The organism is Bacteroides sp. 1_1_14 (assembly GCF_000162515.1).
Taxonomy (GTDB): domain Bacteria; phylum Bacteroidota; class Bacteroidia; order Bacteroidales; family Bacteroidaceae; genus Bacteroides; species Bacteroides thetaiotaomicron.
This window is the reverse complement of record NZ_GG774704.1, coordinates 177,684-279,339: the sequence shown is the minus strand read 5'-3', so window position 1 is coordinate 279,339 and position 101,656 is coordinate 177,684. Positions and strand designations below refer to the sequence as shown.

At 44.1% G+C, this 101,656-nt stretch carries 60 protein-coding genes, 2 tRNA genes and 3 pseudogenes (1 of these 65 running past the window's edge); 34 read left to right on the top strand and 31 right to left on the bottom strand.

Annotated elements, in window-relative coordinates:
- The 3 genes from HMPREF9007_RS16675 to HMPREF9007_RS16685 form a co-directional block, all read left to right on the top strand.
- A partial coding sequence (locus tag HMPREF9007_RS16675; protein ID WP_008760945.1) for a proton-conducting transporter membrane subunit occupies nt 1–766 on the top strand: 766 nt, incomplete at its 5' end.
- An 89-nt stretch (nt 767–855) separates the two neighbouring features.
- A complete protein-coding gene (locus HMPREF9007_RS16680) occupies nt 856–2,340 on the top strand; it encodes an NADH-quinone oxidoreductase subunit M (RefSeq protein WP_008760944.1) in 1,485 nt (494 codons plus the stop codon).
- Between the two features lie 37 nt (nt 2,341–2,377).
- On the top strand, nt 2,378–3,820 hold the full coding sequence (locus HMPREF9007_RS16685; RefSeq protein ID WP_008760943.1) for an NADH-quinone oxidoreductase subunit N: 1,443 nt from the start codon (nt 2,378–2,380) through the stop codon (nt 3,818–3,820).
- Nucleotides 3,821–3,869: 49 nt separating this feature from the next.
- On the opposite strand, the gene HMPREF9007_RS16690 is transcribed toward HMPREF9007_RS16685, so the two are convergent.
- The 7 genes from HMPREF9007_RS16690 to HMPREF9007_RS16720 form a co-directional block, all read right to left on the bottom strand.
- The gene (locus HMPREF9007_RS16690; RefSeq protein ID WP_008760942.1) at nt 3,870–6,665 is read right to left on the bottom strand and encodes an ATP-binding protein; all 2,796 of its coding nucleotides are present in this window, start codon (nt 6,663–6,665) and stop codon (nt 3,870–3,872) included.
- 269 nt (nt 6,666–6,934) lie between these two features.
- On the bottom strand, nt 6,935–8,146 hold the full coding sequence (locus tag HMPREF9007_RS16695) for a hypothetical protein (RefSeq protein WP_008760941.1): 1,212 nt from the start codon (nt 8,144–8,146) through the stop codon (nt 6,935–6,937).
- Between the two features lie 43 nt (nt 8,147–8,189).
- Nucleotides 8,190–10,904 (bottom strand): TonB-dependent receptor, encoded by a 2,715-nt coding sequence (locus tag HMPREF9007_RS16700; protein WP_008760940.1) that lies wholly within the window; start codon nt 10,902–10,904, stop codon nt 8,190–8,192.
- Between the two features lie 480 nt (nt 10,905–11,384).
- Nucleotides 11,385–12,281, bottom strand: a complete 897-nt coding sequence (locus HMPREF9007_RS16705) for an AraC family transcriptional regulator (protein WP_008760939.1) — start codon at nt 12,279–12,281, stop codon at nt 11,385–11,387.
- 60 nt (nt 12,282–12,341) lie between these two features.
- On the bottom strand, nt 12,342–13,673 hold the full coding sequence (locus HMPREF9007_RS16710) for a mechanosensitive ion channel domain-containing protein (protein WP_008760938.1): 1,332 nt from the start codon (nt 13,671–13,673) through the stop codon (nt 12,342–12,344).
- 50 nt (nt 13,674–13,723) lie between these two features.
- Nucleotides 13,724–14,725: a DUF4435 domain-containing protein gene (locus HMPREF9007_RS16715; protein ID WP_008760937.1), complete on the bottom strand. Its 1,002-nt coding sequence runs from the start codon at nt 14,723–14,725 to the stop codon at nt 13,724–13,726.
- A 13-nt stretch (nt 14,726–14,738) separates the two neighbouring features.
- Nucleotides 14,739–15,614, bottom strand: a complete 876-nt coding sequence (locus HMPREF9007_RS16720; protein ID WP_008760936.1) for an AAA family ATPase — start codon at nt 15,612–15,614, stop codon at nt 14,739–14,741.
- A 106-nt stretch (nt 15,615–15,720) separates the two neighbouring features.
- Between HMPREF9007_RS16720 and HMPREF9007_RS16725 the strand changes: the two genes are divergently transcribed.
- Nucleotides 15,721–16,638 (top strand): DMT family transporter, encoded by a 918-nt coding sequence (locus tag HMPREF9007_RS16725; RefSeq protein WP_008760935.1) that lies wholly within the window; start codon nt 15,721–15,723, stop codon nt 16,636–16,638.
- Between the two features lie 120 nt (nt 16,639–16,758).
- Here the strand turns inward: HMPREF9007_RS16725 and HMPREF9007_RS16730 are convergent, their stop codons facing one another.
- The 4 genes from HMPREF9007_RS16730 to HMPREF9007_RS16745 form a co-directional block, all read right to left on the bottom strand.
- Nucleotides 16,759–20,787, bottom strand: a complete 4,029-nt coding sequence (locus HMPREF9007_RS16730; RefSeq protein WP_032850273.1) for a glycoside hydrolase family 2 TIM barrel-domain containing protein — start codon at nt 20,785–20,787, stop codon at nt 16,759–16,761.
- 95 nt (nt 20,788–20,882) lie between these two features.
- Nucleotides 20,883–21,977, bottom strand: a complete 1,095-nt coding sequence (gene meaB / locus HMPREF9007_RS16735) for a methylmalonyl Co-A mutase-associated GTPase MeaB (RefSeq protein WP_008760933.1) — start codon at nt 21,975–21,977, stop codon at nt 20,883–20,885.
- 11 nt (nt 21,978–21,988) lie between these two features.
- Nucleotides 21,989–23,056, bottom strand: coding sequence for a DUF1573 domain-containing protein (locus tag HMPREF9007_RS16740; RefSeq protein WP_008760932.1), 1,068 nt, complete (start codon nt 23,054–23,056; stop codon nt 21,989–21,991).
- 235 nt (nt 23,057–23,291) lie between these two features.
- A complete protein-coding gene (locus HMPREF9007_RS16745) occupies nt 23,292–29,060 on the bottom strand; it encodes an alpha-2-macroglobulin family protein (protein ID WP_032850271.1) in 5,769 nt (1,922 codons plus the stop codon).
- Between the two features lie 867 nt (nt 29,061–29,927).
- On the opposite strand from HMPREF9007_RS16745, the gene HMPREF9007_RS16750 reads away from it, so the two are divergent.
- The gene (locus tag HMPREF9007_RS16750; RefSeq protein ID WP_008760930.1) at nt 29,928–31,484 is read left to right on the top strand and encodes an ATP-binding protein; all 1,557 of its coding nucleotides are present in this window, start codon (nt 29,928–29,930) and stop codon (nt 31,482–31,484) included.
- A gap of 582 nt (nt 31,485–32,066) precedes the next feature.
- Here HMPREF9007_RS16750 and HMPREF9007_RS16755 read toward each other — a convergent pair.
- A pseudogene (locus tag HMPREF9007_RS16755) lies at nt 32,067–33,523 on the bottom strand (aminoacyl-histidine dipeptidase).
- A 24-nt stretch (nt 33,524–33,547) separates the two neighbouring features.
- Nucleotides 33,548–34,534, bottom strand: coding sequence for a lysylphosphatidylglycerol synthase transmembrane domain-containing protein (locus HMPREF9007_RS16760; RefSeq protein ID WP_008760929.1), 987 nt, complete (start codon nt 34,532–34,534; stop codon nt 33,548–33,550).
- Between the two features lie 70 nt (nt 34,535–34,604).
- Here HMPREF9007_RS16760 and rsmA point away from each other — a divergent pair, with 70 nt between their 5' ends.
- The 6 genes from rsmA (at nt 34,605) to HMPREF9007_RS16790 (ending at nt 46,021) form a co-directional block, all read left to right on the top strand.
- Nucleotides 34,605–35,408: a 16S rRNA (adenine(1518)-N(6)/adenine(1519)-N(6))-dimethyltransferase RsmA gene (gene rsmA, locus HMPREF9007_RS16765; protein ID WP_008760928.1), complete on the top strand. Its 804-nt coding sequence runs from the start codon at nt 34,605–34,607 to the stop codon at nt 35,406–35,408.
- Between the two features lie 53 nt (nt 35,409–35,461).
- Nucleotides 35,462–36,802: a magnesium transporter gene (mgtE, locus tag HMPREF9007_RS16770; RefSeq protein WP_008760927.1), complete on the top strand. Its 1,341-nt coding sequence runs from the start codon at nt 35,462–35,464 to the stop codon at nt 36,800–36,802.
- An 85-nt stretch (nt 36,803–36,887) separates the two neighbouring features.
- A complete protein-coding gene (locus HMPREF9007_RS16775; RefSeq protein ID WP_032850269.1) occupies nt 36,888–38,765 on the top strand; it encodes a DUF349 domain-containing protein in 1,878 nt (625 codons plus the stop codon).
- Nucleotides 38,766–39,670: 905 nt separating this feature from the next.
- The gene (locus HMPREF9007_RS16780; RefSeq protein WP_008760925.1) at nt 39,671–41,014 is read left to right on the top strand and encodes a DUF1735 domain-containing protein; all 1,344 of its coding nucleotides are present in this window, start codon (nt 39,671–39,673) and stop codon (nt 41,012–41,014) included.
- A 39-nt stretch (nt 41,015–41,053) separates the two neighbouring features.
- Nucleotides 41,054–44,155 (top strand): TonB-dependent receptor, encoded by a 3,102-nt coding sequence (locus HMPREF9007_RS16785; RefSeq protein ID WP_008760924.1) that lies wholly within the window; start codon nt 41,054–41,056, stop codon nt 44,153–44,155.
- A gap of 24 nt (nt 44,156–44,179) precedes the next feature.
- Entirely contained in the window at nt 44,180–46,021 is a 1,842-nt protein-coding gene (locus tag HMPREF9007_RS16790) for a RagB/SusD family nutrient uptake outer membrane protein (RefSeq protein ID WP_008760923.1), read from the top strand.
- Between the two features lie 213 nt (nt 46,022–46,234).
- On the opposite strand, the gene HMPREF9007_RS16795 is transcribed toward HMPREF9007_RS16790, so the two are convergent.
- Nucleotides 46,235–46,305: transfer RNA gene (locus HMPREF9007_RS16795), tRNA-Gln, on the bottom strand.
- A 264-nt stretch (nt 46,306–46,569) separates the two neighbouring features.
- On the opposite strand from HMPREF9007_RS16795, the pseudogene rsfS reads away from it, so the two are divergent.
- From rsfS to HMPREF9007_RS16805, 3 genes and pseudogenes are all read left to right on the top strand, one after another.
- Nucleotides 46,570–46,928, top strand: a pseudogene (gene rsfS / locus HMPREF9007_RS0124810) (ribosome silencing factor).
- Between the two features lie 9 nt (nt 46,929–46,937).
- Complete coding sequence (gene ftsH / locus HMPREF9007_RS16800; protein ID WP_008760922.1) at nt 46,938–49,064, top strand: ATP-dependent zinc metalloprotease FtsH; 2,127 nt, start codon at nt 46,938–46,940, stop codon at nt 49,062–49,064.
- Nucleotides 49,065–49,080: 16 nt separating this feature from the next.
- A complete protein-coding gene (locus HMPREF9007_RS16805) occupies nt 49,081–49,923 on the top strand; it encodes a phosphatidate cytidylyltransferase (RefSeq protein ID WP_008760921.1) in 843 nt (280 codons plus the stop codon).
- A gap of 111 nt (nt 49,924–50,034) precedes the next feature.
- Here the strand turns inward: HMPREF9007_RS16805 and HMPREF9007_RS16810 are convergent, their stop codons facing one another.
- The 3 genes from HMPREF9007_RS16810 to surE all read right to left on the bottom strand — a co-directional run bounded on the left by HMPREF9007_RS16810 (nt 50,035) and on the right by surE (nt 52,870).
- Complete coding sequence (locus HMPREF9007_RS16810; RefSeq protein WP_008760920.1) at nt 50,035–50,811, bottom strand: NigD-like protein; 777 nt, start codon at nt 50,809–50,811, stop codon at nt 50,035–50,037.
- Nucleotides 50,812–50,902: 91 nt separating this feature from the next.
- Nucleotides 50,903–52,039 carry a lipid-A-disaccharide synthase gene (lpxB, locus tag HMPREF9007_RS16815; RefSeq protein WP_008760919.1) on the bottom strand — a complete coding sequence of 379 codons (1,137 nt, stop codon included), beginning with the start codon at nt 52,037–52,039 and terminating at the stop codon, nt 50,903–50,905.
- Between the two features lie 51 nt (nt 52,040–52,090).
- Nucleotides 52,091–52,870 carry a 5'/3'-nucleotidase SurE gene (surE, locus tag HMPREF9007_RS16820; protein WP_008760918.1) on the bottom strand — a complete coding sequence of 260 codons (780 nt, stop codon included), beginning with the start codon at nt 52,868–52,870 and terminating at the stop codon, nt 52,091–52,093.
- A gap of 360 nt (nt 52,871–53,230) precedes the next feature.
- Here surE and HMPREF9007_RS16825 point away from each other — a divergent pair, with 360 nt between their 5' ends.
- The 5 genes from HMPREF9007_RS16825 (at nt 53,231) to HMPREF9007_RS16845 (ending at nt 59,430) form a co-directional block, all read left to right on the top strand.
- Entirely contained in the window at nt 53,231–53,995 is a 765-nt protein-coding gene (locus HMPREF9007_RS16825) for an AAA family ATPase (RefSeq protein WP_016269488.1), read from the top strand.
- An 11-nt stretch (nt 53,996–54,006) separates the two neighbouring features.
- A complete protein-coding gene (locus HMPREF9007_RS16830; RefSeq protein ID WP_008760916.1) occupies nt 54,007–54,897 on the top strand; it encodes a ParB/RepB/Spo0J family partition protein in 891 nt (296 codons plus the stop codon).
- A complete protein-coding gene (locus HMPREF9007_RS16835) occupies nt 54,898–55,785 on the top strand; it encodes a DUF5683 domain-containing protein (RefSeq protein WP_008760915.1) in 888 nt (295 codons plus the stop codon). It abuts the gene before it with no gap.
- A gap of 33 nt (nt 55,786–55,818) precedes the next feature.
- Nucleotides 55,819–57,114 carry a lytic transglycosylase domain-containing protein gene (locus HMPREF9007_RS16840; RefSeq protein WP_008760914.1) on the top strand — a complete coding sequence of 432 codons (1,296 nt, stop codon included), beginning with the start codon at nt 55,819–55,821 and terminating at the stop codon, nt 57,112–57,114.
- Between the two features lie 72 nt (nt 57,115–57,186).
- Entirely contained in the window at nt 57,187–59,430 is a 2,244-nt protein-coding gene (locus HMPREF9007_RS16845) for a RelA/SpoT family protein (RefSeq protein ID WP_008760913.1), read from the top strand.
- Nucleotide 59,431: 1 nt separating this feature from the next.
- Here the strand turns inward: HMPREF9007_RS16845 and HMPREF9007_RS16850 are convergent, their stop codons facing one another.
- Together HMPREF9007_RS16850 and HMPREF9007_RS16855 are read right to left on the bottom strand one after the other, a co-directional pair.
- Nucleotides 59,432–59,773 (bottom strand): MerR family transcriptional regulator, encoded by a 342-nt coding sequence (locus HMPREF9007_RS16850; protein WP_008760912.1) that lies wholly within the window; start codon nt 59,771–59,773, stop codon nt 59,432–59,434.
- Nucleotides 59,774–59,794: 21 nt separating this feature from the next.
- A complete protein-coding gene (locus HMPREF9007_RS16855) occupies nt 59,795–60,763 on the bottom strand; it encodes a M23 family metallopeptidase (protein ID WP_008760911.1) in 969 nt (322 codons plus the stop codon).
- A gap of 107 nt (nt 60,764–60,870) precedes the next feature.
- On the opposite strand from HMPREF9007_RS16855, the gene alaS reads away from it, so the two are divergent.
- From alaS to HMPREF9007_RS16890, 7 genes are all read left to right on the top strand, one after another.
- Nucleotides 60,871–63,489, top strand: a complete 2,619-nt coding sequence (alaS, locus tag HMPREF9007_RS16860; RefSeq protein ID WP_008760910.1) for an alanine--tRNA ligase — start codon at nt 60,871–60,873, stop codon at nt 63,487–63,489.
- 232 nt (nt 63,490–63,721) lie between these two features.
- The gene (locus tag HMPREF9007_RS16865) at nt 63,722–65,953 is read left to right on the top strand and encodes a GH92 family glycosyl hydrolase (protein ID WP_008760909.1); all 2,232 of its coding nucleotides are present in this window, start codon (nt 63,722–63,724) and stop codon (nt 65,951–65,953) included.
- A gap of 27 nt (nt 65,954–65,980) precedes the next feature.
- Nucleotides 65,981–66,535: an RNA polymerase sigma-70 factor gene (locus HMPREF9007_RS16870; protein WP_008760908.1), complete on the top strand. Its 555-nt coding sequence runs from the start codon at nt 65,981–65,983 to the stop codon at nt 66,533–66,535.
- Nucleotides 66,536–66,572: 37 nt separating this feature from the next.
- Nucleotides 66,573–67,583, top strand: coding sequence for a FecR domain-containing protein (locus HMPREF9007_RS16875; protein ID WP_008760907.1), 1,011 nt, complete (start codon nt 66,573–66,575; stop codon nt 67,581–67,583).
- Nucleotides 67,584–67,614: 31 nt separating this feature from the next.
- Nucleotides 67,615–69,900 (top strand): GH92 family glycosyl hydrolase, encoded by a 2,286-nt coding sequence (locus HMPREF9007_RS16880; RefSeq protein ID WP_008760906.1) that lies wholly within the window; start codon nt 67,615–67,617, stop codon nt 69,898–69,900.
- A gap of 23 nt (nt 69,901–69,923) precedes the next feature.
- On the top strand, nt 69,924–72,194 hold the full coding sequence (locus HMPREF9007_RS16885) for a GH92 family glycosyl hydrolase (RefSeq protein ID WP_008760905.1): 2,271 nt from the start codon (nt 69,924–69,926) through the stop codon (nt 72,192–72,194).
- Nucleotides 72,195–72,385: 191 nt separating this feature from the next.
- Nucleotides 72,386–72,820, top strand: a complete 435-nt coding sequence (locus tag HMPREF9007_RS16890; protein ID WP_008760904.1) for a DUF6078 family protein — start codon at nt 72,386–72,388, stop codon at nt 72,818–72,820.
- A gap of 247 nt (nt 72,821–73,067) precedes the next feature.
- Here the strand turns inward: HMPREF9007_RS16890 and HMPREF9007_RS16895 are convergent, their stop codons facing one another.
- From HMPREF9007_RS16895 to HMPREF9007_RS16925, 7 genes are all read right to left on the bottom strand, one after another.
- Nucleotides 73,068–74,411, bottom strand: coding sequence for a DUF4989 domain-containing protein (locus tag HMPREF9007_RS16895; protein ID WP_008760903.1), 1,344 nt, complete (start codon nt 74,409–74,411; stop codon nt 73,068–73,070).
- A 30-nt stretch (nt 74,412–74,441) separates the two neighbouring features.
- Nucleotides 74,442–75,872 (bottom strand): DUF1735 domain-containing protein, encoded by a 1,431-nt coding sequence (locus HMPREF9007_RS16900; protein WP_008760902.1) that lies wholly within the window; start codon nt 75,870–75,872, stop codon nt 74,442–74,444.
- Between the two features lie 33 nt (nt 75,873–75,905).
- Nucleotides 75,906–77,060, bottom strand: a complete 1,155-nt coding sequence (locus tag HMPREF9007_RS16905) for a DUF1735 and LamG domain-containing protein (protein ID WP_008760901.1) — start codon at nt 77,058–77,060, stop codon at nt 75,906–75,908.
- Nucleotides 77,061–77,068: 8 nt separating this feature from the next.
- Nucleotides 77,069–78,145 carry a glycoside hydrolase family 18 gene (locus tag HMPREF9007_RS16910; RefSeq protein WP_008760900.1) on the bottom strand — a complete coding sequence of 359 codons (1,077 nt, stop codon included), beginning with the start codon at nt 78,143–78,145 and terminating at the stop codon, nt 77,069–77,071.
- Nucleotides 78,146–78,169: 24 nt separating this feature from the next.
- Complete coding sequence (locus tag HMPREF9007_RS16915) at nt 78,170–79,783, bottom strand: RagB/SusD family nutrient uptake outer membrane protein (RefSeq protein WP_008760899.1); 1,614 nt, start codon at nt 79,781–79,783, stop codon at nt 78,170–78,172.
- Between the two features lie 16 nt (nt 79,784–79,799).
- A complete protein-coding gene (locus HMPREF9007_RS16920; protein ID WP_032814420.1) occupies nt 79,800–83,183 on the bottom strand; it encodes a SusC/RagA family TonB-linked outer membrane protein in 3,384 nt (1,127 codons plus the stop codon).
- Nucleotides 83,184–83,410: 227 nt separating this feature from the next.
- Nucleotides 83,411–84,829, bottom strand: coding sequence for an AAA family ATPase (locus HMPREF9007_RS16925; protein WP_008760897.1), 1,419 nt, complete (start codon nt 84,827–84,829; stop codon nt 83,411–83,413).
- 95 nt (nt 84,830–84,924) lie between these two features.
- On the opposite strand from HMPREF9007_RS16925, the gene HMPREF9007_RS16930 reads away from it, so the two are divergent.
- From HMPREF9007_RS16930 to HMPREF9007_RS16940, 3 genes are read left to right on the top strand one after another with little or no spacing between them, the layout of a single operon-like run.
- The gene (locus HMPREF9007_RS16930; RefSeq protein ID WP_008760896.1) at nt 84,925–85,611 is read left to right on the top strand and encodes a hypothetical protein; all 687 of its coding nucleotides are present in this window, start codon (nt 84,925–84,927) and stop codon (nt 85,609–85,611) included.
- Complete coding sequence (locus HMPREF9007_RS16935) at nt 85,611–86,381, top strand: DUF3822 family protein (protein ID WP_008760895.1); 771 nt, start codon at nt 85,611–85,613, stop codon at nt 86,379–86,381. The genes HMPREF9007_RS16930 and HMPREF9007_RS16935 overlap by 1 nt, the downstream gene beginning before the upstream one ends.
- Entirely contained in the window at nt 86,372–86,905 is a 534-nt protein-coding gene (locus HMPREF9007_RS16940) for an RsmD family RNA methyltransferase (RefSeq protein ID WP_008760894.1), read from the top strand. The genes HMPREF9007_RS16935 and HMPREF9007_RS16940 overlap by 10 nt, the downstream gene beginning before the upstream one ends.
- Before the next feature lie 34 nt (nt 86,906–86,939).
- On the opposite strand, the pseudogene cls reads toward HMPREF9007_RS16940, so the two are convergent.
- From cls to HMPREF9007_RS16955, 3 genes and pseudogenes are all read right to left on the bottom strand, one after another.
- Nucleotides 86,940–88,378 (bottom strand): annotated as a pseudogene (cls, locus tag HMPREF9007_RS16945) (cardiolipin synthase).
- Nucleotides 88,379–88,521: 143 nt separating this feature from the next.
- Entirely contained in the window at nt 88,522–91,335 is a 2,814-nt protein-coding gene (locus HMPREF9007_RS16950; RefSeq protein WP_008760893.1) for a TonB-dependent receptor, read from the bottom strand.
- 80 nt (nt 91,336–91,415) lie between these two features.
- Complete coding sequence (locus HMPREF9007_RS16955) at nt 91,416–91,820, bottom strand: hypothetical protein (RefSeq protein WP_008760892.1); 405 nt, start codon at nt 91,818–91,820, stop codon at nt 91,416–91,418.
- Nucleotides 91,821–91,899: 79 nt separating this feature from the next.
- On the opposite strand from HMPREF9007_RS16955, the gene aroB reads away from it, so the two are divergent.
- Nucleotides 91,900–92,961 carry a 3-dehydroquinate synthase gene (gene aroB, locus HMPREF9007_RS16960; RefSeq protein ID WP_008760891.1) on the top strand — a complete coding sequence of 354 codons (1,062 nt, stop codon included), beginning with the start codon at nt 91,900–91,902 and terminating at the stop codon, nt 92,959–92,961.
- Between the two features lie 123 nt (nt 92,962–93,084).
- On the opposite strand, the gene HMPREF9007_RS16965 is transcribed toward aroB, so the two are convergent.
- Nucleotides 93,085–93,948, bottom strand: coding sequence for a helix-turn-helix domain-containing protein (locus HMPREF9007_RS16965; protein ID WP_008760890.1), 864 nt, complete (start codon nt 93,946–93,948; stop codon nt 93,085–93,087).
- 295 nt (nt 93,949–94,243) lie between these two features.
- Here HMPREF9007_RS16965 and HMPREF9007_RS16970 point away from each other — a divergent pair.
- From HMPREF9007_RS16970 to HMPREF9007_RS16980, 3 genes are all read left to right on the top strand, one after another.
- A tRNA-Pro gene (locus HMPREF9007_RS16970) sits at nt 94,244–94,317 on the top strand.
- A 58-nt stretch (nt 94,318–94,375) separates the two neighbouring features.
- Entirely contained in the window at nt 94,376–95,596 is a 1,221-nt protein-coding gene (locus tag HMPREF9007_RS16975; RefSeq protein WP_008760889.1) for an S-adenosylmethionine:tRNA ribosyltransferase-isomerase, read from the top strand.
- Nucleotides 95,597–95,616: 20 nt separating this feature from the next.
- Entirely contained in the window at nt 95,617–96,159 is a 543-nt protein-coding gene (locus HMPREF9007_RS16980) for an NUDIX domain-containing protein (protein WP_008760888.1), read from the top strand.
- Here HMPREF9007_RS16980 and HMPREF9007_RS16985 read toward each other — a convergent pair.
- Nucleotides 96,137–96,679 carry a glutathione peroxidase gene (locus HMPREF9007_RS16985; RefSeq protein ID WP_008760887.1) on the bottom strand — a complete coding sequence of 181 codons (543 nt, stop codon included), beginning with the start codon at nt 96,677–96,679 and terminating at the stop codon, nt 96,137–96,139. The genes HMPREF9007_RS16980 and HMPREF9007_RS16985 overlap by 23 nt on opposite strands.
- Before the next feature lie 864 nt (nt 96,680–97,543).
- On the opposite strand from HMPREF9007_RS16985, the gene HMPREF9007_RS16990 reads away from it, so the two are divergent.
- Nucleotides 97,544–101,656: the 5' portion of a CusA/CzcA family heavy metal efflux RND transporter gene (locus HMPREF9007_RS16990; protein WP_008760886.1), read on the top strand. Its footprint extends 213 nt past the window's final position; only the first 4,113 of its 4,326 coding nucleotides appear in the window; the start codon lies at nt 97,544–97,546; the stop codon falls past the right edge of the window.

Below are 101,656 nucleotides of genomic sequence, written 5' to 3'. Positions count from 1 at the left end.
AATGTCAGCCATGGGAGGACTACGCAAATACATGCCTATTACTCACTGGACATTCCTGATTGCCTGTCTCGCCATTGCCGGTATTCCTCCGTTCTCCGGTTTCTTCTCAAAAGATGAGATTTTGGCTGCCTGCTTCCAATATAGCCCTGCAATGGGTTGGGTGATGACAGTAATCGCCGCAATGACCGCCTTCTATATGTTCCGCCTCTACTACGGCATCTTCTGGGGCAAAGAAAATAAAGAGCTTCATGCTCATCACACCCCGCATGAGAGTCCGTTGGCTATGACTTTTCCGTTGATGTTTCTGGCGGTTGTTACTTGTGGTGCAGGGTTCATTCCTTTCGGACATTTTATCAGTTCGAATGGGGAGTCTTACTCTATTCACCTCGATCTGTCGGTAGCTGTCACAAGCGTTGTAATTGCGATTATTTCTATCGGGATTGCCACATGGATGTATAAGAATGCCAAACAGCCTGTTGCCAATGCACTTGCCAAACGGTTCAATGGATTGTGGACAGCTGCTTATCATCGTTTTTATATTGATGATATATACCAGTTTATTACGCATAAGATCATCTTCCGTTGCATTTCGACTCCTATCGCATGGTTCGACCGTCATGTAGTGGATGGATTCTTTAATTTCCTGGCATGGGCTACGAATACGACAAGCGACGAGATACGTGGTCTTCAAAGCGGTCAGGTACAGCAATACGCATACGTGTTCCTTTGCGGAGCGCTGGCGCTTATCCTGCTGTTAGTTCTATAGCAAGTATTAACTATCAGGTATTAGATATTAAGCTGCGCAACAAGTCGCTGCGAATTAATACTTAATACTTAAAACTTAATAATTCAATTATGAATTTTTTATCAATCTTCGTACTCATCCCCTTACTGATGCTTGCCGGACTTTGGGCAGCACGGGGAATCAAAGCGATTCGGTGGGTTATGGTTACCGGCGCATCGGCACTTCTGATTGCCTCCGTCGTACTTACCTTTATGTATTTGGGAGAACGCAGTGCCGGCAACACGGCAGAAATGCTATTCCGTGCGGATACACTCTGGTATGCACCGCTTCACATCTCCTACTCGGTAGGCGTTGACGGTATTTCGGTAGCCATGTTGTTATTGTCTGCCGTTATTGTATTCACAGGTACTTTCGCCTCCTGGCGTCTGCAACCTCTGACAAAAGAATATTTCCTCTGGTTCACGTTGTTGTCTATGGGAGTCTTCGGATTCTTTATATCCATCGACTTATTCACCATGTTCATGTTCTACGAAATCGCGCTGATTCCTATGTACCTGCTGATCGGTGTATGGGGTTCGGGACGTAAAGAATATGCAGCCATGAAGCTGACCCTTATGCTGATGGGCGGTTCCGCTTTCCTGCTGATCGGTATTCTCGGAATCTATTTCGGTTCGGGAGCTACCACCATGAACCTGCTGGAAATAGCACAGCTACATAATATTCCTTTTGCACAGCAATGTATCTGGTTCCCGCTTACCTTCCTCGGGTTCGGTGTGCTGGGTGCTCTTTTCCCGTTCCACACATGGAGTCCCGATGGTCACGCTTCCGCCCCGACAGCTGTATCCATGCTTCACGCCGGAGTACTGATGAAACTGGGAGGTTACGGATGTTTCCGTATCGCCATGTATCTGATGCCGGAAGCCGCTAACGAACTTTCATGGATATTCCTGATACTGACTGGTATCTCCGTTGTTTACGGAGCATTCTCCGCTTGCGTACAGACAGACTTGAAATACATCAACGCTTACTCTTCCGTCTCTCACTGCGGACTGGTACTTTTCGCCATTCTGATGCTGAATCAGACTGCTGCGACAGGAGCCATTCTTCAGATGCTTTCCCACGGATTGATGACAGCCTTGTTCTTTGCCCTGATCGGTATGATTTATGGACGTACACACACACGTGATGTCCGCGAGCTTACCGGATTAATGAAAGTAATGCCGTTCCTCAGCGTATGTTATGTGATTGCCGGTCTTGCCAATCTCGGTTTGCCGGGATTAAGCGGGTTCATTGCCGAAATGACTATCTTCGTAGGTTCTTTCCAGAACAACGACGTATTCCACCGTACACTGACCATCATCGCTTGTTCATCCATCGTGATCACGGCAGTTTATATCCTGCGTCTGGTAGGCAAGATTCTGTACGGTACCTGCACCAACAAACATCATCTTGCGCTGACAGACGCAACCTGGGATGAACGGGTAGCTGTTATCTGCCTCATCGTTTGTGTAGCCGGACTGGGTATGGCTCCTTTCTGGGTAAGCCACATGATTGGTGAAAGTGTACTCCCTGTAGTCTCACAACTCATCCCATAACCTTTATTTTTTAATCTTTAATTCTTAATTTATAAAGATGGATTATTCACAATTTCTACATATGCGGGAAGAGCTGTCGCTCGTAGCAGTTTTACTATTGCTGTTCCTTGCCGATCTCTTCATGAGTCCGGACGCACACAAGCAAAAAGGGACGAGACCCGTTTTGAACACCATGCTGCCAGTTATCCTGATGGCCATCCATACAGCGATCAATCTGGTTCCAAGCACAGCTGCCGACATTTTTGGCGGTATGTATCACTATGTACCCATGCACACGGTTGTCAAATCAATCCTGAACATAGGCACGCTGATTGTTTTCCTGATGGCACACGAATGGATGAAACGCGACGATACTTCATTCAAGCAAGGTGAGTTCTATGTACTTACACTCTCCACCCTGTTCGGTATGTATCTCATGATTTCTGCCGGACACTTCCTGATGTTCTTCATCGGACTGGAGACAGCTTCCATCCCGATGGCAGCCTTGATCGCTTTCGACAAATACCGCCATAACTCCGCTGAAGCCGGTGCCAAGTATATCCTTACCGCACTTTTCTCCAGCGCACTGTTACTGTTTGGACTGTCAATGATTTACGGTTCCGCAGGAACACTGTATTTCGATGATCTTCCTGCTCATATCGATGGAAATCCGTTGCAAATCATGGCTTTTGTATTCTTCTTTACCGGTATGGCGTTCAAGCTCTCTCTGGTTCCGTTCCATTTATGGACGGCAGATGTTTACGAAGGTGCACCGAGTACGGTTACCGCCTATCTGAGTGTTATCTCCAAAGGTTCGGCAGCATTTGTGCTGATGGCAATTCTGATCAAAGTATTCGCACCGATGATACATGACTGGCAAGAAGTACTTTACTGGGTGACTATCGCTTCTATCACCATCGCCAATATATTCGCTATCCGCCAGCAGAATCTGAAACGTCTGATGGCGTTCTCCAGTATTTCGCAGGCAGGATATATCATGCTGGGTGTAATCGGAGGAACGGCACAGGGAATGACCGCCATGGTATATTACATACTTGTATATGCCGCTGCCAATCTCGGAGTATTTGCCGTCATCACTATCGTAGCATTACGCAGTCAGAAGTTTACCCTCGAAGATTATGCAGGACTCTACAAGACGAACCCGAAAATGGCTTTTCTGATGACTATTTCGCTGTTCTCACTGGCAGGTATTCCTCCGTTTGCCGGATTCTTCTCGAAGTTCTTTATTTTCATGGCAGCTTTCGAAGCGGGCTTCCACTTGCTGGTATTCATTGCACTGGTTAATACCGTGATTTCATTGTACTACTATCTGCTGATTGTAAAAGCAATGTATATCACGCCTTCCGATAACCCGATTCCGACTTTCCGCAGCGACCGCTGTACAAAGTGGGGACTGGCGCTCTGCACACTGGGCATCATCGGACTGGGTATTGCAAGTATCGTATATCAGTCTATCGATAAACTATCATTCGGAATATAAGAAACCGACTCTTTGGGGCTGACTAAAAAGTCAGCTCCATCATTCTTGTCTATTCTTCCGACATCACCACAAAACAGGGAAGGCTAAACCAAAAACGCGAACCCTTTCCCGGTTCGGATTCCACCCCTATCTTTCCGCCCATTTGTTCCACAATACTTTGGCAGATGGAGAGTCCCAGGCCCGTGCCGTGTACAAAGGAGTTCAACTTCACAAAACGTTCAAAAATATGTGCCTGACTCTCTGCGTCAATACCAACTCCCGTATCTTGTACATAGAACTCCAGTTCTTCTCCTTTCTGCTTATATCCCACACGGATACTTCCCTCCGAGGTAAACTTAATCGCATTGTTCACAAAATTGGAGATTACCTGGTGCAGTCGGTTACGGTCACTAATAATGCGGCATTCCGCAAGATGCGGATCGAACATCAGTTCGACATTCTCCTTCACCTTCATTTGCATGGAGCGGACAATATCTTCACAGAGCATATTCACGTCTACATCTCCGTTGGTAAACTCAAATGTACCCGCTTCAATCTTAGACAGGTCGAGTATATCCGAAATCAGTTGTAAAAGCAGGTCATTGTTCTCCTTCACAATCTGAATATACTCCCGCCGTTCCTCTATATTTTCCGTATCGACGAGCAAGTCGGAAAAGCCGACGATGGCATTCAGAGGAGTACGTATTTCGTGGCTCATGTTAGCAAGGAAAGCACTTTTGAGACGGTCCATCATTTCAGCTTTGTCACGTGCCAGGATCAATTCTTTCTCCGTCTCCTTCAGTTCGGTAATATCATAGTTGATACCGATGATTTCCACTTCGTTTTCCTCCGGATTGTATGTCGTAACGACTACATTCATACGTATCCAGTTCCATTCATTCTTCTTGCCGGGACGGCAGATTCGCATTTCTCCCTGAAAGTGCTTCCGGTTTCCTTTTCTGACCTCCCGATAGAAATCAAAAATACGTTCACGGTCTTCGGGATGCATATTACGATAGACTCCCACCACGTCCGCCAATGGAGTATCCTCTTCTTCACCTAAATTTTTATACCATTGTTTAATGGCATATCCCTTCCGGTTCAGCAGATTCAACTTGGCATATCCCACCTTTGCATAATCCGATATGAGCAGGAAGAAATTCTCAAAATCACGAATACGGTTCATCGCATCAATCTGCTCCGTATTATCAATGCTAATCAGGATATAGCCGTTAAAGTTTCCTTCGTTATCATAGAGCTTGCTGACTTTCGTATATATATCTATCGTATCCCGACGATCGGGGTGATAATAACCTTCTGCCCGTTCAAAAGAGTAATTCAGACGGAAGTCTACCAAATCTTCATCCCGCACACGGTCACGGATATGCTGCGGTACGTTCGGATTCTCAAAGAAGTTGACTCCTATCACGTCCTGTTTATTTTCTACGCCGAATATTTCCAGGTCCTTATTATTCAGGTCAATCAGGAATCCATCCTTATCATAGATTTCCACTCCTGCCGGGATATTGGCAAAGATACTCTTAAAGAGCTTCTCACTACGGTCCAGTGCCCTATTGGTCTTCACGGCCTCCGTGGAATCTGTAAACAGACCTACCACTTCATCTTTTTCCGGAGAATAAACTATCCAATGGGTATAAAGCTCTGTCTGCGAGAAAAAGATATCCTTTTCCCTGTATGAATTGTTATCCAGCACTTCTTTCAGAAAGAGGAGTTGTGAAGAAAAATCCGGATATATTTCAGAGGCCAAGACTCCTATATACGTTTCGGCAGGTCGGGCAAAGAAGCGGGAACAGGCCTTGTTGACATCCGTTATCTTATAATCAAGAAGCTGACCGTTTTCATCACGGACGACAGACATCCGTATATAACCTAACGGCATAAAATGGAACAGATTGCTTAAAAAAGACTGTTCGCGGACAACACGATCTTTGGCCTTGCGCAATTCGATGCAAATACTGATGATATTCGCCAATGAAGAGAACCATTGAAAATCCTCATTGCTCCATTCACGATACGATTCGACCAGATCTATACCCATAAATCCCCATACACGGTCACCTGCCATCAAAGGAGCGACCATCAACGAACAAATGCCTTGAGCGTCAAGGAATTTATATTCATCCTCCGCTTCTTCGGGCAACTGTTTCAAGGAAGTCAGTATGATGGGTTTGCCAGATAGAATCTGCTCACACCACCATCGGGTTTCATTAACCGGAATGGACTGCTGCTTGTTTTTCTCTTTGGAAACACCTTCCGAAACGACTTCATACGTGCAACTATGATGCGTATAGTCTTCGTTATACTCAAAGATATACACACGACCGCCTTGATAGAGGCTCAGCACGTCATTCAATATCTCCATAATACAAGAATCTACATCGTCATCATGGAGGAAGCGAAGCAAAGACTGTGATATATAGTTTTGCCGGCGTAACAGGTCGTTTACACGCCGGAGGGTATTTTTCTGTTCCACTTCTTTAGGCGCCTCAACACGCTGGATGACGCCAAAAGATTTGTCACCTCCATTGGTTCCGGTACCTTTCTCACGAAGAGCCAGACGGGTATGCAGCCAAACTTCACCATTTTTTAAACAGATGGGAAAGGTTTGTTCATAAAAATCTTTATGGATATTTGCATTGGCCCGAAATTCCTGTACTATCTGTTCGCGGTAATCCTCACGTATCAAATTCTGGAAATCCATGAAAGAGATGGTATCTCCTTCCAGTCCCAAAAGATCACAAAGAAAATCAGAGCAGACATAATGTCCAGCCAAAAAGTCCGCTTCCCACCATCCTATCTGAGCCAAAGAAGACATTTTACAGTATCGCTCGTAGTTTGTTTGCATAAGTGATTGATCGTATAATAATGAATAGCAAATATACGAAAAAGAAAATCAGCGAAACATATAATATCTGAAATAATTCATAATAGAAGAGAGAGGATAGTAGCAGGGATAGCCAGGGAGGTAAAAGCGTAATAAACGCATCTCATTATTATATGATTTGGCACGGATTACGCGGATTACACGGTTTTAGTAAATCATAACCGTGCAATTCGTGCAATCCGTGCCCGAAAAGTAATACCTACTGTGAAAAAGAACCGTTGGCTACTTCATCAGAATGCTGATAAATTATAGCCTGTCCAGCCGAACAGAGAAGCGTCTGCACCCGTATTGTCTGCCGATTCGACAAATGTATTCAGTTCGCCGTTCTGCTTCACCCCTGTGAAACTCAATGCATTGGTGATATGAATGCTGGATTCGATGTTTCCTGCACCTTTGCTGTCTTTCATATCAACCAGGTCGATAGCTCCACCTGTACCCTTAACCAGTGCATTGGTGATGGTAGCTTTTGCTCCGCGACGAATCTTGATTACATCTTGCATACGGTCTACGTTATCGGCAGTGTTGGCAGCATTATTCACGATAGTCATGCTTTCCACCTTAAAGTCAGACTGACGCAGGTGATCCGGATACAGACCGTCCATGTTACCGTCGGCTTCGATGCCGCGGGGATCGGCTTCCGTACTTGTGTAGTCGCTTTCCCAAACGCCATAGCAGTTCTTCAGCGTACCGCAATAGCCTTGTGTGAAGTCGAACATATCGTCATCCGGATTAACAGCCAGCAGATTGGTCACATTTACTGTTCCACCAAAGAACTCGATTGCATCGTCGGCACTTTCCAGTACGTAGATATTTTCAATCTTTGTTCCGTTGCCGACACCGTTCAAGGTCAGTCCGTTGTGTTCGATGTCTGCTGTGGAACGTGCACCTGCATAGCAGATTTTCACGTAAGTCAATGAACCGGAGTTGTCATCAGCTGCGCTGCCGCCGTATTTATAGTCATTGTTGATTTCCGTCAGTGCCGTATCGCTCTTGTCGGTCTTTGAACCGGAAATAGGTGCTTTACCATTGATGATCACGCCACCCCAATATCCGGATACCGGGCTGGTGGTATTTGCCGTAAAGACGATTGGTTTGTCGGCCGTACCATCGGCATAGAGTTTACCTCCCTGCGCTACCAGCAGGTAACTGCTGAAACCTTCACGCGCCTTGATGGTAGTTCCGGCAGGGATATTCAGGCGACCGCCGTCGGCGATGATAACCGTTCCGTTCAGAATGTATTCTTTGGCATCCAGTGTCTGTTCACCGGTCAGTGTTCCGGACAGGATGTTTTCGCCTACCACGATAGAACTACCTGTTCCTCCGCCATTTCCACCGTTACCGTTTCCATTGTCATCTCCGTCACTATCACTACTACACGCAGTGAATGTCAGTGCAGTTGCCATAGCGGCAAACGTCATAAAGTTTACAAACAATCTTTTCATTTTGCTTTAATAATTAGTTAATAATCTTATTTCATTATCCGGTTTAAAATGTGCACGACACTCCCAGACTGATATTTATTCCTTTTTTATAATCGCTGAGTACTACCTTCTCTCCGCTTTCGTTGGCTTTACGGCTCAACTTATAAGAGGGATTCAGCAGATTGCGGGCTTTCAGCGTAAGTGAGACATACTTGTTGAGTTTGGCTTGCGAAACGAAGTCAAGCGTCATCATTCCCTGCTCCATGATGTCTTGGTAGCCTTGCGTACCGATGGTATAAATCTTATCGCTGACATAGTTGAGTACCAATGTATTAATGAAGCTATGAGTTCCTTTCGTGAAGTTGTGGGACAAGTCGAAATTGGCGATCCAGGGAGCGGCCCCTTCCAGTTGCGATCCGGTGGTAACCGTTGCCAGAGGCATTTTCGCATTTGTATAAATGTACGATCCGTTCAAGCCGAAAGAGAGCTTATTCATTCCGTTTGCCGCACTGCTTAGCGGACGGACAAACAGATTCTTACGTACTTCTACTTCCACTCCGGTCACTGTTGCCTTATCGGCTATATTTTCATACGAAAGGTATCCTCCGGCACTTGCCACTTCAATGCGTGAGATCGGATTCTTGATGAGCTTATAAAAAGCTGTCAGAGAGATCAGTTCAGTGGGGGTAGGATTAAAGTCCCATTTCAAATCGACGTTATAGTTGTCCGAAGGCTTCAGGTTCGCATTCCCCTGACTGTTGAAATTCACACCTACGTAGCGATAAGGAGAAATTTCCTTTGCTTGCGGCAGCGTATATGTTTTGCTCGCTCCGAGACGCAGGGAGTGTTTTTCACTCAGATTGTATTTCAGATTCAGACTCGGGAGAAAGAAATCCTTTTGAATCGTGTTGCTTCCTTCCGATCCGCCTTTATTCACATTGTAGTCTACCTGAATATCCACATTGTCATACTTCATTCCTACATTTACAATCCAACGGGGAGTAAACTGGTAGGTGGCTTCCGCATAAGCGGAATGGATATTCTTGGCGACCGAATACTTATCGATGTTCTTCTGAACGGTAAACCATCCGGAAGAGAGATTCTGCTGATTATAATAATCGTCGAGTGAGAAATTATCCAATGAGGGGATGGAAGAAGCGTGTCCTACTGTGAGGTTGTATTCAGTCGCCTTGAAATTGTCGTCTACAAATCGGCCTGTATAGCCCAAGCGTATATTAGAGATTTCTTCTACGTTATCTTTCAGACGGTAGATGAGTCCTGCCTTTACGTTGATGTCATCTTCGTCCAAAGTGGAGAAATACCGTTGCTGGGAGTTGCCTCTGAGTAAGCTATATCCTTCTTCCGCTTTGGTTATGTTGTTGATTCGGCGGTCGGGTTCATTGCCTTTCACGATATTATAAGAAGCACCGGCATCCAGACTCAATGTTTTGGTCAGTCCCCAGTTAGTCATCAGCTGGTTAACGATTAGTAAGTTGTCATTCGCTTGCTGGCGACGGGTAAATCCCTGATTATCATAATCGTCACTGAAGATGGAGTTTTTACCGGTATAGTCTCCTACGGATTGCACATTGGCATGAATCATCATGAAGTTATAACTCATGTGGTGACGGTTCTGCATATCATAATCCACATTGGCCAGTGCCAGTTGGCTGATATTCTCGGTGTACTTCTTGCCTGTCATATCTTTGTAGATCGTACCGCTCGTCGTTGTGTTGCGGATGGTTTCATCCGTAAATTGATAATCAGTGGTATGTCCGGCAGTGAGAAAGAAAGAGAGCGGATTCCTGTCTTTCCCTATATGAAACCGCTTTCCGCCGGAAATGCTATAACTCCGGTTTATCTGCAAGCTCTGCTTGGAGGGGTCCAGCTTATTCTTGAATCCCCAGTTGTTCTCATCGGCGGGTTCTGTTGTAGTGGCGAAGCCCAGAAGGTTTACTCCGTCCTGCTTCAGAAAGTCTGCTGTCACAGTCTGCGTGTTCAGTCCTCCGGAAAGGCCGATATTCAGGTTTCCGCTGCCAATCAGTTCTTTGGAAACAATGTCGATTGTCGCACCGCCGACATCACTGATACCTCCTGCATTAAATGCCTTATTGACGCCAACAGACTGGATAATATCCGTTCCGAAGAAGTCGAGAGAGATATTCTTATATTCCGGATCTTCCGAAGGAACGGCAAATCCGTTAAAGGTAGTCGCATTATAGCGGTCGCCCAGTCCACGGACGAAAACATTCTTCACTCCATCCTGTTTGGAGACTCCCGCCACTTTGGTTACAGCCCCTTCCGCATCGGAAACGCCTTTGCGTGAAAGCTCTTTGACACTGACAGCCTGCACGGCAATGACCGCCTTCTGCTGTTCGAGCAATAACATATTCTCATTTTCACGATTCTTCTTTGCTACCACCACAACGTCCGAAAGTTCGTGCGCATCTGTCTCCAACTCCAGATTCAGAATCGCCAGTTTTCCGTTTTCTACACGGACCTTACGACGTACTTCCGTTTTATATCCTACATATTTAATCTCTATATCATACAAACCTTCCAAAACACCGGTACTGTTCAATTCAAAATTACCGTCCATATCGGTCACGGCTCCGGCAGGAGTTCCTACCAACCGTATCGTTGCTCCAATCAAAGGCTCTTTGGAAAGTTTATCTTTCACAGCACCTTTAATCTTAATATTGGCAGCCAATGCGGGAAGAACACACAACAAACAAAAGAAGGCTGCAACTGAAAATCTTAAAAGAAATAGTTTTTTCATCGAACTTCGCTCTACGTTTTTATTACGTCGGCAAAGGTAGACCCAAGAGATTACAATATGAATACGAATCAGATACAATAGTTTGAAATAGCCGTTTCAGGTTTGTTACATCGTGTTACAAACTTGTTATCAATGACTTACCACACTGTTTCAATCCGCTTACCAATGAGGTTTAGTCCTCTTCTACGTAAGATTTAATCCGCATATCAAAAGAATTTATCTCCCGTCATGCACAGAATTAATCGTCTGACTATAGTTAAACTTGCGTCTGACAGTTGTTGTTTTTTCGTCTGACAGTTGTCAGACGAAAAAACAACAACTGTCAGACGATTAGTTTTGTACCTAACGGAGAATAGATGTCAGCCCCCCGAAGAATAAATCTTAGGAAACAAGACTCTAAATTCAACACGATTCTAAGCTAATTATTAGTCAGCCCTAATAGAGAAACAGACTAGTAAAGTATGCGAGGAGACAGAGAAATTAGATCAGTTTCTTTTTCTTCCGGTAGTTCTCGCGAAACTCCTTCGGAGAACAATCCTTTTTCTTCTTAAAGATACGATTAAAATTAGACAGGTTATTGAATCCGCACTCATAACAGATTTCTGCGATAGACATCGTAGAATCTACCAGCAACCGCGAAGCGAATCCCAGTCGGATATCAATAATATAATCGGAAAGGTTCTTCCCCGTACGCAACTTAAAGAAACGGCTGAATGACACATCAGTCATCCCGACCATGCTTGCCAACTGTCCCAATCGGATTTCTTCCTGATAATGGAGATTGATATATTCCTGCACCTTCTGTACCCGGCGGCTATCGGAATGAACATCAATCTTAGCAAAAGAAGAACTGGACAGTGTCCGGGCCTCTTCCTCAAAGAGAGAAAGTTCATACAGGATCGTCATAAACTTGATCACCGCATAGAACCCTTGTTTCTCGGAAGCAAGCGTATCCAGCAACGGATATATCTTAAGTATGGCGGACATCGGGAAACAAAGTCCTTTCTGAGCTTTATCCAGCATCCGGCGGATAGAGTCGAACTGGTTCTTATTGATAAAGCTCTTGAAGAACAGGTCGGAAGAGAATTGGATGGTGATCTCCCGTATCTCTTTGGAGCGGCATTCATTCTGTTCCCATACGTGTTCCAAGTCTTTGCCCGTAATCAGAACCAGATCATAATCTCCTATCACTTCGGAGGAATCTCCCACTACACGCCTGACTCCGGCGGCCTTTTCCGTAAAGTTCAGTTCAAATTCAGAATGGTTATGAATCGGATAGGTAAACTCCGTCTTATAACGTTCTGCAATATAGAAACAGTCTTTGTCAGACAAAGGTGTAATTTCACGGATAATCTGATTGGGTATAGGTGTGTTCATAATCAATAATGGTTAACAGTATGTATCGTTCTTAAAATATATAGTATTCTATCTTTTAAATCAGTGTTCTATCTTCACTCCTATCCGTCGCAGGTCTTCACCCGACGGATTCTGAAAGACGCGCAGGCCGAACTCCGGAATGATGGCAAGTACATGGTCGAACACGTCTGCCTGTATGCCTTCGTAAGCAACCCATACTTTGTTGGCAGAAAAGAAATAAAGTTCCAGCGGAATGCCGGTTTCTGTAGGCTGAAGCTGGCGTACCATACAGGTCATATCCTGATTAACAGTGGGCAGGCTTCGCAAATAATTGGTCAGATAGGCACGAAAAACTCCCAGATTGGTCTGCCTCCGCCCGTTCACCAACACGGAATTATCAATATCATGCTCCTTATTATATTCTTCTACCACTTTCTCCGTTTCATCTACGTAATTTGCCAGCAACTGTATCTTGCGATATTTTTCCAGCATTTCGGGAGTACAAAAGCGCACGCTTGTCATATCGATATTAATGGAACGCTTCACCCGGCGTCCGCCGGACTCCTGCATTCCCTGCCAGTTCTGAAAAGAATCGCTGATCAGCAGGTAAGGAGGAATGGTCGTAATCGTATTATCGAAATTACGCACCTTCACGGTATTCAGCGTTACTTCTATCACTGTGCCGTCCGCACCATATTTCGGCATGGTGATCCAGTCGCCCACCTTCAGCATATTGTTGGCAGAAAGCTGAATACCGGATACAAATCCCATGATACTATCTTTGAAAACCAACATCAGAATAGCGGCAGACGCTCCCAATCCGGTCAGCAAGACCATCGGGCTCTGATTGATCAGAATGCTTATAATAATGATGGCTCCTATAAAGAAAAGAATCACTTGCGCCGTCTGCAAAAGTCCTTTCAACGGTTTGTCCCGATACTGCTCCCGCTCACTGTAGACTTGATAGACAGCCGTAAACAAAGCGCTGATGAAACGAAGAAAAACGGCAATGATATATATCAGACAGAGACGCCGCAGAAAATCGAGCAAATCAGAATCCGCATGCTCGGGGAATGCGATAGGAATGGCGATATAAATCAGGATAGGCGCTACCATCCGGCTGACATTCACCATCACTTTATGGTTGAATACAATGTCGTCCCAGGTAGCTTTGGTCTGCTTCACCAACTTGGCTACCACCCGTAAAATGATTTTACGGCAGATTATGTTAGCCAACAAGGCTATTCCGATAATAAACAGCAATACGATCAGATTATCTATTTTGTCCGCCCATACTTCATCCACACCTGCCGAGAGCAACGTACGGTTGACCTCCTGCATCACGACATTGCCAACATTCTCCGTATCTCCATTTGCCAATGCCACACTCACTGTATCAATCACTTCTTTCATAAAATAGTATCTCTTTTAGTTTATTCCCTTATTAGTTAGTTCCCTTTTATTCATTCTCCTTTGGCCAGATATTCTTGAATGTCCTGCCTCAGCCAGTCGTAGTGGAAGAGTCGCTTATAGGCGACGTTCTTCTTCAACATGATTTCGACATTCACCTGGCTGTTCTGATAACAAGTCAATTCATTCCTGAATTGTTCATTATGTTCCGCCAGTCGTTTGATTTCCTGTTCCCGTTCCCGGCGCAGGGCGGTACAGACGGGAATCAGAAGTTTCATCACGACATTATCCATCACGTGATGTCCCTGCATATATAAATAGGTGGTTTCGGGGACGAGTCCCAGTTCCTTTAATTCCGACCGCAATCCGTTCACTTGGTTGACAGAACCGGGGAAGCGTTTTTTCAGTTCAGCAAGTTTCTGATTAACTCGGTGTTGCAGTGCTTCCAGACTGTGTTCCGGATGTTTCAGACTGATCTCCCTCAAGGCAGTATAAGTATGGAAGTCGTACATCGGGAAAGTATACGTATCCCGTTGACGATAAAACCACACGTTCCACAGGAAAAGCGGGTATACGATTTCCGAATACCGTTTCAGATAAGCGTTGAAATCCAGTATAAAACGGTCGTTCAATGTGGCCTGCACACATACTTCGTGAAGACTTTCGGCAAAGCAGTGATAGTTTTCGATAGCGTATGTGTAGGTTTGGAATATGTACTTGTTCCGGTTGATCTTTCGGGAAGTGTTCGTGGCTCCCTGCAACAGGAAATCATAGTCACTGTCGACACAGGCAATCAGACTTCTGCCCAGTTCGGCGGTATTCAGCGTGTTCATGAGTACCATCTTCTTCCCCTTTGCCAATGAGGTGGCCGAAGGGAGCATCACTTGAAAATAATGCTCGTCATCTTCAAACTCTTCGAGTAATGTGCGCCAGAAAGCAACATCATCATAGCTCTCTACGTAAGCAATGATGCGCCGGCGAGCCTTTTTGGAATACAGCTTGTGGGCAGCATTGAAGTAAGAAGAAGTCAGATTATCGCGTAGTGAAGTTGCCATGTAGAAGTTGTCATTAACAATTAATAGTCGGGGTGAGTCTGAATCCGTCCGCTTCGGTGGAAATATCGCTCACCTCTGTCACTGCATCCAGCCAGCCCTCCATGATGACGGCAGGCGAATGGGTGGTCAGAATGATTTGCACATTGGGATTCAGTTCTCGGATCATTGAAATCAGTTTCTGTTGCCATTCGATGTGCAGGGAGGCTTCCGGTTCGTCCATGAAAAGGACACAGTGGCTGTTGTCCTGCACGAGCACTGTCAGCAGAATCACGAGCATTTGCTTTTCACCGGACGAGAGTTTGTATGGAAACAGCAATTCTCCGTCCTGATAGAAGGCTATGTCATTCCGACGGCGGTCTATCTTTTTGCGGGTGTAGCTGAAAAGTTCGTCAATCATATCCTGAAAACGACGTTTGGCAAGGGAGAGGGTGGCGGCTTTGCTGCGCTGTTCCTCGTCATTGCTGGAAAGCATTTCGATCATCTTATTGCCTATATTGACCTGATAATCGAGATAGCGGCGCTGCAACAGATACAGTTGCCAGTCCAGTTCGGACTTCACGTTCTTGTCTGCCATGCGTGCCGTGAAGTCACCCATAATCAAGGGGCGGTCGTAGCTGCGGATCACATCGTATGGGATATAAGTCGCTGCGGGATTATCAAAGAAGAGGTGTACTCCGTTCTTTGCGTCGCTTTTCATTTCACCGGAGAGCTGTATGTCGCCGGAAAGCTGTTCGAGGTATCCCACCGAACGGTTCAGAATAGTGGTCTTTCCCACTCCGTTGATGCCGGAAAGGATATTCACATCCGGACGCAAATCCCATTGTATATTAAAGCGGCCCCAGAGTCCTTTGATCTCGATCCGCCGGATATAGTCTGCCTGTTGTTCCATAATATTCAATTTTAATCAAGGCAAATATAAACAAATCATGCGACAAATTGGTTACCTTTGCAGCAGTTTTCAATAAAGGTAACAATTAAAAGGTATACACAGACTTATGGGCAATAACAAGAATCTGCACGGACATCTGTTTGCACTCACGGCAAACGTTATGTGGGGACTGATGTCTCCTATCGGCAAATCGGCACTTCAAGAGTTTTCAGCTATCTCCGTCACCACGTTTCGTATGGTAGGTGCGGCAGCGGCATTCTGGATACTTTCCATCTTCTGCAAACAGGAGCATGTGGACCACCGCGATATGCTGAAGATTTTCTTTGCTTCCCTTTTTGCTCTGGTTTTCAATCAGGGGATATTTATCTTCGGGCTTTCGATGACTTCGCCTATTGATGCTTCTATCGTAACGACTACTCTGCCGATAGTTACCATGATTGTGGCAGCCATCTATCTGAAAGAGCCGATTACGAATAAGAAAGTACTGGGTATTTTCGTGGGAGCTATGGGAGCGCTTATCCTTATTATGAGCAGTCAGGCAGCGAGTAGTGGTAACGGAAGTCTGATCGGTGACTTGCTTTGTCTGGTTGCGCAAATCAGTTTCTCCATCTATCTGACGGTGTTCAAGGGGCTGTCTCAGCGATATTCGGCAGTAACCATCAATAAATGGATGTTTATCTATGCTTCGATGTGTTATATTCCTTTCTCTTATCAAGATATTTCGGTCATTCAATGGACCAGCATTCCAACGGTTGCCATTTTGCAGGTATTGTATGTCGTACTGGGAGGAAGTTTCCTTGCTTATCTCTGCATCATGACAGCTCAGAAGTTACTCCGCCCTACAGTGGTAAGTATGTATAACTATATGCAGCCGATTGTGGCTACGATTGCAGCAATCCTCATGGGAATCGGGAGCTTCGGCTGGGAAAAAGGAATCGCCATTACACTTGTGTTTCTGGGTGTGTATATTGTGACGCAGAGTAAGTCTAAGGCGGATTTTGAGAAGGCGGGAAAGGAGTTGTAGGAGTTTCCTCATACCGATAAAATAAAGAAAAGCATCAATGGGGATGTGTCGAAACCCTCATAAATTTAGAAGGGGGGACACATTCCCATTGATACTTTTCTTCTATATATTCAGCTATCTTTAGTTAGCCAGAATCGTTATCTCCGCACCGGACGCAAAATCCTGTCCGTTCTGTTCGCTTAAAGCCGTGAAACGGATATAACGTGCCTTCACCGGTTTGTCAAACAAGACTCTCTTTTCTTTGGAGTCCCTTGCGAACGTTCCTTTATTAACAGGCTCTCCCCATTCTTTTCCATCCATGCTGACCTGAATAGAGTAATCCTTGATATTACCGTTTCCTCCATTCTGTCGCGGCAGGTAAGTAAAGCCTTTGATTTCCTTGACTTCACCGGCATCCAAATCTACCCAATGCGGGTATTTGGCAACTGTCACCGAATACATGGTATGCCAGATGGTATTCGGATCACCGTCAGTCAGATGAGAAGCATCGCCTTCACCCGATTCCTGACTACTGGCGTATACGACTTGCGTCTGAATGCTTTCTATTTTCTCAAACTTCATCGTGCTGCTGATATCCTTACTATCCTTATACCATGCCTTGATCGTACCTCCGTTACGCATAGGGACAGGCTCTGTGTATTCCTGCACTTTTTTACTTCCGTCAATGCTATAACAAATGACAGCATCTTTCTTTGCCGAAGTCAATTCGACCATTCCGGCAGGGGTGCGTGTGATAGACAGAGGAAGATCTCCCGCAGGAGCAACATTGGCAACGACACTCAGTTCCTTACCGGCAGGACGAATGATGAAGCCCATGCTGTGCTGATTGGCAAACACACGGTCGTGTACGAGAGGACCTCCCTGACCACAACTGTTACCACCCAGACCGGTCACTGCACAATCCAAATGCAGATAGGTATCGCCTGCCTTCGGCAACTGATAAGGATGGGAAGCCAAAATCAAGTCGAGAGCCGAGTACTGAAGTGCCGAAGCCGAAAGACGATCGGTAGCTACGAAGACAGCTCCATTCCCTGCCTGATTGGTCAATGCACACCAGCGAACATCTTCGTGATTGCCCATATCCTGAGGTTTTGGGAAGTTTACGAACTCACCTGCTACGCTATTCGTATACTGTTCGATAAACTGTCCGCTCTTACGGTCGGCATAGTTATCTATCGGTCCGCGTCCATAGTAAGTGAAGTTACTGTATTGTTGGGGAACTTTCATCACATAACCCAAACGTGGCAGAACCAAACTTGAACGATTGGAAGTAATGCTAGACTGCAATTCGATAGAACCGTCCGGATACACTGTCCATATCTGGTTAGTGACAAATTTAAAGTCATTGCTACCGAATTTTCTGTCGGTCAGTTCTTCGATGCTATTCTTACCGGAGCTTGTACCACCCTTAATGCGTGCGGCATTCGGTGCCTGAGATTCTACCGTAAAACTCAATACCAAAGTGCCATTGCCTTTATTCAGTACTTTATATTCAGTTGCTTTATGAATCAGATTGTGCAAACCATGTTCGAACCAGGGGGCATAGAACCAGTTATCATTGTTTGTAAAAGCACGGAGAGCATCGAGCTTCGGACCGTTGCCATCGGCGATAACAGTCTCGTTGCCATACTTCAGACTGTAGATACTTCCGGTTTGCGGGTCAAATATGGCTTCAAAGTCAGCTCCCTTTATAAGGATGCGCTTCGTATCCTTGTCCAGTATGAATCCATCCAGTTTTGCTGCACCGGCAGTTACTTCACTGATGGACGGGCGATCCGTAGCCTCCTTTATCAAAATCTGTTCCTCTGCCATCGGAAAGCCTTTGGCAGCCCAAGGTCTTTGATCTTTCAGTATAAACTGTAGTTTCATAAAGTACTCAGCATCTTTCTTAAGAGAGGCATGATCATACGGCAGAGTGATCTGTGCACGTTGGCGTGGAGCTATATTGATATCCATCGGTTTACCGGTCATTATCGGTTTACCGTCTTCATAAAGCGAATATACCAACTGGTAATCTTCCGCCAAGTTCTTAAAGTAGTACTTATTGAAGATCTCAAATACACCCTTTTCTGTATCTATTGCCTTTACGCCGATGTGCTGATATACCTTTTTCACTTCATAGTACTGAGGCTTCGGTTCAAGGTCACCAAACACGATGCCGTTCATTACAAACTGACCATCATTGGGAGTATCGCCAAAGTCGCCGCCGTAAGCCAGATAACGGACACCTGTCTTCGGGTCATAATTGTACATAGACTGGTCTACCCAATCCCAAATGGCACCTCCACAGAAGAAATTGGTCGACTCCATAGCTTCCCAGTAATCTATCAGATTACCGCAGGCATTCCCCATTGAATGGGCATATTCGGATATATGGAACGGATACTTGATATCATATTTCCCCTGCACGGCCCCACGTACCCAGCCGATAGACGGATATTGGTTGGAACCCATATCTACAATGTCATTATTACGCTCATATTGCACAGGACGGGAAGTATCAAACTTCTTCAAAGCATCATAAGCCGCCACAAAGTTCTTGCCCGGTCCGGCTTCATTGCCCAACGACCAGATAACGATAGAAGGATTGTTGACATTGGCACGCACCATTTCCATCACACGTGCCACGTGCGCATTTTTCCATTCCACCGGATGAGAGAGGGAGGCAGCACCATAATAATATTCGTGCGATTCTATATTCGCCTCATCTTCGAGATAAATACCGTATTTGTTGCACAGGAAATACCAATACGGATCATCCGGATAATGTGAATTACGTACATGATTGATGTTGGCACGCTTCATCAGCATAATCTCTTTTTCCATCATCTCACGGGTAATGGCGTGCCCTACTCCCGGATTGGATTCGTGGCGGTTCACTCCTTTCAGTTTGACCGTCTTTCCGTTCACATAATAATAACGTCCGGCAAGTCCGAATTCATCTTCGGAGGCAGGAGTATCCTTAATCTCCACTTTGCGGAAACCGACAATGGTGGAAACCATTTCAACGGTTCTGTTCTTCTTATCCTTCAATTCGGCTACCAACGTGTAGCGATACGGAAATTCAGCCGACCACTTATTAGGAGCCTTTACCTTAAGAACAGTCTGAACACTACCGGTTTCATTCGGAGCGATTTTGTCGATCACAGGAGATAAGAATCCATCTACCAAGGTATTCTCATCAGAATACAGTTTGTTGGCATATAAAGAGTAATATACCTTGTAGTCTTTGATGGCTTTCTTATCCAGATTACGGATTTCGGCATTGACAGTCAGCGAACCGTCCGTATAAGTCGCATCCAAATCGGGTGTGGCAACCAAGTCACGGAAATGAACTTTGGGAACCGAGTACAAGGCAACCGTACGGAAGATGCCCGGCAGACGGAACATATCCTGCGCTTCGAGGAAGGAACCGTCCGAACTACGATACACTTCGGCGGCTACGGTGTTCTTGCCTTTCTGTAAATAGGGAGTGATATTGAAATTAGCGGTATTACGCGAATTCTTGGAGAAACCTACGTACTGACCGTTGATCCACAGATAGAAGAATGAATCGACACCATCGAAGCTGATAAAGACTTCGCGTCCGTCCCAGTCCTGCGGGATTTCGAAATCACGGCGGAAGGAACCTACTTCGTTCCGATCCTTGTAAGTAGTCCAGTTGGTAGGAGGAGTACGCATCACGCCTCCGCGCCAGTCATCCACCTTCACGCTGTGCTGGAAGATTACCGGTTGGTTGACGTAGATAGGCGTTCCGTACTTCTGGCTTCCGTCCTTTTGAATGCCATAAATATTCCAGCTTGAAGGTACGGGAATCGCATCCCATGAGCTGACATCATACTCAGTCTGATAGAAATCTTTGGGGCGGGAGTCGGGGTCGGGTGCCCAGTGGAACTTCCAGTCACCGTCGAGTGACTGCCAATACTTACTGTTTTCCGGCAATACCTTGCGGGCATTATCCAAATGCTGGAACGGAAAGAAATAAGCATGCGGCTGCTCTTTGTTGAGCGCCAGGTTTTCGGGAGATTCCCACTCTTTTCCTGTAGGAGCATTCACCGAACCATAGGTGAATCCTTCTAACGGTTGGTCTGCAAAGCTCTGTATTGACAAACTACAACACAAAAGCCCGGTTAATAAGGTTTTGTTCATCAGGTGTTAAAGTTAACAATTGGTTATTAATTAGGGTATAGTTATCGGGGGTAAATGTTCGGTCGTTTTTCTAATCCATCACTGTTTCTGCTTTATCATCGTTTTAATTCGTCAAAATAGGTATCCAGCAGGCTCTTAGCAGCGATAAACGAAGTAAGATTTCCCTGCAGCACTTGTTGTTCCTTCTCCTGAAGCATCGCTTCAATCCGAGGATTGTGATAGAAGCTATCACGGAGCTGTTCATTGATCGTTTCGTACATCCAGTACTTACTCTGTTCATTACGGCGATAGTCAAAATAACCGTTCTTCTTCACGAAATCGATATATTCATACACCATGTCCCAGATTTCCTTCACGCCGATATTATAAAAACCGGAGTAAGTCAGCACCTTCGGAATCCATCCCGATTCGGGAGCCGGAAACAGATGCAGCGCATTACGGAACTGACTGGCAGCCAACTTGGCAGGTTCCAGATTATCTCCGTCGGCTTTGTTGATGACAATACCGTCCGCCATCTCCATGATTCCTCGTTTGATGCCTTGCAATTCATCTCCCGTACCTGCCAACTGAATCAGCAGGAAAAAATCCACCATAGAATGAACAGCCGTTTCGCTCTGTCCCACTCCGACGGTTTCCACAAAGATTTTATCGAATCCGGCAGCCTCACAAAGCACAATCGTTTCACGGGTCTTCCGGGCAACTCCTCCCAACGAACCAGCTGAGGGGCTGGGGCGGATAAACGATTGGGGATGTACGGAAAGTTGTTCCATACGTGTCTTGTCTCCCAGGATACTGCCTTTACTACGCTCACTGCTCGGGTCGATAGCCAGCACCGCCAACTTACCGCCTTTTTCGAGCACATGCAGACCGAATACGTCAATCGAGGTACTCTTTCCCGCACCGGGCACTCCACTGATACCTACACGGATGGAATTGCCGGAATAAGGCAGACATTTCTCGATCACTTCCTGGGCGACAGCCTGATGTTCGGGCTTCACGCTCTCTACCAGTGTCACAGCCTGACTGAGAATAGTGACATCGCCTTTCACAATACCTTCTACAAATTCCGCTACCGAAAGCTGACGCTTTTTGGGCTTACGTTTCAAATAAGGATTCACGGATGAGGGCTGTTCGATGCCTTTATTGACAACGAGTCCTTTATATTCTTCGTTATTTTCAGGATGTTCCATGATAATAAGAGTTAGCGTTTGATATTTATTTCAACTTTCGGACGCAACGGGTCGTTTGTAATCATCAAGATACGTAAATGATGTTTCTTATTACCTACATCCCGCTTGTGGATCGTCACTTTCAACTTAGTCATTCCGTCCGGCGGAATGACCGTCTTTTTCAGTCTTACTCCTACAGAAGAGTTGAATACCTGTAGCTTGCTGATGACTAACGGGGTCTTTCCCGCATTAGCGATCAATATATCATGGCTGACTTTATTCTTCTTGATCAACGGAATACTCAGGTCAATATTCGTCTCCGAGATGTGGATGGAAGGAGCATTCAAAGAATCTTTCTCCGTCATACGCGAGAAATCGGGAAGAAGAATGGCCGAAACGGGTATCTCATTGTCTTCACTCACTTTATCACCGGAGAAACGGGACAGGTAGACAGAGGTCTGTGTCAGTCCGAAGTCCTGTAGCTGGCTGGCATCCAGTGTCAGCTTGATCGTTCCTTTTTTACCTTTCAGCAGTACTTTAGGTTCCGCTTCCATCTTCAGATAAGGAGGCAGGTGCATCAACACCGGTTCGTACGGGCGGTCGGAAAGGTTGGCAATACTGAACGTCATAGACGGTTGCTGTCCGCGATAGACATCGGGGAAGGAGAACTCGTCACGGTCAATGCGGATATTGCCGATGGCGTACGGAAGAAGTTTTGAATAATCTTTGATTTCCTGCACTACCTCACCGGTGAATTTCAGATAAACCAGATTCGGAGTGGCATTGCTGTATATGCCTATCGACTTGTCAAAACGTCCCAGCGCTTTCGCGTCAAAAGAGGCTTTCACAGTTCCTTTGGCACCCGGAGCAATGGGTTCCTTTGTCCAGTCGGCTACGGCACAGGCACAGGAAGTCGTGACATTGGTCAGCACCAACGGCTCGTTTCCGGTATTGGTGATGGTATATTCTACTGTTACCGGCTTTTTCCATTCTATTTGTCCAAAGTTGTGCGTCTCCTTGTTAGAGGAAATACGGGGTTGGGCAACAGCCGCCAAAGTGACAGTAAGCAGAGTAAATATCAATAGTAAAGTACGTTTCATGTGATATATTTTATTTTGGTCCACAAATGTAGGAGTTTTAGATGAGTTTTTCATCACAGATTACATAGATTAACACCGTTTGAGAAAATACTTTACCCTGTGACAACTCCTGCAACGCAGTATTCATCAACAAAAAGTTCCCCACCGATGAAGGTAGCCTTCATCGGTGGGGAACACCTTCCTTATCGGTGGCGAGTGCCCTGCTCACCGGTGGAGAAGAAATCTTCTCTGTGCGTTATTTAATAATAATTGTCATCGAAGCCGAGTGCGAAGCGTATTCCGGCGCATAGGCGCATTGCATGGTTGCCAAACCTATCTCATAGGTTCCTACTCTGCTGATACGATAGCTATGCTCCAACACATACACTCCTTTTCCTAAATGATCAAAGAAGAAATTGGTGGAAGCATCCTTGATGTCTACGTAATAGCCGATTCCATTACTCCAGTTGTAACCGGATACGCTGCCGATCGGTTCGAAGCAGGCGCCCCGCTGATCTTTCAACTGTACGAAGTCCATCGGACGGTCTGCACGAATACTCAAACGGGAAACTACTTTATCGCCTACCTGAAGAACGGTCTTTTCTGTAATAGGCTGTAGTTGAGGAGCATTGTTCACCATACGTTCCACATACAGTTGCTTTTGCACATTCAGTTCTCCTCCCTGTTGTCTCACATCCTTGATGGGTGATTCATATTCCGCATAAACGGCTCCCCACGCAATGCCCGGATTTCTCTTTTCGACTTCTATCTTACGGGCGTCCACTACATTCTTCTGTGTAAACGAGCGTTTGATATAGCCCAGTCCCGGTACGGTAGTCTTGCTTGGAGAGACAGTTTCCAGCACTTCATTGGCAATGACAATACGCACGTCTCCCTGATTGTCGAGCAGGTTTACGCCTTTCATCAGTAAGGCATAGACGGCATCGGCAGTAGCTACCGGAGAATTCCACTGTTGGGTCTGCTTCTGTTTGAGCAGCCAGAGTTTCATTTCTTCTACGGTATCGTTATTTCCGCCTGTCAGTTCCAGCGCTTCCATTACGTCTACATGAGCCTGCATTTTCATTCCGCCCCAGGAATAGGGATTTTCATTGAAGGCAAAGAACATTCCCTGTTCATCCGTCTTCGTCAGATGTTCTTTCAGTGAAGCGATGAATTCCTGAGCTTCTTTCTTCCGTCCGGCCTTATCCAGAATGATAGCGGCAATCGCTTTCGTATCCATCGAAGCGGTCGGAAGCATTTCGCCTATCTTGGACAGATAATAAGTATAGGCGGCTTTATTGGAAGCCGGAACTTGTTCGCCGGACAGAGCGATCAGATATAGATATTGCAAGATACTTCCGGAAACACCTGTAAACTTCACACCGTCTTTCTGTGCTTTGAGAATTTCTCTATATTCCTTCAGAGCTTCCTGATGGAGATAGGTAAAGGCATTCTTCTGCAAGGCAAGCGCCGTGCCGCTTGGTTGTTCACCCGTCATCATAGCCAGACGGGCATTCAATTCGGCAATGTAGGTAGTGACGTAACGGCTACCGGTCATACCTTTATACCACGACCATGCTCCGCTTGAATTCTGCAACTCCTGTAATCTTGTCAATGCGGCAATGTTGTTGCTACGGATATTGTTCAGATCGAACAGAGTGGCGATACGTTCTTTCTGCTGTTCTTCCGTTTGCGCTTCGAGTACCCACGGAGATTCGGATAACAGGATATTCTTCACTTCCTGGTTCTTTTGCAGGTTGCTCAGGAAGGTTTCTTTGGTTCCCCCCTGTAGCTTCCAGCTATCGAATACGGCTTTAATACGTGGCTGGCTGTTCATGATGTAGGAAGCCAGTGTATTTGCGTAGTAAGCGGTAGCCCACGAAATGGCATTATTATTTTCCGGAAGGCTCAATGAAGGCAATGCCTGAATAGCATACCAGGCAGGATTTCCGGTAAATTCAACGGTTAGTTTACGGTCGGTTGCCGTCTTACTATGATGATTGAACAGGCTGTCGAGAGAGAAAGTACGTGTTTCTTCTCCACGGACAGGCATCGGAAGCGTTTCTACCAGATGCTCTTTATTACTAAGCACGGGAAGTAGCTGCTGTTCACCATCACTGAAGGTACCGCTGTCGGCTATCATCCGGCATCCCAGTATCTCGTATTTATCACTCACGGTAAACATGAAGCTGACGCCGATTGTCTTTCCGGCCTCTACGGTAAACTTCTGTTTTTGTGTGCTGATTACCTTTTCCGTCATCGGATCAAAGAGAATCATGCTCACCGTACCGGCCTGCGGCTTTCCGGTCATGTTGGAAATGGAGGCGGCAACAGATGTCTTATCTCCGACACGTACGAAACGAGGCAGATTAGGAGTCAGCATAAATTCTTTGCTTGTAGTGGCTTCACCGTCCAGTGTGCCCATCAGCATACCTTTGGTATGAGAGTAACCGCGGAAGTTCCAGCGGGTCAGGCTTTCGGGCATAGTGAAGGAGAAGGAAACTTCGCCTTGTTCATTGGTACGAAGTTGTGGGTAGAAGAAGGCTGTTTCCGCAAGGTTCGTACGCAAATCGGCGGGAGCTTCGGGAAGAGTTTCTTCTTCGGATACGCCGTCCAGCTTGCCTGCCTCTACTGACACTAACTCTGATTCAAATACCGCATCCTCAGCAACACTTCCAACCAAAGCAGGTACATATTTTGCTTCCGCCTTACTTCTCGAAACGCCCCGTATCATCATACTGCCCGTCATTGAGGCCTGCTTTTGCACGCCATATCCTCTGACCATCACTCCCGGCACCATTCCATTCAACGCCTGGTCCATCGACATCGTTCCCTGCGTCACAAAATAGTCATATTCCATTGTCGGTACTTTGAAGTATTTATTATTCCACCAGTAATTGAACGAATTATTACCGAAATATCCGCCCATCCAACTAGAATAAGGGATGATCTGATTATAGAATACACTGAAATTCTGTTTTCTATTCCATATCTTATCCAGCGAAGCATCGTACATAGTTGCTAGCATTTCTGCCTCGGCAGCCTGTCCCTGCGGTGTCTTAATAGTCAGTTTCCATTCTTCTTTCTGTCCGGGACGCAGTTTATCACGGAATACTTCCCATTTCATGGTCAATGTCTTGTCCGGCAGACGCTTTTTCAGCCTTGCCTGTTCCTGATAGACTTGTCCGTCTCTTACCATACAGAAACTTACCAGTACTCCGTCACCATAGCTTTCCTGATATGGATATTTAAAATGTACAATTGTGTCGGACAGATTCATAGTCTTGCTTTCCAGCAACTTATTACCGGAGAATACATTCATCATCACATAAGCATCTTTTTTCGAAGTTCCGAAGCAGAACACGGCCGGATGCGTTGCATCAAATTCCGTATTTGCCTCATAGAACCAAACGGTCGTTTCTACCGGCGGACGGTTATCTTCGCGGGAGAAAAGAATGGTGTTGGCCTCAGCCGTCACTTCTTTGCCCTGTCCATCTTTTACGACTGCTTTCAACACATACGGTCCGGAAGGAAGGTTTCCCCACTCAATCGTCATTTCTTCGTTGGAAGTAAATGTACCTGTTGCAGCCGGATTCTCGTCCAGTTGCTTGAAGTCCGCATCTTTCGCCTGATAGAGGGAGAATGTACCTTTTACTTCAACAGGCTGCCCATTCAGATTCTGTACCTTAAATACTGTGTTAAACGGTTGATTCTTACAGGTCTTCTCTTTTAATTCTGTTTGTAGAATCAGTGAACGGTTACCTGCTGCTATCACATCTGTAGACGACTGTGTTTCACCTGCTACATTGGTTGCAGTAGCCTCTATCGAGTAGCGGTAATAGATTCTGGTATTATTCTTATAGGCGTTATTTTCTTCCAAAAAAACCGGAATCGTAAATTCCCCGTCCTCATTGGCAATTACCTCACCGGAAGCAATCTGCGTACTTTCCGCCAGTCTCCAAAGATCGACAACAGAACGCTTCACTGTATATTTTACCGGAAGGTCTTGCAGCAACACACCGCTATAAGACTGTATCTTACCTTTCACCTCTACCTTATCGCCTAATTGATAACTGCCCTGCTGCTTGTCGAAAGTAATATCAAACGTCGGACGTTTATAGTCCTCCACGCGAATATTCGTTCTTCCCTCGCCGGCTTTCAACGAAAACATCCCATTCAGACAAGCGGATGGCAATGCAAAATCGACAGTAAACGAGCCGAATTCATTGGTACGAACCGCTTTCTGTCCAACTTCCTGATTATTTGCATCCATCAAAACAACAGTATAGTCCTTGTTCGGAAGTACATTTGCCGTATCAGATTTCTGTACATAGGCAATTCCTTTCACATATACGGTCTGACCGGGACGGTACAAAGAACGGTCCGTCAACAAAGTCATTCCTTCGGAGACCTTGTTTTCATCTCCGTAATATCCATAACTTCCACCGTAAATGCTTTGAAACGGCATACCGGTATCGATACCTTTAGCAGCTTTCAAATATCTGTATTCGGATTTCCAGGGGAAGACAACTTTGCCATCTGCCCCAGTTATATATTCCTGCAATACTTTTTCGTCATTCGTATAAAGAGTTATTTTCGCATTCGGTATAGGGTGTCCCGTTTGTCCGTCCAGCGTCACTACCTCATATTGATTTCCCGGTAAACGGCAGGTCAATACTTTGAAACGTGTCACATTGAATTTGCTTTCACTGTCTCTCTTGGCACGAATATCCGGAACGATACGCATTACATATTGTCCGACTTCCGGCGCTTTAAAGGTAAATACCGTATCCTGCGTCCGGTAGTCTTCGGGACGAAGAACTGCAAAGTGCTGCTCCTTTATCAACTTCTTTGCCTGATAAAGACGAAGTGTAAATCCATCCAGATTCTTGTGCGAAGCTCTTATTTCGATTTCCTCACCAGGGAAAGCTGTTGCAGCCGCAGTTACATTCAGAAACGGTGACAGGATATCTTCACGCAAATTCTTCAGAGCGTTAATTCTACGATAACCGGGGTATAAACGGATGGCCTCATCACAAAGCTGCAAAGCTGACGTTTGCTGTTCTTTTTCAATCGCATAGCGAGCCTGGGCCAAATAAACTTCAGCACAAATACTCTCTGATTTAAATCTGCTTTTCAGTTCATTCAGTGCAGTAACGTAGGTATCTTCTGTTAATCCCGACAATCCTTTCTTCAGTCCGAAAGGCCGGATGTTTCTATCTGAATCACGTCTCCACTCTAAATAGCTGAGCGCTGTCAACACATAGCCTTCTTTCAAACCGGATGCTTTATAAGCAGCAATCATATTTCCATAAATTGCTATAATATCCTGTTTCACCGAAGATTCTTTTTCAGCAGACGAATCTTCCGAAATATCTTCCACCGGAGTGGCACGATCCAATCCCGCTACCTGCTGTAAAGCTACAATACTGCGGGTAGCCAGCAGATGATACATATCATGATGATAGTATTCACTTGTTTCGCCCAACTCAACAAAAGGAATATAAGTACGTGAAGATGTGTTAAGCAATAGTACGGAATCCGCCATTGCTTCCTTTACGTTTGTTCTCACTTTCTCTACAAACATGTTTGCTGTCCACTCCCTCATATCTGCCGAAGGAGCTTCACCTACAATCTCTGCCCGTTGCCGGAGTTGCCATTGATTGTTAAAAGCATACATTGAATAAATCTCGGCTATCAGCGAATGTAATACAGCTCGGTCCATGGGTTGGTCAGTTTGCTTTGCCCACAGTTCCAAACCATTCAGGTTCGTATACAGGCTATCTGGGGTCAGCATATCCCGGTATCTCATCCGCCACATATACGCTTTCAGCATTTGTGGAGAGTTCTTATCTTTCTCCCCTTTCTGATAAATCTCGCCAGTCAGTTTTATCACAGTCTCAGGCAGGCTCTTCTTTTCTGCCTGCTCCACTTGTTTCCATAATTTGTCGTAAGTTTGTGCCTGCACTGCCGGAATCACTCCCAGACATAACAGCACCAGCATACAAATCTGCCTTATTTTCATAATCTTTCCAGTTTAAGTTTGATATATATCTGTATAAATAACAAAGTAAGGAATAAAAGTTTAAAGATTTATTCTTTTTCAATTAATTTTCAATAATTGTCTTATTTCATCTGATACCAAATTTGAAAAAGAGACAGCAATGTTCGATTTTTAAGATTATATTAGAAATTTAGTTAATCAAAAAATAATGAACCAGCAAATAATTCGCATAAATAAGTGTAATAATATGCAGAAACATAGACTAATATTACATAAAAGTACGTGAAATATGCATCTTTTCTTACCAACAAAACCTTCATTGGTTTAAAACCAACGGGATGTTCCTTTTAAACCAACGACTCTTTCCTCACCGAGGAACTTATTTATCACCGGCAAAAAAGTAATAAAAGAGGCATAGGGAGGCTATTTTTCTCTAGTTTATCGACAATAACAAACATGATAACAATAGCATAATGAATCATCAAATTTCAATAAAGTTACCAAATAACCAGTTTAAGATCAAGACAGCTTCAATTTAATCACAAAACCATCCAATTCATAAAAAGAGTAAATATCATAGTTACAAATGCCGAAGCTTTTTCATTCTATATTTATATGATGTTGGCATTAGCGCCTTCCTGACTGTTTAAATATTCCCTTTTTAAGAAGGTCATTTTTTCACCATGAGACCGATATATACACAAATAGAAATAAAACAGGTGAGGAGCTAAAAGAATGTATCGTAATATGGGAAGAAAACAAGAGTATATTATGTGAAAAGAAATACGAAAATAAAAATGGAAGAAAACAACAATATACTTTTTGATCTTTGATTTTCCCCTATTTAGTTCTATCTTTGTCTATGTTTCATATAAAAATGTAATTTAGATGGACGAGAGACTCAGACGATACCCGATAGGAATACAGAATTTCGAAGATTTGCGAAATAATGGTTATGTGTACGTTGATAAAACGGAGTTAATTTACCGTTTGACAAACACAAATAAGGTTTATTTTTTAAGCCGTCCCCGACGATTCGGGAAAAGTCTGCTAGTATCTACACTCGAAGCTTATTTTTCCGGAAAGAAAGACTTGTTCAACGGATTGGCAATGGAAACTCTGGAAAAAGAATGGGCTGTTTATCCGGTGCTACATATTGATTTCAGTGTGAGTAAATATATGACTGCCGAAGCGTTATCAGCCGTCATTAATTACCAGTTACTGCAATGGGAAAAATTATATGGACGCGAAGAAGGAGAAACGACTTTCAGCCTTCGTTTAAAGGGAATCATACAACGCGCATATACACAGACCGGCAAACCGGTTGTGATACTTGTAGATGAATATGATGCTCCCATGCTGGACAGTAATAACAATACGGAATTGCAAATAGAAATTCGTGATATTATGCGCGATTTCTTCAGCCCTTTGAAAGCGCAAGGCCAATATATCCGTTTCCTTTTTATCACAGGTATCAGCAAATTCAGTCAAATGAGTATCTTTAGCGAACTGAACAACTTGCAAAATATCAGTATGTGGGATGAATATAGCGCTATATGCGGCATTACCGAACAAGAGGTACACACACTGCAAATCGATATCGAACAGATGGCTCAAGCCAATAACGAAACATATGAAGAAGCTTGTACTCATCTGAAACAACAATATGACGGATATCATTTTAGTGAAAATAGCGAGGATATTTATAATCCATTCAGTCTGTTCAATGCTTTCGCACAAAAAAAGTATTCCAATTTTTGGTTTTCTACCGGTACTCCCACTTTTTTGATAGATCTACTACAAGAAAGCAACTTTGATATCCGTGAGTTGGATGACACTACTGCTACAGCAGAACAATTTGATGCTCCCACTAATAGAATTACCGACCCCCTTCCAGTACTTTATCAAAGCGGCTATCTCACTATTAAAGGATATGACCCGAGTTTTCAGCTCTATACCTTAGCTTACCCCAACAAGGAAGTCAGGAAAGGATTTCTCGAATCTCTCATGCCTGCTTATGTACATTTGCCCGCACGAGAGAATACATTTTATATAGTATCATTTATTAAAGACTTACGTGCCGGAAATTTGGATGGATGCCTGGAAAGACTAAAGTCCTTCTTCGCTTCTATCCCTAATAAGTTAAATAATAAAGAAGAGAAACATTACCAAACCATCTTCTATCTATTTTTCAGGCTGATGGGGCAATATATAGATGTGGAAGTAGATACAGCTATCGGAAGGGCTGACGCCATTGTAAAATTACAAGATACCCTTTATGTCTTTGAATTTAAAGTGGACGGTACACCGGAAGAAGCATTGGCGCAGATTAATAGTAAGGAGTATGCCATTCCCTATCAGGTGGGAGACTGGAAAATAATAAAAGTGGGGGTAAACTTTGATAGTGCGACAAGAACTATCGGAACATGGAAAACAGAAAGATAAAGAACGCGGATTAACCACTATACAGCCTAAATGACAGAATAAAAAGTGGGGATAACGTTTTCAATAACGCATCCCCACTCAAGCTTAGTTAATGTACTGAATCTCATTTTTCAATTCTGTACCCCCATGAAAGCATTTCGTTGCGACCTACTTCACTGAGGATTTTTCTAATTAATGAACTCATTTTCTTTGCCATAATCTTTAAACCTTTAAAATTACTAATACCTGAAAACTAAAAAACTTAAATCTTCTCTTTGGGGAGTATGCCAAGTGTTGAGTATCCCCAAACATGTACATCGGCATTGCCGATCTTTCTAAACAATCTTTCTAACTTTTTCATTTTGTTATCCTCCTAATTACATGTTTTATAACACAAAAATACGACCATTGTTTATAGATTGAGCCGAAAAAGGAAAGAAATTTATGTTTTATAGCATATTAATTGATTTGCATCAATTAATTTATTTGTTATAAGGCAGAATTATAATTTCAATGGCAGCAAATATGACAAAAAGGCACGGAAGATAATCTTCCATGCCTTTTTACTATATGATACCTATTATATAAATAGGAAAAGAATCCTTATTTCGTCGGAGTCTGTGCTAATGTAGCCACCAGGAAGTCATAGAACTTCTGTACGGTAGGAATCAAGCTCTTTCATCCGGTGAGTGCGGCGAACGCAATGTCGGACCAAATGAAATCATATCCAACCCCGGAATGATAGCACCGATAATACCACATTCCAAACCTGCATGAATTACTTTCACTGCGGGTTCTACTCCAAACTGCTGTTTATAAGATTCCTTCATCGCATGCAAAATAGGTGATTCAACGTTCGGCTGCCATCCTGAATAGCCGCCAGTCATTTCTACCTTCATGCCTGCCATAGAGAAGCAAGACTCAAGACTGGTAGTCAGATACTCTTTCATACTATCGCTGGAGCTACGGGCCAGAATCTTAATCTCAGCCTTACCACCGCCAATCGTAATGATAGCCAGATTAGAAGATGTTTCCACCGTATCGGGAACGGTCGGAATCATACGGGTCACACCATTCTGACAAGCAAAGATGGCATCAATCAGATTATCCTGAATTTCTTCGGGCACTTCACCGGCAGGAAGCTCCACACGTTCTGCCGTAAAGCTGATCGGAGTTTCGATTGCAGAGAACTCTTCATTGAACAAGTCTTCGCAATATTTCACCAAGCCCAGCAGTTCCTCTTCGTTTTCAGCAGGAATGGCAAGTACCGCACATGCCTCACGAGGAATCGCATTGCGCATATTACCACCGTCCCAGCTTACCAGGCGGGCTTCATAGCTGGCAACCGCTTCACGCACGAAACGTACCAACAGCTTATTGGCATTGGCGCGCCCTTCATTGATTTCCAATCCGGAGTGTCCACCACGCAAACCTTTCAGACTTACTTTAACAGCGACGTCGCCTTCTTCGGGAGCTACTTCCTTATATTCCAGCGTAGCAGTCACATCCATACCACCGGCACAACCGATATACAGTTCGCCTTCGTCCTCAGAGTCAAGATTCAGCAGGATTTCTCCGTTTACCGTACCCGGTTTCAAGCCGAATGCACCGTACATTCCGGTTTCTTCATCTTTAGTGATCAATGCTTCCAGCGGACCGTGTTTCAGATCATTCGCTTCCAGTACAGCCATGATAGCAGCTACACCCAGTCCGTTATCAGCACCCAGCGTAGTACCTTTGGCTTTTACCCAGTCACCGTCTATATAAGTTTCGATAGGATCTTTTTCAAAATCATGAACTGTATCATTATTCTTCTGAGGAACCATATCCATGTGTGCCTGAAGAATTACACCTTTCCGGTTTTCCATGCCCGGAGTTGCCGGTTTACGGATAATCACATTACCCGCTTCGTCTACGAAAGATTCCAGTCCCAAGCCTTTTCCGAAGTTAATCAGAAATTCAGTCACTTTCTCCATGTGTCCGGACGGACGGGGAATCTGAGTCAACGAATAAAAATGCTTCCACACATTCTGTGGAGCTAAAGAAAGAATAGTACTCATAACAAATCTATTTTTATTAAGTGATTACTTTCGCTGTCTATTGGTAAACGGCAAAGCCGCCAAACCATATACACCCAACAAAACTACCAAAAAAGTTTGAATACCGTGCACAATTAGAGCAAATATTCCGGCATCCGTCACATTTACTCCGTAAAGCATCATCATCTCCATGATAGCAAAATGCCACGGTCCCGCCCCGTTGGGAGTCGGCACAATAACAGCAAACGTACCGCCGACAAACATTACCAGTGCCGCAAGAATGCCCAAATGAGCAGTGAATGCAAAACAATAGAACGTAAAATAGAAATGAAAAAAATAACAAGCCCAGATGGCCAATGTATAAAATATGAACAAAGGAATATTGCGTACTCCTTTCAAAGACATGATTCCTTCCCAAATATTCAACACAAAGCCTTTCACCCGTTCATAGAAAAACAGCGTTTTCCTTAAATAATAAAGAAGCACCACCACCCCGATAAAACAAAACAGGACGATATAAAACCATACCGAAGTCAAAAGATAAGCAAAAGAAGGTATCTTGGTCCCCGTATTTTCAAGGAAAGTGACAAACACCGGCATTTGCAGCAATACAGTAATGCCGGTAATCAGAAAAATGGTCAATGTATCTACCAGTCGCTCCGTCACCACTGTCCCCAGCGATTTGGCAAACGAGACATTATCATACTTCGCCAACACCCCGCAACGACTCACCTCCCCTATCCGGGGAACGACCAAGCTGGCGGCATAAGAAATAAAGATGGCATTCACACAGTCGCTTCTTCTGGGGAAAGCATCCAGCGGCTCCAGCGTCTGCCGCCACCGCCACCCGCGAAATACCTGAGCAAGCACCCCGAACAAGAGCGAAAAAAGCATCCACCACCAGTTCGTACCATGCCGTAATACCTCGCCGACCCTGCTGAAATCAAAGTCGCGATAAACCCAGTATAGAATAAAGCCGCCTAAAACGATCGGTAATATCAGCTTCAGCGTCTTTTTTAGTAGTTTCTTCATCCTTAATTCTTCATTCTTCATTTAAAAGAATTACCTTTGTCGGCTGCAAAAGTAATTATTTAGTTGGTAAATGAAATTAGTAAAGCCTAAAAAGTTTCTCGGACAGCACTTTCTGAAAGATCTGAAAGTAGCGCAGGATATTGCCGATACAGTCGACACCTTCCCCGAACTGCCTGTATTGGAGGTAGGACCGGGTATGGGAGTATTGACCCAGTTTCTGGTAAAAAAAGACCGGTTGGTAAAAGTCGTTGAAGTAGACTACGAATCGGTTGCCTATCTCCGTGAAGCCTATCCGTCACTGGAGGATCACATTATCGAAGACGATTTTCTGAAAATGAACCTTCACCGGTTGTTCGACGGAAAGCCTTTCGTACTGACCGGTAATTACCCGTACAACATCTCCAGCCAGATATTTTTCAAGATGCTGGAAAACAAGGACATCATCCCTTGCTGTACCGGAATGATACAGAAAGAAGTAGCCGAACGTATCGCTGCCGGACCGGGCAGCAAAACCTACGGCATCCTGAGCGTACTGATACAGGCATGGTATAAAGTAGAATATCTCTTTACCGTCAGCGAACATGTTTTCAACCCGCCCCCAAAAGTGAAAAGTGCCGTCATCCGCATGACCCGCAATGATACCAAGGAACTGGGATGCGACGAAAAACTGTTCAAACAAGTGGTGAAGACCACCTTCAACCAACGGCGCAAAACATTACGCAACTCTATCAAGCCGATTTTAGGCAAAGATTGTCCGCTGACGGAGGATGCATTATTTAACAAGCGCCCGGAACAACTGTCGGTGGAAGAATTCATCAGTCTGACCAACCAGGTGGAAGAAGCGCTGAAAACAGCCACCGCATCCGGTAACTGACCGATAGTGAGCGAAACCCGTAATTTGTAAAACGTTTAATCGTAAACAAAAAGATGAACGAGGAATACATTGACAACGTAAAACACCTTATCGAGCAAAAAGATGCCGATAAGGTTAAAGAACTTCTTGTCGACCTTCATCCCGCCGACATCGCTGAATTGTGTGATGACCTGAACCCGGAAGAAGCCCGGTTTGTCTACCGCCTGCTCAACAATGAAACCGCGGCCGACGTACTCGTCGAAATGGATGAGGACGTTCGTAAAGAGTTCCTCGAAATGATCCCTTCGGAAACAATCGCCAAGCGCTTTGTGGACTACATGGACACGGATGATGCCGTAGACCTGATGCGTGACCTCGACGAAGACAAGCAGGAAGAAATTCTTTCGCACATCGAAGACATCGAACAGGCAGGAGACATCGTGGACCTCTTGAAATATGACGAAAACACCGCCGGTGGTCTGATGGGCACCGAAATGGTAGTCGTGAACGAGAACTGGAGTATGCCCGAATGTCTGAAGGAAATGCGTCAGCAAGCCGAAGAACTGGACGAAATATATTATGTATATGTCATTGACGACGATGAACGCCTGAGGGGAATCTTCCCGCTCAAGAAGATGATCACCTCCCCTTCTGTCTCCAAAGTGAAACACGTGATGCAGAAAGACCCGATCTCCGTACACGTAGACACTTCCATCGACGAAGTGGCGCAAACCATCGAAAAGTATGACCTTGTTGCCATCCCTGTGGTGGATAGCATCGGCCGACTGATAGGACAGATCACCGTCGACGACGTCATGGACGAAGTTCGTGAACAGTCGGAACGTGATTACCAGTTGGCATCCGGTCTTTCGCAGGACGTAGAAACCGATGACAACGTACTAAGACAGACCACAGCCCGACTGCCCTGGCTACTGATCGGCATGATCGGAGGTATCGGAAACTCCATGATATTGGGAAATTTCGACGCAACCTTTGCCGCACACCCCGAAATGGCATTATACATTCCGCTGATTGGCGGTACGGGAGGAAACGTCGGTACACAGTCTTCCGCTATCATCGTACAAGGGCTTGCCAACAGTTCGCTGGACGCCAAAAACACTTTCAAGCAAGTGACCAAGGAAGCGGTAGTAGCCTTAATCAATGCTACCATCATCTCCCTGCTGGTATATACCTACAACTTTATCCGGTTTGGTGCGACGGCTACGGTTACTTATTCCGTATCCATCAGCCTGTTTGCCGTTGTGATGTTCGCCTCCATCTTCGGCACACTGGTCCCGATGACACTGGAGAAACTAAAAATAGATCCCGCCATCGCAACAGGTCCGTTTATAGCCATCACAAATGACATAATCGGTATGATGCTGTACATGGGAATTACTGTTTTATTATCATAAAAATGCGATAATCAAAAAAAAATAAGCAAAAGAGTATGAAGTAATCGTTTTATTTCATTATTTTGTGACCCAAAACTAATATACAATGATGGACGCTCATGACACTAATCTTCCCTTGAACCAAGGGGAGTTAGAAGAAGAAAAGAAAACAGTTGAGGTTTCTGAAGCCATTACAGAGACTCCGACTGAAGAAGGTACCGAAAAAGTTACTGAAGAAGTTACTGCCGAAGTTCAGACTGAAGCAGCACCTAAACCTGCCACAAAGGAAGACGTACTGAACCGATTGAAAGAGCTTGCGCAAGACTCGGAAAACGCAAACAAGCAGGAAATTGACAATCTAAAACAATCATTCTACAAGTTACACAACGCCGAGTTAGAAGCTGCTAAAAAGCAATTTATCGACAACGGAGGCGCTGCCGAAGACTTCACTCCGAAGGATGATCCGACAGAAGAGGAATTCAAACGCCTCATGGGATCGATCAAAGAGAAAAGAAGTCAACTTGTAGCCGAACAGGAACGTCAGAAAGAAGAAAATCTGCAAGTCAAGCTTTCCATTATCGAAGAACTTAAAGAATTGGTAGAATCGGGTGATGATGCCAATAAATCTTATACAGAGTTCAAAAAGCTGCAACAGCAATGGAACGAGACCAAACTGGTTCCTCAGGGCAAGGTGAATGAACTTTGGAAGAATTACCAACTGTACGTAGAGAAATTCTATGATCTGCTGAAACTGAACAACGAATTTCGTGAATACGACTTCAAAAAGAATCTGGAGATCAAGACTCATCTTTGCGAAGCAGCCGAAAAGCTTGCTGACGAAGAAGATGTAGTTTCCGCTTTCCACCAACTTCAGAAGCTGCATCAGGAATTTCGTGATACGGGTCCGGTAGCTAAAGAACTGCGTGACGAAATCTGGAACCGTTTCAAGGCTGCTTCTACGGCTGTAAACCGCCGTCACCAGCAACATTTCGAAGCGCTGAAAGAATCGGAACAGCACAATCTGGATCAAAAAACTGTCATTTGCGAAATTGTAGAAGCAATTGAATATGATGAACTGAAAACATTCTCGGCTTGGGAGAACAAGACGCAGGAAGTGATTGCTCTGCAAAACAAATGGAAGACAATCGGATTCGCTCCCCAAAAGATGAACGTGAAGATATTCGAACGCTTCCGTCATGCCTGCGATGACTTCTTCAAAAAGAAAGGAGAATTCTTCAAGGCTCTGAAAGAGGGAATGAACGAGAATCTGGAAAAGAAGAAAGCACTTTGCGAAAAGGCAGAAGCACTGAAGGACAGCACTGACTGGAAAGCAACCGCTGATGCGCTGACCAAATTGCAGAAAGAGTGGAAAACAATCGGTCCGGTAGCCAAGAAATACTCGGATGCCGTATGGAAACGTTTCATCACTGCTTGTGACTATTTCTTCGACCAGAAAAACAAGGCTACTTCTTCACAACGTTCTGTAGAAGTAGAGAACATGGAGAAGAAGAAAGCGTTGATTGAAAAATTAGCTTCAATCGATGAAAACATGGATACTGACGAAGCCAGCACTTTGGTACGCGAACTGATGAAGGAGTGGAATACCATCGGTCATGTTCCGTTCAAGGAGAAAGACAAATTGTATAAGCAATATCATGGCTTGATCGATCAACTGTTCGACCGTTTCAACATCAGTGCATCCAACAAGAAATTAAGCAATTTCCGTTCAAACATCAGCAATATCCAAGGAGGAGGCTCTCAGTCTTTATATAGAGAACGGGAAAAACTGGTACGTATTTATGAGAATATGAAGAATGAACTTCAGACTTATGAAAATAACCTGGGATTCCTTACTTCTTCTTCCAAGAAAGGTAGCAGCCTGCTGACTGAACTGAATCGAAAAGTGGATAAACTGAAAGCTGACCTTGAACTGGTATTACAGAAAATCAAGGTTATCGATGAATCATTGAAAGCGGAAGAATAAATATTCCCGAAACAAAGGATAAATCCTCTAATATAAAAGCCAACTAACCCATTATGGATTTAGTTGGCTTTTTTATTGAAGCTTTCATTATATTCTCACTGCACTGAGAAAAAATTCTCAATGCAATGAGAAAATTTTCTCAAAGGCATGAGAATTTTTTCTCAGTGTGGTGAGAATTTTTTCTCAAAGGCATGAGAACTCTTTGAGAATATAACAACCTTTATCACGCTGTGTACTATCCAAATAGCAATTAAATATTTTCTCCCTTACACCCGTAATTAAACGACTGCCAAAATGCTTTATATTTAAGAAGTGAGTTTTTCGCCCGGTCTGACCGAAACAATCAACCAATTAAAAAGGAATAGAGGAATAATTAAACTAAGTTCTTGTAGAACTTAGCACAAAAAAACAGTTTGTTAATCCACTTGTATCTAAACTAATGCATCTAACTAAGCAATAGATTTACCATCTTTTTTGCTAAAAATCAACGATTCGTGTGCAAATATACTAATTAGTTTGAAAAAGTCATACTATTTTTCAAGAATATTTCATATTTAAATTACAAATAAGTTTTTCATTTATTCTCATTTAATCAATCAACGGGTAGAAACAGAGTGAGTATTTCACTATTACACGTTTACATCCCCCAATATTCCCCATTGATTATCAACAACATGCATTCTATTCCATCTTATCATCTACTATATTATAGTTCTACAAGAACTAAGACATAGAACCTATTATTTTTTTGACTTTAAATCAGCATAGTTCAGCACACAAATAAAAGTTTTAACTTCTAATTTTAATGCCTATGAGAAAGAAATAAGTATTCCAAATCCAAGAGTACCACAAGTACTTCAACTTGTTTTTACCCTTTTTACCTTTAATAAAACTAATATTAATTTATGAAAAAATGCTTTGAACTAACACCATGCTTGCTGGCATTCTTATGCATTACCAGCTGCGTAGAAGATGTTGATAACGAACGTTCTAAGGGAATGTTCTCAGCATCACAAAGTGGATTCTCCACCATTGAAGTTTACGATTTAGGCCCTCTCAACAAGATTGATCTATCCATTGCCAAGGCAGGATTAGAGGATACCGGAGGAACGGTGACTTTTTCAGTAGAACAATCCCTGTTGGATTCTCTGAATAATGCGGACGGCACTTCCTATCAATTACTACCTCCCGAATGCTATACGATTGAAAATGCAACCTATTCCGTCTCTCCTGGCGGAGACAGGCGCGTAACAGGAGGCAGTCTGGTGTATGATCCTCACAAAATCTACAACCTGTGCGGCTTTGATGAACTTAAATACGTTCTTCCATTACGGGTATCCTCTACAGGGACTCCTATGAACTCCGACCGAACGGCAACACTTTACGGATTTATCGTTAAAGAAGCCATCGTCAGACTTGCATCTACCGGAGGAGACTTCGTAGTAGAAGGAGGAACAACTACTTCACCTATGAATCTCGACACAGAGATAAGCTTTGAGAACGAATGGGATCTGACGACCTCGTTTGCAACCAAAGGAGCGGACTATGTGGACAACTACAATTCGGCAAATTCGACCTATTACATATCTTTACCTTCCGACTTCTACACTCTTCCCGATGTCACTATCGCCAAGGGAAAGACAACGGGAGGCTCTGCTATTAGCCTGCTGGGTGAAACACTTCCCCCCGGAAATTATCTTCTTCCGGTTTCACTCGGCGGACTTAGCGGACAAGGAGACGCCAGCATCAACATAGACAAGGAAACGGTAGCCAACTATTTCGTAATCAAACAAGGCGGCCCTATTAACCGTGACCACTGGACAGTGACTGCCAACACGGAAGAAAAGACAGGCGAAGTTTCAGCCGCTTACCCCCACAACGGTCAGACAATATCTTTGATTGACGGAGAGATAAACACTTTCTGGCATAGTAAATGGCAGGGAGGAGAAGTAGCTCCACCATACGAAATAATACTCGACATGGGCAAAGAGAACAGTGTCAGCCAATTAGGACTCATCGCCAGACAAAATGCACTTACTTCTATGAACCTTGAGATTTATGCAGGAGATGACGGTGAAACATGGAACCTAATTGGAAAATACTTCTTTGACGGTAGCATAAAAACAGAGCAAATGGTCCCCGTAAAAGCATGTGATGCACGCTGGATACGTATTTACATCCCCACTCTGGGCAGTGGTTCATCTGTAGGACACCTGGCAGAAATATATGTATACGGCACGGACAAGTAACCTTAATTATTTTCTAATTCTTACTTAAAAGAAACATTTATGAATAAGATATTAAAAGTAATGTGTTTCATTCTGTTTGCCTTATTTGCAGGAATAAACACTATTTATGCACAAGGACAAAGTCCGACAGGACTCGTAGTCGATGAAAACGGGCAGCCGATGATCGGAGTGCAAATAAAAATCGAAGGAACCACAGTCGGTGCCATCACTGACGTAGATGGTAATTTCACCATCAAAGCCCAAAAAGGCAATATACTTCTTTTCTCTTATGTGGGTTACGAACAGCAAAAAATCACTTATAAAGGAGAAAAGGTATTAGCAATCAAAATGCTTCCGAGCACAGAGATGCTGGAGGACGTCGTTGTTATCGGCTACGGAAAACAAAAGAAGAACAGCGTAGTGAGCTCCATCAACGCCATCGGTCCCAAAGAGTTGTCCGTTTCTTCCAGCCGTAATATGACCAATAATCTGGCAGGGCAAGTACCGGGCTTGATCGCAGTGCAACGTTCCGGTGAACCGGGATATGACAATGCCGACTTTTGGATTCGGGGACAAAGTTCTTTCAAAGGCGGTACCAATCCGCTTGTATTAGTCGACGGTGTCCCCCGGCAAATGCAGGATATTGAAGCGGATGAAATTGAATCATTTACCTTACTGAAAGATGCTGCCGCCACAGCTGTTTACGGAGCCGAAGGCGCAAACGGAGTTATCTTGATTACTTCCAAACGAGGAAATTCACAGAAACCTAAAATCTCTTTCCGAGCCGAAGGAACTATTCTCGAACCAACACGTCTGCCGACTTTCATGAACTCAGTAGAAACGTTGAACCTATACAACGAAGCATTGAACAACGAAGGGACCGCCAGCATACGCACAGACGAAGAGATAGCTAAATACGGTCCCGGAGCCGACCGTGATTTATATCCGGACACCGACTGGCTGGATGCAATGCTAAGAAACCACACCTATAATATGCGGTATACCCTGAACGTAAGAGGAGGAACTGAACGTGCCCGTTACTTCGTATCCGGCGCCTTCTATCAGGAAAATGGTATATTCAAGGATTTCGGCAATGACTATGATAACAATATCGGATTGAAGCGCTACAATCTGCGCAGCAACATTGACTTTGACGCAACTAAAACCACAACAGTAAAAGTAGACCTCAGCGGACAATACCTGCAAACCAATTATCCGGGAACAGGAACCAGCACTATTTTTACTACCATGTGCCGTACTCCGTCTTATATCATGCCGGCAGTTTATTCCGACGGAACTGTGGCCGGACATCCCCGTCCGTCAGGCAATCGTTCCAACCCGTACAACCTGCTTGTTAACTCAGGATACGCCAAAGAATGGAGAACTTCCATCCAATCAAAAGTGGAAGTAGATCAAAAACTGGACTTCCTGACTAAGGGCTTGACATGGAAAGGCCTCATCAGCTTTGACGCAGACATGTCATATATCGCCAAACGCACCAAAACACCGACACAATATCTGGCCACAGGACGCGACGAAAATGGCAAACTGTTATATAAGACTGTAGTAGAAGGCAGCGATGTGTTATCAGAAAACCTGAGTAACAGTTCAAACAAAAAGATTTACTTTGAAACAGCCTTCAATTACAACCGTACATTTGCAGAGAAACACGATGTAGGCGCTATGTTCCTATACATGCAAAAAGAAACACAGTATCACAATAACGCTTTACCTTATAGAAAGCAAGGTTTGGTAGGCCGTGTAACTTATGGATATGACGGACGCTATTTCTTAGAAGGTAACTTCGGCTACACCGGTTCGGAAACCTTTGCAAAAGGCTATCGCTTCGGTTTCTTCCCCGCCATGGGTTTGGCATGGTATATCAGCAATGAACATTATTATCCGGAAGCCTTGAAAAAGGTAGTAAGTAAATTGAAACTAAGATTCTCCATCGGGCGTACCGGTAACGACGATACCGGAGGCAACCGCTTCTTATATCGTGGAACCATGAAACAAGATAATAGTGGCTATAATATCGGATTCAGCAACAGCGGTGCATTGGGCGGAGTAGGCAATGGAATTACCGAAGCCCAGTTCGAGTCACCGTTTCTTTCCTGGGAAATCGAAGACAAACGCAACTTCGGTATCGACTTGGGGTTATTCGACAACCGCATTGACCTGCAAGTGGACTACTTCAACAACAAACGTAAGGACATCCTATTGCAACGTAATACCGTTTCCAATGTGACAGGCTTCCAGCAAATGCCATGGCAAAACTTCGGTATCGTGAAAAACCAGGGTGTGGATGCAAGTCTGAATCTCAATTATAAAGTCGGTGAAGTAAACCTGAGCGCACGCGGCAACTTTACATTTGCACGCAACGAAATCCTCGAATATGATCAGGTACCACAAGTCTATCCGTGGCTCGAAAAGAAAGGAACTCGCCTCAACTCATGGAAACTATACATTGCTGACGGACTTTATACCGCCGACGACTTCAACATAACAGGTGAAGGTCTGAACCGCCAGTATGAACTGAAACCGGGAGTTGTATCCGGCTTGTCAAGCGGAGTACGTCCGGGAGATATCAAATACAAAGACCTGAACGGAGACGGTAAGATCGACAGCAACGACCAAATGGAAGATGTAGGAAATCCTTCCGTTCCGGAAATAGTTTATGGCTTCGGCCTCAATGCCGAATGGAAAGGAGCCTATGTCGGTATCTTCTTCCAAGGATCAGGAAATACATCGACCGTATTAGGAGCCAGCTCGGACGGAGCATTTTTCCCGTTCCAATGGGGAGTCGAAGAATCCGCTGTACGATCAGAAGTAGCCAACAGATGGACCGAACAGAACCCAAGCCAAAATGTAATGTTCCCGCGCATGCACTCTACCAATTATGATAACAATACAGCTGCCAGCACCTGGTGGCTGCGGAATGCCAGCTTCCTGCGACTGAAAAATATTGAAGTCGGTTACAACTTCAAGGAGAAAACACTGAAAAAAATCGGTATACAAGCTTTGCGTGTTTATCTGCAAGGAAACAATCTTTGTGTATGGGATGATATCAAAATGTGGGACCCGGAACTTGGAAACACCAACGGCGGCTTCTCATATCCACTGAGCCGGACTTTCACATTCGGTCTTGACTTTACTTTCTAATAATACATATAATACATTATATATATGAAGACATTGAAAAAACTATCAATCATAGTGACCGTAGGACTAAGCACGATATTCTTTTCGGGTTGCAGCGATTATCTGGATGTATCGGACGACCTGGCGGCAGAATTAAGCATGGAAGAAGTATTCAATAATACCGGTTATGCCCGTCGCTTCCACCGATATATATATTCCGGAATTCCGGATGTATCAAACATTATTATAACCAGTTCTTATGCAGCCTTGACAGGATTGGATAATCCCTGGCCGGCAGTTTCCGACGAGTTAAAAAGTGCACAAAATAATGTCAAGACAATTCCGACAGTAGGTTACCATGCCGGATCGGCGGATTTATCGCGCTGGAGTCTTTACAAACAAATCCGTCAGGCAAACGAATTTCTGGCATACTCGCATACGATCCCACAGCAAGGTGACGTTACGGATTACATTGACGAAGACGAATTGGCAAGATTGAAAAACGAAGCTCGTTTCCTACGTGCTTACTATCACTACTTGTTATTTGAATTGTATGGTCCTATCCCCATTATGACAGAAATATCGGAACCGTCCGCAAGTGATCTGGACTATTACCGGAACTCTGTCGACGAAGTAGTGCAATTCATCGATTCCGAACTCAATGAATGCTACAATGAGCTGCCTGAAAAGGAAGTGAACGATGACGGGACTCCAAACGAGAACCGAAGCGCAGCACCTACCAAAGGGGCAGCATTGGCTATTCTGGCAAAACTCCACGTGTATGCCGCAAGCCCCTTACTTAACGGAGGATATTCGGAAGCAATCGCATTGAGGGATAATCAGGACAAACAACTGTTTCCTGCGAAAGATGACAAAAAATGGCAAACTGCCTTAAACGCGTTGCAGCGCTTCATTGATTATGCAAAAACTCACTATCACCTTTATAAAGAAAAAGATAAAGACGGAGAGTTGAATGCAGAAGAATCTCTATACCAACTCTTTCAGGTAAGTTTGAACAACCCGGAAGCTATCTGGCAAACCAGCAAGAATTCATGGGGCGATGTAGGTGGAGAAGGAAGAGAACGCAGATGCACTCCACGTGCGATATATAGCGGATTCGGTTGTGTAGGTGTATTGCAGGAAGCCATTGACGATTTCTACATGAATGACGGCAAGAGTATTCACGAGTCAGGACTTTATTCAGAAGAAGGCATTGGCGAAGACGGCATTCCTAATATGTATAAGAATCGCGAACCACGTTTTTATCAGGCCATAACTTACTCCGGCAAGACATGGCAAAAAACAACGAAACAGATTTATTTCTATAAAGGCAGCGGAGACGATAACTCCAAAGCGGATATGAGCTACTCCGGCTATCTGCTTTACAAGGGAATGAACCGTGATCTTTTAAACCAAGGAAGCAATGCCAAATCAAAATACAGAGCAGGAATGTTATTCCGTCTCGCCGACTTCTATTTATTATATGCCGAAGCGTTGAACCATGTAAATCCTTCGGATGAACGTATCATTGCACATATCGACAGTGTCCGCTACCGGGCAGGTATCCCTTTACTAAAGGACATCAAGCCTGAAATAAAAGGCAACCAAGCCTTACAGGAAGAAGCCATCCGCAAAGAACGCCGGATCGAACTATTCGCCGAAGGACAACGCTATTTCGACGTCCGTCGCTGGATGTGTGCCGATGAAGAAGGATATAAGCAAGGCGGACCGGTACATGGTATGAATATGAATGCCGATAACCTGGAGGACTTTATGGAGCGTACCGCATTTGAAACCCGTATTTTTGAAAGACGCATGTACCTCTATCCTATCCCGTTAAACGAGATTCAGAAGTCGAGCAAACTTGTTCAGAATCCGGGTTGGTAGCAGCCAAATGTCATAACACAGACACAATAGGTATCCCATCATAGATGCAGAAAAACATCACCTAAACGGTGCTGATGTAAAAAGAGTTTTCCATTCATTTTGGAAGACTCTTTTTTTTGAGCCTTACCAACTTGAAAGTATACCACAAAAAGCAAAAACCCCGCTAAAATTGCAGTTTTAGCGGGGTTTTGTCATTAAAAAGCTGGTGGTTTGTTGGGCTACCTGGATTCGAACCAGGAATGACAGGACCAGAATCTGTAGTGTTACCATTACACCATAGCCCAATAATTTTCGTTTGCGGGTGCAAAGATACAAATAATTTGGGAATTGCAAACATTTCTGCTATTTTTTTTGCAAAAACTCTCATTTTGCTCCCTTAAGTAGAAGCATCTCCCCTAAAAAACACAAAAATTAAGTCATAACTTTCTTGTATCCAATAAATCACCGTATATTTGTCAAAAATATCACGTTTATAATCAGAAACAAAGGGGAATCCTTTTTTGTTATAAACCAAAAGAGAACATGAATTATTAATTTCAATTACAGGAATGAACGATACGAAAATATTAATTGAAAAAATTAAAGAGGGAATTCAGGAAAAAAAGGTAAAAACATCATTATTGCTGATTTAACCAGTATAGAAGATACCATCTGCAAATATTTCGTTATATGCCAGGGGAACTCCCCTAGTCAGGTAAATGCTATTGTAGACTCTGTCAAGGAGTTTGCCCGTAAAGGTGCAGACAGCAAACCGACCGCAATCGACGGACTCCGAAATGCAGAATGGGTGGCAATGGATTATTCCGATGTACTCGTACATGTCTTTCTGCCGGAAGTAAGATCCTTCTATAATCTTGAACATCTGTGGGCTGACGCCAAACTTACTCAAATCCCCGATTTAGACTAATCCACAATTATGGACAACAATAATACTAATAACAATAAGGTGAATATGCCCAAGTTCAATCTGAACTGGCTATATATGATTATTGCCCTCATGCTTCTCGGCCTTTGGTGGAGCAGCGATTCAAGAGGAAGCGGAAGTAAAGTCGTTCCTTACAGCGACTTCCAGAAGTATGTCACTAACGGCTACATCAGCAAAGTGCTGGGCTCTGAGAAAACTCTCGAAGCCCATGTCAAGCCGAATGCCGTAGGTGCAATATTCGGTGCGGACTCCACCAAAGTGGGAAGAAACCCGATTATCACCAGTAACCCTCCTTCCAAGGACAGACTGGATAAATTTCTGCAGGACGAAAAAGCAGCCGGTCATTTTGACGGAATCGCAGATTACCCTGCCGATTCGGATATTTTCCCGGCAATCCTGATTAATATTCTTCCACTGGTTTTATTAATCGCCCTATGGATATTCTTCATGCGCCGTATGAGCGGCGGTGGCGGCGGTGGTGCCGGCGGTGTATTCAATGTAGGAAAATCCAAAGCCCAGCTTTTCGAAAAGGGAGGCTCCATCAAGATTACATTCAAGGATGTAGCCGGCCTGGCGGAAGCAAAACAGGAAGTAGAAGAAATCGTAGAGTTTCTGAAAGAACCTCAGAAGTATACTGACTTGGGAGGTAAGATTCCCAAAGGCGCATTGCTCGTAGGCCCTCCGGGCACCGGTAAGACCTTGCTTGCCAAGGCTGTTGCCGGCGAAGCAAACGTTCCGTTCTTCTCACTGGCAGGTTCCGACTTCGTAGAAATGTTTGTCGGTGTAGGTGCTTCCCGCGTACGTGACTTGTTCAAGCAGGCTAAAGAAAAAGCTCCTTGTATTGTCTTTATCGATGAAATTGACGCGGTAGGCCGTGCTCGTGGAAAAAACCCGGCAATGGGTGGAAATGATGAGCGTGAAAACACTCTGAATCAGTTGCTGACTGAAATGGACGGCTTCGGTTCCAATAGTGGTGTGATTATCCTTGCCGCTACCAACCGTGTGGACGTACTTGACAAGGCATTGCTTCGTGCCGGACGTTTCGACCGTCAGATACACGTAGACCTGCCCGACCTTAACGAACGTAAAGAAGTATTCGGCGTACACCTGCGCCCGATCAAGATAGACGATACAGTAGATGTAGATTTGCTGGCACGTCAGACTCCGGGATTCTCCGGTGCGGACATTGCGAATGTCTGCAATGAAGCTGCGCTGATCGCAGCCCGTCACGGAAAGAAATTTGTAGGCAAGCAGGATTTTCTGGATGCGGTAGACCGTATCATCGGTGGTCTGGAAAAGAAGACCAAGATTACTACAGAAGCGGAAAGACGCTCGATTGCCTTGCATGAAGCAGGACACGCCTCTATTTCGTGGTTGCTGGAATACGCAAATCCATTGATCAAAGTAACAATTGTTCCCCGCGGACGTGCATTGGGTGCCGCCTGGTATCTGCCGGAAGAACGTCAGATCACTACTAAAGAGCAAATGCTTGATGAAATGTGTGCTACCCTCGGAGGACGTGCAGCCGAAGATCTGTTCATCGGACGCATCTCTACCGGTGCCATGAACGACCTCGAAAGAGTTACGAAACAGGCATACGGCATGATTGCTTATTTAGGTATGAGTGACAAACTACCCAACTTATGCTATTATAATAATGAGGAATATTCTTTCAACCGTCCATATAGCGAAAAAACAGCCGAACTCATCGACGAAGAAGTGAAACGGATGGTGAACGAGCAATATGAACGTGCCAAGAAGATTTTGTCCGAACATATGGAAGGACACAATAAACTGGCTCAGTTACTGATCGACAAAGAAGTGATCTTTGCCGAAGACGTCGAACGTATTTTCGGTAAACGCCCGTGGGCATCCCGCTCGGAAGAAATCATGGCTGCCAAAGAAAGCCAGGACGCTGCCAGAGCGGAAAGAGAACTTGCCGAGAAACTGAAAGCAGAAGAACAAGAAATCAAAGAAGAGGAAGCTAAAAATTCTGCTCAGGAAGAAGCAACTACAGAAACGAAAATCACTGCGGAAGGAAAAAAAGTAACCGTAGAAGGAAAAGTTACTATAGAAGCAAAATCCAATGAGGAAGAACAAACTACCGAATCTAAATAATTAAAACACGAAGATTTTGATTAGTAATTTTATAAAACGGGCCATTACGGGTATACTCTTTGTTGCCATTTTAGTGGGATGTATACTCTATAATTCTTTCAGCTTCGGCATTCTGTTCATGGCGATCAGTGCACTGACAATCTATGAATTCGGACAGTTAATCAACAGCCGCGCAGAAGGAGTCAATGTAAACAAAACCATTATCATGCTGGGAGGAGCTTACTTGTTCCTCGCAGTGATGGGATTCTGTATCGATGCAGCCGACTCCAAGATTTTCATTCCTTATTTGCTGCTGCTACTCTATTTGATGATCAGTGAGCTGTATCTGAAAAAGGCAAGTCCAATGCTTAACTGGGCATATTCCATGCTCAGCCAGCTTTATATAGGCCTGCCGTTTGCCTTGCTCAATGTCTTGGCATTTCATACTGATCCGGAATATAGCAGCGTAAGCTACAATCCGATCCTGCCATTGTCTATCTTTATATTCCTTTGGCTGAGTGATACGGGTGCATATTGTGTCGGTTCATTAATTGGCAAACACCGCTTGTTTGAACGTATTTCTCCTAAAAAATCATGGGAAGGTTCCATCGGTGGCGGAGTAGTAGCTATCGGAGCTTCTTTTGTCTTGGCACATTATTTCACGATTATGTCAATGTGGGAATGGGCAGGTCTGGCTATAGTCGTTGTCGTTTTCGGAACATGGGGCGACCTGACAGAATCATTACTGAAACGCCAGCTGCACGTTAAAGATTCGGGAACCATTCTTCCGGGACATGGAGGGATGCTCGACCGCTTCGACAGTGCTTTGATGGCTATACCGGCAGCGGTCTTTTATCTATATGCACTGACTTGGTTTTAATAACAGAATAAATAAAATAAAAGGTCGGAAGCCGCTTTGAAGCACTTCCGACCTTTTTTTTCACACACAGTGTTCGTCAAGGTTTAGGTTTAGTTATTTATAAAAGTTTTGCTATTTAACAAAAGAAGTAGAATGCACATCTTTCGCTTTTTCCGGAACGCCTACCGGATGATCCAAATCAAGAACGATCACTCTTCCTTCTCCATTTTCTTCTGAATTAATAATCACCTTGAATCCTTTAAATTCTGTTTCAGCTGCATCTTTTGCCGTTGGATAGAACTCTTCCAGATTATAAGAAACTCGTCCCCATCCCCGGTATCCAGTCACATCATCATACGTATTGTAACGTAATTCCAGATGTATATACCCATCTTCATCCACCTTCAAAGCTTCCGGTGTTTCCGGAGCTTCCGGTTCTATCTTATTCTGTACAAGACTGATGCGGTGCTTTTCAGAACGAGGCAAATACTGATGGAAGATGATATTCAGAAACTTTCCTCCCAGCCACATATCTCCTTGATAAATCACGATAGGATCATTACCGAATTCCTCTTCATTTTCAGCCGTCATATCTTCCACTTCTTTTGTCAACACTTCCTGAATTCCTTCGATCTTTACCTGAGCACCCTTATCCGTATCAGCCAAAGGATTGAAAAAAGCAACTACTCGTTCACCGTCTACCGGTTTGTACCAAGGAATAGAGCTGGCCACCGGATCAATCATACCCCAACGATCACCTTCCAGATAATAACCACCGCCACCGGTAGCACGAACTGTAGCCCAATCCCATCCTATGTCTCCAATTGAGTACCCATCGTCGTCACATGATTGCAGCGCAGGTACCAATGCGAGCAATAACATTACTAAAAGCCAATTAAATTTTTTCATATTTATTCCTCTCTTTTTAATTCTTCTGCTATATAAATAAAAAAGCCGGGCATTTACTGCACCGGCTTTACGTTTATTCAGAAAAAGAAAGTTATTTTTTCAACAGTTCAAGCATTTTGCGAGCAGCATGCTGGGGAGCACCTGCAGGCCCCAACCGATCTGCCATATACTCATATTCGGCAAGCATACGATCCTTATATTCCTGATCTTCAATCAGTTTCTTTAGTTCACTCTGCATATTTCCGACTGTCATTGTATCTGCAACCAACTCCTTTACAACCTCACGATTTGCAATCAGATTGACTAGTGAGATAAATTTCACTTTCAAGATATGACGACGCAAAAACGAAACCACTTTTCCAATCGGTGTATAGTAACAAACCACCTGAGGAACACGGAACAAGGCTGTCTCAAGAGTCGCCGTACCCGAAGTGACCAAAGCCGCCTCCGCATGTTGTAGCAAACGATAGGTCTGGTCAAAGATTATTTTCACTTTAGCCTGCCCTACATATTGTTTGTAATACTCCGGAGCGATGCCGGGAGCACCGGCCAGTACCAGTTGATAATCGGGAAAAGCAGAAGCAGCTTTCAGCATATCCGGCAGATTATCCTTGATCTCCTGTTTCCGGCTTCCCGCCAACAGTGCGATTACCGGTTTATCCTCCAGATTATTATCCGCCAAGAATGCTTCCGAATTTTTAGGATGAGCTTTCTGATAAGCAGCCACTTCATCTACCGTAGGATTTCCTACATAATGTATAGGATACCGGTGCTTCTCTTCAAAAAACTCCACTTCAAAAGGAAGAATGGAGAAAAGTTCATCCACATCACGTTTGATATTCTTTATGCGGTACTCCTTCCATGCCCATATCTTCGGAGAAATATAATAGAAGACAGGAATCTGCGTCTCGAAATGCACAAACTTAGCTATGTTAAGATTGAAACCGGGATAATCGACCAAGATCACCACATCGGGATTCCACGCCACAATATCTTCCTTGCAACGTTTCATATTTGCAAAAATCGTACGCAAATGAAGCAGTACTGGAATAAATCCCATATACGCCAGCTCTTTATAATGCTTCACCATCGTTCCTCCGACGGCAGCCATCAAATCTCCACCGAAAAAGCGGAAATCGGCCTGAGGATCTTCCGCCTTGAGGGCAGTCATCAAATGGGACGCATGCAAGTCTCCGGAAGCTTCACCGACAATCAGATAGTACTTCATGGGAATTTTGAATTAGGAGTTTTGATATTTGAAATCAGCACAATGCGTATGTCAGAATTCCAGTTGCTGACAATAGCCATTCAGTTCATCTATAAAGCCGTAAGCAGTCATATCGACTGTCGTTGGCGTGATAGCCACATATCCGTTTTCCAGCGCCCAATGATCATTGTTCTCATTTTCAAGTTCATGATCGGTGAATGAACCGGTCAGCCAAAAGTAATTATGGTCATCAAGACGGGGACAAGTTACCCATTCATTCACCCAGCATCCCTTTGCCTGTTCACAAACCTTCACTCCTTTGAGGTCGGGAGTATCGGGAAAGTTCACATTAAGACAAGTCAACGGGGGCAGTCCTTTTTCCAATATCATGGCAGCTATCTTGCGTATATAAGGACCCGAAGGTTCAAAATCAGCATCGGGCTGATGATTGCACAGAGAAAAACCAATCGAAGGAATTCCCTTCAGACAGCCTTCAATCACTACTCCCATCGTTCCTGAATAATGCACGTTAATAGCGGAATTATCTCCATGATTGATACCGCCTACGATCAGGTCAGGCTTCCGGTCGAGCACTGAGCCCAATGCCAGCTTGATACAATCGGTCGGCGTTCCTGTACATTTATATACAGTCAGTCCCACTTCTCTTTTGACCAGTTGATAATGAACCGGATGAGTCACCGTCAATGCACTGCCGCTGCCGGAGCGCGGAGAGTCGGGTGCCATTACAACAATTTCCCCCAACGGACGAAGGAACTTCACCAGTTCACTAATACCTTTAGCCATAACACCATCGTCATTCGAAACGAGGATCAACGGCTTCTTACTTTCCATATATTCAATCCTTTCCTTTTTAATGTTCGCACAAAAGTAGCAAAAAGTAACCGTACTGCCAACCGCTTATCTCCGAATATCATATTAATCACATCGCTATCTGACGAATATACACCCGTTTACAAATCTTAATCTTCTGCAAGCGAGTAAAAAAAGAAATAGATATCCAATATAAATATGTATATTTGCAAGCTCAAACAGAGAAAGTATGATGATAAAATCAACCAGGTTTCGGAACTGTTTCGTCCGGCAGTTATTAACAAAACCGGTGACTTATCAACAGAAAATGCAAAGTTTCTCTTTTTTCGTAGGCGCTCTAAGGAATTATCACTTATTTCGCTGCCAATAAATTTAGAGTATATGGGAAAAATAATTGCTTTGGCCAATCAAAAAGGGGGTGTAGGAAAGACCACGACTACGATTAATCTCGCAGCGTCACTTGCTACACTTGAAAAGAAAGTACTCGTGGTAGATGCAGACCCGCAAGCAAATGCCTCTTCCGGCCTGGGAGTGGACATCAAGCAGTCGGAATGCACTATCTATGAATGCATTATTGACAGAGCCAATGTACAGGACGCTATTCTTGACACAGAAATCGACTCTTTGAAAGTGATCTCTTCGCACATCAATCTTGTAGGAGCAGAGATTGAAATGCTGAACCTCCCAAACCGCGAAAAGATACTGAAAGAAGTGCTCACACCCTTGAAGAAAGAATATGACTATATTCTGATAGATTGTTCTCCTTCACTCGGACTGATCACCATCAATGCCCTGACGGCAGCCGACTCCGTGATCATCCCCGTGCAAGCTGAGTATTTTGCTCTCGAAGGCATCAGCAAACTGCTGAATACGATTAAAATCATCAAGTCGAAACTGAATCCCGCTCTGGAAATCGAAGGTTTCCTGCTGACGATGTATGACTCACGTCTGCGTCAGGCAAACCAGATTTACGACGAAGTGAAAAGACACTTCCAGGAATTAGTTTTCAACAGCGTGATCCAGCGAAATGTGAAACTGAGCGAGGCTCCCAGCTACGGTATCCCGACCATTCTTTATGATGCGGACTCTACCGGTGCCAAAAACCATCTCGCCCTTGCCAAAGAGATTATCAACAGAAATAAATAACCGAAGAAGATATGGCAACACAAAAAAGAAATGCATTAGGACGCGGACTTGACGCCCTGCTCTCAATGGATGATGTGAAAACCGAAGGTTCTTCTTCCATTAGTGAAATAGAGTTGGCGAAGATTACCGTCAACCCCAATCAGCCACGCCGCGAATTCGATCAAACGGCATTGCAGGAACTGGCTGATTCTATTGCGGAAATCGGTATCATACAGCCTATCACTCTACGCAAACTCTCGGACGATGAGTATCAGATCATCGCGGGAGAGCGTCGTTACCGTGCTTCACAAAAAGCAGGACTGAAAACCATCCCTGCCTACATCCGCACTGCCGACGACGAAAACATGATGGAAATGGCGCTGATTGAAAACATACAGCGTGAAGACCTGAATGCGGTAGAAATAGCATTGGCTTATCAACATCTGCTGGACCAGTATGAACTGACACAGGAACGCCTGAGCGAACGTATCGGCAAGAACCGGACCACTATCGCCAACTACCTGCGTCTGCTGAAACTGCCGGCTCCTATACAGATGGCTCTACAAAACAAACAGCTAGATATGGGACATGCACGTGCATTGATTTCATTAGGCGACCCCAAACTTCAAGTAAAAATATTCGAAGAGATACAGGAACACGGATACTCCGTCCGCAAAGTAGAAGAGATTGTCAAATCGCTGAGCGAAGGAGAAGCTGTGAAAAGCGGCACACGGAAAATCACTCCGAAACGCAGCAAACTACCGGAAGAGTTTAATTTACTAAAGCAACAACTCACGGGATTTTTCAACACCAAGGTACAACTGACTTGCTCCGAAAAGGGGAAAGGAAAAATCAGTATTCCTTTCAGCAACGAGGAGGAACTGGAACGTATCATGGAAATCTTCGATACGCTAAAAAAGTAGATGACAAGAAAAAGTAAGAAATATCAGTTACTCATCATCACCCTGCTTCTCTGTTTTCTACAGGTGGCAGGGATTGATGTGTATGCACAAGAACCTGTGACTCCGGTACAGAAAGACAGTATTATTCAGAGCCGGGAAGCACCGAAAGCACGTGCACGAAGGCACCGGGATCCTGCTCAGGTGATGGATTCGTTGAAAAAGGATTCAATCAAAATATTGCATCCGGAACGCCTGCAAGCAACCGACAGTCTGTCTGCTGCCAAAATACAGATAGCCGACAGCCTTGACGCAGCCAATAAAAAAGAACTGAAGAAGATAGAACAGCCGGCACCTATTGTAGTGAAAACCGACACAGTACCTCCTGTGCAGGATCTCAACAAGAAACTGTTCATTCCCAACCCGACCAAAGCAACATGGCTTGCAGTCGTATTCCCCGGCGGAGGACAGATTTACAACCGTAAATACTGGAAACTACCTATTATATATGGAGGGTTTGCAGGATGTGCGTATGCCCTCAGCTGGAACGGGAAAATGTATAAAGACTATTCACAGGCCTATCTGGACATCATGGACAGTAATCCAAACACCAAGAGCTATGAAGATTTGCTGCCACCGAACGCCCAGTATAATGAAGAGCAACTGAAAAACACCTTGAAACGAAGAAAGGACTCGTTCCGTCGTTTTCGGGACCTTAGTATATTTGCATTTATCGGAGTATACCTTATCTCCATCATCGATGCCTATGTCGATGCGGAATTATCGAACTTCGACATTTCACCTGACTTGAGTATGAAGCTGGAGCCAACTGTCATCGACAATAACAGCCAGTTCCGCTCCAACAGTTACAAGAATAAGTCAGTGGGACTGCAATGCGTACTACGATTTTAAAAACACAATTTAGATTGAACTTATAATTAAAGCATGAAGAAATTAGAAAACTATTGTTCGATTATTTTCCTTTTCCTGTTGGCAACCACACAGGTAAAAGCTCAAAGTGTAGATGTAGTTATTCGTGAAAACGGAACCGAACGCAAAGAAAGCATCGATCTTCCAAAAAGTATGACTTACCCGCTCGACAGTCTGCTGAACGACTGGAAAGCTAAAAACTATATTGATTTAGGCAAAGATTGCAGTACGGCGGAAGTGAATCCTTTATTCAGTGATTCTGTCTACATTGACCGCCTTTCACGTATTCCGGCTGTCATGGAGATGCCTTATAATGACATTGTACGCAAATTCATCGATATGTACGCGGGTCGCCTGCGCAATCAGGTTTCATTCATGCTGAGCGCCTGCAATTTCTATATGCCTATTTTCGAAGAAGCATTGGACGCTTACGGACTTCCTCTGGAACTGAAGTACCTGCCGATTATCGAATCTGCACTGAATCCTTCGGCTGTGTCACGTGCCGGCGCTTCGGGACTGTGGCAATTCATGATTGGAACAGGAAAGATTTACGGTCTTGAATCCAATAGTCTGATAGACGAACGCCGCGACCCGATCAAAGCAACCTGGGCTGCCGCCCGTTATCTGAAAGAGATGTACGATATTTATGGAGACTGGAATCTGGTTATCGCAGCCTATAACTGCGGCCCAGGTACAATCAACAAGGCAATCCGCCGCGCCGGAGGCGAAACGGATTACTGGAAAATCTATAACCTGCTGCCCAAAGAGACACGCGGATACGTACCTGCTTTCATTGCAGCCAACTACGTGATGACATACTATTGCGACCACAACATCTGTCCGATGGAAACAAACATTCCGGCAAGCACAGATACGGTGCAAGTCACTAAAAACCTGCATTTCGAGCAGATTGCCGAACTTTGCAATGTTCCGTTGGAGGAAGTGAAGAGCCTGAATCCCCAATACAAGAAACAAGTGATTCCCGGCACGACCAAACCTTGTACATTACGTTTACCACAAGGCGCCATCAGTACGTTTATTGACAAGCAAGATACGATCTACGCACACCGTGCCGACGAGCTATTTCGCAACCGCAAAACCGTTGCCGTGAAAGAAGTAACTCCAACCACCCGCAGACAGACGAGCGCTGTTGCCGGTAAAGGAAAATTAACTTATTATAAGATAAAAAGTGGAGACACTCTTTCATCGATTGCCGAAAAGCTAGGCGTACGTGTCAGAGATATACAGCAGTGGAACGGTATGTCGAACACCAGAATCGCAGCAGGAAAACAATTGAAAATCTACAAATAAATGACTTCCCGCTTGCTTCATTCGGAAATTTGCTTATTTTTGCAAAAATAAGCGAATGAAAGGATAACGAATATGGATAATATAACCCCCAAAGAAATAGCAGATGAAGAGATGATCAATCAGGCGTTCCAGGAACTTCTGAATGATTATCTCCATACTAAACATCGCAAACGAGTTGAAATCATCACAAAAGCTTTCAACTTCGCTAATCAGGCACACAAAGGAATCAAACGCCGATCCGGCGAACCTTATATCATGCACCCGATTGCCGTTGCACAAATAGTATGTAACGAAATTGGTCTTGGTTCTACTTCTATCTGTGCGGCACTGCTGCACGACGTAGTAGAAGACACTGATTACACGGTAGAAGACATCGAAAATATCTTTGGACCGAAGATTGCCCAGATTGTAGACGGACTGACCAAAATCTCCGGAGGGATCTTCGGTGACCGTGCTTCGGCACAGGCAGAGAACTTCAAGAAGTTACTGCTCACCATGTCGAACGATATCCGAGTTATCCTGATCAAAATAGCCGACCGCTTGCACAATATGCGCACGCTGGGTTCCATGCTGCCCAACAAGCAATATAAGATAGCAGGAGAAACTCTCTACATCTATGCCCCGTTAGCCAACCGCCTAGGTCTGTACAAGATAAAAACAGAGCTTGAAAACCTCAGCTTCAAATATGAACACCCCGAAGAATATGCCGAGATAGAAGAAAAGCTGAATGCTACCGCCGCCGAACGCGACAAAGTATTCAACGACTTCACAGCTCCGATCCGCACCCAGCTGGATAAGATGGGGCTGAAATACCGGATTTTGGCACGTGTGAAATCGATCTACTCCATCTGGAACAAGATGCAGACCAAACACGTCCCGTTCGAGGAGATTTATGACTTGCTCGCTGTCCGCATCATCTTCGAACCACGCAACGTGGAAGAAGAGCTCAACGACTGTTTCGACATCTATGTCTCCATTTCCAAGATATACAAGCCTCATCCCGACCGCCTACGCGACTGGGTAAGCCACCCGAAGGCGAATGGTTACCAAGCATTGCACGTCACCCTGATGGGAAACAACGGACAATGGATCGAGGTACAGATTCGCAGCGAACGGATGAACGATGTTGCAGAACAAGGCTTTGCCGCCCACTGGAAATATAAAGAAGGAGGAGGCAGCGAAGACGAAGGTGAACTGGAGAAATGGCTGAAAACCATTAAAGAGATACTGGATGATCCGCAACCGGACGCAATCGACTTTTTGGATACGATCAAACTGAACCTGTTTGCTTCCGAAATCTTCGTGTTCACTCCGAAGGGAGAGTTAAAGACAATGCCACAAAACTCTACGGCACTGGATTTTGCCTTCTCACTGCACACAGATATCGGTAGCCATTGTATCGGCGCCAAGGTCAATCATAAACTGGTGCCGCTAAGCCATAAACTGCAAAGTGGAGATCAGGTTGAAATATTGACCTCCAAATCCCAACGTGTACAACCGCAATGGGAGGTATTTGCAACGACTGCCCGTGCCCGTGCCAAGATCGCAGCGATTCTTCGCAAAGAACGGAAAGCGAATCAGAAAATTGGCGAAGAGCTACTCAACGAGTTTCTGAAGAAGGAAGAAATACGTCCGGAAGAAGCTGTCATCGAGAAGTTGCGTAAATTTCACAACTTCAAGAATGAAGAAGAGTTACTGGCCGCTATCGGCAGCAAAGCCATTACTTTGGGAGAAGCGGACAAGAACGAGCTGAGAGAAAAGCAAACCAGCAACTGGAAGAAATACCTGACGTTCTCCTTCGGGAACAGCAACAAGGAAAAACCGGAAGAGAAAGAACCGCAGGAAAAAGAAAAGATCAATCCGAAAGAGATTCTTAAACTGACCGAAGAAAGCCTGCAAAAGAAATACATCATGGCCGAATGTTGTCATCCGATTCCCGGTGATGATGTTTTGGGTTACGTTGATGAAAACGACCGCATTATTATTCATAAACGCCAGTGCCCTGTTGCTGCCAAGCTGAAAAGCAGCTATGGTAACCGTATATTAGCGACCGAATGGGATACTCACAAAGAACTTTCTTTCCTCGTATATATCTATTTAAGAGGTATAGACAGCATGGGACTTCTGAATGAAGTGACTCAGGTCATTTCCAGACAGCTCAACGTGAACATCCGTAAACTTGCCATTGAAACGAATGACGGGATATTCGAAGGAAAGATTCAGCTATGGGTACACGATGTGGAAGATGTAAAGACAATCTGTAATAATCTGAAGAAGATTCAAAACATCAAACAGGTGAACCGGGTGGAGGAATAATTTATCGTCCGTCCAGTTCTTTCTTGATAGCCAGAAGCTCTTCCTTAATACCTTTCAGACGGTTCACAATTTCGTAATTGCGAACCGTGGCTTCCTTATTATCCTTCAACCGTTGACGGGCACCGGGAAGCGTCAGACCTTTCTCCTTCACCAGATGATAGATCAGACCAATCGTTTCCACATCCTCCTTTCGATACTGACGTATCCCCCTCCCCGTTGTCCTGGGAGAAATCTGCGGGAACTCCTTCTCCCAAAAACGAAGCAAGGATGCATTGACTCCAAACATATCGGCCACTTCGGCTATGGAGTAATATAATTTTAGTTCTTTGTCCGTATTCAGCATAGAAATCGTTGTTTTAAGAGATTAATCGAACACTTTACCGTGATTGGCGGCTAGTTGAATCATCTTCTCATAATCTTCCGCACTCAAGTCCATGAAGTAATAGTTGACAGGATTCACAACCTTTCCCTTCACGTGTACCTCATAGTGAAGATGAGGACCGGTGCTCTTACCTGTACTTCCCACTTTTCCAATCACCTCGCCACGTACCACCTTTTTCCCGACTTTCGTGTTATAGCTCTGTAAGTGAGCGTACCGAGTCAGATAACCGAAGCCATGGTCAATCTCAATCGTATTGCCATATCCGGTTTCCCATCCTACTTTTACCACTGTACCGTCACCGGTCGCATAGACATCCGTTCCCGGATGAGCGGAGAAGTCCATTCCCGAATGAAACTTCGTCGTACCGTAAATCGGATCAATACGTGTTCCGTATCCGGAAGCAGTCTTGCGAAGGTCTTTATTGGAGATAGGCTGGATAGCCGGAATACATTTCAGCATTTCATCATGATTCTTACACATATCCACCACGTCATCGAAAGATTTGGACTGGATATAAAGTTGTTTGGACAGTACATCCAGCTTTTGGGTCGTATTTACCACCAGCTTGGAGTTTGCCAGATCCATCAGCTCCTCATACCGGTTCGTACCTCCAAAACCTGCCTGACGGATAGCCGGCGAAACAGGATCAGCTTGCAGAATCACCCGATACAGGTTATCGTCACGCTGCTGAATATCCTGCAGCACCCCCATCGCATCATCCAGACGGCGGGAAAGTACATTATATTGCGCCAAAAGACGGCTATTTTCGATTCGCAGCTCCTTCTCCGAAGGCGATCCGAACACTAGAAGCAAGACGATGAAGCATCCGGCTCCAAGTCCCATACCGATAAAAAGCCGGCGCAGAATGCTAAGTGCACGCTGCCGTACGGTAGGGTAAATTCGGTCATAAGTCTGCGTCCTTGGATTGTAGATGTAGTAAACTTTGCGCATCTTTTTGGAAATATTTCGCTTGTTAATACGGCAAAAGTAATAAAAACAAGCTATCTTTGCACAGTTTTTTGAGAATATTAACCTCAACAATAGATATATAGAAGAATATGTTGACTGCAAAAGAGATCAGAGATTCATTCAAGAATTTCTTTGAGTCGAAAGGACACCACATTGTTCCCTCGGCTCCGATGGTGATAAAAGATGACCCTACCCTGATGTTTACCAACGCAGGGATGAACCAGTTTAAAGATATTATTTTGGGTAACCACCCGGCCAAATACCACAGAGTCGCGGACTCTCAGAAATGTCTGCGTGTAAGCGGAAAGCATAATGACCTGGAAGAAGTGGGACACGATACGTACCACCACACCATGTTCGAAATGCTGGGCAACTGGTCATTCGGTGACTACTTCAAGAAAGAAGCCATCAACTGGGCATGGGAATATCTGGTAGAAGTATTGAAACTGAATCCGGAACACCTGTACGCCACTGTATTCGAAGGAAGCCCCGAAGAAGGACTGAGCCGTGACGACGAAGCCGCTTCTTACTGGGAACAGTATCTGCCGAAAGATCACATCATCAACGGCAACAAGCACGACAACTTCTGGGAAATGGGTGATACAGGCCCTTGCGGACCTTGTTCGGAAATCCACATCGACCTCCGTCCGGCAGAAGAACGTGCCAAAATCTCCGGCCGTGATCTCGTCAACCACGATCATCCCCAAGTGATTGAAATATGGAACCTTGTGTTCATGCAATATAACCGTAAAGCTGACGGCAGCCTCGAACCACTTCCTGCAAAGGTTATCGATACAGGTATGGGATTCGAACGCCTCTGTATGGCTTTGCAGGGCAAGACTTCCAACTACGATACAGACGTATTCCAGCCGATGCTGAAAGCGATTGCAGCAATGTCAGGCACAGAGTACGGAAAAGACAAACAGCAGGACATCGCCATGCGTGTAATCGCTGACCACATCCGTACGATTGCTTTCTCCATTACGGACGGTCAGCTGCCTTCCAATGCCAAGGCAGGTTATGTAATCCGCCGTATCCTCCGCCGCGCCGTTCGCTACGGATATACTTTCCTCGGACAGAAACAGTCATTCATGTACAAGCTGCTTCCGGTGTTGATCGACAACATGGGAGACGCTTATCCGGAACTGATCGCACAGAAAGGTCTGATCGAAAAAGTAATCAAGGAAGAAGAAGAAGCCTTCCTTCGCACGTTGGAAACAGGTATCCGTCTGCTGGATAAAACAATGGGAGATACAAAGGCCGCCGGAAAGACAGAAATCAGCGGTAAAGATGCCTTTACCTTATATGATACTTTCGGTTTTCCGTTAGACCTGACAGAACTGATTCTTCGTGAAAACGGAATGACAGTCAACATCGAAGAGTTCAACACGGAAATGCAACAGCAGAAACAGCGTGCACGTAACGCTGCCGCCATCGAAACCGGTGACTGGGTGACTCTGAGAGAAGGAACAACCGAATTCGTAGGTTACGACTATACTGAATACGAAGCATCTATTCTCCGCTATCGTCAGATCAAGCAGAAAAACCAGACACTGTATCAGATCGTACTTGACTGTACTCCATTCTATGCAGAAAGTGGTGGTCAGGTAGGCGACACCGGTGTATTGGTCAGCGAATTCGAGACCATCGAAGTGATCGACACCAAGAAAGAGAACAATCTACCGATACATATTACCAAAAAACTGCCGGAACATCCGGAAGCTCCGATGATGGCTTGTGTAGACACCGACAAACGGGCAGCCTGCGCAGCCAATCACTCGGCAACTCACCTGCTGGACTCTGCCCTGCGCGAAGTACTGGGCAAGCACATCGAGCAGAAAGGTTCGTTAGTAACACCGGATTCACTACGTTTCGACTTCTCTCACTTCCAGAAGGTGACCGACGAAGAAATCCGCCAGGTAGAACACCTGGTGAATGCCAAGATTCGTGCCAACATACCTTTGAAGGAATACCGCAACATTCCTATCGAGGAAGCGAAAGAGCTGGGAGCTATCGCCCTCTTCGGTGAAAAGTACGGTGAAAGAGTACGTGTGATCCAGTTCGGTTCTTCTATCGAATTCTGTGGAGGTATCCACGTAGCCGCAACCGGAAATATCGGTATGGTGAAGATCATTTCCGAAAGCTCTGTTGCAGCCGGTGTACGCCGTATCGAAGCATATACGGGAGCCCGTGTCGAAGAAATGCTGGATACCATTCAGGATACGATCAGTGAATTGAAATCACTCTTCAACAACGCACCCGACCTGGGTATTGCCATCCGCAAGTATATTGAGGAAAACGCAGGACTGAAAAAGCAGGTAGAAGACTACATGAAAGAGAAAGAAGCCTCTCTGAAAGAAAGACTGCTGAAGAATATACAGGAAATTCACGGTATCAAGGTAATCAAGTTCTGTGCTCCGTTGCCAGCGGAAGTGGTGAAGAATATCGCTTTCCAGCTTCGCGGCGAAATCACAGAAAACCTGTTCTTTGTGGCCGGAAGCCTCGACAACGGCAAGCCTATGCTGACCGTCATGCTGAGCGATAATCTGGTGGCCGGTGGCTTGAAAGCAGGTAACCTGGTGAAAGAAGCAGCCAAACTGATTCAAGGCGGCGGAGGCGGTCAACCTCACTTCGCTACTGCCGGAGGCAAGAATACAGACGGACTGAATGCCGCTATCGAAAAGGTACTGGAACTCGCAGGTATCTAAGAAAGCAGTAACATACATCCAATACAAGAACCGTGTCTTAAAGTCACCCGCACTTTAAGGCACGGTTTTTTATTTCAGATTCCAGTGTCAACAGCAACTAATCAGCCTCCTGCCAAAAATATTCGTGATATAAACTCAATTATCACAACTTTTTCCTACCTTTGTAAACAGATTAATTATTTTTCTTATCCTTCAAATAATAAAATAAGTAATCACCAATACCCGTACACCGATGAAAACACCTATTTACCTACTTCTAATCGTTTGTATTTTTGCATCCTGCAACACCAAACAGACACAAGCTGAAATTGATTACACATTGTATGTAAATCCTTTTATTGGCACCGATTTCACAGGAAACACTTATCCCGGCGCACAAGCCCCCTTCGGTATGGTGCAGCTCAGCCCGGACAACGGACTTCCGGGATGGGACCGCATCTCCGGCTATTTTTATCCGGACAGCACCATCGCCGGCTTCAGCCATACCCACCTTTCGGGAACAGGTGCAGGCGACTTGTACGACATCTCTTTTATGCCGGTCACACTGCCCTATAAAGAGGCAGAAGCGCCGCTGGGCATCTACTCCAAGTTTTCTCACGATGAAGAGAGTGCCTATGCAGGCTACTATCAAGTATGTCTGAAAGACTACCATATCAACGTGGAACTGACCGCAACCGAACGTTGTGGCATCCAGCGATACACCTTCCCCAAAGCCGAAGCCGCCATCTTCCTGAATCTGAAGAAAGCCATGAACTGGGACTTCACGAACGATTCGCACATCGAGGTAGTGGACTCTGTGACGATTCAAGGATACCGTTACTCCGACGGCTGGGCACACGACCAGCGAATCTACTTCCGCACCCGCTTCTCCAAGCCTTTCGACAAGGTAGAACTGGATACGACTGCCATTATCAAAGACAAGCAACACATCGGTACGGCTGTCATCGCACGTTTTGACTTCCATACCGAAGAAGGAGAACAGATTCTCGTCAATACCGCCATTTCCGGCGTCAGCATGGAAGGCGCAGCCAAGAACCTGCAAGCCGAAGTGCCCGAAAATGACTTCGACAAGTATCTGGCAGAAACAAAAGCAAACTGGAACCGCCAACTGGGAAAGATCGAAGTCGAGAGTAACAATCAAGATGATAAAGTAAACTTTTATACAGCTCTGTACCACTCGATGATCGCACCTACGATTTACAGTGACGTAGACGGAGCCTATTACGGTCCCGACAAAAAAGTACATCAGAGTGACGGCTGGGTGAATTACAGCACTTTCTCCCTTTGGGATACCTACCGTGCCGCCCATCCCCTTTTTACATATACCGAACCGGAACGTGTCAACGACATGGTAAAATCCTTCATTGCCTTCTTTGAACAGAACGGACGCCTGCCCGTATGGAACTTCTACGGGAGTGAAACCGATATGATGATCGGCTATCATGCCGTTCCCGTGATTGTAGACGCTTATCTGAAAGGTATAGGCAACTTTGATGCGGAGAAAGCACTGGCCGCCTGCGTAGCTACCGCCAACTTGGATAACTACCGGGGCATCGGGCTATACAAGCAATTAGGCTATATTCCTTACAATGTGACAGATCATTACAATGCCGAAAATTGGTCACTGTCCAAAACACTGGAATATGCATTTGACGATTACTGCATCGCTGAGATGGCGAACAAGATGGGTAAGAAGGAGATAGCGGACGAATTCTACAAACGTTCTCATAACTACAAGAATGTTTACAACCCGGCCACTTCGTTCATGCAGCCGCGTGACGATAAAGGAAACTTTATCAAAGACTTCAAAGCCGACGAATACACTCCGCATATCTGCGAAAGTAACGGCTGGCAATACTTTTGGTCCGTGCAGCATGACATAGACGGTCTGATTGATCTCACAGGAGGCACAAGCCGCTTTGCAGAGAAACTGGACAGTATGTTTACCTACCATCCGGCAGCCGACGAGGAACTTCCCATCTTCAGTACGGGAATGATCGGGCAATATGCGCACGGCAATGAGCCGAGCCACCACGTAATCTATCTCTTCAATGCCGTAGGACAACAGAACCTGACACAGAAATACGTTGCCAAAGTAATGAACGAGCTTTACAAGAACGAGCCTGCCGGTCTTTGCGGAAACGAAGACTGCGGACAAATGTCTGCCTGGTACGTATTCAGCGCAATGGGATTCTATCCTGTCAATCCGGTCAGCGGAAAGTATGAAATCGGTACTCCCCTGTTCCCGGAGATGAAGTTGCATCTGGCTAACGGAAAGACATTTACAGTACTTGCCCCCAAAGTGAGCAAAGAGAATATTTACATTCAATCTATCAAAGTAGACGGTCAACCGTACAACAAGACCTACCTTACCCATGAACAGATTATGAGCGGTGCCACCGTCGAATTTGAAATGGGGAATACTCCCTTAGTGGAAGTCGAATTTGAAGAACAAACCCAGTAGGTCCACCTAAACTAATCTATCGGAAAAATGGATGAAAACTTCGACTTAACCTACAAAGCTCTATTCCGCAGGTACTACCCCAGCCTGATATTCTATGCCACCCGACTGGTAGGAGAAGAAGAGGCGGAGGATGTAGTGCAGGACGTGTTCGTAGAGCTTTGGAAACGAAAAGACAGCATAGAGATAGGAGAGCAGATTCAGGCTTTCCTCTATCGTGCTGTCTATACACGTGCCCTTAACGTATTGAAACATCGTAATGTAGAAGATGGCTATTGCGCCGCCATGGAAGAGATAAACCGGAGGCGTGCAGAGTTTTATCAGCCGGACAACAACGAAGTGATCCGCAAGATCGAAGACCGGGAATTGCGGAAAGAGATTCACGATGCAATCAATGAGCTTCCGGACAAGTGCAAAGAAGTTTTCAAGCTCAGCTATCTGCACGACATGAAAAATAAGGAGATAGCCGATGTACTGGGAGTTTCACTCCGCACGGTAGAGGCACATATGTATAAGGCATTGAAGTTCCTGCGAAATCGTCTCGGACATCTTTGGTTCATTCTCCTCTTATTTTTATTGGATTAAAGATAAGTGTTTTTGGGTTTTCAATTGTATTACTTATATGAAGGAAAAGAAAATGAGAAATCTGAGCGAAGAAATAATAAACAGATATCTGACTGGTCAGTGTTCTGAAGAAGAGCTGATCGAGGTGAATGCCTGGATCAGCGAATCGGACGAAAATGCCCGCCAGTTGTTCCGCATGGAAGAAATTTATCATCTGGGTAAATTCGACCATTATGCCGATGAACAGAGAATGGCTAATGCGGAAAAAAGGCTTTATAAACAACTGTCGCAAGAGAAAAAGAAGAAAGATAAAGTACTGCATATGCGTCGCTGGATGAGGTATGCGGCCATCCTTGCCGTCGCTTTACTAATGGGCGGAGGAGCCGGATATTGGTTCTACAACCGACCGGAGCATCAGATGCTGGTAGCCGTTGCCAATGAAGGCATCGTGAAAGAAGTTGTCTTGCCGGACGGGACGAAAGTCTGGCTGAACAATGCCGCCATGCTGAAGTACCCGCGCGAATTCTCCGAAAAAGAACGTAATGTGTATCTAGACGGAGAAGCCTATTTCGAAGTAACCAAAAACCGCCATAAACCATTCACGGTAGAAAGCGACGCTATGCGCGTACGTGTACTGGGAACCACTTTCAACTTCAAGTGCGACAAACGTTGCCGGATAGCCGAAGCGACCTTGATCGAAGGAGAAATCGAAGTGAAAGGCAACAAGGACGAAGGACAAATTGTCCTCGCCCCCGGTCAGCGTGCCGAACTGAACAGAAACAGCGGACGGCTGACGGTGAAACAGGTCGATGCGAAACTGGATGCTGTATGGCGTGACAATCTGATACCATTCAATAAAGCAAACATATTTACCATCACCAAAGCACTGGAACGCTTCTACGACGTGAAAATCATTCTGTCTCCTGACATTCGGTCGGACAAAACATATTCGGGTGTATTGAAGAAAAAATCAACCATCGAATCGGTATTGAAATCCTTGCAGAATTCCATACCTATTGAATATAAAATCGTAGGAAACAACATCTTTATCTCTTCAGATAAAAAATGAGTCCTGTGTTAAACTTAAACTAATAAACGACATGAAATTAAAGACACTTCTGATAGGATGTTTCGGAGGATTTATAATGCTCAACTCCTGCACAGAGTCCCCCAGTGTAAAAGATTATAGTGCTTATGTCAATCCTTTCATAGGCACCGGCGGACATGGACATACTTTCCCCGGAGCCGTAGTTCCGCACGGTATGATCCAGCCCAGTCCGGACACCCGGATCGACGGCTGGGACGCCTGCTCCGGTTATTATTACGATGACAACACGATCAACGGTTTTTCGCATACCCACGTCAGCGGTACAGGCTGTTGCGACTACGGAGATGTATTACTGATGCCGATTGTCGGCAAACCGCAGTATCTGACAACTGATCCGGAAAGCCAGAAACTGGCTTACGCCTCTGCTTTCTCGCACGAGAATGAGACTGCGGAACCCGGATATTACTCCGTCTTCCTCGACACCTATCAGGTAAAAGCGGAAATCACAGCTACCAAACGCGGCGCCATCCACCGCTACACTTTCCCCGAAAGCACAGAATCCGGATTTATCATCGATCTGGACTACAGCTTGCAACGGCAGACCAACTACGAGATGGAAATCGAAGTTATCAGTGACACGGAAATCTGCGGACATAAGAAGACGACTTACTGGGCTTTCGACCAGTATATTAACTTCTACGCCAAGTTTTCCAAACCGTTCGCATATACCCTCATCACCGACTCTGTCACAATGGACAACGGCAAACGCCTGCCTGTATGCAAAGCCGTACTGCACTTTAATACAAAGAAAGACGAAGAAGTACTGGTAAAAGTGGGTGTATCCGCCGTCGATATCGCCGGCGCACGCAAGAATGTGGAATCCGAAATTCCCGAATGGAACTTCGACAAGGTACGAAAAGATGCCCGCACTGCCTGGAATAATTATCTGTCTAAAATAGACATCACCACTTCCGATAAAGAAGATAAAACCATTTTCTATACCGCTCTGTATCATACGGCCATCAGCCCGAACCTGTTTACGGATGCGGACGGACGCTATCTCGGCATGGATCTCGAAGTACATCAGGGAGATACCATTAATCCGCTGTATACTGTCTTCTCCCTGTGGGATACTTTCCGTGCACTGCACCCGCTGATGACGATCATCGACCCGAATCTGAACAATCAGTTCATCAATTCACTGATCAGGAAACATCAGGAAGGCGGAATATACCCAATGTGGGATCTGGCTTCCAACTACACTGGAACGATGATCGGATATCATGCGGTCCCCGTTATCGTGGATGCCTATATGAAAGGTTACCGCAATTTTGATGCTCACGAAGCATATAAAGCCAGTCTACGGGCAGCCGAATATGACACTACAGGCATCAAATGCCCCGATCTGGTGCTGCCGCATCTGATGCCCAAAGCGAAGTATTATAAAAACGCCATCGGCTACATCCCCTGCGACCGCGAAAATGAATCTGTAGCCAAAGCGCTGGAATATGCCTACGACGACTGGTGTATCTCCATCTTTGCCGAAGCAATGAACGACTTCGAAAACAAAGCAAAGTATGAACGTTTCGCCAAAGCCTACGAGTTCTATTTCGACAAATCGACCCGCTTCATGCGCGGACTGGATTCGAATGGCGAATGGCGCACCCCATTCAACCCGCGTGCCTCCACTCACCGTAGCGATGACTATTGCGAAGGAACCGCCTGGCAGTGGACCTGGTTTGTTCCGCACGATGTGGAAGGACTTGTAAAACTGATGGGAGGCGAGGAGGCTTTTGTAGAAAAGCTGGATTCGCTGTTTACAGTCGATTCGAGTCTGGACGGAGAAACCACCTCGGCTGATATCAGCGGACTGATCGGTCAGTATGCACATGGCAATGAGCCGAGTCATCACGTGATTCATCTGTACAACTATGTGAATCGTCCGTGGAGAACGCAGGAATTAGTGGACAGTGTCTACCGGAGCCAGTATGCCAACAACGTCGACGGGTTGTCCGGCAATGAAGACTGCGGACAGATGTCGGCATGGTACATACTCAACTCGATGGGATTCTATCAGGTATGCCCGGGCAAACCGGTGTATTCTATCGGACGTCCGGCTTTCGACAAAGCTGTGATCAATCTCCCCAGTGAAAAGACATTCAGCATCGTGGTGAAGAACAACTCCAAAAGCAACAAATACATCGAAAGCGTATTGCTGAACGGCAAAGCTCTGGACACGCCATTCTTCGGACATCAGGACATTGTAGCAGGCGGAATCATGGAGATCAAAATGACTGACCATCCTACACAATGGGGAAGTAACAACTCTTCTCAATAATCATATAAAAACCATTACTAATCATGAAAAGACTCTTATTGATAGCTTGTGTACTTAGTTGTACGCTATTGTCCCAAGCCAAAGACTGGACGCAGTATGTCAATCCGCTGATGGGTTCCCAGTCTACTTTTGAGTTATCAACAGGTAATACTTATCCGGCTATTGCCCGTCCCTGGGGTATGAACTTCTGGACTCCACAGACAGGCAAAATGGGAGACGGATGGCAATATACCTATACCGCCAACAAAATCCGCGGGTTCAAACAGACACACCAGCCCAGTCCGTGGATCAATGATTATGGTCAGTTCTCGATTATGCCGATAGTGGGCCAACCGTTGTTTGACGAAGAGAAACGGGCAAGCTGGTTTGCACATAAAGGAGAAGTGGCAACTCCTTACTACTACAAAGTATACCTGGCAGAACACGATATAGTCACCGAAATGACACCGACGGAACGTGCCGTGCTTTTTCGTTTCACTTTCCCGGAGAATGATCATTCTTATGTGGTCGTAGATGCCTTCGACAAAGGTTCTTACATCAAGATTCTTCCGGAAGAGAATAAGATAATCGGTTATACGACACGCAACAGCGGTGGTGTTCCTGAAAACTTCAAGAACTACTTTATCATCGAGTTCGACAAACCTTTCACCTATAAGGCCACGGTAGAGAATGGAAATCTGCAAGAGAACGTAGCGGAACAGATGACCGACCATGCCGGAGCGATCATCGGATTCAAAACCCGCAAAGGGGAGCAGGTGAATGCACGTATCGCCTCTTCTTTTATCAGCTTTGAGCAGGCTGCTGCTAATATGAACGAACTGGGCAAAGATAACATAGAACAACTCGCCCAAAAAGGAAAAGATGCCTGGAATCAAGTACTGGGTAAAATAGAAGTAGAAGGCGGTAATCTGGATCAGTACCGTACATTCTACTCCTGCCTGTATCGTTCGCTGCTATTCCCGCGCAAGTTCTATGAATTGGATGCAAACGGCCAGCCCATCCATTACAGTCCGTATAACGGGCAGGTACTTCCGGGATATATGTTTACCGATACCGGTTTCTGGGATACATTCCGCTGCCTCTTTCCGCTGCTGAATCTGATGTACCCGTCGGTCAACAAAGAGATGCAGGAAGGATTAATCAACACGTATAAGGAAAGCGGTTTCTTCCCCGAATGGGCAAGTCCGGGACACAGAGGTTGTATGGTTGGAAATAACTCCGCATCAATCCTTGTGGACGCTTATATGAAGGGAGTAAAAGTCGATGATATCAAAACGCTGTATGAAGGACTGATTCACGGAACGGAGAATGTACATCCGGAGGTTTCTTCCACCGGACGATTGGGATACGAGTACTATAATAAACTGGGATACGTACCCTACGATGTGAAAATCAACGAGAACGCCGCCCGTACTTTGGAATATGCATACGATGACTGGTGTATCTACCGGTTGGCAAAAGAGCTGAAACGTCCCAAGAAAGAAATCAACCTGTTTGCCAAACGTGCCATGAATTACAAGAATCTTTTCGATAAAGAATCCAAGCTGATGCGTGGTCGCAACGAAGACGGTACATTCCAGTCTCCTTTCTCACCGCTGAAATGGGGAGATGCCTTTACGGAAGGAAATAGCTGGCATTATACCTGGTCTGTCTTCCACGATCCGCAAGGTCTTATTGACCTGATGGGCGGGAAAGAGGTGTTTGTTACCATGATGGATTCCGTATTTGCCGTACCGCCCATTTTTGATGACAGCTATTACGGACAGGTAATTCACGAAATTCGTGAAATGACTGTGATGAATATGGGCAACTACGCACATGGCAATCAACCGATCCAGCACATGATTTACCTCTATAACTATGCGGAACAACCGTGGAAGGCTCAATACTGGTTACGTCAGGTAATGGACAGAATGTACACGCCCGGACCGGACGGTTACTGCGGAGACGAAGACAACGGACAAACTTCTGCCTGGTATGTGTTCTCTGCGCTGGGTTTCTACCCTGTTTGCCCTGGAACGGACGAATATGTGATGGGAACTCCTCTGTTCAAAAAGGCTACTCTTCACTTCGAGAACGGCAATAGTCTTGTTATCGACGCGCCCAATAACAGCACGGAAAATTTCTATATTGATTCCATGAGCTTCAATGGTGCTGATCATACCAAGAATTATCTGCGTCACGAAGATTTGTTCAAGGGAGGTACTATCAAAGTAGACATGAGTAATCGACCGAATCTGAACAGAGGAACCAAAGAAGAGGATATGCCTTATTCTTTTTCCAAGGAACAGTAGTTAGTTCATCGATTAAATTCACGTTCCTATATTAGGCCCTTTTTCTTCCGGTTTTCTGACTTTCTCTCTGTTCTGAAAGACTTTATCCGGATAATGGCAAAAAAAACGATAGCCTGAAAGTAAAGAAGTTTACTTTCAGGCTATTTTTCAGTTAGTATTCACTACTTTTGCCGGACAAACAACTATAAATCATGGAAGAAGAAATTGACTTTACCAAAGTCCCCTATCAGTACGCAATGTGCCTCAATCGGGAATGTTCAAAAGCAAACACTTGCTTAAGACTACTTACAGCACAAAGTGTACCGGAAAAGATTGAATACTGGGTTATTATCAGTCCCAAACATCTCGCTGCCCAACAAGGGAATTGTCCTTATTATCGTTCTAATGTCAAAGTACGTTATGCTAAGGGATTCATCAGAATGTTAGAAGACTTGCCTTATAAGCAAATGCAAACTGTCATATCACATTTAATGAGCTATTTTGGTCGCAGAACTTACTACCGCATCCGCAAAGGCGAACGCCTCCTTACCCCCTCCGAGCAACAAAGAATATTAAATATCCTCAAGAATTGCGGAGCAACTCATCTACAAAACTTTGATGCATACGTTGAAGATTATGACTGGTGATCGGCAGTAACACGAAGTGATACTACTGTTACGCTCAGAAGACACAACTGTCACCATTTGGTGGCACGGCTGTGCCAAGCCCTTGGCACAACAATGACACCGTAGTGGCACAACTGTGCCAAGCCCTTGGCACAAGGGTTCCCTTACGAGGAGACAGGGAGGGACATAGTAGCTTATACAAGAAAAGAGCCAGGCTTTCAAAATGAAGCCTGGCTCTAAAATTAACTTATCTGCTAATGACTAGATCTTACTGAGCATTGTAGATATAAACTTCAGTTAAATCAATATATCCATTATAACGTCCCGCCAGTTCAACCTTCACATAGCGAGTATTTTGCGGAGTAAAGAATTGGAAATAATGGTTATAACTCTGAGGAGTATCAACCGTACCTTGTGTAACCCATGTCTCATTATCTATTGAAGTAGAGATAGTTACCTTCTTAGGAGATGATGCCGAACCATTATTATAATAATCAATGCCCAAACCTGTCATAGTCTTTTCCGACTTCATATCAACTACAAACCAGAAATCACCGGATTTATAAATATCACTTCCACTGCTTCCACCTTTACCGTCAATCAAAATATTACCATTTGACCAAAGGCTGGGATCCAATTCTACCGACCAACCAGTTTTAGCCAGTTCAACCCAATTAGTAACCTTATCAGATACATATCCAAAGTTTCTGAATACTTTATTGACATTAAAAGTAAGGAAGTTTTCATTCTTGTTTTCTACAACAACAGGGTCTTCACTTTCTGCCGAAGCAGTCACCACAAGCGTATGAGTTTCAGGATCTGCTGTTGTTAGTAAGAAATCATCAGTAATAGTCCAAGTAACCTCTGCTGATTCTAGTTCTCCGGCAGGTATGACAATTTCAGCAGGAGTAACAGTGATATCATTCATGAACTGTTCATCCAATCCCGTAGTGGCAAGTTTCACTTTTACGTCTTTTCTTGCCGGCTTATCCAACTTCATCTTGAAAGTATAGGATATAGGATCAGGATTTACAATCGCTCCTTGAGAGAAAGCACGTTCAAATGTAACGTTATTACCGCTCTCACCAACCACAGAGCATGAAGCTGTGTATGCCTCCTTCTCTATTACAACTTTAGATTCTATTGGTTCAGTTCCTATCTTATATCCTTCCACACTGGCTTTCACCCCTAATTCATAAGTAGTCGCATCATAATTGGATGCTGCAAAACTAAAATCTTCATCCTTCAAAGTCACAGTGACAGAAGCATCTGTTGAACCGGCAGGAAGAACTACTTTAGTGGCACTGATCTCTACATTTTCTTTTGGGATATTAGTATTTATAATATCAAAAGTCACTGTAGCATCTTCCGGTGATGCAGCAAAATGGAATGTATAAGTTCTAGTGACAGGGCCATCTAATTCCAATGTACCATCAGATTTGTAAACCGCAGTCAACGTCGCTTTAGACGCTCCTTCCGCATCGTCAATCGTTATAGCAGGCTGATTCACCGGATATTTAACCAAATCCACCACCTCATCATCCTGACATCCAGCAAAAGTAACGAATGATCCTATTGCCAGAGATAAAAAGAGTTTATAATGTGCTTTCATATTCTTGTTTTTTATTTGTTCCTATTTTATTTAAAGATCATCCGGATATTTATATGGCGTCGGATCATTCTTCTTGTAGAATATAGTCGGTGCTGCTACATTGGACCCGTACAATACTTCGCCACCACCTTGAAGACGGCTGAAAACACTACCATATTTAGCCGGACTTGGAGCAAATCCCATAAACCATCCATATCCTCCATCTATCATACTTTGAGCTTTAGAGGCAGATAAACTACCGCCACCACCTAAGTTGAATTCCATTGAAATACCGGAGCATTGTTTCTTTGTCATTTGTCCGATAGGATATGCAGCACTACCATAGTTGGCTACCACAATATCTATCCATTCTTTTGCATCTACCCCGTCGACAGTAGCTACACCATACATCTGTCCCCAATCAAATACAGTAACCAGTTTATCCGGCATTGCCTGTTTGGTTTCATAACACAGACGAGCTGCAGCAGCCGTACTTGGATTAGTAAGAGACGGATTGCTCAAATCAGGACTGTTTGAATACTCATCGTCATAATTTACTCCATCCAAGTTATATGCCTTACAATACTGGGCAACTTCGCGGGCAAAGTCTTTAGCACCTTGTTCGGAAAGCTGTGCCAAGCCTGTAATGTCATGGTTACCAAGCAGTCCTAACAATACTTTCACACCACGTCTACGCAGTGGCTGAAGAAGAGTTTCATTATTATCCAACAGATACTGTACATTCGGGTTACATTGTACACGAGGACGTCCTGCTTCAGCATCATAGTTGATATTAGCAGCAAACAGTACAACAACATCCCAAAGAAGTTTTCCATTCTCTAATTGGAAAGAAAGAGTATTCAGCGGATTTACGTCATTTACTTCAAAGAACAAATAACCTTGCATTACACCTTCTCCTTTATATGCATCACCGGCATTTCGCATATCTTTCACCAGATAAATACAATGTTTCGCATCTTCATCTTTAATAGTGATATCACTGCTCTGATCACTGATGGCTACCGGAATAGCATATGTTTTATCTTCCTGCAGACCTTCTCCTGCCCGAATAGTCATCTCTACCTCCGCTGATTTAGTATTAGCGTTCACTGTAAGTATTCCTTCGTTAGCAAAGGTAACCAAGTCCTGCGGATACAATGCAAAATCTGTATTATGCGCCTTATTATACGTTTCCAAATAAGCAGCATCAATTTTCACTTTTGCCGATGTAGCTGTATTAGGTGTCTTGCTCAACCCCATTTTTACTGTAGTAGCATAAGTCTCACCGTGCAATTCGACAACCTTAGAAACTAAGTTCGACTTTCCATCACGCAGATATGCATTATTTTCATAAATGCCACTGTAGGCCGACTCATCAATATTCTTTCCGACCTCAAGATCATCAGCACAAGAGGTCAAGAATGCAGTACTGCTCACAATCATGGCAGCGAACAAACCCGAAGTTATATATTTCATATTCATAATGAATTCTTGAATAAAAGATTAAACCAACAATTAATTTATCTTAGGAATCTCTACTTTTACCCAAGTAGGATCGCCCGAACCTGTAATATCATTACCATGTCCAGTCTGGTCGGTAATAACATTTCCAGCACCTTCATTAAACTTCCAGTAAGCAACCAGTCCTTCACTGGCAGGATCTACTTCATAAGGATTAGTGGCAATTTGCTCTGCCGTTCTTTGCACTGACCACACGCGGACTTCTGAAATATCTCCCGGCAACCAACGAGTATCATCCCAAGCGCGACCAATATAACAACCACTGCTCAAAGATACATTACCTGAAGCTGCTTCGTCTTTATAAACAGGCACGCCATCTTTATAATAGATTCGTTCTTTTGTTGTATTATCATAAACAATGGCAATGTGTACCCACTCATTAACCGGTAAACCCGGAACAACATTCGGACCTGGGAAATTACCACCGGGAGCTACTACCTGAACTTGATCACGTGGACGGTCAGCATCACCAATACGTACAAGGAATTTACCTTCAATACCAAAAACAGAACTCAGGGCATTATCACGTCCTGCTACCCAGTCTTCACTACGAACCAAAGCTTCAATAGTAACAGTAGAAAGACTATTCACACTGCTCTTCCAGTTAATTGGGAAATAGATTTCTTTGATATTTGCCACTACATTAATAAGGGCAGCACCCTTAAATATGAAATAAGCAGTACGGGCACTTTCGAGTACATCAATATTGGATGCATCTAGAATGGTGACGGGCAATACATATCGTTTTGACTTATCCAATTCGTTGGTATTCTTAAAGTCAATCACAATATTATCACTGGAAATATCCCCTGCCTTAATAGTAGCAGTTTTTGTTGGCATATTATAAAAATATGAATCCAGTGCAGTTGCGTTATCATTGTAAATCAAATTATATGCTGCTGTCATAGCGGGAGCCGCATCAAAGCTTATTTGAATATCTTGTTCTGCCGGCGATGCTATACGATAGCTAAGTTCACGGGTAGCCTCAGTTATACTGGGCTTAATCAGCAAATCATCACAAACAGGAGCCGAGCTAACATAGAGTTTATTGTCATAATGATGCTCTTCATTGATATCTTCATTCTTACAACCACTCACTGTGACTGTTGTAAGAGCCAAAAGCGCAAAACAATATTTATAGAGTTTCATTTCTATTCTTATTTATTAGGATTCATAATACGAATAACTTCACGCACATATCCATAAGTATTGTTATAATAATCATTATGGACATTCATAATAAAGATTCCTTTCCGGGTGTAATTAGGAGATGCTTCAACCATCCACTGGGCTGCTCCCGGAGCTGCTACTAGTTTATTGCCTTTTTCATCCACTGTACTCCAGTAACCCTTCACTTTATCCTTATCGTCAGCCTGCGGCAATTCGACACAAACGATAAAACGATCAGCAGGAACAGGATTCACTCCTTCTTCTGTACCGCCTACTGCATCTATACCCGCCTGAATAGCCAAATATGCTTTTAAAGCAAGATCATCAGCATTGGTAGAAGAAGCAGTTTTCAACATGATGTAGTCAAACTTGCTTAACATATCCATATTCTCCGGCACTAAATATTGTACATTTCCGTAGAATACCAGAGTCTTGTCATCATGATTGCCTTGCCAGTTCATCACCTCGCCAAAAAACTTCTGTTGACGGTCATTATATTCTTTCAGAGCTGCCTCCGGAAGGCTCACCAGCGAACGCCCCGTATAATCAGCAATAACACCATCAAAGTTATATTTGTCACAGAGTGCCAACATCTCATTGGTGCGTTCACCGATATACTGAAGAGCATCCTCTTCTGTCAACTCCGGTTCGGCTTTTACTTTCTCCTTCCAGGCATTTTCAATGCTGGAATAATCAATACTGTAAACCGTACGAGTTCCTTTCTCGCGTATTTTGACCATTTCTGCCTGTACTTCGGGACTTACTTCCGGATTATTCAGACAGATGAAATCAACGCTGTCAGGTACGACGGTCAGACGTTCAGCCTGCTTGCCGGGAGATCCCTTAGGGTTCTCGAAAGAAACAAAAGTGACCTTATGTTCTTCAGACTTATATCTGTTCAAATCCTTCAGATAGTCAGCATACAACTGAGGATTCTGCTCTTCAAATGTAGGAGTATTCAATTGGAGACTTTCCACATCTGTCCAATCACTACATGAAGTTATTGTCAGAGCTGATGCCAGAAACAGCAGAGCAGACAATCTATATTTCAGGTTATTTTTCATATATACTTTCCTTTAAGTTTAATATTATTTTTTAGAAGCCCACCATACATCTGTAGCCATGTTATCTGCACCGTGCAAGTAGTTGGCAATCGCATATTCTACATTTGCTTTATTGCTGACAAACTCATCCAACGGATAAGGCATACGACGCGCCCCTTTCTCTGAATCAACGACACCACCGCTCTTATTTTCTTTCACCGGGATCAGTTTCGGATATCCGGTACGGCGGAAGTCTGCCCAAGCTTCATTACCCAATTGCCAGTTGGCAATCCACTTCTGCACGATAATGCGTTCTTGCTTCTCTTCTTTGTCAGCACTATCATTCCATTTAATAGTGATATTGGACAAAGCATTCTGATAAGTGTTCGTACCTGCCGGGTCTGTATATGCAGTCGGTTTGTTTACATCATCTTTCAGATAGTCTTCCACACCGTCTGCACCCCATTGCTCAAATGACAGACGGATACCTTGATTATAGAATGATTCTGCTGTACCACCCATGCTGAAGTTAAAAACAGCTTGCCCTTCAGCACGTAAGAAAGCTACTTCGGCTGCATTCATCCAATAAAGCGGAGATGTAGGAGCAATGTTCACCCCAGAGTATTTATGTCCGGTTGTCTTCAGTTCGGGAATGACAATACCACGACGCATTCCTACATAGTCCTGTCCCGCCCATTCGGATTTTGTGAAGAACTTTTCACGTCTGTTATCCTTGTAACCATTCATATAGCAGATGATATCGGCAGCAGCATGCGTATCACCACCAGTCAAACAGGGTACGCCGCCATGATCGGAAGTCTGTACCTGATTGTAGCGGGTAGCTACATAAATAGGATTTTGTGAAGTCTCAAAGTAGTTCCATGTTGCATTGTCCGCATTCGATTCGATGACACCTCCGTTTGCAGGATTCACAGCTTCTTCAGCCATCTGTTGAGCTTTCACCGGATTAGCATAAGCTATACGGATAGCAAGACGCAACTTCAGTGAGTTGGCAAATCTGATCCACTTCTTTACATCACCTTTATATATATAGTCGGCTGTAGGAACGAGCTGTTCGTTAGAATTCTCATTGAGTGTGGCAATAGCTGCATTCAACTCATCGAAGAATGTATTATATGTCACTTCCTGAGAATCATAAGGAGTAGCAATTTCGCCATTCGCACCTATCTGAGAATAAGGTATCGGACCGAAAGCATCAGTTACACGATGCATAGCTGCCACTTTTATCACTTGTGCAATGGCATAAGGAACCGGATCATTCGTATTTTGTGATACAAGTTTCACTTGGGTCAGATTAGAATATAATGTCGGAATAATCTTATCACTTTTCAGAAACACACGGCTCCAGTCGTCTTTCGGATTGAAGTTTGAAATGGTTTCTGTAAAACCGGCATTAGAATCGGCAAAATATCCGCCTAAAGGTCCGCCCAACAAGCAGTCTGTGAACTGAGCTGTATTTACATCCGGTGATACCACGCAACCGGCCAGGTTATTCATGGCAGATCCCAAAGCATATCCATCCGCTGACAAATCAGGAGCTTCATATGGGTTGGAATTGATATTCTCATAGTTACCGATACACGAGGACAGGGCAACGGTAAGAGATCCAAATACTAATTTATTTATTATATTTTTCATACCTATCTTGATTTATTTAGAATTTAAAGCTCAGATTAAAGCCAATATTACGCAATGAAGGCATCATAAAGTAGTCAATTCCCTGATAGAAGTTATCAGTAGATGCCACGCTTTCAGGATCGAAAGGAGCCTTGTTGTAGATCATCCAAAGATTACGTCCGATCAATGAAACTTTAATATCACACACATTGCCCAGCCATTTTCTCGGAATAGTATAACCGATAGAAGCTTCCTGCAAACGAATATTAGTAGCGGAATAAATGTAATACTGAGGAACAGCCGTACCACCAGCTACTACTGAATACCAGCCTTCCGGATTTACACGGTCGTTTCCATTTACCGATACATAACCTTTGTCACGTGCAGCAGCAGATGCTTCAGAAACTCCGAAGTTATCAAGAACAGCTTGTGTACGTGAGAATACAACTCCACCCAGACGAGCTGATACAAGGAATGCCACATTAATGTTTTTCCAACTGAAATTGTTACGCCATGCCAAGTTTCCTTTCGGCAATACACTACCTAATTTGATGTAATTATTAGCTTCCAGACTCTCTGTTACAACACTGTTGTTCTCATCGATATAAACAGCTCCATTGGCATCTCTCTTCAAATCCATCAAGGAGTAAATGTCACCCATGCTTCCACCTTCTTTCAGGATGAAACGGGTACTACCCAGACCACCCATATTCAGAGAAGAAATAGAGAATTTCTCGCGAGTGATAGGATTGATGGCATTATCAGCTAAGGTAAGAATCTTATTCTTGTTCATTGAATAAGTAACTCCTGTATTCCAAGTAAAATCTTTCCATGTATTATTGTAATTCAACGCTAACTCAAGACCTTGATTGCGAACTGCACCTGTCTGAATGTAGATACGAGCATATTCACCTACCGGCAACTCAGGATTGAATGTCTGATTCATTGTCTTGGCGTTATAATAAGTCACATCCAGTTCGAAGTTCTTAAGAAAACGCATATTCATACCTACTTCAAAAGAATTGGTACGTTCCGGTTTCAAGTCATATACCGGGAAGTCAGTCAGGTTACTCCACTGACCGATACTGGTATTCCATGCGAACAAAGGATTAGCTATATATCTTTCGAATGCTGTACCCACAGAAGCAAAAGAACCGCGTATCTTCCAGTAAGACAGATAGTCCTTATTCAATTTAGGCATCAATTCAGATAACACTACAGACATACCTACCGAAGGGTAGAAGAATGATTTATTGACAGAGTTACGGCCTGCCAACTGTGAAGGCCAGTCATTACGACCTGTCAATGTCAGATAATAAGTACTTTGGTAGCCAACTTCGGCAGATGCATAGATAGACTGAGTCTGTTCACGCCATCCTGACTGCATTTTGCTTGTCTTGGTCGTACTCAGGTTTTGAATATAGAAACCGTTTGTCAATCCGGCTTTTTCACCAGCAAACGTTTTTGAATCATCAGCAATAGGTCCGCGTACAGCCATTTCATCATATCGCATATCAGTAAACGATCCACCCATATTAGCTTGTAAAGACCATTTTTCACCGAATGTTTTGTTCACACTTACCAGGAAGTCTGCATACAACTGCTTTTCGTAGCTTCTGGAAATGCCATAAAGACCACGATCAGACAACTCTGTCAGCTGAGTATTTGTACTGGCATAAGCCTTTTCCGTATAATCATTGTTAGAATTATCCAGGCGGACACGTCCGGAAACATTTAACCAGTCAAGAATCTGATAATTCAGACTTGCACCTAACATATAGCGATCTTTCTTATTTTCACGCAAGTTACGGTAGTTCACCCAATAAGGATTCTGCATAGTCATATTACCATCACCTGTCGGCCAGTACTGAGTATAGATCTTACGTGCAACGTCATAGCGTTCGTACATTTTAATATCTTCCCAGTCATTACCACGAGGGAACAGATAAGCTCCTACTAACGGATTGTTGTAAGTACCCTGATTCACCATATTGCGGTCTTTCTGCAAAATGTAGCTGGCATTTACATCCAATGTCATCTTATCATCAAGAAATGAAGTAGTATTGCGTACGTTGAAATTATAACGGTCATATTTGTTGTTAGGAACGATACCTTTTGAATTAACCGCTGCAGCGGAAGCATAAGTCTGGTTCTTTTCCGAACCGGTAGAGAATGATACGCTTTCTGTACCTATAACACCAGTCTGAAAATAATCATCACGAGGATTATATCCAAAATATCTGGCTTCTGTCAGTTTAGGGCCCCAGCTACGACTGGAGTTATCATCTTTCACGCCACCAATACCTGTACCATAACGTGTCTGGAAACGAGGCATTACCAAAGGAGCATTAAACTCAACATTACTATTCACTGTGATATTCACACGACCTTCTTTTCCTTTTTTAGTAGTAATGATAATCGCACCATTGGCAGCATCAGAACCGTAAAGTGCAGCTGCTGCCGCACCAGTCAACACAGACATTGATTCAATATCTTCCGGGTTAATGTCGGCAATCGGCTCAGTATTTCCTTTAGAAGAAAACTCTGTCCCATTCACTTTATTTGCATTGGAGTACATCGGAACCCCATCTACTACATACAATGCATTGGAAGACTGCATGATAGATTTTGTACCACGCATCACTACTTTAGATACACCGCCCACTCCGGATGAAGAAGCATTGATATTAACACCTGCCACTTTACCACTCAATGAGTTAATAAAGTTAGGATCTTTATTGGTAGTCACTGCATCAGCATTTACCTGCTGTACATTGTAAGACAGCGCTTTTTCTGAGCGTTTGATTCCCAATGCCGTAACTACGACTTCATCCAAGACTTGAGCATCTTCCTTTAAAGTGATATTAATAGCAGTCTTTCCTGCTACAGCCCTCTCCAAAGTTTGATATCCAACATACGAAAATTGCAAAACTGCATTTGAACCTGTAACGACTAATGTATAATTACCATCAAAATCAGTAATAGTACCATTAGTTGTTCCTTTTTCCAATACAGAAACGCCAATCAAAGGTTCGTTATTAGCATCTACCACCTTACCTGTTACTTTCTGTTGTTGTTGAGTCGACTTTGTCGAAGAAGATGCATTTGCTTTCGACAAATAAACAACATTGTCATCAATTTTATAAACGACATTTTTCCCTTTCAAAGCCTTATCCAGTACTTCTACCAAAGAAACATCTTTAACATTCAATGACTCTATTCGCATTGAAGCCAAATTGTCATCATAAAAAAATTGATACTTGGATTGAGACTGGATTTGCTTAATCACAGTTCCTAAAGAAGAATTGGAGATCCTAATTGTTAACTGTGCTATTGCAGATTGTGCCGGAAGGGCGAATAGCATCAAGATCAACAATGCCCGAAAAATCTTCGAGCCTCTACACGAGTCATTGATTCTCATACACTTGAATTTAAGATTAAACATTAGTTTTTATATAAATATTAGAATCGATATTCCATTTATTATTTTCGATTCACATTTATATAACAACCCATACCTTGAAAAACACTTAGAGGTTTTTGAAAAAAAATAAAATATAATCTCATATTTATTTTTTCACAACGAGTATCTCCCCATTCATCTAGACTGGGAATCAATTATTTACGAAGAAAAAAAAAAGAAATCTTTTATAAAATTTGTTCTTTGGGATAATTCACCAGATACAATGTCTTCGTGGCGCGAGTAAATGCCGTATACAACCAGCGAAAATAATCCGGAGTCAAATATTCATCCGTCATATATCCCTGATCAAGAAAAACATTCTGCCATTGCCCACCTTGTGCTTTATGACAAGTTACCGCATAAGCATATTTCACCTGCAACGCATTGTAGTGTGGATCTGCTTTCATCTTTTTCATCCGGTCCCGCTTGTTAGATATATCTGCGTAATCTTCAAGTATGGTATAAAATAATCTGTCATTATCTACTTTTGGCAATGCGGGAGAATCAGAGTGAAGAGTATCCAGCAGCAAATTGGCATCCAGTTCAAAATCATTCTGGTCAGGAAACCTGAGAGTCACTTCCGCAAAGCGAAAACCATACATCTCACGCGTCTTACGGACACGACGCACGACTGCTATTTCTCCATTGGCAATGAAGTCCATTTCCTTATATTGCTCTGTCCAATAATAATTATTTTTGGCTATCATCAACATATCTCCCGTATTCAGTTCATCTTCCCGCCAAAGGATCTGTGCACGTATTCCGTTATTATATAGGTTCGCGCGTTTATTAGAACGACAGATCACAATCGTCTCATCCATGCCGTCATGATCATAACAACTAGTGATGGCATCAATCAATTCCGTACCCGGCACCATCTTTATATCTGGAAAACCTGTTATCTTTATTTTAGGTAAAGAGTAGCAATTATCTTCCGCTATCAGCTGACGCAATTGAGTCGCATTCCACAAAATGCCCGATTCCTGTATCTGACGAACCACTTGCGTCAAGTCAACTTCCCGCACTTCCAATCCATATCCCTTTAATGCATCTGCAAAAAGTGCCGGACTCAACTCCTCACCTACCGGAGGAAGCTGCGCAGTATCTCCCATCAACAAAAGACGGCACCCCTGACCGGAATAAACAAACTGTATCAGGTCGTCCAATAATCTTCCCGTCCCAAACATACTGCCCGACAATCCTTCATTGGAAATCATTGAAGCTTCGTCGACTATAAACAAAGTATTCGTAGCAAGATTGTCATTTATTGAAAAATTACTGGTTTCATTAGAAAACGACTGCTGCCGGTATATTTTCTTATGAATTGTAAAAGCCGGGTGACCGGCATAGGATGAAAAAACTTTTGCAGCACGACCGGTAGGAGTCAGTAACACAGCCTTTTGCTGTAACTGATCCATCGTCTTCACCAATGCCCCTACCAAAGATGTTTTACCAGTACCGGCATAGCCTCTGAGGATAAATACTTCATCCGCCAGTGTGGAAAGCAGAAACTCTGAAAGAGATTTTACAGCTATTTCCTGCTCAAAAGTTGGTTGATAAGGAAAATTTTCCTTAATTTGCCTTTCTAAATAGTTATTTATCATTTTTGTACGAGAAAAAAGTTCCCGGAACTATCGTATTTAAATTTATTTATTCTATTTTTGCGATGCGAATATAACAACTAAAAACATAATTTATCATGAAAACAGTATTTAATATTGTATTAGTACTCTGTGCTGCTGCATTAATCTACATTTGCTATAGCAGTATTATGGGTCCTATCAATTTTGAAAAAGCGAAAAAGGAAAGAGAGCAGGCTGTCATTGCCCGTTTGATCGACATCCGTAAAGCACAACAGGAATACCGTTCGCTTCATCACGGAATGTACACAGAACATTTTGACACACTGATTGATTTCGTTAAAAATCAAAAATTACCTTTCGTTATGAAAGTTGGTCAGCTGACAGACGACCAATTGGAAAGCGGCTTGACTGAGAAGAAAGCAATGGCAATCATCAACAAAGCTAAAAAAACAGGCAAGTATGATGAAGTTAAGAAAAACGGACTTGAAAACTTTAAGCGTGACACCATGTGGGTAGCTGTAATGGACACCATCTATCCAAAAGGTTTCAATGCAGATTCAATGAAGTACATTCCTTATGGCAACGGTGCTATCTTTGAAATGAATGTTAAAAACGACACAGCTAAATCAGGTGCTCCTGTATACTTGTTTGAAGTGAAAGCTCCATATGAAACTTACTTGGGCGGACTTGACAGACAAGAAATTATCAATTTGAAAGACCTTAATGAAAAACTGGGCAGATACTCAGGTTTGATGGTAGGTTCTATTGACAATCCTAACAATGGTGCTGGTAACTGGGAATAATGATTGATTTTACAAAATCAAAACAATATACTTTATCCATCCGTCTTAGTACGGATGGATTTTCTTTTTCTATCTACAATCCGATTAACGACAATTCGCAGTCGCTGTTCGAAAAAGAGGTAGACACCTCTCTGTCTCTGACAGCCAATCTTAAAAACGTTTTCCACGAATCGGACTTTTTAAGCTACTCCTACAAACGGGTGAACATCATGATAGCCAGCAAACGCTTTACCATGATACCATTGGAACTGTTTGAGGAAGAACAGGCAGAGCTTTTATTCTATCACAATCATCAGAAACGGGAGAATGAAATAGTGATGTACAATATTCTGAAAAAGAATAATGTAGTCGTAATCTTCGGCATAGACAAAAGCACCTATACATTCTTAAATGAACAATATCCCGAAGCCCGCTTCTACTCTCAGTCTACCCCGCTCATCGAGTATTTTTCTATCAAAAGCAGACTGGGGAATAGTAAGAAAATGTATGCTTCAGTACGCAAAGATGCCATTGACATTTACTGTTTCGAACGGGGGCAGCTACTTTTGGCCAACTCTTTCGAGTGCATGCAAACCGAAGATCGTATCTACTATCTATTATATGTCTGGAAGCAACTGGAATTTAATCAGGAACGGGATGAACTACATCTGACAGGCACTCTGTCGGACAAAGAGACATTGATGAACGAACTGAAAAAATTCATTCTGCAGGTATTCATTATGAATCCTGCCAACAATATTGACATGCAAGCCTTATTAACATGCGAGTAATCAGCGGTATTTATAAACGAAGAAGATTTGATGTACCACGTACATTCAAAGCACGCCCTACAACAGATTTCGCCAAGGAGAATCTGTTCAATGTACTTAATAATTATATTGATTTCGAAGAAGGAGTAACTGCACTTGACTTGTTTGCAGGCACGGGCAGTATCAGTATCGAACTGGTATCCCGAGGCTGCGACCGTGTGATCAGTGTGGAAAAAGATCCGGCTCATCACTCGTTTATCTGCAAAATAATGAAAGAAGTACAAACTGACAAATGTCTGCCTATCCGTGGCGATGTATTTAAGTTTATCAACAGCGGACGAGAGCAGTTTGATTTTATCTTTGCCGACCCTCCTTACGCTTTAAAGGAGCTGGAATCGATACCGGAACTAATATTCAAAAATAATCTGCTCAAAGAAGGAGGTTTGTTTGTATTGGAGCATGGTAAGCAAAATAACTTTGAAGATCATCCGCATTTCATAGAAAGAAGAGTCTATGGAAGTGTGAATTTCTCGCTTTTCAGATAAGATAAAAGTATATCAGATAAAGGAAGCATCCTTTTTAAAGCAGCGGAGCCAACAAACGAACGACAGACTCTGCTGCCCTCCTCCTCCACGAACGTTTCACCCAGTTTTTCAGAAAGATCTGTGTACTTTCCCGCTGATCCTGAAGGAATATCTCCTTCATTTCAAGAGCCGTTTCCACATCATACATAAAGGCATTTACTTCAAAATTATGCTCAAAACTACGGAAGTCAACATTGGTAGACCCTACTGTAGAGAGCATATCATCAGAAACCATCAGTTTGGAGTGCAGAAACCCTTTCTTATAAAAATAGACTTTGACACCTGCCTGCATCACATCTGCCAAGTAAGAATGCGATCCCAAATGAGTGATTCGGTTGTCGGCACGTTCCGGCAACATCAAACGCACATCTACTCCTGCCAGTGCAGCTGTCTGCATAGCGGCAAGTACTTGCTCTGTCGGCAGGAAATAAGGGGTTTGCATATAGAAATACTTCTTCGCTCCATTGATCGCCATAGTCAGCCCCTGCATGATTTCTTTCCAGGGGCCAATGGGTTCACTGGTAACCACCTGCACTAATGAACTTCCACAAGATTCTATCTTTGGGAAATAACGTGAAGCTGTAATCAATGTACGGTCAACGAAATACCAGTCGAGCAAAAAGGCCGTTTGCAGACCATGCACAGCCTTTCCTTCTATCAGAATATGGGTGTCACGCCAAATTCCCCATGAGAAACCACGCATATAACGTTCTGCCAGGTTCATACCTCCCACAAAGCCGATACGTCCGTCTATCACGACTATTTTTCTGTGGTTACGATAATTGACCCTGCTTGTAAACAAAGGGAAGCGTACTTTCAAGAAACTCCTGACTTCAATACCTGCATTACGCATTTCCTCGAAAAAGCGGTTAGGTACATGCCAGCACCCCACATCATCATAAATTACTCTTACTTCAACCCCCTGAGATGCTTTTTCGATTAGTACATCCCTTACCAAACGTCCTATAGCATCATCTTCAAAGATATAGTATTCTATATGAATGTGTTGTTTCGCCTTTTGGAGCTCACGAAGCAATGATTGCAATTTGGTATAGCCTTCCGTATAGACAGCAATACGGTTTCCCTCAAATGGAAAAGCTTGATTGGTATGCTGGAAAAGTTGGATAAGGCGGGCATATTCTTCAGGTACATCCGAACAGTCTTGCGCCATGTATTCCGCCATAGGTTTCTTCAAAAGGCGGTCATAACTTTTTTGACCGATGATACGTTCCCGACGCTGACTCCGACCAAAGAAGAAATAAAAACAAGACCGACAATTGGGAGGAAAAGTAATATGAGTATCCATGCCATAGTCTTCACCGGATTCCGGTTATCAAGAATGATAACGACAATCGTACTGATAATGGCTCCAAAATAAACGATATCAAAAGCAACCGTAGCTATCTGGCTAACTAGTATGTTCCAGTCAATCATAGGATACTCCTTTTTTATATGGATACTGAACAACAAATATAAAGCAAATTATCGGATAAACAAAAAAGTCCCGATGGCAAGTCATGTTAGTCATGTTCATTACCATCGGGACTTTCCCGTTTTTATTCAGAGCTAGTCACAATTTAGAAACGCATAGGTCTGCCACCGCCTCCAAAGCCATGTCCTCCTCTAGGTCCACCACCCGGTCCACGTCGATTTGGTGACTTTCCACCCAACGTATTAAAGCGATATACAAAATGTACCATGAAATAACTTCCTAAAGTATTATATTCAGTATCACTCATCATTGTTTCGCTAATCGAACGCGACAAACTACTTTGTTGTTTTAAGATATCATATATTTTAAAACGAATTGTGCCCGAATTATTCTTTAAAAAATTCTTCGAAATTTGTGCATTCCACATCACTTCGTTATTATTAAGCCCACCTGTATATCCATCTTTAAATCGACAATTAATATCTGTGGAAATCGAGACTTGCCAAGGAAGGTTTACATTGGTATTACCTCCAATATAGTAGTCGAATGTTTCTCGATTACTATTTTCCTGTTTACTATTTCTGACCAAATTATAATTAACAGAACCACTTAAGGATATATCAAAAACTTCACTACGATAACTACTGGTAAACCGTTCTCCTAACCCTAAATTATGCGTTGTACTTAGTTCCTGATCTGCATTTTTAGAACTTCCGACACTTGTATAACTTACAGCATCACTAAATCGTGCATTTGTATTAGATGAAATTGTAAATTTCTTGTTCTTCAACGGTGTATTGAATGAAAAAAATCCTCTTGCTTGCCAGTTACCATTTACATTTTCTTTCTTATAAACCCGAGCACCCGTCTGAGGATCATATGTCATTCTATTTGCTACAGAATTCAATGTACTTGTATAATACAAATTAGCAGAATAGCTACGCATAGATTCCGGTACAAACTTTCTATAATCGAGAGTAAAATTATTATTAAATGATGGTTTCAAATTCGGATTACCATATCTTAGGTTCATCGGGTCGGTTATATCAATCACCTCCTGCAGGTCCTCAATGTTAGGTGTACTGCTTCTTCCACGATAACGGAACATTAATACATGTTGTTTATTAAACATATAACGGAACATTACTGAAGGAGCCCAATTCAAAACATTCTGTTCTGGAAGATTCTTCTTATAATTCGGACCAATTGTCGTTTTACTTAAGGATGACTGAGGAGTCACCCCCACTCCTACACTATACATCATCTTAGGGTGAATACCACGTACAGAAACATCAGCAGTATGAGTATCATAGAAATTCTCCACACGTGTACTTAGTTCATTATCATACCCACGCTCTATATATTCAGGATACGGATAGTAGTTAATACTATCATACACTAATGATTGTGATAACTGTTTGCGATGAGCAAATTCATAACGCAACTGCAAAAAGTGATTTTTAAATACAGGTTCTGTATAAGAAGCTGATACACTCCAGTTACGACTATCACTATTTCTGTCTGTATAGCGCGAAATATCAGAAATACTATCCTTTTCGAAGAATTCAGTCTTTGAATCAGAATAAGAATCAGACTCGCTGTCACTATATCCGAAACGTGCACCTAAAGACAAGTTTCGTCCTTTATTGTTCAATCTTCGAAAAGCCATCAAGCTACCATTAAAAGATGCATTATGACTTTTAGAAGAAGAAGCTGCCTCTTTTTCATTAACAGGACTATGCGAGTTATTTTCTGTCTTTGACCAAGAACGACTGCTAGATTCTGTTTGTGAATAACTACCGTTAGGACGGAAAATAATCGTAGTCAATGTGTCAGGTCTCCACTCCAAACGGAAATCAACGCGAAAATCATGACGATTACGATTTGAAAAGTTCTCACTTTGAGCAAAAGAAGATGTTTCCCCCAAAAAAGTTTCTGAAGAGGTTTTGCGACGAGCGTCATTATCAGAATGTCCATATTGTACATTCCCCCCGATCTGCAACTTTTTAGTATCCTTAGCGAAGTTGACTCCCAACGATTGTGCAGTTGTAATACCTGAACCAGCATTACCTCCACCTAGTCCTTGTCCGGCATCACCAAATTCAGAAAATCCCTTATTATTAGTATTATTTGCAGAACCTATAATTGAAAGACTGGCATCATCTTTAAAGCGGCTGATCATTACTCCCCCTTCATACCGATCCTGGCTACCATACCCTGCAATAAGATTTCCAATCCATCCTTTTTTCATACCTTTCTTAACGGTCAAATCCAAGACGGGCTCTTCATCTCCATCATCAATTCCTGTGATACGTGCCATATCACTTTTTTTATCATAAGCCTTTACTTTCTCAATCATATTAGCAGGTAAGTTCTTCATAGAGACTTTCGGGTCATCAGAAAAAAATTCCTTTCCATCAACCATTATCTTTTTTATTTCCTTACCATTTATAGTAATTTTACCTTCATCACTCACTTCAGCTCCTGGAATTTTTTTCACAAGATCTTCTAACATTGAACCTTCCGGTACAGGGTAAGCCGCTGCAGAATACTCTGTAGTATCAGCTTTTACAGTAACAGGAGGAGCTTCCGCCGTAATCACAGCCTCGCTCAGCATCACTGCATCAGGGTCCAGAGAGATTGTCCCCATTTTCTTTTCAGTCACATTGTTGGATAATTGTACAGGAACGAATTTCGTACGGAAACCGATGTAAGAAACCTTCAACAAATATTTCCCCGCTTTCACTTTAGGGAGCGTAAACCACCCCTTATTACTACTTGCTATACCGGCTGCATAAGCGCTATCCGGCAACGATAACAATTGAATAGTTGCCTGTGCAGCTGGCTCTTTAGAGTCAGATTCGACAACACGCCCCGAAACGGTAATCACCTTATTCTGTGCAAAAATAGAGAAGGTGCATAACAGTGTAAGCACCCACCAAACTGATAATCTTTTCATTTACCTTAATTACGATTAGTAGAGTAATAACAATGTCTTTTTGACAAATAGAATCGTAAAAGGTTTAATTTAATAGAAAATTATCTTTTGAAGAATCGATCAACAAGCGCTTTTTTAAGACCAAACTCCAAACAAAGCACATTAAAGATTAAAAAGGTGAGAAAAGAAGAAGTGTCTACATTGATCACATCTCCTTGCAGAACACGCCACAACATACCACCGAAAACAAACAGAAAAGTCAGAAAGACTGCATTCCGGACTGCCGCATTACGAATCTGTTCCGTCTCGCGGCTTTCATTCTTGCTTAAGGCAAAGATGATCAGCAAGCATCCTGCCATCATCAACAGCTTCGTACATTCCTTGTAAAGCAGCAGGTTATGGTCGGTAACAACTCCTTGCATCACCAAAATAAAAGGAAGAAACAAAGCTACTAACAACACCACATATCCCAAAGGACGACAAAATACAGGAAACAATGCTTTCATAATTGAACGTTTTAACGAGACAAAAGTAAGTAAAAAAAATATTTTATATACATTTGCACCAAGAAAAAGCAAAAGAATCATGAGTAAACAAGAAGTCATTCTCTGCGAAAGCTTGGAAACAAGCCTCGGTCGTGCCATTGAAAGGTGTCCGCATGACAAGTTATTCATCCTCACAGACGAACATACCCAGCGTCTTTGTCTGCCTTCATTGAAAGAGGTCTCGTTTCTGAAAGACGCAGTCGAAATCTGTATCGGAGCCGAAGATGTGCATAAGACACTGGAGACTCTGGCCTCCGTATGGATGGCACTGAGCCAGCAAGGGGCTACACGTCACTCATTGCTCATCAACCTTGGTGGGGGCATGGTAACAGATTTGGGAGGCTTTGCCGCCGCTACCTTCAAACGGGGGATTTCTTATATCAATATACCCACTACACTGTTGGCTATGGTCGACGCATCCGTCGGCGGTAAGACAGGTATCAACTTCAACGGACTGAAAAACGAGATAGGCTCGTTTGCTCCGGCAGACAGTGTGCTGATTGAAACTGAATTCCTGCGCAGCCTCGATGCACAGAATTTCTTCTCCGGTTACGCTGAAATGTTAAAGCACGGATTAATCAGCAATACCGCACACTGGGTCGAATTACTGGATTTCAATACCAATAACATTGATTATGCATATCTCAAAAATATGGTGGGACGATCGGTACAGGTGAAGGAAGACATTGTGGAGCAAGACCCCTTCGAGCGTGGCATCCGTAAAGCACTGAATCTGGGACATACAGCAGGACATGCCTTCGAAAGTCTGGCATTGGCTGAGAATCGCCCTGTGCTGCATGGCTATGCCGTAGCATGGGGAATCGTATGCGAGCTTTACCTGTCACACCTCAAAGTCGGCTTTCCGAAAGACAAGATGCGACAGACCATCCAATTCATCAAAGAGAATTATGGTTCATTCGCATTCGACTGTAAGCAGTACGAACAACTCTACGCATTTATGCAACATGATAAGAAAAATACCTCGGGAACGGTCAATTTCACTTTACTGAAAGAGATCGGAGATATTTGCATCAACCAGACAGCTGATAAAGACACAATTTTTGAAATGCTTGACTTCTATCGCGAATGTATGGGAGTCTGATCTTGAAACTTATTATAATAATGAAGGAGAATGGGATTCCCTAAAAGGTTTCCCATTTCTTCTTTCCCTTTCCCATTCTCCTCTCCCCACATATGCCTTTATTCCCCACAGGCATCTTCTATATTATCCTAAGTTACTCATCCGGTATTGGGACAATGACATTCCGGTATGTTTCCTGAAGAAACGTCCCAAAGACGACTGATTGGCAAAATTTGTTTTCACGGCAATTTCCTGAATATTCATATTCGTATTCTTCAGCAAAGCCTTTATTTCGAGTACGATGTATTCTACAATCCAGTCTTTGGCAGATTTGCCGCTCACTTCCTTGATCACCATCGTCAGGTATTTGGATGTGATACACAACTTATCAGCATAGAAAGCAACATCCTTATTCTCCTTGAAGTGCTTCATTATCAACCCAAAGAATTTATTAGCCAGTTCCTCTTTACGAGTATCTTTTCGGGTAGTCATCAGAGATGCCTCCTTTTCATAAGCATTAAACAATTCCAAATATAAGTATCTTAATAAATGAATAATCAGCTCACGCCTGTATATATCATTAGACGTCACTTTATCCTTTACCATTCCAAAGAAATTCATCAACCGCCGGGTATCATTTTCGGTCTGAGGATACCAATAATGGGTCCTCATATAGAAAAAGAAATGCGGTGAAAAGCGAGGCACACCGCTCAGCGCATCGCTGAACATTGTAGGCGACACCACCAACGTAGTAGTCAGAAAATCATCACTGGCCTCGGTGAACGAAACGAATTGTCCCGGCAACAGAATAATCAATTCCTGCGGCTGTATCCAATGCGAATCATCATATACATTAAGCTTGGCCTTTCCGCTGAAGCAATACACGACCAAAGCAGACTGAATATTAGAAGGATAAACGCTTAGGGGAAGATACTTCAAATTCTGAAAATACTTAAAATCATCACCTAAGACATAAGCTTCTAACGTTTCTCTATTTTTATTATACACATTTACCCCCTCATTAAATAAAACTAAATACAAAAATATACTATCCTAAACTACTCTCATGTCTCGTATGCCGATATGGTTTCATTTTAAAGAAGTTACGCACTATCTATTCACTTAATTTCATAAACAAAACCCTGTTATGTTAGTTTGCAACCACCTATATTATTTAGAATTATTATGGACTAAAGGACTTTTTATTCCGCAAACGGAAACTTATCCTAAAATCAGCTAATGGAAAAAAACAGGCTATTTATTTGCTATTTAAAAATAAAGCACTACTTTTGCAACCGCAATTCGGGATGTAGCTCAGCCCGGTAGAGTACGCGTCTGGGGGGCGTGTGGTCGCAAGTTCGAATCTTGTCATCCCGACTACCGACAAAGCATTGATAATCGATGGGTTATTGATGCTTTTTTTATTGAAACGAGAATGAAAGAAGACCCGAAACATATTCACATCAGCGAATACAACTATCCACTACCGGATGAACGAATCGCCAAATTTCCTTTAGCAGTACGAGACCAGTCAAAACTGTTGGTATATCGCCACGGTGAAGTAAGCGAAGATGTCTTCACATCCTTGCCGGACTATCTTCCGAAAGGAAGCCTGATGGTATTCAACAACACGAAGGTGATTCAGGCACGCCTCCACTTCCGCAAAGAAACGGGGGCGCTGATCGAGGTCTTCTGTCTGGAACCGATTCAGCCCAACGATTATGTATTGAACTTCCAGCAAACGGAACACGCTGCCTGGCTCTGCATGATCGGTAACCTGAAGAAATGGAAAGACGGAGCACTGAAACGGGAGATGACGGTAAAAGGTTTCCCGATCACTCTGACCGCTACCCGTGGAGAATGCAGGGGCACCAGCCACTGGATTGATTTCTCCTGGGACAATCCGGAAGTAACCTTTGCCGATATCCTCGAAGTGTTCGGAGAACTGCCGATTCCCCCATATCTGAACCGGGATACGGAAGAGAGCGATAAAGAAACTTATCAGACCGTTTATTCCAAAATAAAAGGCTCGGTAGCCGCACCGACAGCCGGACTGCACTTCACTCCCCGTGTACTGGAAGCATTGCAGGAAAAAGGCATCGATCTGGAAGAACTGACACTTCATGTAGGCGCGGGAACCTTCAAGCCCGTGAAAAGCGAAGAGATAGAAGGACATGAGATGCATACGGAGTATATCTCCGTCAATCGGGCTACGATCAAAAAGCTGATCGATCATGACGGTTGCGCTGTTGCTGTAGGCACCACTTCGGTGCGTACGCTCGAAAGCCTGTATCACATCGGAGTAACATTGGCGGAAAATCCCGATGCTACGGAAGAAGAACTGCACGTCAAGCAATGGCAGCCATACGAAAAGTATGATCAGATTCCGCCTGTAGTCGCACTGCAAAAGATTTTAGGTTACCTCGACAGGAACGGGCTGGAAGCCCTTCACAGCAGTACGCAGATTATCATAGCTCCGGGATATCAGTATAAGATAGTGAAAGCGATGGTGACCAACTTTCACCAGCCGCAAAGTACGCTGTTACTTTTGGTTTCCGCCTTCGTGAAGGGAAACTGGCGCACAATTTATGATTATGCGCTGGCGCACGATTTCCGTTTTCTGAGCTATGGAGATTCTTCTCTGCTGATACCGTAAACCAAAAAGTAAAAACAACTATGCCAAGCGATAATAATCAAGAAATGTTTCCCATCGTAGACGAACAGGGAAACATCACCGGAGCCGCCACACGCGGAGAATGCCATAGTGGAAGCAAGCTCCTTCATCCTGTCATCCATCTTCACGTTTTCAATTCGAAAGGAGATTTATATCTGCAGAAACGTCCGGAATGGAAAGACATCCAGCCCGGAAAATGGGACACAGCCGTTGGCGGACATATTGACCTGGGCGAAAGCGTAGAAATCGCACTCAAACGGGAAGTCCGCGAAGAACTAGGCATCACGGACTTTACTCCCGAACTGCTAACCAGCTATGTATTCGAATCGGATCGTGAGAAAGAACTTGTCTTTGTTCACAAAACTGTTTACGACGGTGAACTGCACCCCAGTGACGAACTGGACGGCGGACGATTCTGGACCATCGAAGAAATAGAAGAAAACCTCGGAAAAGGTATTTTCACCCCCAACTTCGAAGGGGAATTAAAGAAAGTATCCCTTATTCCGTCTCTTTTCCCTGCTCCTACTCCTGCTCTATCCAAGTAACGATTTTCTCCGAGAGCGGACTCTCTTTGGGGGCCACAAAGCCGACCCAGTTTCCGTTCTCGTCAATCATAAACTTCTGAAAATTCCACTGGACGGGCGCATCTTCTTTGCCGTTCAGTTTCTTTTCCGTCAGCCATTGGTAAAGTGGCGCCATATCTTTGCCCTTGACGGAAATCTTGGCCATCATCGGAAAAGTAACGTCATACTTTAAGGAGCAGAACTGAGCGATCTCTTCATTGCTTCCCGGTTCCTGTCCCATAAAGTTGTTGGCAGGAAAGCCGATGATTACAAAATTCTTATCCTTATATTTATCATATAGCTCTTGCAGTTTGGCATACTGTGGCGTCAGTCCGCATTTGGAGGCTACATTTACTACCAGCACTTTCTTTCCTTTCAAAGAAGAAAGCGGAAATTCCTTACCATCAATCGTGGTCACATTGAAATCGTAGAAAGACTTATTCTGCGCTTCCAGAGAGATTGCACATACCATTGTTATAACCATTAAGATAAATGACTTCATACTGAATATATATTTAGTTTGTTATATAATAAACGAGGTTATGCAAAGAAATGTTCTGCCGTAGCATGAGATTGCTTGTTTCTTCGTATCCATGCCGAATGGCTCAACAACGATTCAGTTATAAGCTAAATTGTCAGTCCATATAAATCAAGCATCAGTATCATATGGGGCAAGCGTTGGTTTCCTCGGAGGAAACGCCAGTTCCCTTTAAAAGGAACGGTCGTCTCCATTATAAGGAACGACCGTTCCCTCACCGGGAAACGACAGTTTCCATTACAAGAAATGACAGGAAACTATAAGTCATTGAGATCTAACCACATAGAGTTCTATCGATAATGTTATAGAGTTTATGTTCATGTCCAAACATGTTTTGAGTCAAATGATAGTCAATAGTATCTCTATTCTCCTCCTTCGGGAAGGAGGAGAATAGAGATAGAATCGACTTTTTAGTCTCCCCCCCAATGGAGATACTGCTGTTTGATTCATTTTTCATTCGATTTAGTAATGCTCAATGTTTCGTCTCACCTGACGTAGCGCCCGGCTTCAACTCTTTGCGGTGACAATAAAAAACTAAGTTCCGCCTATTATCACCCTATTGTCACCTCTTATTATCACCCTTACCATTCTAATTTGCAACGTATTAAGTCGCAAAAGTGACAAGTGACAATAAAAACGCTGCATAAAACGTTGTGGCGAATAACCAAAGGAGGTTCAAACTCCTTGATTCGACAGACAACAGCCCTTCACGTTCAGACCTTGATTTCGTCATTTCACCTGTCAATCTTTCCGCTTCATCCTTTCCCGATAATCACGGATAAGGATAGTCCGTAACTTTGTAACATGAAACAATAACACTGTAAAATCATGTTTAAAGCTATCGTACGTTTTTCGATCAGGAAAAAACTATTCGTAGGGTTAACCACCCTCTTCCTGTTTATCGGGGGAATCTATGCCATGCTGACGCTCCCCATTGACGCCGTGCCGGACATAACCAACAATCAGGTGCAGATTGTAACCGTATCTCCTACGCTTGCGCCGCAGGAAGTGGAGCAGCTCATCACCATGCCCATCGAAATAGCGATGAGCAACATCATGAATGTAGAAGATATCCGTTCCGTCAGTCGCTTCGGGCTATCAGTGGTAACGGTCGTCTTCAAGGAAGACGTGCCCACACTCGATGCCCGCCAGCTGATCAACGAGCAGATACAAACCGTATCCGGCGAAATCTCCCCCGAACTGGGAACACCGGAAATGATGCCGATCACCACCGGACTGGGCGAAATCTACCAATACATATTGAAAGTAGCTCCGGGATACGAAGAGAAATATGACGCTATGGAACTCCGTACCATTCAGGACTGGATGGTGAAACGCCAGTTATCGGGCATACCGGGCATCGTGGAAATAAATAGTTTCGGAGGTTATCTGAAACAATACGAAGTGGCGGTAGACCCCGACGCCCTGTTTTCACTGAACATCACCATCGGCGAAGTGTTCGAAGCACTGAGCAGCAACAACCAGAACACGGGCGGAAGCTACATCGAGAAAGCAAAGAATGCCTATTACATCCGTTCGGAAGGGATGATCACCCGCATCAAAGACATCGAGCAGATCGTGGTAGCCAACCGGAACGGGATTCCCGTACACATCAGTGACGTAGGCACTGTCCGCTTCGGCGCCCCCAAACGTTTCGGTGCGATGACGATGGACGGAAAGGGCGAATGCGTAGGCGGAATTGCCATGATGCTGAAAGGCGCCAACGCCAATGTAGTGACGCAGGAACTGGAAAAGCGGGTGGAAAAGATACAGCACTTATTGCCCGAAGGCATCAGCATCGAACCGTATCTGAACCGTTCGGAACTGGTCAACCGGAACATCTCCACCGTCGTCAACAACCTTATTGAAGGAGCCATCATCGTCTTCCTCGTACTTATTATCTTTCTGGGCAACGTCCGTGCCGGGCTGATTGTAGCTTCGGTCATCCCGCTGGCTATGCTTTTCGCATTCATCATGATGCGTCTTTTCAACGTGACCGCCAATCTGATGAGCCTCGGCGCCATCGACTTCGGTATTGTGGTAGATGGTTCCATCGTCATACTGGAAGGTATCCTGGCACACATCTACAGCAAGCAGTTCCGCGGACGGACACTGACCCGCAAAGAGATGGACGAAGAGGTGGAAAAAGGCGCTTCCGGTGTAGTCCGCTCGGCTACATTCGCCGTACTGATTATTCTCATCGTGTTCTTCCCGATACTGACTCTGAACGGAATCGAAGGAAAATACTTCACTCCAATGGCCAAAACACTGGTGTTCTGCATCATCGGCGCCTTGATCCTGTCGCTGACATACGTCCCTATGATGGCGTCGCTCTTCCTGAAACATACCATCGTAGTGAAGCCGACACTTGCCGACCGATTCTTCGAGCAGCTGAACAAACTCTACCAGCGTTGCCTGCATGCCTGCCTGCATCACAAAGCACGCACCGTAGTCATTGCTTTTGCCGCACTGATCGGCTCCCTCTTTCTCTTCACCCGTCTGGGTGCCGAGTTCATCCCGACACTGGACGAAGGCGACTTCGCCATGCAGATGACCTTACCCGCCGGAAGTTCGCTTTCGGAAAGTATCAAACTCTCCGAAGAAGCGGAAAAGACATTGATGGATCAGTTTCCCGAAATCAAGCACGTAGTGGCGAAGATCGGTACGGCAGAAGTCCCCACCGACCCGATGGCAGTGGAAGACGCCGACGTGATGATCATCATGAAACCTTTCAAGGAATGGACCAGCGCAACGAGCCGAGCGGAAATGGTAGAGAAGATGAAAGAAGCGCTCGAACCCCTCTCGGAACGTGCCGAGTTTAACTTCTCGCAGCCGATACAGCTCCGGTTCAACGAGCTGATGACAGGTGCGAAAGCCGATATTGCAATCAAGTTATACGGCGAAGACACGCACGAACTTTATCAGAGGGCAAAGGAAGCCGCCACGTATGTAGAGAAAGTGCCGGGGGCAGCAGACGTCATCGTAGAGCAGACGATGGGATTGCCTCAGCTGGTTGTCAAATACAACCGCGGCAAGATAGCCCGTTACGGCATTAATATCGAAGAACTCAACACGATTATCCGGACAGCCTATGCCGGGGAAGCCAGCGGTGTGGTTTTCGAAAACGAACGGAAGTTCGACCTTGTCGTACGTCTGGATCAGGAGAAAGTGGCAGACTTAAATCTGGACAAGCTCTTTGTGCGTACTTCCGAAGGCATTCAGATTCCGGTCGGCGAGGTGGCAAGCATCGAACTTGTCAGCGGTCCGTTGCAGATCAACCGCGACGCTACCAAACGCCGCATCGTGATTGGTGTGAACGTACGCGACGCGGACATTCAGCAAGTAGTAGCCAACATCCAGAAGACACTGGACAAGAACATCAAACTGCAACCGGGCTACTACTTCGAATACGGCGGTCAGTTTGAGAACCTGCAAAACGCCATCAATACGCTGATGATCGTCATTCCGGTAGCACTGATGCTGATTCTGCTGATCTTGTTTTTCGCTTTCAAGAACATTACTTATACATTGATGGTATTCTCCACCGTCCCGCTGTCACTTATCGGAGGTATCGTAGCCCTCTGGCTGCGCGGACTCCCGTTCAGCATCTCGGCAGGAGTCGGTTTCATCGCCTTGTTCGGTGTGGCTGTACTGAACGGTATCCTGATGGTGAACCATTTCAACGAACTTCGTAAACGAAATAAATATGCTATGACTACCAACCGAATCCTCACTCTGGGCACCCCGCATCTGCTGCGTCCCGTATTCCTCACCGGACTGGTCGCCTCGCTGGGATTTGTCCCGATGGCAATCGCCACTTCCGCCGGTTCCGAAGTACAACGCCCGCTGGCTACGGTCGTCATCGGCGGACTGATTATCTCTACCGTGCTGACTTTGCTTATCATTCCGGTATTCTACAAGATTGTCAACTCATTCGCTGTATGGAGACGTCCCGGAAGCAAGTTTCATCTGCCGTTCTTCGTCATCCTGCCGTTGTTACTGCTGATTCCTTCTTTCGCCTCAGCGCAGCAACCGGAAGCGGTCAGTCTGGAACAGGCCATCGAGATAGCCAAACAAAATCATCCGAGACTGAAAATAGCCGCCAACGCCATCCGTCAGGCAAAAGCCACTCGCGGAGAGATTGTCGAGGCAGCTCCCACCTCATTCAGTTACTCATGGGGACAACTCAACGGAGAAAACAAGCAAGACAAGGAACTTGCTTTCGAACAGAGCCTCGGTTCGCTGCTGACTCCGTTTTACAAGAATGCACTGGTCAGCCGACAGGTAAAGACAAGTACTTATTATCGCCGGATGGTGGAAAAAGAAGTGATAGCGGAAGTAAAACGGGCATGGGCTTATTATCAATATGCCGCTAACCTCTGCTCCATGTACCGTGATCAGGACAAGATGGCGGAAGAGTTGAAACGTATCGGCGAAATACGTTATCAACAAGGAGAAATCACCCTGCTCGAAAAGAACATGATGACGACTACCGCCGCCGATCTGCACAATCGCTGGTATCAGGCACAGGAAGAGGAAAAGACGGCACTGGCACGTTTCCAGTGGTGCTGTTATGCCGACAACCCGATCGTGCCGGCAGATTCGACCTTGTCTCTCTTTTATACCACTCTTTCGGACGGTAATCTGTCCGAAGCGCATACCGGATACTTCCAGAGTCAGGCGGAAGAAGCGAAAGCAATGCTTCATGTAGAACGCAGCCACTTCTTTCCGGAGATCAGCGTAGGGTATACCCGTCAGGACATTCTTCCCTTGAAGAATCTGAATGCATGGATGGTGGGAGTCTCCTTCCCCGTTTACTTCCTGCCCCAGAAAAGCAAGGTGAAGCAAGCCAGACTGGCTGCTGCTTCGGCACAGATTCAGGCGGATGCCAACATCCGCGAACTTCGCAATAAGGTAATGGAACTGGAAGCCTCTCTCCGA

Excerpts from the sequence above, each read along its gene's own strand:
- HMPREF9007_RS16680 (WP_008760944.1), top strand. The coding sequence starts at position 856 with ATGAATTTTTTATCAATCTTCGTACTCATCCCCTTACTGATGCTTGCC.
- HMPREF9007_RS16685 (WP_008760943.1), top strand. The coding sequence starts at position 2,378 with ATGGATTATTCACAATTTCTACATATGCGGGAAGAGCTGTCGCTCGTA.
- HMPREF9007_RS16690 (WP_008760942.1), bottom strand. The coding sequence starts at position 6,665 with ATGCAAACAAACTACGAGCGATACTGTAAAATGTCTTCTTTGGCTCAG.
- HMPREF9007_RS16695 (WP_008760941.1), bottom strand. The coding sequence starts at position 8,146 with ATGAAAAGATTGTTTGTAAACTTTATGACGTTTGCCGCTATGGCAACT.
- HMPREF9007_RS16700 (WP_008760940.1), bottom strand. The coding sequence starts at position 10,904 with ATGAAAAAACTATTTCTTTTAAGATTTTCAGTTGCAGCCTTCTTTTGT.
- HMPREF9007_RS16705 (WP_008760939.1), bottom strand. The coding sequence starts at position 12,281 with ATGAACACACCTATACCCAATCAGATTATCCGTGAAATTACACCTTTG.
- HMPREF9007_RS16710 (WP_008760938.1), bottom strand. The coding sequence starts at position 13,673 with ATGAAAGAAGTGATTGATACAGTGAGTGTGGCATTGGCAAATGGAGAT.
- HMPREF9007_RS16715 (WP_008760937.1), bottom strand. The coding sequence starts at position 14,725 with ATGGCAACTTCACTACGCGATAATCTGACTTCTTCTTACTTCAATGCT.
- HMPREF9007_RS16720 (WP_008760936.1), bottom strand. The coding sequence starts at position 15,614 with ATGGAACAACAGGCAGACTATATCCGGCGGATCGAGATCAAAGGACTC.
- HMPREF9007_RS16725 (WP_008760935.1), top strand. The coding sequence starts at position 15,721 with ATGGGCAATAACAAGAATCTGCACGGACATCTGTTTGCACTCACGGCA.
- HMPREF9007_RS16730 (WP_032850273.1), bottom strand. The coding sequence starts at position 20,787 with ATGAACAAAACCTTATTAACCGGGCTTTTGTGTTGTAGTTTGTCAATA.
- meaB (WP_008760933.1), bottom strand. The coding sequence starts at position 21,977 with ATGGAACATCCTGAAAATAACGAAGAATATAAAGGACTCGTTGTCAAT.
- HMPREF9007_RS16740 (WP_008760932.1), bottom strand. The coding sequence starts at position 23,056 with ATGAAACGTACTTTACTATTGATATTTACTCTGCTTACTGTCACTTTG.
- HMPREF9007_RS16745 (WP_032850271.1), bottom strand. The coding sequence starts at position 29,060 with ATGAAAATAAGGCAGATTTGTATGCTGGTGCTGTTATGTCTGGGAGTG.
- HMPREF9007_RS16750 (WP_008760930.1), top strand. The coding sequence starts at position 29,928 with ATGGACGAGAGACTCAGACGATACCCGATAGGAATACAGAATTTCGAA.
- HMPREF9007_RS16760 (WP_008760929.1), bottom strand. The coding sequence starts at position 34,534 with ATGAAGAAACTACTAAAAAAGACGCTGAAGCTGATATTACCGATCGTT.
- rsmA (WP_008760928.1), top strand. The coding sequence starts at position 34,605 with ATGAAATTAGTAAAGCCTAAAAAGTTTCTCGGACAGCACTTTCTGAAA.
- mgtE (WP_008760927.1), top strand. The coding sequence starts at position 35,462 with ATGAACGAGGAATACATTGACAACGTAAAACACCTTATCGAGCAAAAA.
- HMPREF9007_RS16775 (WP_032850269.1), top strand. The coding sequence starts at position 36,888 with ATGATGGACGCTCATGACACTAATCTTCCCTTGAACCAAGGGGAGTTA.
- HMPREF9007_RS16780 (WP_008760925.1), top strand. The coding sequence starts at position 39,671 with ATGAAAAAATGCTTTGAACTAACACCATGCTTGCTGGCATTCTTATGC.
- HMPREF9007_RS16785 (WP_008760924.1), top strand. The coding sequence starts at position 41,054 with ATGAATAAGATATTAAAAGTAATGTGTTTCATTCTGTTTGCCTTATTT.
- HMPREF9007_RS16790 (WP_008760923.1), top strand. The coding sequence starts at position 44,180 with ATGAAGACATTGAAAAAACTATCAATCATAGTGACCGTAGGACTAAGC.
- ftsH (WP_008760922.1), top strand. The coding sequence starts at position 46,938 with ATGGACAACAATAATACTAATAACAATAAGGTGAATATGCCCAAGTTC.
- HMPREF9007_RS16810 (WP_008760920.1), bottom strand. The coding sequence starts at position 50,811 with ATGAAAAAATTTAATTGGCTTTTAGTAATGTTATTGCTCGCATTGGTA.
- lpxB (WP_008760919.1), bottom strand. The coding sequence starts at position 52,039 with ATGAAGTACTATCTGATTGTCGGTGAAGCTTCCGGAGACTTGCATGCG.
- surE (WP_008760918.1), bottom strand. The coding sequence starts at position 52,870 with ATGGAAAGTAAGAAGCCGTTGATCCTCGTTTCGAATGACGATGGTGTT.
- HMPREF9007_RS16825 (WP_016269488.1), top strand. The coding sequence starts at position 53,231 with ATGGGAAAAATAATTGCTTTGGCCAATCAAAAAGGGGGTGTAGGAAAG.
- HMPREF9007_RS16830 (WP_008760916.1), top strand. The coding sequence starts at position 54,007 with ATGGCAACACAAAAAAGAAATGCATTAGGACGCGGACTTGACGCCCTG.
- HMPREF9007_RS16835 (WP_008760915.1), top strand. The coding sequence starts at position 54,898 with ATGACAAGAAAAAGTAAGAAATATCAGTTACTCATCATCACCCTGCTT.
- HMPREF9007_RS16840 (WP_008760914.1), top strand. The coding sequence starts at position 55,819 with ATGAAGAAATTAGAAAACTATTGTTCGATTATTTTCCTTTTCCTGTTG.
- HMPREF9007_RS16845 (WP_008760913.1), top strand. The coding sequence starts at position 57,187 with ATGGATAATATAACCCCCAAAGAAATAGCAGATGAAGAGATGATCAAT.
- HMPREF9007_RS16850 (WP_008760912.1), bottom strand. The coding sequence starts at position 59,773 with ATGCTGAATACGGACAAAGAACTAAAATTATATTACTCCATAGCCGAA.
- HMPREF9007_RS16855 (WP_008760911.1), bottom strand. The coding sequence starts at position 60,763 with ATGCGCAAAGTTTACTACATCTACAATCCAAGGACGCAGACTTATGAC.
- alaS (WP_008760910.1), top strand. The coding sequence starts at position 60,871 with ATGTTGACTGCAAAAGAGATCAGAGATTCATTCAAGAATTTCTTTGAG.
- HMPREF9007_RS16865 (WP_008760909.1), top strand. The coding sequence starts at position 63,722 with ATGAAAACACCTATTTACCTACTTCTAATCGTTTGTATTTTTGCATCC.
- HMPREF9007_RS16870 (WP_008760908.1), top strand. The coding sequence starts at position 65,981 with ATGGATGAAAACTTCGACTTAACCTACAAAGCTCTATTCCGCAGGTAC.
- HMPREF9007_RS16875 (WP_008760907.1), top strand. The coding sequence starts at position 66,573 with ATGAAGGAAAAGAAAATGAGAAATCTGAGCGAAGAAATAATAAACAGA.
- HMPREF9007_RS16880 (WP_008760906.1), top strand. The coding sequence starts at position 67,615 with ATGAAATTAAAGACACTTCTGATAGGATGTTTCGGAGGATTTATAATG.
- HMPREF9007_RS16885 (WP_008760905.1), top strand. The coding sequence starts at position 69,924 with ATGAAAAGACTCTTATTGATAGCTTGTGTACTTAGTTGTACGCTATTG.
- HMPREF9007_RS16890 (WP_008760904.1), top strand. The coding sequence starts at position 72,386 with ATGGAAGAAGAAATTGACTTTACCAAAGTCCCCTATCAGTACGCAATG.
- HMPREF9007_RS16895 (WP_008760903.1), bottom strand. The coding sequence starts at position 74,411 with ATGAAAGCACATTATAAACTCTTTTTATCTCTGGCAATAGGATCATTC.
- HMPREF9007_RS16900 (WP_008760902.1), bottom strand. The coding sequence starts at position 75,872 with ATGAATATGAAATATATAACTTCGGGTTTGTTCGCTGCCATGATTGTG.
- HMPREF9007_RS16905 (WP_008760901.1), bottom strand. The coding sequence starts at position 77,060 with ATGAAACTCTATAAATATTGTTTTGCGCTTTTGGCTCTTACAACAGTC.
- HMPREF9007_RS16910 (WP_008760900.1), bottom strand. The coding sequence starts at position 78,145 with ATGAAAAATAACCTGAAATATAGATTGTCTGCTCTGCTGTTTCTGGCA.
- HMPREF9007_RS16915 (WP_008760899.1), bottom strand. The coding sequence starts at position 79,783 with ATGAAAAATATAATAAATAAATTAGTATTTGGATCTCTTACCGTTGCC.
- HMPREF9007_RS16920 (WP_032814420.1), bottom strand. The coding sequence starts at position 83,183 with ATGAGAATCAATGACTCGTGTAGAGGCTCGAAGATTTTTCGGGCATTG.
- HMPREF9007_RS16925 (WP_008760897.1), bottom strand. The coding sequence starts at position 84,829 with ATGATAAATAACTATTTAGAAAGGCAAATTAAGGAAAATTTTCCTTAT.
- HMPREF9007_RS16930 (WP_008760896.1), top strand. The coding sequence starts at position 84,925 with ATGAAAACAGTATTTAATATTGTATTAGTACTCTGTGCTGCTGCATTA.
- HMPREF9007_RS16935 (WP_008760895.1), top strand. The coding sequence starts at position 85,611 with ATGATTGATTTTACAAAATCAAAACAATATACTTTATCCATCCGTCTT.
- HMPREF9007_RS16940 (WP_008760894.1), top strand. The coding sequence starts at position 86,372 with ATGCGAGTAATCAGCGGTATTTATAAACGAAGAAGATTTGATGTACCA.
- HMPREF9007_RS16950 (WP_008760893.1), bottom strand. The coding sequence starts at position 91,335 with ATGAAAAGATTATCAGTTTGGTGGGTGCTTACACTGTTATGCACCTTC.
- HMPREF9007_RS16955 (WP_008760892.1), bottom strand. The coding sequence starts at position 91,820 with ATGAAAGCATTGTTTCCTGTATTTTGTCGTCCTTTGGGATATGTGGTG.
- aroB (WP_008760891.1), top strand. The coding sequence starts at position 91,900 with ATGAGTAAACAAGAAGTCATTCTCTGCGAAAGCTTGGAAACAAGCCTC.
- HMPREF9007_RS16975 (WP_008760889.1), top strand. The coding sequence starts at position 94,376 with ATGAAAGAAGACCCGAAACATATTCACATCAGCGAATACAACTATCCA.
- HMPREF9007_RS16980 (WP_008760888.1), top strand. The coding sequence starts at position 95,617 with ATGCCAAGCGATAATAATCAAGAAATGTTTCCCATCGTAGACGAACAG.
- HMPREF9007_RS16985 (WP_008760887.1), bottom strand. The coding sequence starts at position 96,679 with ATGAAGTCATTTATCTTAATGGTTATAACAATGGTATGTGCAATCTCT.